The sequence below is a fragment of the Rhizobium sp. MHM7A genome, assembly GCF_005862215.1.
In the GTDB taxonomy this organism is placed as follows: Bacteria; Pseudomonadota; Alphaproteobacteria; order Rhizobiales; family Rhizobiaceae; genus Rhizobium; species Rhizobium bangladeshense.
Window position 1 is genome coordinate 445,560 of sequence record NZ_VCHT01000003.1, and the last position, 114,005, is coordinate 559,564.

General features: G+C 62.3%; 103 protein-coding genes (2 of these 103 cut by a window edge). 41 read left to right on the forward strand and 62 right to left on the reverse strand.

The genetic code is table 11. The annotated features are described in order from the left end of the window. A protein-coding gene (locus FFR93_RS15105; protein WP_138393799.1) for a phospholipase D-like domain-containing protein crosses the window boundary here: on the reverse strand, nt 1-1,462 show its 5' portion. It extends 518 nt beyond the left edge of the window; 1,462 of the gene's 1,980 nt are visible here — the first part of the coding sequence; it begins with the start codon at nt 1,460-1,462; its stop codon lies beyond the left edge, outside the window. A 263-nt stretch (nt 1,463-1,725) separates the two neighbouring features. Between FFR93_RS15105 and dxs the strand changes: the two genes are divergently transcribed. After that, nucleotides 1,726-3,642, forward strand: coding sequence for a 1-deoxy-D-xylulose-5-phosphate synthase (gene dxs, locus FFR93_RS15110; protein ID WP_064706319.1), 1,917 nt, complete (start codon nt 1,726-1,728; stop codon nt 3,640-3,642). 347 nt (nt 3,643-3,989) lie between these two features. Here the strand turns inward: dxs and FFR93_RS15115 are convergent, their stop codons facing one another. Further along, on the reverse strand, nt 3,990-5,933 hold the full coding sequence (locus FFR93_RS15115) for a methyl-accepting chemotaxis protein (RefSeq protein WP_138393800.1): 1,944 nt from the start codon (nt 5,931-5,933) through the stop codon (nt 3,990-3,992). Between the two features lie 264 nt (nt 5,934-6,197). Here FFR93_RS15115 and FFR93_RS15120 point away from each other — a divergent pair, with 264 nt between their 5' ends. Next, a complete protein-coding gene (locus FFR93_RS15120) occupies nt 6,198-6,944 on the forward strand; it encodes a TlyA family RNA methyltransferase (protein WP_138393801.1) in 747 nt (248 codons plus the stop codon). Next, complete coding sequence (locus tag FFR93_RS15125; RefSeq protein ID WP_138393802.1) at nt 6,941-8,191, forward strand: class I SAM-dependent RNA methyltransferase; 1,251 nt, start codon at nt 6,941-6,943, stop codon at nt 8,189-8,191. The genes FFR93_RS15120 and FFR93_RS15125 overlap by 4 nt, the downstream gene beginning before the upstream one ends. Nucleotides 8,192-8,195: 4 nt before the next feature. Here FFR93_RS15125 and FFR93_RS15130 read toward each other — a convergent pair whose 3' ends face one another. Then, nucleotides 8,196-8,951, reverse strand: coding sequence for a crotonase/enoyl-CoA hydratase family protein (locus tag FFR93_RS15130; RefSeq protein WP_138393803.1), 756 nt, complete (start codon nt 8,949-8,951; stop codon nt 8,196-8,198). Nucleotides 8,952-8,960: 9 nt separating this feature from the next. Beyond that, nucleotides 8,961-10,736, reverse strand: coding sequence for an acyl-CoA dehydrogenase (locus tag FFR93_RS15135; protein ID WP_138393804.1), 1,776 nt, complete (start codon nt 10,734-10,736; stop codon nt 8,961-8,963). A gap of 206 nt (nt 10,737-10,942) precedes the next feature. On the opposite strand from FFR93_RS15135, the gene FFR93_RS15140 reads away from it, so the two are divergent. After that, nucleotides 10,943-11,938: a transporter gene (locus tag FFR93_RS15140; protein WP_138393805.1), complete on the forward strand. Its 996-nt coding sequence runs from the start codon at nt 10,943-10,945 to the stop codon at nt 11,936-11,938. Between the two features lie 422 nt (nt 11,939-12,360). Next, a complete protein-coding gene (locus tag FFR93_RS15145; RefSeq protein WP_064706312.1) occupies nt 12,361-12,624 on the forward strand; it encodes a DUF982 domain-containing protein in 264 nt (87 codons plus the stop codon). A gap of 127 nt (nt 12,625-12,751) precedes the next feature. Here FFR93_RS15145 and FFR93_RS15150 read toward each other — a convergent pair whose 3' ends face one another. Next, nucleotides 12,752-13,240, reverse strand: coding sequence for a BA14K family protein (locus FFR93_RS15150; protein ID WP_064706311.1), 489 nt, complete (start codon nt 13,238-13,240; stop codon nt 12,752-12,754). A 127-nt stretch (nt 13,241-13,367) separates the two neighbouring features. Then, the gene (locus FFR93_RS15155; RefSeq protein ID WP_064707012.1) at nt 13,368-14,612 is read right to left on the reverse strand and encodes an aromatic ring-hydroxylating dioxygenase subunit alpha; all 1,245 of its coding nucleotides are present in this window, start codon (nt 14,610-14,612) and stop codon (nt 13,368-13,370) included. A 400-nt stretch (nt 14,613-15,012) separates the two neighbouring features. On the opposite strand from FFR93_RS15155, the gene FFR93_RS15160 reads away from it, so the two are divergent. The 3 genes from FFR93_RS15160 (at nt 15,013) to FFR93_RS15170 (ending at nt 18,134) form a co-directional block, all read left to right on the forward strand. Beyond that, complete coding sequence (locus FFR93_RS15160; RefSeq protein WP_064706310.1) at nt 15,013-15,621, forward strand: DUF6656 family protein; 609 nt, start codon at nt 15,013-15,015, stop codon at nt 15,619-15,621. A 68-nt stretch (nt 15,622-15,689) separates the two neighbouring features. Continuing rightward, nucleotides 15,690-16,664, forward strand: a complete 975-nt coding sequence (locus tag FFR93_RS15165; protein WP_138393934.1) for an L-threonylcarbamoyladenylate synthase — start codon at nt 15,690-15,692, stop codon at nt 16,662-16,664. A 33-nt stretch (nt 16,665-16,697) separates the two neighbouring features. Then, nucleotides 16,698-18,134, forward strand: a complete 1,437-nt coding sequence (locus FFR93_RS15170) for an FAD-binding oxidoreductase (protein ID WP_138393806.1) — start codon at nt 16,698-16,700, stop codon at nt 18,132-18,134. Nucleotides 18,135-18,506: 372 nt separating this feature from the next. On the opposite strand, the gene FFR93_RS15175 is transcribed toward FFR93_RS15170, so the two are convergent. After that, nucleotides 18,507-21,830, reverse strand: coding sequence for a DUF1217 domain-containing protein (locus tag FFR93_RS15175; RefSeq protein ID WP_138393807.1), 3,324 nt, complete (start codon nt 21,828-21,830; stop codon nt 18,507-18,509). Between the two features lie 301 nt (nt 21,831-22,131). Here FFR93_RS15175 and FFR93_RS15180 point away from each other — a divergent pair, with 301 nt between their 5' ends. Beyond that, nucleotides 22,132-22,698 (forward strand): DUF6101 family protein, encoded by a 567-nt coding sequence (locus FFR93_RS15180; RefSeq protein ID WP_138393808.1) that lies wholly within the window; start codon nt 22,132-22,134, stop codon nt 22,696-22,698. 94 nt (nt 22,699-22,792) lie between these two features. Here the strand turns inward: FFR93_RS15180 and ubiA are convergent, their stop codons facing one another. The 5 genes from ubiA to FFR93_RS15205 all read right to left on the reverse strand — a co-directional run bounded on the left by ubiA (nt 22,793) and on the right by FFR93_RS15205 (nt 29,105). Continuing rightward, nucleotides 22,793-23,752: a 4-hydroxybenzoate octaprenyltransferase gene (ubiA, locus tag FFR93_RS15185; RefSeq protein WP_138393809.1), complete on the reverse strand. Its 960-nt coding sequence runs from the start codon at nt 23,750-23,752 to the stop codon at nt 22,793-22,795. Nucleotides 23,753-23,831: 79 nt separating this feature from the next. Then, nucleotides 23,832-24,644, reverse strand: coding sequence for a MipA/OmpV family protein (locus FFR93_RS15190; protein WP_138393810.1), 813 nt, complete (start codon nt 24,642-24,644; stop codon nt 23,832-23,834). Nucleotides 24,645-24,786: 142 nt separating this feature from the next. Next, nucleotides 24,787-25,368 (reverse strand): histidine phosphatase family protein, encoded by a 582-nt coding sequence (locus FFR93_RS15195; RefSeq protein WP_138393811.1) that lies wholly within the window; start codon nt 25,366-25,368, stop codon nt 24,787-24,789. Between the two features lie 34 nt (nt 25,369-25,402). Continuing rightward, nucleotides 25,403-26,662, reverse strand: a complete 1,260-nt coding sequence (locus tag FFR93_RS15200; RefSeq protein ID WP_138393812.1) for a cyclopropane-fatty-acyl-phospholipid synthase family protein — start codon at nt 26,660-26,662, stop codon at nt 25,403-25,405. A gap of 133 nt (nt 26,663-26,795) precedes the next feature. Further along, nucleotides 26,796-29,105: a Tex family protein gene (locus tag FFR93_RS15205; protein ID WP_138393813.1), complete on the reverse strand. Its 2,310-nt coding sequence runs from the start codon at nt 29,103-29,105 to the stop codon at nt 26,796-26,798. Between the two features lie 226 nt (nt 29,106-29,331). Between FFR93_RS15205 and glyS the strand changes: the two genes are divergently transcribed. Further along, entirely contained in the window at nt 29,332-31,446 is a 2,115-nt protein-coding gene (gene glyS / locus FFR93_RS15210) for a glycine--tRNA ligase subunit beta (RefSeq protein WP_138393814.1), read from the forward strand. Between the two features lie 138 nt (nt 31,447-31,584). After that, the gene (locus tag FFR93_RS15215) at nt 31,585-32,073 is read left to right on the forward strand and encodes a DUF523 domain-containing protein (RefSeq protein WP_064706301.1); all 489 of its coding nucleotides are present in this window, start codon (nt 31,585-31,587) and stop codon (nt 32,071-32,073) included. Between the two features lie 79 nt (nt 32,074-32,152). On the opposite strand, the gene FFR93_RS15220 is transcribed toward FFR93_RS15215, so the two are convergent. The 11 genes from FFR93_RS15220 to FFR93_RS15270 form a co-directional block, all read right to left on the reverse strand. Further along, nucleotides 32,153-33,976, reverse strand: a complete 1,824-nt coding sequence (locus FFR93_RS15220; protein WP_138393815.1) for a methyl-accepting chemotaxis protein — start codon at nt 33,974-33,976, stop codon at nt 32,153-32,155. 430 nt (nt 33,977-34,406) lie between these two features. After that, entirely contained in the window at nt 34,407-34,868 is a 462-nt protein-coding gene (locus tag FFR93_RS15225; protein WP_064706299.1) for a plant virulence effector HPE1-like domain-containing protein, read from the reverse strand. A 93-nt stretch (nt 34,869-34,961) separates the two neighbouring features. Beyond that, nucleotides 34,962-36,245: a phosphoribosylamine--glycine ligase gene (gene purD, locus FFR93_RS15230; protein ID WP_138393816.1), complete on the reverse strand. Its 1,284-nt coding sequence runs from the start codon at nt 36,243-36,245 to the stop codon at nt 34,962-34,964. Between the two features lie 64 nt (nt 36,246-36,309). After that, the gene (locus FFR93_RS15235) at nt 36,310-38,244 is read right to left on the reverse strand and encodes a DUF2207 domain-containing protein (protein ID WP_138393817.1); all 1,935 of its coding nucleotides are present in this window, start codon (nt 38,242-38,244) and stop codon (nt 36,310-36,312) included. A 37-nt stretch (nt 38,245-38,281) separates the two neighbouring features. Then, nucleotides 38,282-39,544, reverse strand: coding sequence for a 3-phosphoshikimate 1-carboxyvinyltransferase (locus FFR93_RS15240; RefSeq protein ID WP_138393818.1), 1,263 nt, complete (start codon nt 39,542-39,544; stop codon nt 38,282-38,284). Between the two features lie 91 nt (nt 39,545-39,635). Beyond that, complete coding sequence (locus FFR93_RS15245; protein WP_138393819.1) at nt 39,636-40,187, reverse strand: LemA family protein; 552 nt, start codon at nt 40,185-40,187, stop codon at nt 39,636-39,638. 105 nt (nt 40,188-40,292) lie between these two features. Further along, entirely contained in the window at nt 40,293-42,041 is a 1,749-nt protein-coding gene (locus tag FFR93_RS15250) for a DUF2207 domain-containing protein (protein WP_138393935.1), read from the reverse strand. 223 nt (nt 42,042-42,264) lie between these two features. Beyond that, entirely contained in the window at nt 42,265-42,816 is a 552-nt protein-coding gene (locus FFR93_RS15255) for an AAA family ATPase (protein ID WP_138393820.1), read from the reverse strand. Further along, nucleotides 42,813-43,769 carry a glycine--tRNA ligase subunit alpha gene (locus tag FFR93_RS15260; protein ID WP_064706293.1) on the reverse strand — a complete coding sequence of 319 codons (957 nt, stop codon included), beginning with the start codon at nt 43,767-43,769 and terminating at the stop codon, nt 42,813-42,815. The genes FFR93_RS15255 and FFR93_RS15260 overlap by 4 nt, the downstream gene beginning before the upstream one ends. A gap of 270 nt (nt 43,770-44,039) precedes the next feature. Then, entirely contained in the window at nt 44,040-44,231 is a 192-nt protein-coding gene (locus FFR93_RS15265) for a hypothetical protein (RefSeq protein ID WP_064694015.1), read from the reverse strand. Between the two features lie 18 nt (nt 44,232-44,249). Further along, entirely contained in the window at nt 44,250-45,110 is an 861-nt protein-coding gene (locus tag FFR93_RS15270) for a S49 family peptidase (RefSeq protein ID WP_064706292.1), read from the reverse strand. 181 nt (nt 45,111-45,291) lie between these two features. Between FFR93_RS15270 and FFR93_RS15275 the strand changes: the two genes are divergently transcribed. Beyond that, nucleotides 45,292-46,632 carry an Nramp family divalent metal transporter gene (locus tag FFR93_RS15275; RefSeq protein WP_138393821.1) on the forward strand — a complete coding sequence of 447 codons (1,341 nt, stop codon included), beginning with the start codon at nt 45,292-45,294 and terminating at the stop codon, nt 46,630-46,632. 62 nt (nt 46,633-46,694) lie between these two features. On the opposite strand, the gene FFR93_RS15280 is transcribed toward FFR93_RS15275, so the two are convergent. Both FFR93_RS15280 and FFR93_RS15285 read right to left on the reverse strand, forming a co-directional pair. Then, a complete protein-coding gene (locus tag FFR93_RS15280; RefSeq protein WP_138393822.1) occupies nt 46,695-47,471 on the reverse strand; it encodes a methyltransferase in 777 nt (258 codons plus the stop codon). A 7-nt stretch (nt 47,472-47,478) separates the two neighbouring features. Next, complete coding sequence (locus FFR93_RS15285) at nt 47,479-47,706, reverse strand: DUF2007 domain-containing protein (RefSeq protein ID WP_003569978.1); 228 nt, start codon at nt 47,704-47,706, stop codon at nt 47,479-47,481. 108 nt (nt 47,707-47,814) lie between these two features. Here FFR93_RS15285 and FFR93_RS15290 point away from each other — a divergent pair, with 108 nt between their 5' ends. From FFR93_RS15290 to moaB, 4 genes are all read left to right on the forward strand, one after another. After that, entirely contained in the window at nt 47,815-48,831 is a 1,017-nt protein-coding gene (locus FFR93_RS15290; protein WP_138393823.1) for a polyprenyl synthetase family protein, read from the forward strand. Between the two features lie 131 nt (nt 48,832-48,962). Beyond that, nucleotides 48,963-50,792 (forward strand): tetratricopeptide repeat protein, encoded by a 1,830-nt coding sequence (locus FFR93_RS15295; RefSeq protein ID WP_064706288.1) that lies wholly within the window; start codon nt 48,963-48,965, stop codon nt 50,790-50,792. Between the two features lie 12 nt (nt 50,793-50,804). Beyond that, entirely contained in the window at nt 50,805-51,689 is an 885-nt protein-coding gene (locus tag FFR93_RS15300; RefSeq protein WP_138393824.1) for a 4-(cytidine 5'-diphospho)-2-C-methyl-D-erythritol kinase, read from the forward strand. Then, entirely contained in the window at nt 51,689-52,240 is a 552-nt protein-coding gene (gene moaB / locus FFR93_RS15305; protein WP_064706286.1) for a molybdenum cofactor biosynthesis protein B, read from the forward strand. The genes FFR93_RS15300 and moaB overlap by 1 nt, the downstream gene beginning before the upstream one ends. A 46-nt stretch (nt 52,241-52,286) precedes the next feature. Here the strand turns inward: moaB and FFR93_RS15310 are convergent, their stop codons facing one another. Together FFR93_RS15310 and FFR93_RS15315 are read right to left on the reverse strand one after the other, a co-directional pair. Continuing rightward, complete coding sequence (locus tag FFR93_RS15310) at nt 52,287-52,613, reverse strand: hypothetical protein (RefSeq protein ID WP_138393825.1); 327 nt, start codon at nt 52,611-52,613, stop codon at nt 52,287-52,289. Between the two features lie 311 nt (nt 52,614-52,924). Continuing rightward, complete coding sequence (locus FFR93_RS15315) at nt 52,925-53,443, reverse strand: glycosyl transferase (protein ID WP_138393826.1); 519 nt, start codon at nt 53,441-53,443, stop codon at nt 52,925-52,927. A gap of 139 nt (nt 53,444-53,582) precedes the next feature. Here FFR93_RS15315 and FFR93_RS15320 point away from each other — a divergent pair, with 139 nt between their 5' ends. Beyond that, a complete protein-coding gene (locus FFR93_RS15320) occupies nt 53,583-54,740 on the forward strand; it encodes a PA0069 family radical SAM protein (RefSeq protein WP_064706283.1) in 1,158 nt (385 codons plus the stop codon). Nucleotides 54,741-55,006: 266 nt separating this feature from the next. Further along, entirely contained in the window at nt 55,007-55,696 is a 690-nt protein-coding gene (locus FFR93_RS15325) for a ribonuclease HII (RefSeq protein WP_064706282.1), read from the forward strand. A 318-nt stretch (nt 55,697-56,014) separates the two neighbouring features. On the opposite strand, the gene FFR93_RS15330 is transcribed toward FFR93_RS15325, so the two are convergent. The 8 genes from FFR93_RS15330 to FFR93_RS15365 all read right to left on the reverse strand — a co-directional run bounded on the left by FFR93_RS15330 (nt 56,015) and on the right by FFR93_RS15365 (nt 63,294). Further along, nucleotides 56,015-56,506: a F0F1 ATP synthase subunit B gene (locus tag FFR93_RS15330; RefSeq protein WP_064706281.1), complete on the reverse strand. Its 492-nt coding sequence runs from the start codon at nt 56,504-56,506 to the stop codon at nt 56,015-56,017. Between the two features lie 3 nt (nt 56,507-56,509). After that, nucleotides 56,510-57,133: a F0F1 ATP synthase subunit B gene (locus tag FFR93_RS15335; RefSeq protein ID WP_064710888.1), complete on the reverse strand. Its 624-nt coding sequence runs from the start codon at nt 57,131-57,133 to the stop codon at nt 56,510-56,512. A 77-nt stretch (nt 57,134-57,210) separates the two neighbouring features. Beyond that, nucleotides 57,211-57,438, reverse strand: a complete 228-nt coding sequence (locus FFR93_RS15340) for a F0F1 ATP synthase subunit C (RefSeq protein ID WP_010026583.1) — start codon at nt 57,436-57,438, stop codon at nt 57,211-57,213. 67 nt (nt 57,439-57,505) lie between these two features. Next, complete coding sequence (locus FFR93_RS15345; protein WP_064706279.1) at nt 57,506-58,258, reverse strand: F0F1 ATP synthase subunit A; 753 nt, start codon at nt 58,256-58,258, stop codon at nt 57,506-57,508. A 63-nt stretch (nt 58,259-58,321) separates the two neighbouring features. Continuing rightward, a complete protein-coding gene (locus FFR93_RS15350) occupies nt 58,322-58,660 on the reverse strand; it encodes an AtpZ/AtpI family protein (RefSeq protein ID WP_064706278.1) in 339 nt (112 codons plus the stop codon). Between the two features lie 273 nt (nt 58,661-58,933). Beyond that, nucleotides 58,934-60,145, reverse strand: coding sequence for a cell wall hydrolase (locus tag FFR93_RS15355; protein ID WP_138393827.1), 1,212 nt, complete (start codon nt 60,143-60,145; stop codon nt 58,934-58,936). A 257-nt stretch (nt 60,146-60,402) separates the two neighbouring features. Next, nucleotides 60,403-62,301, reverse strand: a complete 1,899-nt coding sequence (locus FFR93_RS15360; protein WP_138393828.1) for a potassium transporter Kup — start codon at nt 62,299-62,301, stop codon at nt 60,403-60,405. An 18-nt stretch (nt 62,302-62,319) separates the two neighbouring features. Further along, nucleotides 62,320-63,294: a magnesium transporter CorA family protein gene (locus FFR93_RS15365; protein ID WP_138393829.1), complete on the reverse strand. Its 975-nt coding sequence runs from the start codon at nt 63,292-63,294 to the stop codon at nt 62,320-62,322. Between the two features lie 167 nt (nt 63,295-63,461). Here FFR93_RS15365 and FFR93_RS15370 point away from each other — a divergent pair, with 167 nt between their 5' ends. After that, a complete protein-coding gene (locus FFR93_RS15370) occupies nt 63,462-63,602 on the forward strand; it encodes a hypothetical protein (protein ID WP_246661315.1) in 141 nt (46 codons plus the stop codon). A gap of 142 nt (nt 63,603-63,744) precedes the next feature. Here FFR93_RS15370 and apbC read toward each other — a convergent pair whose 3' ends face one another. The 3 genes from apbC to FFR93_RS15390 all read right to left on the reverse strand — a co-directional run bounded on the left by apbC (nt 63,745) and on the right by FFR93_RS15390 (nt 67,350). Next, nucleotides 63,745-64,929: an iron-sulfur cluster carrier protein ApbC gene (gene apbC, locus FFR93_RS15375; RefSeq protein WP_138393830.1), complete on the reverse strand. Its 1,185-nt coding sequence runs from the start codon at nt 64,927-64,929 to the stop codon at nt 63,745-63,747. A gap of 633 nt (nt 64,930-65,562) precedes the next feature. Continuing rightward, on the reverse strand, nt 65,563-66,297 hold the full coding sequence (locus FFR93_RS15385; RefSeq protein WP_138393832.1) for a LuxR family transcriptional regulator: 735 nt from the start codon (nt 66,295-66,297) through the stop codon (nt 65,563-65,565). Nucleotides 66,298-66,555: 258 nt separating this feature from the next. Further along, complete coding sequence (locus FFR93_RS15390; protein WP_138393833.1) at nt 66,556-67,350, reverse strand: IclR family transcriptional regulator; 795 nt, start codon at nt 67,348-67,350, stop codon at nt 66,556-66,558. A 138-nt stretch (nt 67,351-67,488) separates the two neighbouring features. Here FFR93_RS15390 and FFR93_RS15395 point away from each other — a divergent pair, with 138 nt between their 5' ends. The 5 genes from FFR93_RS15395 (at nt 67,489) to FFR93_RS15415 (ending at nt 71,531) form a co-directional block, all read left to right on the forward strand. After that, the gene (locus FFR93_RS15395; protein WP_064706270.1) at nt 67,489-68,250 is read left to right on the forward strand and encodes an SDR family oxidoreductase; all 762 of its coding nucleotides are present in this window, start codon (nt 67,489-67,491) and stop codon (nt 68,248-68,250) included. Further along, a complete protein-coding gene (locus tag FFR93_RS15400) occupies nt 68,250-69,167 on the forward strand; it encodes a 2-dehydro-3-deoxygalactonokinase (RefSeq protein WP_138393834.1) in 918 nt (305 codons plus the stop codon). Before FFR93_RS15395 ends, FFR93_RS15400 begins: the two co-directional genes overlap by 1 nt. A gap of 13 nt (nt 69,168-69,180) precedes the next feature. Continuing rightward, a complete protein-coding gene (locus FFR93_RS15405) occupies nt 69,181-69,813 on the forward strand; it encodes a 2-dehydro-3-deoxy-6-phosphogalactonate aldolase (protein ID WP_138393835.1) in 633 nt (210 codons plus the stop codon). A gap of 4 nt (nt 69,814-69,817) precedes the next feature. Next, nucleotides 69,818-70,705 carry an SMP-30/gluconolactonase/LRE family protein gene (locus FFR93_RS15410; RefSeq protein WP_138393836.1) on the forward strand — a complete coding sequence of 296 codons (888 nt, stop codon included), beginning with the start codon at nt 69,818-69,820 and terminating at the stop codon, nt 70,703-70,705. Nucleotides 70,706-70,925: 220 nt separating this feature from the next. After that, nucleotides 70,926-71,531, forward strand: coding sequence for a PRC-barrel domain-containing protein (locus tag FFR93_RS15415; RefSeq protein ID WP_138393837.1), 606 nt, complete (start codon nt 70,926-70,928; stop codon nt 71,529-71,531). A 234-nt stretch (nt 71,532-71,765) separates the two neighbouring features. Here the strand turns inward: FFR93_RS15415 and FFR93_RS15420 are convergent, their stop codons facing one another. Together FFR93_RS15420 and FFR93_RS15425 are read right to left on the reverse strand one after the other, a co-directional pair. After that, nucleotides 71,766-73,130: an EAL domain-containing protein gene (locus FFR93_RS15420; protein ID WP_064706265.1), complete on the reverse strand. Its 1,365-nt coding sequence runs from the start codon at nt 73,128-73,130 to the stop codon at nt 71,766-71,768. 162 nt (nt 73,131-73,292) lie between these two features. After that, nucleotides 73,293-75,023, reverse strand: a complete 1,731-nt coding sequence (locus FFR93_RS15425) for a response regulator (RefSeq protein WP_138393838.1) — start codon at nt 75,021-75,023, stop codon at nt 73,293-73,295. Between the two features lie 183 nt (nt 75,024-75,206). Between FFR93_RS15425 and mutL the strand changes: the two genes are divergently transcribed. Together mutL and FFR93_RS15435 are read left to right on the forward strand one after the other, a co-directional pair. Continuing rightward, nucleotides 75,207-77,009, forward strand: a complete 1,803-nt coding sequence (gene mutL / locus FFR93_RS15430) for a DNA mismatch repair endonuclease MutL (RefSeq protein ID WP_138393839.1) — start codon at nt 75,207-75,209, stop codon at nt 77,007-77,009. A gap of 67 nt (nt 77,010-77,076) precedes the next feature. Then, complete coding sequence (locus FFR93_RS15435; RefSeq protein WP_064706262.1) at nt 77,077-77,307, forward strand: DUF2093 domain-containing protein; 231 nt, start codon at nt 77,077-77,079, stop codon at nt 77,305-77,307. Here FFR93_RS15435 and lpxK read toward each other — a convergent pair. From lpxK to FFR93_RS15465, 6 genes are all read right to left on the reverse strand, one after another. Beyond that, entirely contained in the window at nt 77,304-78,344 is a 1,041-nt protein-coding gene (lpxK, locus tag FFR93_RS15440; protein WP_064707009.1) for a tetraacyldisaccharide 4'-kinase, read from the reverse strand. The genes FFR93_RS15435 and lpxK overlap by 4 nt on opposite strands. Nucleotides 78,345-78,445: 101 nt before the next feature. Beyond that, complete coding sequence (locus tag FFR93_RS15445; RefSeq protein WP_138393840.1) at nt 78,446-79,168, reverse strand: HAD family hydrolase; 723 nt, start codon at nt 79,166-79,168, stop codon at nt 78,446-78,448. Between the two features lie 9 nt (nt 79,169-79,177). Continuing rightward, nucleotides 79,178-80,497: a lipid IV(A) 3-deoxy-D-manno-octulosonic acid transferase gene (gene waaA / locus FFR93_RS15450; protein ID WP_138393841.1), complete on the reverse strand. Its 1,320-nt coding sequence runs from the start codon at nt 80,495-80,497 to the stop codon at nt 79,178-79,180. 140 nt (nt 80,498-80,637) lie between these two features. Then, entirely contained in the window at nt 80,638-80,886 is a 249-nt protein-coding gene (locus FFR93_RS15455; protein ID WP_064706259.1) for a DUF4170 domain-containing protein, read from the reverse strand. Nucleotides 80,887-80,948: 62 nt separating this feature from the next. Continuing rightward, nucleotides 80,949-81,758: a 3'(2'),5'-bisphosphate nucleotidase CysQ gene (locus FFR93_RS15460; protein WP_064706258.1), complete on the reverse strand. Its 810-nt coding sequence runs from the start codon at nt 81,756-81,758 to the stop codon at nt 80,949-80,951. A 33-nt stretch (nt 81,759-81,791) separates the two neighbouring features. Continuing rightward, nucleotides 81,792-83,138 carry a TldD/PmbA family protein gene (locus tag FFR93_RS15465; protein WP_138393842.1) on the reverse strand — a complete coding sequence of 449 codons (1,347 nt, stop codon included), beginning with the start codon at nt 83,136-83,138 and terminating at the stop codon, nt 81,792-81,794. A gap of 118 nt (nt 83,139-83,256) precedes the next feature. On the opposite strand from FFR93_RS15465, the gene FFR93_RS15470 reads away from it, so the two are divergent. The 4 genes from FFR93_RS15470 (at nt 83,257) to FFR93_RS15485 (ending at nt 87,483) form a co-directional block, all read left to right on the forward strand. Continuing rightward, nucleotides 83,257-85,071: a monovalent cation:proton antiporter-2 (CPA2) family protein gene (locus FFR93_RS15470; RefSeq protein WP_138393843.1), complete on the forward strand. Its 1,815-nt coding sequence runs from the start codon at nt 83,257-83,259 to the stop codon at nt 85,069-85,071. An 82-nt stretch (nt 85,072-85,153) separates the two neighbouring features. Continuing rightward, on the forward strand, nt 85,154-85,558 hold the full coding sequence (locus FFR93_RS15475; RefSeq protein WP_138393936.1) for a hypothetical protein: 405 nt from the start codon (nt 85,154-85,156) through the stop codon (nt 85,556-85,558). Between the two features lie 89 nt (nt 85,559-85,647). After that, the gene (locus tag FFR93_RS15480; RefSeq protein ID WP_138393844.1) at nt 85,648-87,021 is read left to right on the forward strand and encodes a PepSY domain-containing protein; all 1,374 of its coding nucleotides are present in this window, start codon (nt 85,648-85,650) and stop codon (nt 87,019-87,021) included. A 12-nt stretch (nt 87,022-87,033) separates the two neighbouring features. Next, nucleotides 87,034-87,483, forward strand: coding sequence for a copper uptake system-associated protein (locus tag FFR93_RS15485; protein WP_138393845.1), 450 nt, complete (start codon nt 87,034-87,036; stop codon nt 87,481-87,483). A gap of 24 nt (nt 87,484-87,507) precedes the next feature. On the opposite strand, the gene FFR93_RS15490 is transcribed toward FFR93_RS15485, so the two are convergent. The 3 genes from FFR93_RS15490 to FFR93_RS15500 are packed head-to-tail and all read right to left on the reverse strand — an operon-like array spanning nt 87,508 to nt 90,848. Beyond that, the gene (locus FFR93_RS15490) at nt 87,508-88,389 is read right to left on the reverse strand and encodes a patatin-like phospholipase family protein (RefSeq protein ID WP_138393846.1); all 882 of its coding nucleotides are present in this window, start codon (nt 88,387-88,389) and stop codon (nt 87,508-87,510) included. A gap of 13 nt (nt 88,390-88,402) precedes the next feature. Continuing rightward, entirely contained in the window at nt 88,403-88,963 is a 561-nt protein-coding gene (rsmD, locus tag FFR93_RS15495; RefSeq protein WP_064706252.1) for a 16S rRNA (guanine(966)-N(2))-methyltransferase RsmD, read from the reverse strand. After that, entirely contained in the window at nt 88,944-90,848 is a 1,905-nt protein-coding gene (locus tag FFR93_RS15500; protein WP_138393847.1) for a pseudouridine synthase, read from the reverse strand. Before FFR93_RS15500 ends, rsmD begins: the two co-directional genes overlap by 20 nt. 90 nt (nt 90,849-90,938) lie before the next feature. Between FFR93_RS15500 and FFR93_RS15505 the strand changes: the two genes are divergently transcribed. Continuing rightward, nucleotides 90,939-91,376 (forward strand): nucleoside deaminase, encoded by a 438-nt coding sequence (locus FFR93_RS15505; protein WP_138393937.1) that lies wholly within the window; start codon nt 90,939-90,941, stop codon nt 91,374-91,376. A 244-nt stretch (nt 91,377-91,620) separates the two neighbouring features. Here FFR93_RS15505 and FFR93_RS15510 read toward each other — a convergent pair whose 3' ends face one another. The 4 genes from FFR93_RS15510 to FFR93_RS15530 all read right to left on the reverse strand — a co-directional run bounded on the left by FFR93_RS15510 (nt 91,621) and on the right by FFR93_RS15530 (nt 97,421). Beyond that, entirely contained in the window at nt 91,621-92,250 is a 630-nt protein-coding gene (locus FFR93_RS15510) for a hypothetical protein (RefSeq protein WP_064706250.1), read from the reverse strand. 131 nt (nt 92,251-92,381) lie between these two features. Next, nucleotides 92,382-95,288, reverse strand: coding sequence for an isoleucine--tRNA ligase (gene ileS / locus FFR93_RS15515; RefSeq protein WP_064706249.1), 2,907 nt, complete (start codon nt 95,286-95,288; stop codon nt 92,382-92,384). A gap of 286 nt (nt 95,289-95,574) precedes the next feature. Further along, complete coding sequence (locus tag FFR93_RS15525) at nt 95,575-96,558, reverse strand: bifunctional riboflavin kinase/FAD synthetase (RefSeq protein WP_138393938.1); 984 nt, start codon at nt 96,556-96,558, stop codon at nt 95,575-95,577. A gap of 14 nt (nt 96,559-96,572) precedes the next feature. Further along, nucleotides 96,573-97,421 carry a TIGR01459 family HAD-type hydrolase gene (locus FFR93_RS15530; RefSeq protein WP_138393848.1) on the reverse strand — a complete coding sequence of 283 codons (849 nt, stop codon included), beginning with the start codon at nt 97,419-97,421 and terminating at the stop codon, nt 96,573-96,575. A gap of 350 nt (nt 97,422-97,771) precedes the next feature. On the opposite strand from FFR93_RS15530, the gene groES reads away from it, so the two are divergent. From groES to FFR93_RS15545, 3 genes are all read left to right on the forward strand, one after another. Continuing rightward, the gene (gene groES, locus FFR93_RS15535) at nt 97,772-98,068 is read left to right on the forward strand and encodes a co-chaperone GroES (protein WP_007530391.1); all 297 of its coding nucleotides are present in this window, start codon (nt 97,772-97,774) and stop codon (nt 98,066-98,068) included. Nucleotides 98,069-98,139: 71 nt separating this feature from the next. After that, a complete protein-coding gene (groL, locus tag FFR93_RS15540) occupies nt 98,140-99,777 on the forward strand; it encodes a chaperonin GroEL (protein WP_064693968.1) in 1,638 nt (545 codons plus the stop codon). 713 nt (nt 99,778-100,490) lie between these two features. After that, complete coding sequence (locus tag FFR93_RS15545; RefSeq protein WP_138393849.1) at nt 100,491-100,937, forward strand: hypothetical protein; 447 nt, start codon at nt 100,491-100,493, stop codon at nt 100,935-100,937. 62 nt (nt 100,938-100,999) lie between these two features. On the opposite strand, the gene FFR93_RS15550 is transcribed toward FFR93_RS15545, so the two are convergent. Further along, on the reverse strand, nt 101,000-101,710 hold the full coding sequence (locus tag FFR93_RS15550) for a glutathione binding-like protein (RefSeq protein ID WP_138393850.1): 711 nt from the start codon (nt 101,708-101,710) through the stop codon (nt 101,000-101,002). Nucleotides 101,711-101,923: 213 nt separating this feature from the next. Here FFR93_RS15550 and FFR93_RS15555 point away from each other — a divergent pair, with 213 nt between their 5' ends. Further along, nucleotides 101,924-102,361: a DoxX family protein gene (locus FFR93_RS15555; protein WP_064710873.1), complete on the forward strand. Its 438-nt coding sequence runs from the start codon at nt 101,924-101,926 to the stop codon at nt 102,359-102,361. Between the two features lie 80 nt (nt 102,362-102,441). Here FFR93_RS15555 and hisG read toward each other — a convergent pair whose 3' ends face one another. The 3 genes from hisG to hisS all read right to left on the reverse strand — a co-directional run bounded on the left by hisG (nt 102,442) and on the right by hisS (nt 106,010). Continuing rightward, complete coding sequence (gene hisG, locus FFR93_RS15560) at nt 102,442-103,137, reverse strand: ATP phosphoribosyltransferase (protein ID WP_064706245.1); 696 nt, start codon at nt 103,135-103,137, stop codon at nt 102,442-102,444. Then, nucleotides 103,134-104,255: an ATP phosphoribosyltransferase regulatory subunit gene (locus FFR93_RS15565; RefSeq protein WP_138393851.1), complete on the reverse strand. Its 1,122-nt coding sequence runs from the start codon at nt 104,253-104,255 to the stop codon at nt 103,134-103,136. Before FFR93_RS15565 ends, hisG begins: the two co-directional genes overlap by 4 nt. Nucleotides 104,256-104,486: 231 nt before the next feature. Continuing rightward, complete coding sequence (gene hisS / locus FFR93_RS15575; protein ID WP_138393852.1) at nt 104,487-106,010, reverse strand: histidine--tRNA ligase; 1,524 nt, start codon at nt 106,008-106,010, stop codon at nt 104,487-104,489. Nucleotides 106,011-106,138: 128 nt separating this feature from the next. Here hisS and FFR93_RS15580 point away from each other — a divergent pair, with 128 nt between their 5' ends. Beyond that, nucleotides 106,139-106,903, forward strand: coding sequence for a hypothetical protein (locus FFR93_RS15580; protein WP_138393853.1), 765 nt, complete (start codon nt 106,139-106,141; stop codon nt 106,901-106,903). 493 nt (nt 106,904-107,396) lie between these two features. Here the strand turns inward: FFR93_RS15580 and FFR93_RS15590 are convergent, their stop codons facing one another. After that, the gene (locus FFR93_RS15590; protein ID WP_138393855.1) at nt 107,397-108,446 is read right to left on the reverse strand and encodes an aldo/keto reductase; all 1,050 of its coding nucleotides are present in this window, start codon (nt 108,444-108,446) and stop codon (nt 107,397-107,399) included. Between the two features lie 239 nt (nt 108,447-108,685). On the opposite strand from FFR93_RS15590, the gene FFR93_RS15595 reads away from it, so the two are divergent. Beyond that, on the forward strand, nt 108,686-109,390 hold the full coding sequence (locus tag FFR93_RS15595) for an HAD family hydrolase (protein ID WP_138393856.1): 705 nt from the start codon (nt 108,686-108,688) through the stop codon (nt 109,388-109,390). Nucleotides 109,391-109,401: 11 nt separating this feature from the next. Here the strand turns inward: FFR93_RS15595 and FFR93_RS15600 are convergent, their stop codons facing one another. Both FFR93_RS15600 and FFR93_RS15605 read right to left on the reverse strand, forming a co-directional pair. Next, nucleotides 109,402-109,914 carry a hypothetical protein gene (locus FFR93_RS15600; protein WP_138393857.1) on the reverse strand — a complete coding sequence of 171 codons (513 nt, stop codon included), beginning with the start codon at nt 109,912-109,914 and terminating at the stop codon, nt 109,402-109,404. After that, nucleotides 109,911-110,540: a DNA-3-methyladenine glycosylase I gene (locus tag FFR93_RS15605; RefSeq protein WP_138393858.1), complete on the reverse strand. Its 630-nt coding sequence runs from the start codon at nt 110,538-110,540 to the stop codon at nt 109,911-109,913. The genes FFR93_RS15600 and FFR93_RS15605 overlap by 4 nt, the downstream gene beginning before the upstream one ends. Between FFR93_RS15605 and FFR93_RS15610 the strand changes: the two genes are divergently transcribed. The 4 genes from FFR93_RS15610 (at nt 110,533) to FFR93_RS15625 (ending at nt 113,240) form a co-directional block, all read left to right on the forward strand. After that, nucleotides 110,533-110,754 carry a hypothetical protein gene (locus tag FFR93_RS15610; RefSeq protein ID WP_171049191.1) on the forward strand — a complete coding sequence of 74 codons (222 nt, stop codon included), beginning with the start codon at nt 110,533-110,535 and terminating at the stop codon, nt 110,752-110,754. The two genes, FFR93_RS15605 and FFR93_RS15610, sit on opposite strands and share 8 nt — an antisense overlap. A gap of 12 nt (nt 110,755-110,766) precedes the next feature. After that, complete coding sequence (locus tag FFR93_RS15615; RefSeq protein ID WP_064710868.1) at nt 110,767-111,513, forward strand: L,D-transpeptidase; 747 nt, start codon at nt 110,767-110,769, stop codon at nt 111,511-111,513. A gap of 237 nt (nt 111,514-111,750) precedes the next feature. Then, nucleotides 111,751-112,443, forward strand: coding sequence for a L,D-transpeptidase (locus FFR93_RS15620; protein WP_138393860.1), 693 nt, complete (start codon nt 111,751-111,753; stop codon nt 112,441-112,443). Nucleotides 112,444-112,565: 122 nt separating this feature from the next. Further along, nucleotides 112,566-113,240 (forward strand): outer membrane beta-barrel protein, encoded by a 675-nt coding sequence (locus FFR93_RS15625; RefSeq protein WP_064706236.1) that lies wholly within the window; start codon nt 112,566-112,568, stop codon nt 113,238-113,240. A gap of 23 nt (nt 113,241-113,263) precedes the next feature. Here FFR93_RS15625 and FFR93_RS15630 read toward each other — a convergent pair whose 3' ends face one another. Together FFR93_RS15630 and glcF are read right to left on the reverse strand one after the other, a co-directional pair. Then, complete coding sequence (locus FFR93_RS15630) at nt 113,264-113,701, reverse strand: hypothetical protein (protein ID WP_064706235.1); 438 nt, start codon at nt 113,699-113,701, stop codon at nt 113,264-113,266. Nucleotides 113,702-113,747: 46 nt separating this feature from the next. Further along, a protein-coding gene (glcF, locus tag FFR93_RS15635) for a glycolate oxidase subunit GlcF (RefSeq protein WP_138393861.1) crosses the window boundary here: on the reverse strand, nt 113,748-114,005 show its 3' end. The gene runs 1,053 nt beyond the window's last position; only the last 258 of its 1,311 coding nucleotides appear in the window; its start codon lies off the right edge, out of view — the gene reads right to left on this strand; the stop codon is at nt 113,748-113,750.

Genomic DNA, 114,005 nt, shown 5'->3' on the forward strand with positions numbered 1-114,005 from the left:
TGGAAACGGCGCCGGTGACGATCAGCTTCTGATCCTTCAGGCCGATATCGATCGCCTCGCCGACGATGCAATCCCTGCCGGATTGGCCGGGATAGAAGGCCAGAAACAGCACCGCGTGCTCGGCGCGTCGCATCAGCCGGTAGACCTCGCGAAGGTCGGGCGGCGTCTCCTTGCCCTTTCTTCGGCTTTGCATATTCGGCGAGAACCAGGCTTCGACCGAGGCGCCATTACCGGCAGGCACAATGAACGGCGTCTCGTTCGAGCGGCGAAACGCCTTGCTCTGCTGGTTGTCGGGCATGCCGTCGTCGAATTCGACGGGCGCTTCCAGCGTCGCATTATCTTCCAGCATTCGCTCCCAATAAGCGATGTAGGCCGCGGCAACCGCATCATTCCTGACGATCAACGCATTGTTGGACTGGCCGGCAAGGCCCGTCGCCGTCCAGTTGGTGCTGCCGGTGAACACGCTTCGTTCAGCGCCATCGGGCGGGATGTGGACGACGAACTTGTTGTGGCCGATCTGGCTGGAATTGTTGAACATGCGGTGGTGAATCTCGACGCCGGCATCGATCAGCGCCTGGCGTGCGTGCGCATTGCGCACATCCCAATCATCTCCTACCTTTCCCGTATTGGCGAGGATGATGCGCAGCTTGTCCTTGTTGGCAAGCAGCAGGTCGAGCAGTTCCTTATCCTCAAGCTCGTAGAGGGCGACAAGGAAGCGGCCGGGCGCATTCATGAAATCTCTGAGCATGGGAATGACATCGCCGGCAAGATATTTGCGGATGCCGTTCGACGGCGTGGAAATCATGTCGATCAGCTCGTTCGGCTGTTTCACACCGTCCTCCAAGAGCACATTTCTCAGCCACTGGGCGGCGAGGATGCCGTTGGTGAAGGTGGACTCAAACTGGCCGCGCTTGCGCGTCACATGGACCGGATTGGAGGCGACAGCCGGCCCGAGATAACCGAGCGGCCGCGGAGGCCCATCATAGGCCTTGACCGCGATTTTCTCGAAGGTTCCGTCAGCCTTCTCGATCGGCCGGCCATTTTCGTCCCGCTTGTTGATCTCGACGATCCGAGGCGTCGGATCCGGCGCGGCCTGCATGCCCGGCTTCAGATCACCGAGCGGACGGATCTCGTAACGCACGCGGACCTCGTCCGGTCGCCGTCTCATTTCGTTGCGCCGCTTGCGCAGCGTCAGATCGCGCCAGGAGAGCTTCTGCACGGGCCAGAGCGACGTCGTCTGCGGCAGCCAGTGCGGATTGCGCTGTCCCTTGAAGGCGACCCAGGCGGCGCAGGTCACCCGGTCCTCGCTGCCATCGGCTCTTGTCGCTACGTTTCCCTGCTCGTCGAGATAGACCCGGACGACCTCGAAGCCGAGGCACCCGTCGATCTTGTTGTCTATGTTCCAGGCCACATAGGCGACCTCGTTATTGACATAGGCATGCGCTGCAACAATCGTTCCCATGATCGGTCCCCCAGCCAGCGCGGCAACAGTGCTACCATTCCGTGTCATATTCAAGCTGCTCGCCGGCCTCTGCGCGTTCGATCGCCGAGGCAAAATCAGGCGAGTGCAACGCACAGAAATAGAAAGTGATATCTTCCGAAACCGCTCACACTTTTTTCCGCCATGCTCTAAGGTGAAAACCTTCGGTTCCTGAAATGCACTTGTTTTGCCCCGATCTAATCGAATAAAGCGAAACGAGGAAAAGCAAGAAAGAGCGCCCGCCCGTGACACAACTGCCGAAGACCCCCCTGCTCGACCAGGTCATCTACCCCGCCGACCTGCGCAAGCTCGAGGATCGCGACCTGCCGCAGCTTGCCCGCGAGGTCCGGGATGAAATGATCGATGCGGTGTCGCGCACCGGCGGCCATCTCGGCGCCGGCCTCGGCGTGGTCGAGCTGACGATCGCCATTCACAGCGTCTTCGATACGCCGAACGACCGGCTGATCTTCGATGTCGGCCACCAGTGCTATCCGCACAAGATCCTCACTGGCCGGCGCGACCGCATCCGCACGCTGCGCCAGGAAAACGGCCTTTCCGGCTTCACCCGCCGGGCCGAAAGCGAATATGATCCGTTCGGGGCGGCGCATTCCTCGACGTCGATCTCGGCCGGCCTCGGCATGGCGATCGCCGCCGATCTCGAGAAGACCGACCGCCGCGTCATCGCCGTCATCGGCGACGGGGCGATGTCGGCCGGCATGGCCTATGAGGCGCTGAACAATGCAGGTGCCCTCGATGCGCGCCTCATCGTCATTCTCAACGACAACGACATGTCGATCGCGCCGCCGACGGGGGCCATGAGCGCCTATCTCGCCCGCCTCGCCTCGGGGCGCACCTATATGGGCTTCCGCGATTTCGGCAAGAAACTGACGGCTTATCTCGGGAAGAACATCGACCGGGCGATCACCCGCGCCGTCGAGCACGCGCGCGGCTACGTCACCGGCGGCACGATGTTCGAGGAGATGGGCTTCTATCATATCGGGCCGATCGACGGGCACTCCTTCGATCACCTGCTGCCGGTGCTGCGCAATGTGCGCGACAATGCCCGCGGACCGGTGTTGATACATGTCGTCACTCAAAAGGGCAAGGGCTATCCGCCGGCGGAAGCGGCGGCCGACAAATATCACGGCGTCAATAAGTTCGACGTCATCACCGGCGCGCAGGCGCGGGTCAAGCCGAATGCGCCGAGCTATACGAGTGTCTTTGCCGAAGCGCTGGTGCAGGAAGCCGCCCTCGACGAGAAGATCGTCGGCATCACCGCCGCCATGCCTAATGGTACCGGCCTCGACAAGTTCGCCGAAGCCTTTCCGTCGCGCTGTTTCGATGTCGGCATCGCCGAACAGCATGCCGTGACCTTCGCCGCCGGCCTTGCGGCCGAAGGCTACAAGCCGTTCGCCGCGCTCTATTCCACCTTCCTGCAGCGCGCCTATGACCAGGTCGTGCACGACGTGGCGATCCAGGGCCTGCCGGTGCGTTTCCCGATCGACCGCGCCGGCTTCGTCGGCGCCGACGGGCCGACCCATGCCGGCTCCTTCGACACTGCCTTCCTCGCCACCCTGCCCGGCTTCGTGGTGATGGCGGCGGCCGACGAGGCGGAACTGAAACATATGGTGCGCACGGCCGCTGCCTATGACGCCGGGCCGATTTCCTTCCGCTATCCCCGCGGCGAAGGTGTCGGCGTCGACATGCCGGCCCGCGGCGAAATCCTGCAGATCGGCAAGGGCCGCATCGTCAAGGAAGGCACCAAGGTGGCGCTGCTCTCCTTCGGCACCCGGCTTGCCGACTGTCTGCTCGCCAGTGAGGATCTCGAAGCCGCCGGCCTTTCGACGACGGTCGCCGATGCGCGTTTCGCCAAGCCGCTCGACCACGACCTGATCCGCCAGCTTGCCCGCCACCACGAGATGGTGATCACCGTCGAGGAAGGCTCGGTCGGCGGCTTCGGCAGCCAGGTGATGCAGTATCTTTCAAGCGAAGGCCTGCTCGACAACGGGCTGAAGATCCGCTCGCTCGTCATGCCCGATATCTGGATGGAGCAGGCCAAGCCCGAAGCGATGAACGCTCATGCCGGGCTCGATCGCGCAGGCATCGTCTCGACGGTGTTCCGGGCGCTCGGGCGCGGGGTTGCCGTTGGGGTTGCGGGGTAGGTGAATTGTGAGGGTGTGCCGTGTGGCCCCCTCATCCGACGGCCGGCACAGACAGGGACGAGTGCTGAAGGTGATTGAGCCATCAATCGCCAAGGGCGCAACCCTTCTTATTTGCCGCCTATTTGCTGCCTCCCATCACTGTACTTGCTCCAGCAGCCACCCCACCCTCCGTCATGCTCGGCCTTGAGCCGAGCATGACGGAGGGTGAGGAGATGCCGCAGCCAAACACGCCGGCTAAACAGCGGATAACCTTATTTTTTTCGTGTCAATCATAGTGGTCCCAAACGAAAAGGGCGGCACCACCGCGCCGCCCTCTGTATTTCAGCTCCTTCCGAAAAGCGGCGCTCTCAGAACTCCGTCCAATCTTCCTGAACCGCAACCGCCGCACTCGCCTGTCTGCCGCCGAAGGCTTTGCTGACCTTGCTGGCGAGCGCGCGGGCCGGTGAGGCGACCGGCCGCGAAGCCGGCGTTGCGGCGGCCGTCTTCTGGGCCGGAGCGGCAAGCTGGGTTCCGAGCTTGAACTGGCGCAGCAGTTCGTCCAGGGCGCTTGCTTCCTGGGCGAGCGCATGGCTTGCGGCGGTCTGCTGCTCGACCATGGCCGCATTCTGCTGCGTGCCCTGATCCATGTTGTTGACAGCGGTGTTGATCTCCTGCAGCCCGATCGACTGCTCGCGCGTGGCGGTGACGATCGCGTTGACGTTGCGGTTGATCTCCTGCACCTCGGCAACGATGGCTTCCAGCGCCTTGCCGGTTTCGCCGACCAGCGACACACCGGTCTGGACATGCGTACCGGAATTGGTGATCAGGTCCTTGATTTCCTTTGCAGCCTTGGCGGAACGCTGCGCCAGTTCGCGCACTTCCTGAGCGACGACGGCAAAGCCTTTACCTGCCTCACCGGCACGTGCTGCCTCGACGCCCGCGTTCAACGCCAAGAGGTTGGTCTGGAAGGCGATGTCGTCGATGACGCCGATGATGTTGGAGATTTCGCCCGAGGACTTTTCGATCTGCTGCATGGCCGAGACCGCCTTGCGGACAACCTCCCCGGATTTTTCGGCCCCGAGGCGCGTGCGCTCGACGAGGTTGCCGACATCCTCGGCGCGCTTGGCACTGTCGCGCACCGTCGTCGTCACCTGCTCGAGCGCAGCGGCGGTTTCTTCGACCGCGGCGGCCTGCTGCTCGGTGCGATGGGCAAGATCGTCGGCGGCCGAGCGGATTTCACCGGCGCCGGCATTGATCGCCGAGGCGTTGCGGCCGACCGACTGGAGGGCTGCCTGCAGCTTTTCGACGGCATTGTTGAAGTCGTTGCGCAGACTGTCATATTGCGGCGCGAACGGCGTCTGTATGCGGGCGGCGACATCGCCGACGGCAAGGCCGGCAAGGCCACCAGCCAGGGCGTCGACGGCGTGGCGAAGCTCGCCTTCCTCGCGCGCCTTCTGCTCATCGCTTGCCTGGCGCTGGCGCTCGGCGTCATCACGCATACGGTCGGTCTCACCGGCAAGGCGCAGCTTCTCGATCGCCGCCTGCTTGAAGACCAGCACCGACTGGGCCATGCGGCCGATTTCGTCACCTCGCTCGACAGCCGGAACCTCGATATCGTTCTGACCGCCGGCGAGGCGATCCATGGCCGCGGTCATGCCGACGACCGGGCGGACGATGGTGCGCGACATCAGCCAGGCGAGAACGGCGGCGGCCAGCGAGGCGATGACGCCACCGGCAAGCAGCGTTACCTTCAGATCGCTGTTGGCATCGGCCCGGACCGCTGCAAGCGCATTCGACTTTTCGCGGGCGGTGGCCTTGATCTTGGCGGACGCCTGGCGGAAACCATCGAGCTGGCCCTTGGTGGCGTTGACGCCGATCTTGACGACCTCCTCGATCGGCATGTCGGTTTCCTTGCGCGCCTTGGTCTGCGGTTCGGCAAGTTCGTGGAAATAAAGGTCGGCCGCCTTCTGCATGCCGTCGATCATCTCGACCAGCTGCGGCTCGCCGGCCGCCGTCTGCTTGGCGGCGGCGATCGCCTTCAGCATGCGCTCGCGATTGGCGAAGACATCAGCATAGGTGCTGTCGCTGCGGAAGAGAATGAAGCCGCGCAGGTTGACCGCCTGCTCGAGCATTGCCTGCAGCGCATCGTCGATCTGGTTGACGAGCAGCTCCGACTTTTCCTGCTCGGCGGAAGCGGCCCCCGACGCCGTCGCCTTGGAATAGACGAAAGCCGAAACGGACATGAAGATCAGAATGAGGGCTGCGAACGTGGCCGCAAGCTTCCCGTTCAAGGATATGTTTTTAGCAGACATCGGTGAATTTCTCCTGGCGACAGTCGACGCGGCGAGAGACGGTCGCGCGCAAGACGCAACCGCAAAGACTTGGAATCGGAAACATGATCGGCGGAAGACGCCTGCGCCTTCATGGCACCAAGCAGTTCGGACGAACCGCTGCAATCGAGACGACCCTATGCGGGCAGGCTTTAAATTTGTTTAAATCGCGCGTGACAGGAATTGCCTGCAGTTGTCGGGAATAAAAGACTTGCAAGCGGCGGCTTTGCCGGTCATTCACAGCCGATGTCCGATCAGAACAGCCAACGCCTCGACCAGCTTCTCGTTTCCCGCGGCCTCTTTGCCAGCCGCTCGCGGGCCCGCGACGCCGTGCAGCGCGGCACCGTGCGCATCGCCGGACAGGTGGTGACGAAGGCGGGCGCGCTCTTCGGCGCGGACGCGGTGATCGAGATCGACGATCCGGCGCAGGATTACGTCTCGCGCGCCGCACTGAAGCTCGCTGCCGCTCTCGACCATTTCCGGCTCGACCCGGCCGGCCACCACTGTCTTGATATCGGCGCTTCCACGGGCGGCTTCACCGAAGTGCTGCTGCAGCGCGGTGCCGCGCATGTCACCGCCATTGATGTCGGCCATGCGCAGATGCATCCGCGCATTTCGGCCGATGCCCGGGTGACGAACCGGGAGGGTCTCAACGCCCGCCATCTGACCGCCAGCGATATCGGCGATCCCGCCACCTTCATCGTCTCCGACGTCTCCTTCATTTCGCTGAAGCTGGCGCTGGCGCCGGCGCTCGATCTTGCCGCGCCGGGCGCCGTCGCCGTGCTCCTGGTCAAGCCGCAATTCGAGGCCGGGCGCGAGGCGATCGGCAAGGGCGGGCTTTTGAAGGACCCTTCCTCCGCTCCCGCGGTAGCCTCCGAGCTGGAGCGCTGGTTCACCGAGGACATGTGCTGGAAAAGCCTCGGCCTCATCCCCTCGCCGATATCAGGCGGCGACGGCAATCAGGAATATCTTCTGGCAGGATTGAAACCGTGAGCACCGAAACCGTCACAATCGAGAAACTCGGCGCCCAGGGCGACGGCATCGCAAGCCATGCCGACGGGCCTGTCTACGTGCCCTTTTCTCTGCCCGGGGAAACAGTGGCGATCGCCCGCGTCAAAAGCCACGGCACGATCATGTCGATCGCAGCGCCCTCACCCGACCGGCAGGAACCGCCCTGCCGGCATTTCGGCCCCGAAGGCGTCAACGGCACCTGCGGCGGCTGTACGCTGCAGCATCTGGCAGACGCGCCCTATCGCGCCTTCAAGCGCCAGCTGGTCATCGATGCGCTGAAATCCAAGGGGTTGACGCCTGATGTCGGCGAGATCGTCCCGGCCCACCCGGGCGAGCGCCGGCGCCTGGTGTTTGCGGCGCGCAGGACCGAAAGGGATATGCTGATCGGCTTCAACCAGGCCGAAAGCCATCATATCGTCGCCATCGAGGAATGTCCGATCTCCTCGGCGGGCATCGTCGCCCGGCTGCCGGCGATCAAGGCGATCGCCGCGTCGCTTGCAACCAGTGCCGAGCCCTTCCGGGTCGCGGTGCTGGAAACGCTCTCCGGCCTCGACATTGCGGCCGACGAGATCAAGAAACTCTCCGACCCGCAGCGGCGCAAGGCGATCGAGACCGTGCTCGGCCTACGCGGCATCGCCCGCGTGACGGTAAACGGGGAAATCCTGGTCGAGCCGTCGAAGCCGCTCATCGATTTCGGCGGCGTTTCGGTTTCGCCGCCGCCAGGCGGTTTTGCCCAGGCGACCAAGCCGGCGGAAGAGGCGATGGCCGAGCTGGTGCTTGCCCATGCCGGCAAAGCGAAACGGATCGCCGATCTCTTTGCCGGCGCCGGTACGTTTTCACTCAGGCTGGCGCGGATCGGCCGCGTCCATGCCGTCGAAGCCGAGGCAAAGGCGCTTGCAGCCCTTGACCAGGCCGCCCGCAAAACCCAGGGCCTGAAACCCGTAACGATCGAAAAGCGCGATCTCTTCCGCCGTCCGCTGATGACGCAGGAATTCAAGCCCTATGACGCCGTCGTCTTCGATCCGCCGCGGGCCGGCGCGGAGTTCCAGTGCAAGGAGCTGGCCCGCTCGGCGGTTAAGAAGATCGCCGCCGTCAGCTGCAATCCGCTGACGCTGGCGCGCGATCTGGCGATCCTTGTCGAGGGCGGCTACCGCATCACCGGGGTGACGCCGATCGACCAGTTTCTCTGGGCCTCGCATGTCGAGGTCGTGGCGACACTGGAGAAGTAGAGCCTCAGCGACGCATGAAGGCTTCGAAAGCGGCCCGCGCCTCTGCACTTTTCAGCCGGGCTGAGAAATGGCGGGCCTCTTCGTCGATACGGGCGATGATCTCCTCGCGCGGGCCGCGGACGAGCTCGCGGGCGATGCGCAGCGCCTCGGGCGGCTTGGCAGCCAGCCGAGCGGCGATGTCGAGCGTCAGGGCGTCGACGTCGCCGGGATCGGCCACCTTCCAGACAAGACCGGCCTCACGAGCTTCTTCAGCGCTGAAGGCTTCTCCGGCGGCGAGCATGGCAAAAGCCCGCTGGTGGCCCATGATGCGCGGGCCGATGAGGCTGGAAGCCGCCTCCGGCACCAGCGCCAGATCGACGAAGGGTGTTCGGAATTGGCTGCGGTTCGAGGCGATGGTCAGGTCGCAATGGAGATGGATCGTTGTGCCGATGCCGATTGCCAGGCCGTCGACGCCCGAGACGACTGGTTTTTCGGCGTTAACAAGCGCATAAAGGAAGTCGAGGATCTCCTGGCCGAGGCCGCCGCCGCCAATTGCGGCAGAGAGAAAATCATTGAGGTCATTGCCGGCCGAAAAGCAGCCTTCCGTGCCGAGAAAGGCCGTCGCCCTGATATTCGCGTCTGCATTGGCGGCGTTCAGCGCATCGGCCATGGTGCGATACATCGCGCGCGTGATCGCGTTCTTCTTTTCCGGTCGGTTGAAGCGGATGAGCTGGACGCCGGGATGGGCGGAAGGCTGCTCGACGATGATGTGATCGGTCATGGAATCTCCTCAGGCAAGCAGAATACGGGCTGCGGCAAGACTTGGCGCGCCGTTGACGACGCGGTCGCGAAGGGCTGCGGTCTCGGCAAGCAGGTTTTCGGCGGCGAAGCGGCAGAGCGCGATGCGACCCTCGCCTTTGCCGTCGCCGCTCTCGGCCAGGCCACCCTTGGCGAGATAACAGCCGGTGAGCACTAGGCCGAACAGGCGCTGATAGGGTGTGGCGCCGGCGAGCGCTTCAGCGGTCCTGTCATCTGCCAGCGCCTTCAGGAGCCAGGCCGTGGCCTGCTCAAGGTCGGCGATGGCTGCATCGAGCCGCGCGGCCGTCTCGCCGAAACCGTCGAGATTCGAGCGGCGGACGCCGTCGGCGATCTCCTTCAATTCGGCGATGAAGCCCTTCACCTGATCGCCGTCGGAAAGCGGCAGCTTGCGAGTGACGAGGTCAATCGCCTGGATGCCGTTGGTGCCCTCGTAAATCGGCGCGATACGGGCGTCGCGGAGATAACGGGCCGCACCCGTCTCCTCGATGAAACCCATGCCGCCATGCACCTGGATGCCGAGCGAGGCGACCTCGACGCCGGCATCGGTTGAAAAGGACTTGGCGATCGGCGTCAAAAGCGCGGCGCGCTCCTGCCAATGGCGGCTGTCGCCTGCCCGGCGAGACATGTCGATCGCGTGGGCGCAGGCATAGGAGATGGCGCGCGAGCCCTGGGTCAGCGCCTTCATTGTCAGAAGCATGCGGGCGACGTCGGGATGCTCTGCGATCGGGCTCATGCCGATCCCCGCCCAACCCGGAGCCTTGCCTTGCGTGCGCTCGCGGGCATAGGCGAGAGCCTTCTGGGTGGCGGCCTCGGCGATCGCCACACCCTGCATGCCGACCGCCAGGCGCGCATTGTTCATCATCGTGAACATGCAGGCGAGCCCCTTGTTCTCCTCGCCGACCAGCCAGCCGATCGCCCCCTTTTCCTCGCCGAACCGGCCGTCACCATAGATCATGGTACAGGTGGGCGAACCATGGATGCCGAGCTTGTGCTCCAGCGAATGGCAGAAGAGGTCGTTGCGGGGGCCTAGCGAGCCGTCGTCGTTCACCAGGAATTTCGGCACCAGGAAGAGCGAGATGCCGCGCGTGCCGGCCGGCGCATCCGCAAGCCGCGCCAGCACCAGATGGATGATATTGTCGGCCGCGTCGTGTTCGCCCCAGGTGATGAAGATCTTCTGACCGAAAATGCGATAGCTGCCGTCGGGCATTCGCTCGGCCCGCGCCTTAAGGACCCCGAGATCGGACCCGGCATGCGGCTCGGTCAGGTTCATGGTGCCGGTCCATTCGCCCGACACCATCTTTTCCAGATATTTCTCCTTGAGCGCCGCACTGCCATGGGTGCTGACCGCCTCGATGGCGCCCATGGTCAGCGTTGGCGCCAGCGCAAAGGCCATGGAGCCGGAATTCCACATTTCGAGCGCCGCTACATTCAGCATATGAGGCAGCGCCTGGCCACCGAAAGCCTCCGGCGCCGTCAGGCCGTTCCAGCCGCCCGCGATCCAGTCGCGGTAGAGATCACGCCAGCCATCCGGCAGCCGGACCTCGCCATCAACAAGGCGGGCGCCCTGGCGGTCGCCGATTTCGGCGAGAGGCGCCACTTCCTCTGTAGCAAAACGTCCTGCCTCGGCGAGGATGGCGTCGACGAGGTCGTCGCCGAGATCTCCGAAAAGACCATTCGACATCGCCTCGCCCATGCCGGCTACATGTTTCAATGTGAACGCGATTTCCTCGACGGGCGCCTTGTACATGCTTCCTCCTCCGTGGGGTGCCTGCACCTCATGCAAAGCCCTCCTCGGCAAGGGCTAGTTGATTTTTACGTAAACGTCAATTTTGATTCACGCGCCGCCATGCGATATATCGCCGTGATGGCGCTTTGCTCTTGCACAGTTGCACACATGGACGGCATTGAGAAACTCAAGACAATTCTATCGCCCTCGCAAAGGATCGGCGACCAATGGATACTTTGCCCGTCAACATACCTGGTTTCGTCTGGGCCTATCGTTTCTCGCCGGAGGAAAAGACGGCCGTGCGGCTGACCAACAGCGCGACTGTGGCGGATCTGACCGCGGAGAACTGTTTTTACTGGCTGCACCTCAACCTCGTCGACGCCCGTGTGCCGGCCTTGCTCGAGACGCTCGACGGTCTGACCGAGGAGGCGAAATCGGCGTTGACGACGCATGACACGCATGCGGCGCTGACCGTTGACGAGCAGATGCTCTACGGCACGCTCGTCGACTGCCAGCGCGATTTCGCCCAGGACACCAATAATCTCGGCTGGCTGCATTTCGCCATGTCCGACCGCTTCATCATCACCACGAGGCTGCAGCCGCTGCGCAGCGTCGAGCGGGCGCGCACGCTGATCGAGAAGAATCCAGGCAAATTCTCGCGGCCGGTCGACCTCTTCGAACTGCTGGTGATCGAATTCCAGCGCACGCTGATCGCGATCGTCATCGAGCTCACCGAGGAGCTGAACCAGATCGAGGATATCGTCTACGACAACGCCCCGCGCGACGAGCGCCGGCGGCTGGCCCCGGTCCGGCGAACCGTTGTGCGGCTGCACCGGCATCTGCGCACCCTGCTGGCGCTGATGCGCCGTGCGGCGGCGGCCGACGAAGACGAGATGCCCTTCGGCTTCGACGATGTGGCGCGGCGGCTGACGAGCCGGCTCGAAACGGTCGACCACGATGTCTACGCTCTGCAGGATCGGGCCCGCCTGCTGCACGAAGAAATCGATTCGAAACAATCCTCCGAGACTAACCGTCACCTCTATCTTCTGTCGATCATGACCGCCTTCCTGCTGCCGCCGACGCTGGTGACCGGTTTCTTCGGCATGAACACCGCCAACCTGCCCTTCGCCGTTGGCGACTACGGCACGGAATATGCCTTCATCCTGATCATCGCCTCGATCGCCTTCGCCTGGTGGCTGCTGCGGCGGGTGAACATTCTTTGAGGGTGAGAGTTCGACGTGACTGTCGGGAGGCGCAGTCGCTTCTATACCATCAAACGTCGCGGTACTTGCCACAGAGATCACCCAACGCTCCGTCATCCTCGGGCTTGACCCGAGGACCCCACTTAGGACTCCTCTATCAGCACCGATCCTCGGCTCAAGGCCTGGGATGACGGAGGGTGGGTTAACGTTCTTGCCAAATCCGCTCCCGACGCAGCGGATGGCGCGGGGTTGCGCCTATCGCATCATGCGGGACGCGGCCACCGTCAGCATTGCGACGCTTCGGCCATCTAATCTCTGGCCTCGGTGATGGCGGGCAATCTCAGCGATCGATGCGCGGGTGATGAGCTGGTTCATGCCACCACCCCGCCCGGAACGGTTCTTGCACGGTTACTAATATGTTCACCGTGGGGAGGCCTAATGTCATGAAGTGGCACATACCTGGAGAATTCAGCCCTCTGATGCTCGTTGTGGACGGGCCGGAAAAATACAAACTTGTCGCGAGCCTTTGGGATGCGGCCCAGCTGCTGACGGCTTGCTGGCCGCTCGACGACGGGGAAGAATATCTTACAGCGGTGAAGGCATGCCGAGATGCCATCCACGGGGACCTTCCGGCTGAGGACGCGCGAGAAGCGCTGATCAGTGCGGCCAGGGAAGCAGGCATTCCGGTGATTACTGTCGTTCACTGAGTTCGCAGCCGACTTACGAAATGCGTTCACGGGCTCCTTAATGCCACCGCCCTATCGCTCCGCTGCCCATGTTTGGCCCGTCCCCTCTCCCGTTTACCGGGAGAGGGTGAGGGGCAGCATTCGGGACCTATCGATACGGCGAATAGCACTGCTGGCGTGGGCCGTTATAGGGCTGGAACGTATTGTCGTAAGCGCGATAGGAACGGTAGCGGTTCGCACACCAGGCGACGTGAGACGAGCCCATGCGCGGTGCAGGCGCAACGTAGCGCGGCTGGGCAATGGCGCCGCCGATGACCGCGCCGGCGCCGAAAGCGGCGAGCGGATACCAGTAGCCATTATAGCGGCGATAGCCGGGGCGGTAGTAGGAATAGCCGCGATAGCCGCCATACCAGCCCGGCCGGTAGTAGGCGCCGGGGCGATAGCCGGGCCGATAATAATCGCGACGGTAGGGCCGATAGTAATCGCGGCGGTAATAATATTGGACATTTTCGACAGCCGAGGATTTTTCAACCTTCGGCGCGGCCGGCATCTGTATTGCCTGTGACGGCACGAAGCTCGTCAGAACGACGGCAACGGCCAGAACCGCGGTCGCCATCTTGTTTCTCAGCCCGATCATTTCTCTCTCCCATTCAACGGCGATCACCGCCTGCCCTGCAACGCCTGCGGGCGAAAATGGTTCCAAAAGCGGCCGGGACCGGCTGCTTTTGGATGAGCGGAGCTGAACCGCGGCTAAACGGCAGCGGTCAGGCGACGGCGGAGATTTTCGCCTTGTCGCCCTGCAGGCGGTTCACCATGAAGTTCGAATACCATTCGAGGAACTGCATGACGCCACCCTCGTGCAGGCCGGAATAGGGGCCGGGCTCATAGGCGGGCGAGTGGATGCCGAAGGCATTTTCCTCGACGATACGGCGGTCCTGGTCGTTGGTCTCGGTCCAGACGTGGGTCAGTTCCTCGAGATTGTAATCCACGCCCTCGACAGCGTCCTTGTGGACGAGCCACTTGGTCGTCACCGCCGTCTCGTTGGCGCTGAGCGGCAGCACCCGGAAGGAGATGGCATGGTCGCCGAGCAGATGGTTCCATGTCGTCGGGTAGTGGAAGAGCAGCATGGTGCCGATATGGCTGATCGAGATATCGTCGGAGATCCGGCGCTGCACGGCGGGCTTGCCCGACATTGTGTAGCTTTCGGCGTCCTCGATCAGCGGCATGCGGGCGGTGCGGAACTGCCCGTCCGGCGAAATCTGGAACTTGCTCGGCAGGCCTGCGGACTCGCAGCGCGCCCAATGGCCGGCGATCTCCGGGTCGTCGGCGCCGCCGTCCGTGCCGGTGACGCTCGGGGCTTCGGGATAGGTGCGGCAGAGTTCCGGATGATTGGCGGCGCAGTGGTAGCACTCGCGGTTGTTTTCCCAGACGAGCTTCCAATTGCCCTTTTCGATGATAGTGCTTTGGAAAGCGACCTTGGTCTCGCCGATCCGATGCGGCGCCATATAGGGCTCGATCTTGTCGCGCACAGGCTTGAAATCAGGGGCGATGTCGGCGAGGCAGATGAAAATGTAGCCTGCGACGCTTTCGCAATGGACGGGCTTCAGGTTAAAGCCCGATTTGTCGAAATCGTCGCCCATATGACGGGCAAAGGCGAGTTTGCCGTCGAGATCGTAAGTCCACTGATGATAAGGGCAGACGAGGCGCACGGAAGAGCCATGCTCCTTCGTGCAGACGCGCGAGCCGCGATGACGACAGCTGTTGTGGAAGGCGCGGATGACATTGTCGCGGCCGCGGACGATGACGACCGGATAGCTGCCGATCTGGACGGTGAAATAGGCGCCAGGCTTTGGCAGTTCGCAATCATGGCCCATAAACAGCCAGTCGCGATAGTAGATCATCTCCATGTCGAGCTTGAAATAATCCTCGTCGATATAGAACGGCTGTTCGAGGCTGAAGCCCTCACGGCGGTTCTTGAGCTGACGTAAAACGTTGCTGCGAATATCCATCTTCATGTCCTCGTGCACCCGGCTGCCTTCAAGCGGAAAGCTATGGAAGCGCGCCTGCTTCCTTCTCCGGCGGGAGAATTGCTCATGGCGTCATTTAATCACCTGGCATTCCTGCCGCTTGGTTGTAATGCGACATCGGCTTCGAAATTGACGACAGGCTGCGGCGAGGCGCCAGGCGCCCCTCTCGGTCGACCCGATTATCCGACTCTGCCCGCAATTATCGTCAATTGCGACATTGCGTAAAGACCGTATCAGCAAAGAGGCCGGCTCTCCGATATCGACGATTGTCGCATTTGCGACATCACCGGCTCCCGTCCGATGCGCCAATCGCTTCTTAAGATCGCGTTAAGCATACGGTCTTATCCTGCTGCCGATCCGAGACCGACGAAGCACGTAAACCATGGCCAGACTCCGTTATTTCGACGCCAAAGAAGTAATCCGGCCGCAGGAGCGGCAACTGGTCGCCGCGCATTCCGAATTCCTGCGGACCGGCCGCATCCCGCGCGAGCGGCGGCACTGGCTGGCAGAGGAAAAACGCTATCTCACCCATGACGAGGTCGCCGCAAAGACCGGGCGCAAGCTGCAGGTGGCCGGCGAGAAGACGCATCAGCACATCAACGGCTTCCACCACTCGATCCAGTTTCCGAAAATAATCTTCCACCGGACGCTGCAGGACAGTCCGCATCTCGGTTATTGCCACGTTACCGCGGCGCGCACGAAATTCGCCCGTTACGAGGAGGTCAGCTGGGCCTTCTACATCGCCAACTTCTATTCCGACATTGGTGACAACGACAATTTCTTCGAAAGGATCGACGTCGGCTATTCCCGGATGTATTTCGCCGTCGCGATCAAGCCGGGCGAGGATTCCTCCGAGAAGATGACGATCGACAGGTCGGTGCGCGGCAATGGGCTGCTCTTTCGCACCCACGATCCGCAGGCGGCGATCCGCAACATCCTGCTGCTCGGCGCCCGCAACGAACAGCTGCGTGAAATCATCCGCCAACTGTGAGCGAACAAGGCGATTGATCGCGGGCGACGGAAAGCCTAATGACTGCCGGAAACAGAGACGGGCAGCATATGGCACGCATCATCGACATCAGGGCAGACAGGCAGGCGGCGCTCGAAGCGGCCTGTGCCGCTCTGTCAGACGGCTTTGCCATCGCCATGCCGACGGAGACCGTCTACGGACTTGCGGCCGACGCCACCAATCCGGCAGCCATCGCCCGCATCTACGAGACAAAGGGCCGGCCGCGCTTCAACCCGCTGATCTGCCACATGGCCGATCTTGAGATGGCCGAACAACATGCCGAGTTCGACCCCGTGTCGCGGGCGCTCGCCGAAGCCTTCTGGCCCGGCCCGCTGACGCTCGTGCTGCCGCTGAAGGCTGAAAGCCCGATCCACGCGCTGGCGACCGCCGGTCTCGACAGCGTCGGCGTGCGCGTGCCCAAGGGCTTCGCCGGCACCCTGATAGGCGCCTTCGGGCGGCCGCTCGCAGCTCCGAGCGCCAATACGTCAGGCGCCATCAGCGCGACGAGTGCGGCCCATGTGGAAGCCGATCTCGGGGCGAGAATCCCGTTGATACTCGACGCGGGGCCGAGCGTCGTCGGCGTCGAGTCGACCATCGTCAAGGCCGAAGACGGCCGGCTGCGACTGCTTCGGCCCGGCGGCCTGGCGGCGCGCGAGATCGAGCGCGTGGCGGGCAAGCCGCTGTTGCGCGCGAAAAAGGCCTCGGCGGCAATCGAGGCGCCAGGCATGCTCGCCTCGCATTATGCGCCGGGCGCCAGCGTGCGCCTCAATGTTACGGCGGTGGAACCCGGCGAAGCACTGATCGCCTTCGGCGGTGCCGCGATCGACGGCGCGCGCGAGGCACGCATCGTCCTCGACCTCAGCCCGCGCGGCGACCTGGCGGAAGCGGCCGCGAATCTTTTCGACTATATGAAGCGGGCCGACGCCAGCGGGGCTTCGAGCATCGCCTTTTCGCCCATTCCGGACGACGGACTTGGCGAAGCAATCAACGACCGGCTGCAAAGGGCCGCCGCCCCGCGCGACTGACAGACCCGATAAAAGCGATAGAGGATCGACCTGATGAGCAGTGCCGGCATTTCCCCCGAACTTCTCGACCGCTTCGCTGCAATTGTCGGCGAGAAATACGCACTGCGGAGCGAGGCCGACCTGGCACCGCACCTGATCGAGAACCGCGGGCTCTATCATGGCTCCTCCCCTCTCCTGCTGAAGCCCGGCTCGGTCGAGGAAGTCTCCGATATCATGAAGCTTGCGACCGAGACCGGAACGGCGATCGTGCCGCAGACCGGCAATACCGGCCTCGTCGGCGGCCAGACGCCGCGCACGGATCAGGCCGACATCATCCTGTCGCTCGAACGCATGACGAGGATCCGCGACGTCGACCCGGTGGCGAACGTGCTGGTCGCGGATGGCGGCGCGGTCCTTGCCGATGTGCAGAAGGCGGCCGAGGCGCATGGACGGCTCTTTCCGCTGTCGCTCGGCTCGGAGGGCTCCTGCCGCATCGGCGGCAATCTGTCCACCAATGCCGGCGGCACGGCCGTGCTTGCCTATGGCAATATGCGCCAGCTCTGCCTCGGCCTCGAAGTGGTGCTGCCGACCGGCGAGATCTGGGATGGCCTGCGCCGCCTGAAGAAGGACAATACCGGCTATGACCTGCGCGATCTCTTTATCGGCGCGGAAGGCACGCTCGGCATCATCACCGGCGCGGTGCTGAAGCTGTTTCCACAGCCGCTCGGCCATCAGGTGGCGTTTGCCGGACTGCATTCGGTCGAGGATGCGCTCGCCCTCTTCAACCTTGCCGCCAGCCTCTGCGGCACCTCGCTCACCGGTTTCGAGCTGATGCCGCGATTCGGCGTCGAGATCACCACACGCCATATCGAAGGCGTGCGCGATCCGCTGGAAGCAGCTTACCCCTGGTACGTGCTGATCGACATCTCGACGTCGGATTCGGCCGAAACGGCGGAGCGGATGATGAATAGCGTGCTGGAGCAGGGTTTCGAGGCCGGGCTGGTGCAGGACGCCGCCATCGCCGCCTCGGTCGCCCAGCAAAAGGCGATATGGCACATGCGCGAGAGCATGTCGGATGCGCAGAAGCCGGAAGGCGGTTCGATCAAGCACGACGTGTCCGTGCCGGTGTCGAAGATCCCGCATTTCATGGCCGAGGCGGAGAAGGCGGTGATGGCGGCCATGCCGGGCGCGCGCATCTGCGCCTTCGGTCACATGGGCGACGGCAATATTCATTATAATATCTCCCAGCCGATCGGCGCCGACAAGGCCGCCTTCATCGCCCGCTGGCGCGAAATGAACCATATCGTGCACGGGCTGGTGCTCGCGCATGGCGGCTCGATCTCGGCCGAACATGGTATTGGCCAGCTGAAGCGCGACGAACTGGCGGCTATTCGCCCGACCATCGAAATCGAGCTGATGCGCCGCATCAAGCGCGCCTTCGACCCGGCCAATATCATGAACCCGGGAAAAGTCGTCAGCTTCGACTCGTGAGGTCGGCGGTCAGGTTTCGCCCCTCATCCGGCTGCCGGCACCGACCGGGCAGATGAGGGGTTGTGGAACGCTAGCGACGGACACCTTGAGCGCAAGCGAGAGGCAGAGCGGCACCCGCCCAGCTTGTTCAACCATTGTCTAGCATTGCTTGGTTTTGCTAACGGATGGCATTGACATGAGTTTCTGCACCCCCGTTGGTTCTTCCGTCATCCCAGGCTCAAGGCCTGGGATGACGGAGTGTGGGGTTTGCCCTCGCAGCAACCTAGGCGGCCCGCCGGCGTCACCACGGGGGAGACAAGTGGCTCGACCCCCGTGAGAGACGCCATGCGTGCCAAACGCTGCGCGCTTTGCTGGAATTGCTTAAACCTGCCGTTAGCCGCCGCCGGTCAGGATCTGCAGGGCCGGCGACTGCTGCGTGCTGTTCTGGACGTCGTACATCGCAGTGAAGCGCCGCAGCAGCTTGTCGACCTTTTTCGGATCCTGGAGATCCTCGAGCTTGACGAAGCGATTGATAAGATCGGCCTGTTTGGCGACGTCCATGCCCGATATCTGTGACGGCAGGCTGTAGGCGGTAGTAATGACCTGGTACAGCGCCCTGTCGCCGAGAATCGAATAGATCGAGGTGATGCTTGAAGCCTTGCGGCTGAAATAGAGCGCCAGACGCACACCGTCGTTACTTTCGCCCTCCTGCGTTTCCAGTGTCTGCTGCAGGAAGAGCTGCTGGGTGCGATCCTCGGCCGCCTTGTTCTGGATGGCGCCGATCTTGGCGCGGGTCAGATTGCCGTCCTTGTCGAAGTTGAAGGCGGCGACAATATCCTTGAAGCGCGCATCTGCCGTGGCGTTGAGATAGCTCTTCTTGTCGTCGGGATCGGAGGTGAAGATCTTCCTCAGCGTGGCCTTGTCGTAGTCCTTCGGGTCGAGATTGTTCGCCTTCAGCACCAGATCGGTCAGGCGGCTGTCATCAAGGAAATCGTCGAGCGATTTCACCTTCGCCATGGTCTTGGCGAAGTAATCCACCTCAGCCGTCGCGTCTTTCGCAGCCTTCTCCTTCACCGGGCCGTCCTTCAGCAGCATGGTGACATGCGCCTTGTAGTCGGTGGCGTATTTGGCCATGGTCGCATCGGGAAGCGCCTGGAAGGGTGCCGCGGCCTTGCCGTCGGGACCGAAGTTGAAGGCGCGCGCAAGGTTGGTGATGCGCTCGTCCTTGAGCGAGGCGATATAACCATTCGGGTCGTAGGCATCGCTCGTCAGGATTTTGCGCATCATCGAGCGCGGCACGTCCTGCTCGGTCAAGCCGTAGGCCTGCAGCGCCACGTGATAGAGATCCGGCAGATTGTCGTTGCTCTTGGAGAAATCCGCCGTCCTGTTGGTGCGCAGGAAGTCGTTGACGCTGTCGATCTCGGAAAAATCAAGCAGGCTCGTGCTGTCGGCCATCATTCGCGTATAGTTGTCGGCAACCTCTTCGATCGCCTCCTCGCGCTCGTCGTCATAACGCGCCATGTAATTGTCATTGGTGGTCTGCGCCTGTTCGGCGGTCTGGACCGAGCTGACGACGGGAAGCGATCCATCGGCGGCGAAGTTGAAATCGGCATTGAGGTCGGCATAGCCGGCGGCCGTCGCGGCGGCCGCATCGGTCAGGATGCTCCTCAAATCGGCATTCGAGATATCGAACGGCAGATTATAGGTGCTCTTCAGGAAGTTGGTGATGGCGGGATCGGCGATGAGATCATCGACATTGGCGATCTTCGCCATGCGGGCGGAATAGTCATCGGTACGCGCCGAGGCAGTGATTTTCGTGTTGGTGATCTGGCTGCTCGTCTGGGCCGCCATGCCGTCCTCGAGCGAACCGTCCGCCTTGAAGTTGAAGGCGGCGGCGACGTCGGCATAGGTGCCGGTGCCGCTCTGATCGGTCAGGATGGCGCGGAGATCGACGTCGCTGACGGTCGGCGGGATGCCATAGGCGTTGCGTATGAAATTGTTCAGCCTGCGGTCGGCCAGCAGCTGGTCGACATTGGAGATGCCGGCGATGGTTGCCTGGTAATAGACAGCCGCATCGTCGGCCTTGCCGGCCGTGCTTGCGCTCTGCGCTGCGCTCTGCGACGCATAGAGCGTCGCGACCGAACCGTCCGTCTTGAAATTGAAGAGAGCGTTGACGTCGCTGTAGCCCTGGGCGCTGGCAGCAGCAGGGTCGACGAGGAACGTCCTCAAGGTCGCATCCGAGACGCTGTCTGCGATCTGCATGCTGGTTCTGATATAGCTGACCGCGACGGGATCGGACATGATGTCGTCGACATTGGTGACATTGCCGATCATGCTGCTGAAATGGGCTGCGTTCGCCGCCGACTTGTCGGTGGTCGACTTGCGCTGCGCGTCGGTCTGAATCACCGAACCGTTGATCGAGCCATCCGCATTGAAGTTGAAGTCGGCATTCAGGCCGGCCTTACCCTGGGCGGCGGCATAGGCCGGATCGGTCAGAATGCTCTTCAGCTCGGCATTGCTGAAATTCACCCCGAGGCCATAAGCGTCCTTGATGTAGCGCGCCAGCACGCCGTCGGCGAGCAGATCGTCGACATTGGTGATGCCGCTCGACTGCGAGGTCACGGTGTAATAGTTGCCGGTGCTCGCCGCGGCGTCCTTCAGCTTGTTCGACTGGGCGATCGTCTGGGCGCGCGCCGTGGTCGAGGTCGTGCCGTCAGCCTTGAAGTTGAAGGCATTGTAGACATTGGTAAAACCCATCAGCTGGGCATAGCCGGGGTCGGTCAGCACCATGCGCAGTGCTGGCGCGGTGAAGTCGGCGCCCATGCTGTAGGCCGTTTTGATATAGGAGGTCAGGCGGCTGTCGGCGACGAGATCGTCGACATTGGTGATCGTGCCGATCTTGGCGGTGTAATAGGCCCTGTTGTAATCGGCGGCCGTCTTGCTAACATAGTAGACGTCCGAACCGACGGAATTGTCGATGATGACCGACTGGGAATTCAGCGTATAGGTCTCGATGACCGACGCCTTCTGCGTTGCGGTCTGGGCCGTGCCGTTGACCGTGCCGTCGGCATTGAAGCTGAACTGGGCGGCAAGCGCCTTGTATTTGTCGCCACCCTGTGTGTTGACCACGCTCGTCGGATCGCTGAGATCGCTCGTCAGCACCTGGCGCAGAAAGTCTTTCGAGGCGTAGGTGGGATCGATCTTGAAGGTCTTCAGCACATAGGTGCGAAGCCTGGTGTTGTTGATCAGATCGTCGACGGTCTTCACGGCGTCGATGTTGTTGCTGTAATAGGTGCTCTCGGCGTTCGCCGCCTTGTCGGCGTCGATGAAGGACTGCTTGTAGAGGCCGATGAGCTCGTCCTCCTGCGCGTCCGTCTGCACGTCTTTCTCGGGCGCGTTGAAATTGAAGGCGGCGGCGAATTCGCGGTAGCGCGTATCGGAGAGCTTGTTGGCGTAGCTGTTCGGGTCGGTCAGATCGCTCTCGAGCACCTTCTTCATGAAGGCCTTGGCATAGGTCATATCCTCCAGACCATATGCCTTCATCGCGTAGCTGTAGAGCCGGTAGTCGCCGAGGAAGTCGTCGACGTCTTTGACCTGGTTGATATTGTCGGCGTAGTACTGGGCGTCCTTCTTGACCGTCGCCTGCGACGCAACCTTGTTAAGGCTCGACGTCATGTCCTTCGACAGGATCGTGTAAGCGAGGGAGGCCGTGATCATCAAAAAGCGCCCTTTTCAGCAAAATCTCTAAAGAACGACGAACTGCTGGTGAGCACATTTTGCCACGCAAAACTTACCCGAGACTTACCCTTGGACTGCGCCATATCAGGACAGCGCGCCATTCACCTTCCGGAAACCCTGCCGGATTCGGTTTTGATAACCATCAGGGGAGGCAAAGTTTTCTTAACCGCAATTTTTAAGCTGTACGGAAGGGCCGCCGCCTATTGTCGGACATAGAGGACGAAAAGTCCCGAGGAGAAGACCGCAAACCGGCTCTCAGGTAAGACAAGGGTAGAATGAAATGAACAATTCCGTTTTGAAGCCCGCTTGGGCTGACACGACGCTACGTCTCGATCCGTCCCGCTTCCCGCAGCAGGTCAGCTACGCCATCCATGATTGTTCGGATGACGTCAGCATCACGATAGACGAACGCGGCGCCGTTCTGCGCAAAGTCCTTCCCTCCAGCGGCCTGCCGCTCTCAATTGCCCTGCCGAAGCGTGTCTTCAAGGGTGTCGCCGCACGCGCCATAGATCATGGCGATGGCGAAGTAACCGTCACGCTCGAGCTTCACCACGCCGATCCCGAGCTCTGCATCCCCCTGCTCGTCGCCCATGATCTCTGCGACATTGCAGCCGACTGGCGCAGCTGGTCCGAGGCTTTCCGCATTCCGATGCTGATGGTCGAGGCCGACGGCGTAGCGCGGCCGCTCGAAGACCATATCGGCGCGCTGCGCACCGGCGATCTTAAGCCGCGCCGCCGCCATTCCTACTTCGCCAATCGTCGTCCCCGCTTCCTCGTGCGGCGCACCACCGGGCGGCTGGGAGTCGCCATGAAGATCGAAGGCAAGGAGATCATCGCCCGCAACTGACCGAAATCGCGACAGCGCCATTTCGGTGGGACAATCCTTCAGCTTGCAAAACCCGGCGCCTGCGCCGGGTTGATCATTTCATGCGTCGTCTCATTCAGGGAATGGCGAAGAGCAGCGAAAAGAACAGGCCGCAGAAGATGGTCAGGCCGACGCGGTTGTTCGACTTGAAGAGCGCCAGGCATTGGGAGGCATCGTTGATATCGAGCCGAACGATCTGCCAGGCGAACATGCCGGCCGCACCGAACAAGGCGATAAAGGCGATGAGATTGGCGCCGGCAAGAACGAAGGCCGCAAACATCAGCACCAGCGTCAGCCCATAAAGGCCGATCAGCCATGCCCTCGTCTTATCACCGAAGAGGCGCGCGGTGGAGCGGACACCGATCAGTTCGTCATCCTCCTTGTCCTGATGGGCGTAGATCGTGTCGTAACCGATCGTCCAGGCGACGGAGGCGGCGTAAAGCAGGATGGCAGCGAAGGAAAGGCCGCCCAAAATGCCGGCCCAGCCCATCAGCGCGCCCCAGGAGAAGGCAAGGCCGAGATAGAATTGCGGCCAGTCCGTGAAGCGTTTGGCGTAAGGGTAAAGCGCCACGATGCCGAGCGAGAGCAGGCCGAGAAAAACGGTGAACCAGTTGAACTGCAGGAGCACGAAGAGGCCGACCAGAGCCTGCAGGCCGATGAAGATCTTCGCGCGGTCGCGCGTGACGCGGCCGGAGGGGAGCGGGCGCGAGCGAGTGCGCGCCACCTGCATGTCGATCTCGTGGTCGACGAGATCATTATAGGTGCAGCCGGCGCCGCGCATTGCGACGGCGCCGATGAAATAGAGGACAAGGTGGAATACCAGAAGGCTGCCGGAATAAAGCCCCTGGTAGATCGCCGCATTGGCGGCAAGCGTGGCCGACCAGAAACATGGCCACATCAACAGCTGCCAACCGATGGGCCGATCCCAGCGCGCGAGCTGCGCATATGGCCAGACCCATGGCGGCAGGATCCGGTAGACCCAGTTGTCGGACGGCGCGTCGGAGACGCGATCGTTGAAATTGTCGGTATCTTCCATGCCGTTCATCTAGCGACGTGCTGGTGATCCGGTCAAGAAGCGTTCGCGGCGGCAGCGTGCTTTGCCTGCGGCGCCAGGCTCACTGCAGCGAAAAATTGAACTTGTAGGTGGCCGAGACACCGATCAGAAGCTGGTTCTTCGAGCCGCGCTCGCGCACCAGGCTGCTGTCGGCGGCGGGACCGGCAAGCCGCTTGTATTCGAGAAAAGAGCTGGCCGAGAGGTTTTCCGTCGCCTTCCATGTCAGGGCCGCGCCGGCGCCATAGGACTGAATGCCCGACGACGGCTTGTATTGATCAAGCCCGCTCGCCGCCGCCTGTTTGGCGTTGACGCCGTAATAAGCATCGTAATAGCCGCTGGTGGCGAATGTCGCGCGCGGACCGCCTGACAGCTGCAGGTCGGGGGCGATGTCGGTGAAGGCATCGACGGCAAGATCGGCGACGACGCCGTCATGGGAGCGGATACCCTGGCGGACTTCGGCACGGGCGCGCAGGAAATCGGTCGGATAAACCTCAACGAAGCCGCCGGCTTCCGCTCCCCATTTGACCTTCTTCATGCCTTTCAGCTCGTGACCGTCACCCTCGTCGCGCGAAGGCACGAACTTGCCGACGATGCCGGCGCGGAAAGCACCGTTATCCATGAGGGCGAAGGACGGATTGTCGTTGCGCGAGGAAAAGCGCGGAGCCGAGCCCTGCCGGCCGGCCGAAATCAGCGGGCTGAACCGAAATTCATAACGCCGTGAGCCCTCGAATTTCGGCGCGGAGAAGCCGGCGACACCGACACTCAAATACCAGTCGCCGGACCAGAAATGCTGGCCGCTTTCCTGCGCGAAGGCTGAGCCGAAGGATGAAAAGGCAATAAGCAAAGAGATCGATACAACTGATCGATGAGACACGTCCGCACTCCAGAAAACGCAAAAACAAAGCCGCGGAGAGCGGCGGCCGCTAGACTTATCCTGATGTCGTTACCCCAATGTTAACCACGGTGAACCAGGGCGCTAATGAACAGATACCGTGCGGCGCGAGATATTTGTTGCTCTATCTCTGGTTCCACCGGCGGATGACCGGTTCGGTCAGGTCGTGCTCATAGCCGAGCACGCTGATGGTGGCCGTATCAAGCACGAAATGCGCGCCACCTTGCGGCGGCAGACCGAGCCAGCGGGCGGCCAGCACGCGCAGGAAATGCGAGCTGGAAAAGATCAGAACGGTGCCCGCCGTTTCACGGAGCCCGCCGATGACGGCGTCGGCGCGGGCGCCGACATCGGCAGCCGTTTCGCCATTCGGGCAACCATCGCGAAAGAGCTGCCAGCCGGGACGTCCTGCCAGGATCTCCTTTGTCGTGACGCCTTCATAGGCGCCGTAGTCCCATTCGGCGAGATCGTCGCGGATCAGAGCTGCCGATCCGAGTCCGGCGAGCGCGCAGGTCTTGCGCGCCCGAGCCGACGGGCTCGACCAGACTGCGGAAAAGGAAGGGCCAGCCAGACGCTCGGCGAGTTTTCGAGCGGCGGCTTCGCCGTTCGCCGTCAAGGGAATATCGCTGCGTCCGGTATGGCGACCGGACAGACTCCATTCGGTTTCACCGTGGCGGACCAGGTAAATCTCGGGAAACACACTGCTCATCCGCAGCCCCTTTCGTCACACATGGCGCCGCGGATCAGAACGTCACCTTTTCCAGAGGCGCCCGCCTCGCCTCGAATTCTCTCAGCTTCGCTTCGTTCTCCGCGATATAATTGCGATTGTCGGGAACAGTGAACTGGTTCTTGGCGATCTGGATCTGCAGGATGAACAGCTCGTCCCAACGGAAGCCCATCTCGGAACCGGCCAGATAAAATTCCCACATGCGGAAGAACTGCTCGTCGTAAAGCGCTACCGCTTCAGCCTTGCGCGCCACGAAACGCTCGCGCCAATGGCGCAGCGTATAGGCATAGTGCATCGGCAGGATTTCTACATCCCTAACGAGGAGCCCCGCCTTTTCGAGCGGCGCCATGACCTCGCCGACCGAGGGGATATAGCCGCCGGGGAAGATGTATTTCTCGATGAAGGCATTGGTGCCGAAGCTCGGCTTCGGGCGGCCGATCGAATGCAGCACCATGACGCCGTTGTCGTCGAGCAGGTCCGCCACCTTGCGGAAGAAATTGCCGTAATTACCGATGCCGACATGCTCGAACATGCCCACCGAAACGATGCGGTCGAACTTCCGGCCGTTCATGCTGCGATAGTCCTGCAGCTCGAAACGCACGCGGTCGGAAAGGCCGCGTTTTTCGGCGCGGGCGCGGGAGACCTTCAGCTGCTCTTCGCTGAGGGTGATGCCGGTGAAATCGGCGCCCTCCGTCGCCTCCGTCAGATACATGCCCATGCCGCCCCAGCCGGAGCCGATCTCCAGGATGCGCTGGTTGGGCGCAAGCAGAAGCTTGGCGGCGATATGACGTTTCTTGGCAAGCTGCGCCTCGTCGAGGCTGATGCCCGGTGGTTCGAAATAGGCGCAGGAATATTGCCAGTCCTCATCCAGGAAAAGATCGAAGAGCTTGGCAGAGAGATCGTAATGGTGGGCGACATTGTGCTTGTTGCGGTTGACCGGCACACGGCTCTTCAGCTGCTGCCAGGCGATGCGGCCGACGAGCAGCGCCGCCATCTTGAAATCGAAGATTTCGTTGGTGGTGTTCTGCTTCACCAGCGACAGGAAATCGTAGATGTTGCCCTGTTCTAGGATGAACCGGCCCTGCATGTACATTTCGCCGAGCTTCAGCGTCGGGTCGCGGCGGATCGCGTCCTCGGCCTCCTGATCGGCGAGGCGGGCGGCAACCATTTCGCCGGTGCCGTCGCCGATCATGTGTGTCTCGCCATTGGCAAGGGTAAGTTTCAAAGAACCCTTGCGGATGATTTGCTTGACGATCGATAAGAAAGCCGACGCCATGGACGCCTCGCAAATGTGACAGGATGGTCACATCAACTTAATAGCTCTCTTCCGCCTTACAAGCGCCGGATTTGGCACTCAGCGCAGAACGCTGCCAAACTGTGGCATTTTTGCCAGAATACCGGCTAAGCACTTATTTTCGCTTCATGGCCTCGGCCAATGCAGCGCCGAATGCACCCTGGCTCTGGGACTTCTGAGCTGCAGGCCGACGCTCGTTCTGCGGCCGACCGGCCTGACTTCCGCGAGAATCACCGCGCGGCTGAGACGCCGATGAACCATCGTCGCGGCGCATGGAGAGACCGATGCGCTTGCGCTTGGCATCGACTTCCACGACCCGCACCTTGACGACATCGCCCGCCTTTACGACGTCATGCGGATCCTTGACGAAGCGATCGGCCAGCTGGGACACATGCACCAGGCCATCCTGGTGCACGCCGATATCGACGAAGGCACCGAAGGCGGCGACATTCGTGACTGTGCCTTCGAGCACCATGCCGGGCTTCAGATCGGAAATCTCATTGACTCCCTCGGCGAAGGTCGCGGTCTTGAAACTCGGTCGCGGGTCGCGGCCGGGTTTTTCCAGTTCGGCGATAATATCCTTCACCGTCGGCAGGCCGAATTTCTCATCGATGAACTGGCGCGGATCGATCGATTTCAAGGCGGCGCTGTCGCCCATCAGCGCGCGCAGGTCGCGGCCGCAGGCGGCGACGATTTTCTTGGCGACGCCGTAGGCCTCGGGGTGAACGGAGGAGGCGTCAAGCGGCTCCTTGCCGTTCGGGATACGCAAGAAGCCGGCGCATTGTTCGAAGGTGCGGCCGCCGAGGCGTGCAACCTTCAGAAGATCGCGGCGCGTCTCGAAACGGCCTTCGCTGTCGCGGTGGCGGACGATGGCCTCGGCGATCGACGGGCCGAGGCCGGAAACGCGGGCGAGAAGCGGCGCCGAGGCGGTGTTCAGATCGACGCCGACCGCGTTCACCGCATCTTCGACGACGGCATCGAGGGAACGCGACAGCTTCTGCTGGTCGACATCATGCTGATACTGGCCGACGCCGATCGATTTCGGTTCGATCTTGACGAGCTCGGCGAGCGGATCCTGCAGGCGCCGCGCGATGGAGACGGCGCCGCGCAGCGACACGTCGAGATCGGGGAATTCCGCCGCACCGGTCGCCGAGGCGGAATAGACCGAGGCGCCGGCTTCCGAAACGATGACCTTGGTCGGCTTCGGGGCCGGCAGCTCGGCGAGCATGTCGGCCACCAGCTTTTCCGTTTCGCGGCTGCCGGTGCCGTTGCCGATCGAGATCAGCTCGACATTGTGCTTGCGGATCAGCGACGCGAGCTCGATCTGGGCGCCGCGCACGTCGTTCCTCGGCTGGAAGGGATAGACGGTCGAGGTCGCCACCACCTTCCCGGTGCCGTCGACGACGGCAACCTTGACGCCGGTGCGGATCCCGGGATCAAGACCCATGGTCGCGCGCGAGCCGGCGGGGGCGGCGAGCAGCAGGTCTTTGAGATTGCGGGCGAAGACATGGATCGCCTCCTCTTCGGCCCTTTCGCGCAGCTCGCGCATCAGGTCGAGCGAGAGCGACATGGAAAGCTTGACGCGCCAGGTCCAGCTCGCGACCTCCATCAGCCAGCGGTCGCCCGGACGGCTCGCACCAATTTCGTAGGCCGCGGCGATCATGCGTTCGACCGGCTTGTTCGGCGAGGCGGTCTCGGCGTCGGCCTCGATCGTCAGCGTCAGCACCTCCTCGTTCCAGCCGCGCAGCATGGCGAGCGCCCGGTGCCCAGGCGCGGTCGCCCAGCGTTCGGAATGATCGAAATAGTCGGAAAACTTCTCGCCCGCCGCCTGCTTGCCGTCGACGACCTTGGCCTTCAAAAGCGCAGCCTGGCGCATATGAGCGCGCAATTTTCCGAGCAGATCGGCATTTTCGGCGATGGCTTCGGCGATGATGTCGCGCGCGCCTTCGAGCGCCGTCTTAATGTCGGTCACATCCGGCGTGATGAACCCCTCTGCGAGAACCGCCGGCTCGCGGCCGCGGTCGGCAAGGATCGCCTCGGCAAGCGGGCCGAGGCCGCGTTCACGGGCGATCTCGGCGCGGGTGCGGCGCTTCGGCTTGTAAGGCAGATAAAGATCTTCGAGCTCTGCCTTGGTTTCGGCGCCGGCGACCTTGGCCATCAGCTCGTCGGTCATCTTGCCCTGGCCGGTGATCGATTCGACGATTGCGGCGCGGCGGGCTTCGAGTTCCCGCAGATAGACCAGCCGCTCGGCGAGATTGCGCAGCTGCGTGTCATCGAGCCCGCCCGTCACTTCCTTTCGATAGCGTGCGATGAAGGGCACGGTGGCGCCTTCGTCGAGCAGCTCGATGGCGGCTTTGGCCTGTTCGGGCCGGGCATTGATTTCGGCGGAGATGCGGGCTGCGAGAAAGCGGAGGTCTGCGGCCATGGGATTTCCTATGTGGACGAAGGTTGCGGGACCATAGCGGCGAAAAGCGGCAAGGCAATGCCCGACTGTGGTTTCCACAGCGGAAGTTAATGGATCGGGGGATCATCGGACGGTCACCCCGCCATCGCTCTCACCCGTTTTTGCGGTTGTGCAGATGCGGCATTCTTTGATAGCAGAAGCAACGTTTTTGGATCGCCCTGCCCGAGGGCGCAAGGAAAAGAGTGACATGCCAAACCTTCTTCTCGAACTTCGCTCCGAAGAGATTCCGGCCCGCATGCAGCGCAAGGCTGCGGGCGACCTGAAGAAGCTCGTCACCGATGCCCTTGTCGAAGCGGGTCTGTCCTATGAGGGTGCGCGAGAATACTGGACGCCGCGGCGGCTGGCGCTCGACATCCACGGCCTGACGGCACGCTCGGCCGATGTGCGCGAGGAGCGCAAGGGGCCGCGCACCGACGCCAACGAGAAGGCGATCGAGGGCTTTCTGCGCGGCGCCGGCCTTTCTTCGGTCTCCGAAGCCCAGGTGGTGAGCGATCCGAAGAAGGGCGATTTTTACGTCGCCGTCATTTCCAAGCCGGGCCGCGCTGCCGAAGATATTGTCGCCGAGGTGATGCCCGGCATTATCCGCGATTTCCCGTGGCCGAAGTCGATGCGCTGGGGCAAGGCCTCCTCCAAACCCGGCGCCTTGCGCTGGGTGCGGCCGCTGCAGTCGATCGTCTGCACTTTCGGCCCCGAACATGAAGAGACGGTCGTCATCCCCTTCGAGATCGACGGCGTTACCGCCTCCAACGTCACCTACGGCCATCGTTTCCATGCGCCCGAGGCGATCACGGTCCGCCGCTTCGACGATTACGCGGCGAGCCTGGAAAGGGCGAAGGTCATCCTCGACGCCGAGCGGCGCAAGGACATCATCCTCCACGACGCCCGCGACATCGCTTTCGCCAACGGGCTGGAGCTGGTGGAAGACGAAGGCCTGCTGGAGGAAGTCTCCGGCCTCGTCGAATGGCCGCAGGTGCTGATGGGCTCGTTCGAGGAGGATTACCTCTCCATCCCCTCGGAGATCATCCGCCTGACGATCAAGACCAATCAGAAATGCTTCGTCACCCGCAAGCAGGGCGACGAGTCGTTGTCGAACAGGTTCATTCTCGTCTCCAATATCCAGGCGAGCGACGGCGGCAAGGAAATTACCCATGGCAACGGCAAGGTGGTGCGGGCCAGGCTTTCCGACGCGCTGCATTTCTGGAAGCGCGACCAGGGCGACATGCCCGATCTCGAAACACTGAAAGCATCTGCCGCAAAATTCAGCCTCGACCTGACGAAGCCGCTCGACCAGCGCATGGCCAAGCTCGACGCGCTCGACGTGACCTTCCATGCCAAGCTCGGCACGCAGGGCGCACGGGTCGCCCGCATTCGGTCGCTGGCGAAGGAGCTCGCCGCCATCACCGGCGCGGACGCTGCTCTCGTCGATCGTGCCGCCGTGCTCGCCAAGGCCGATCTGCGCACCGAAGCCGTCGGTGAATTTCCGGAGCTGCAGGGCCTGATGGGCCGCAAATATGCGGCGCTGCAGGGCGAGAACGCCTCCGTTGCCGCGGCGATCGAGGACCATTACAAGCCGCAGGGCCCGTCGGACCGCGTGCCGGACGACAAGGTGGCGATCACGCTGGCGCTTGCCGACAAGCTCGACACGCTGACGGGCTTCTGGGCGATCGACGAAAAGCCGACGGGTTCGAAGGATCCCTTCGCCCTGCGACGGGCAGCCCTCGGGGTCGTCCGCATCCTGCTGGAGCGACGGATCCGGCTGCCGCTGCTGGCGACGACCAAGGACGGCGATCTGCTCTCCTTCTTCCATGATCGTCTCAAGGTCTACCTGCGTGACCAGGGTGCCCGGCACGATCTGATCGACGCCGTGCTGACGCCTGAAGCCGACGACCTGTTGATGGTGGCGCGCCGCGTCGAAGCGCTGACGGCCTTCATCACCTCGGAGGACGGCAAGAACCTGCTTGCCGGCACCAAGCGCGCGACACAGCTGCTCGCCGCCGAGGAAAAGAAGGGCACCGTCATCGCCGACGGCGTTTCGCCGGCGCTCTTCAGGCTCGCTGCCGAGAAGGAGCTGTTCGCCGCCATATCGAGCGCCTCGGAGGATGCGGCGAATGCCGTTGCCGCGGAGGATTTCCGCTCGGCGATGGAAGCACTTTCCAAGCTGCGCGGCCCGGTCGACCGCTTCTTCGAAGACGTGCTCGTCAACGACGAGGACGCCGCGATCCGCGCCAACCGCCTCGCCCTGCTCAGGCTGATCCGCGAGGCGACGGGAACGGTGGCGGATTTCTCGAAGATTTCGGGGTGAGCGGTTTTTGGGCTGGGTGCTCTTCCCAGTGCTAACGCGAACGCTGTGCTTGCCGCATCTCTGATTGCGTGGTTTATTTTGGTCGGTCCACGATAATCACCCTAGCATCACCGTCCCCGTGGGATTACTCAAACAGCCATGCAGAGCAAGATCCTCGTCAGCGCCTGCCTCATGGGGCACGCCGTCCGTTATGACGGGCGGGCCAAGCCTTTGCTTCATCCGGCGATCGAGATATGGCGGGCCGAGGGGCGGCTGGTGACGATCTGTCCGGAGATGTCGGCGGGTATGGCGGTGCCGCGGCCGCCGGCGGAGATCGCGGATGGAGCGACCGGCGAACAGGTTCTGGCCGGCAAGGCGCGGGTCGTCGAGCTGACCGGCGGCGATGTAACGGCAGAGTTCCTGCAGGCAGCGGAGAACGCCGTGGCGCTCGCACGGCAAACCGGCTGCCGCCATGCGCTGCTGATCGACGGCAGTCCATCCTGCGGATCGGATTTCATCTATGACGGGACATTTTCCGGCCGCAGGCAGGCCGGCAATGGCGTGACCGCGGCGGCCCTGAAGGCGGCTGGCGTCGAGGTGTTTTCGGACAGGGAAATCGACCAATTGCTCGACCGTCTGGCACCATGAGCCTGAAACGACACGGCCGCCGGAAAACCGACGGCCGCTAAGATTTTGGTGCTGAAAATCCTGATTGTCGCCGCGCCGCTCAGGCAGCGCGACGACCTTGATGCGTGACCGGTACAGCGCTTTCGCCGCTGACCCGGAAGCCGCGGATGAGGTTGATCAGTTCGTCGGTGTCGCTGGCGAGCGTCTCGGCCGATGCCGTGGTCTCTTCGGCCATGGCGGCGTTCTGCTGGGTGGCGGCGTCGAGCTGATTCACCGACGAGGAGATCGAGCGCAGCGTGGTGTCCTGTTCGGAAGCGCTGTGGGCGATCTTGGCGACGATCTCGTTGGCGGCCTTGATCTGGTCGGAGATGCGCTTCAGCGCCTCGCCTGCCTCGCCGACCAGACGGACGCCGTGATCGACCTGGCTGGAGGAGCGGGCGATCTGGTCCTTGATCTCCTTGGCCGCGGCGGCGGAACGTTGGGCGAGTTCGCGCACTTCCTGGGCGACGACGGCAAAACCCTTGCCGGATTCGCCGGCACGGGCCGCCTCGACGCCGGCATTCAAAGCCAAGAGGTTGGTCTGGAAGGCGATCTCGTCGATAACGCCAATGATCTTGGTGATCTCCGAAGACGATTTCTCGATGCCGCTCATCGCCTCGATCGCCTGGCTGACGATCGCATCGCTATGGGTCGCCTCGGCGCTGACGGCATGCACGCGCTTGCTCGCCTCATGGGCGCCATCCGCGGTCTGGCGGACGGCGACGGTGAGCTGATCGAGGGCGGCAGATGTTTCTTCCAGACTTGCGGCCTGGCGCTCGGTGCGCTGCGACAATTCGTTGGAGGCGCGGCGAATTTCTTCCTTGCTCGTGCCGATGTCACTGCCCTTGACGCTGACCTTGGCCATGGCGGCTTCGAGATGCGACAGCGCATCGTTGAAGTTGTCGCGAAGGGCGGCGTATTTCTGGCCAAGATCGGCGCAGCGGACGGTAAGGTCGCCGCGGGCGATCAGCTCCAACGCCTGGCCGATCGTCGTCACCACGCGGGCCTGGAGCGCGGCCTCGTCCTGCTGCTGGCGCAGGTTGTTTTCGCGCTCACTTTCCAGCGCCAGCTGCTGGGCCGCCTCGCGGTCGGACATTGCATGGCGTTCGCGGATCTTTTCCTGCAGCGACAGGGTCGCTTTTGCCATCATGCCGACCTCATTGTTCATGCCGGTATGCGGGATGGCGATGGAAACGTCCTCTTCTGACACCGCCTTCAGGGCGGCGTGGACATTGTTGAGAGGTCCCGATATGCCGCGGATGACGACGTAGGCGGCAGCCATGGCAAGGAAGAAGAGAACGATGCTGCCGGAAAGGGCGGTCAGGATCGTGTTGTTGACCTGCGCATCGAGATCGTCGGTGTAGACGCCGGTGACGACGACGACCTTCCAGGGTTCGAAAGCCTGGCCATAGGCCGTCTTTCGGTAATCGCCGACCGGCTGGCCCGGCTTGCTGGTGGAATAATAATCGACAAGGCCGCCGCCCTGCTGGCCGAGCTTGACCAGCTCTTCGCGATAGAGCTTGCCCTTGCTGTCCGGTTGGCCCTTCAGGTTCTGTCCGACCTTCGAGGCATCGTAGTGGAACATCATCTGGAGATCGTAACTATATCCGAAGAAATAGCCGTCCGGATCGTATTTCATGCCATTGACGGTGGTATAGGCCTGCTTCTGGGCATCCTCCAGCGTCATTTCGCCCGCGGTGACCTTGGCCTGGTAAAGCTTGAGAACCGAGACCGCCGACTGAACCTCGGCGCGGAGCATGTCATACCGCTCCTTGTAAATCGCATCGACCGAGGAGCGGATCTGCAAGGACGTGGCGATCGCGAAGGCCATCATCAGGCCAATGACCAGCAATATGAGCTGCTTCGATATCTTCAAATTTTTCATGATTCCTCGCAAAGGGGAATGAGGGAATACATTCCGGTGCGGTCTTCTACCGCCTGTGCGAGCGCATCCAGGAGGACGCGTCTACCGCTGCTGAAACAACATGCTGCGACCGGCGAATAAGAATTGAAGCTGACTCAATAAGAAAGCTTTAATTTTATTCAAAACAACGGGAATTTCCCTAAAAATCAGGGGGTGGCGCTCCGACACAACCCGCGCATTTTCACGCGACGGTCGAACATCACACGGTTTTCGACGTCCAGACGTTTCTCGGGGCTTCAAAGCCGAATGCACCCCCGCTTCTCTTCGAGGGTGCATTCGCTCCACCGTGGTGGAACCCCAAGCGATCGACACCTTGATCGGGCAGGGGCAGGGAACGTTCGGAGCGGCTCAGCTCGCCATGGAAGCGCAAAGCAGTCTTGCGGCTTGGATTTCAGAAACGCAGCTTGAATTCGGAAACATCGAGGGCCGCCGGCTGTTCAGCCATGCCGGCGGCAACCGGCCTGGCATCGCCGCCGATGACGGCTGCGGTCGTTGCGTTCATATCTATGCCATGTTCGGGCGGGATCGAAGGCTCGGCGGCAGCCAAGGCTTCCGGCGTTGCCTTGGTGACGAAGACGACGGGCGAGCCGCCCATCCAGGCTTCGGTGCGATAGATCTTCTTTTCGCCGCCGACGCTACGGACTTCGCTTGCCTGGAGGACGCCCGGTTTCAGTTCCGGCACCGCATAGTCCTTGTGGCTCTGTTCGGCCTGCAGCGGCGGGCAAGCAGCGCAGCTTTCAGTGACGATGCTGCCCTCGGCACGCGCTGCCGTCTTGCCGATCACCTCAATCGAGGAGGCCACCGCCGAGCCTGCCATCAGCAGGATTGCCGCACCGAGGAAAATCTGACGCATCAACGCACCTCCGTCTCACTACGGGAGCGTTATAGCGAAGCTTTGTTTCCATCCCGTCAGGGGAAAGGGTAAAAATTTAAGGAACTCGGCGGTTTATACTTTGCCGGAGGCTTTTTCGCGCTCGACCGCACGCCAGCCGATGTCGCGCCGGCAGAAGCCGTTTTCCCACCGAACCCTGTCCAGCAGCGCGTAGGCGCGACCCTTCGCTTCGGCAACCGTGCGGCCTGATGCGGTAACGTTCAGCACCCGTCCACCGGTCGCGACCAGGGCGCCGTCCTTCACGCCCGTGCCGGCATGAAACACCTTCTCGCCCTCGCCTGCCTCCGGCAGGAATTCGATCGGTGTGTTCTTCTGATAGCCGCCGGGATAGCCCTTCGAAGCCATGACCACCGTGAGCGCCGGATCGTCGCTCCATTCGGCGCTCACCTGATCGAGCGTTCCATTGGCCGTGGCCAGCAGCAGCGGCAGCAGATCGCTTTTCAGTCGCATCGTCAGCACCTGGCATTCCGGATCGCCGAAACGGACATTGTATTCGATAAGCTCCGGCCCCTTCTCGGTGATCATCAGGCCGGCGAAAAAAACGCCGGAGAAGGGATGGCCGCTTTCAGCCATGCCGCGGATCGTCGGGTCGATGATCTCCTTCATCGTGCGCTCGACCATCTCGGCCGTCATGACCGGCGCCGGCGAATAGGCGCCCATGCCGCCGGTATTGACGCCGGTGTCTCCCTCGCCCACCCGCTTGTGATCCTGGGCGGTCGCCAGCGGCAGCGCATGTTTTCCGTCACAGAGACAGAAGAAGCTCGCTTCCTCGCCATCGAGATAGGCTTCAACGACGACTTCGGCGCCGGCCGCGCCGAAGGCGCCCTCGAAGCAGTCGTCAACCGCGGCAAACGCCTCGTCCAGGGTCATCGCAACGGTCACGCCCTTGCCGGCGGCCAGACCGTCAGCCTTGACGACGATCGGCGCGCCCTGAGCGCGAATATAGGCTTTGGCTTTCGGCGCATTGTTGAAGCGCTGATAGGCGCCAGTCGGAATACCATAACGGGCGCAGATATCCTTGGTGAAGCCCTTGGAGCCTTCGAGCTGGGCGGCGGCGGCAGAGGGGCCGAAGACCGCCAGGCCATCGGCGCGCAGCCGGTCCGCGAGACCGGCGACGAGCGGCGCCTCGGGGCCGACGACGACGAAATCGATCGCCTTCTCCCTGCAGAAGGCGGCCACCGCTTCATGATCCTCGATATTGACCGGCACGAGGACGGCGTGTTCGCCAATGCCGGGATTGCCGGGCGCGGCGTAGAATTCGCTCATCAACGGCGATTGCGCCAGCTTCCAGGCGAGCGCATGCTCGCGTCCGCCCGATCCGATCAACAGAACCTTCATGCGCCACCCTTTCCTGTTCCGTCAGGCGGTTAAGGGCCAAGGGGCGAAAGGTCAAGCGAGAAAGCTACCAGCCTCCACCTCCCCCGCCTCCGCCACCGCCGCCGGAGGAGCCGCCGCTGGAAAAACCGGAGGATGAACTCGACGGCGGCGGCGAGGGTATCGTGGAAGCGATGGTGGACGCCATCGACGAGGAGAACCCGCCGACGCGGTCGGAGAAGCCGCCGCTGTCGAAATCGCCGGAATACCAGGAGGGGTCGTAGGCCGCGGCCGCGCCGGCGGAAGCTGCCGCAAGCCAGGTCTCGAAGGTGCGAGACCAGGGCTTTTCGACGCCCAATGCCACGGCGTAGGGAAGCAGCGTCTCGAAATGCTGCGGCGACATTGCAGGCGCGCCCGCCATGTTCATGCGGTCCTTCTCGGCAAGCGTCAGATATTGCCGCAGGCCGTCGATGCCGTCCATCATCCTGGCGCCGAGCGGGGTCGGCGCGCCCATGATGAAGAAATAGAGGATGTTGAGCAGCACGATGCCGCCGATGGCAAAGAGCATCGGCGTCTCGTGCAGTTCGATCAGCGACGAGGCGAGCGTCAGGACAATGATGGAAAGAATGCTGATGCCGACAAAAACGCCGACCGCTGCGGCGATGACGGCCATGACCTTGGCGAACAGCGATCTGCCGTGGTGCAGCGACTTGACCAAACCGGCGATGAACACTGAAATGAAGACGGAGACGGCAATCGGGATCAGCATCAGCGCGATCGTGTCAGGCTCCAGCGAGCCGAAGACGAACAGCGCCACCAGGGCGGCGGCACTGAGCGCGACGCCGCCTATGGTATAGCCGATGTTGGAATTGTAATATTTGCCGCGATGTTCCTTCTCGATCGCCGAACGGAAGGACTGCCCAACCGATTTTACCCGCTCGCCATTGGCCTTGTCGATCGTCAGCATGCTGCCTTCGCCGCCGGCGAATTTCAGCAGCTCGGCCTCGCCAGCCTGAAACTTCTCCTTGCCGAGCGCTTTGCCGGTGCCGCGGATAACGATCGAATTCTTCAGGTCTTCGAGTTTGACGTAGCCGCGGACCGCCAGATTGAGCGCCGTGGCGGCAAGTGCGGTCCAGCCTTCCCCGGAGAAGCCCTTATTGTCGATGTAGTTGACCAGCGCTGGGGAAATGCCTTCAGGGGCATCCCATCGTGGCACGATGACGCCGCGCGCAGGATCGCGGCCGACTTTCAGCCAGGATCTCAGGTAATAGGCGAAGACCAATGCCAACCCGCCGAAGCCGATGAAATAGTTGCGGTTGTCCTTCAGCCACCAGCTGCTCTCCATGTCCGCGCTCGGCGGATCGATCGAGCCCTTCGGCATGCGGATCGCAAAGGACAAGCCTTCTTGGGGGCCAAGAGGCGCGGTGGTGGAAAAGACGAGGCCGGCGCCGGTTTCGCTGACACGGGCATCCTTCCCCTTGGCGCCCTGCGGGCCGGTAAAGAAGGTCGTCTCGGTGGCGGTAACGCCGGGCGGCAGCGTCACCGTCGCCGTCGCCGAGCGGATCGGGAAGATCCAGCCATTGCCGGTGACGTTCCAGTAGAGCTCGTTATGGTAGTCGAAATAGCGGATCTGGCGGTTGGTCCTGTAGGTGAAGACGTAACGATGACGGCCCGGCGCCACCGTCACTTCGGCGGAGCCCGCATAGATGCGGATGCCGCCCGATATCGATTCCGTGTGCCAGGGCTCGTCCCTGCCATCACGCTTCACCGACACCATGTCGAAATCGACGCTGCGGCGACGGCCGCCGGCGTCAGTGAAATAGAGCGGGAAGTCCCGGAAGATGCCGTGATTGATCTGATCGCCCTCGGCATTGACGGTGATCGTTTCCGTCACCGTCATCGCACCGCTCTTTTCGAGCGCAATGTCGGAGAGGAAACTGTCGATCAGTTCCGTAGCAAAGGCCGCCTGGGCAGCCACCAACAAGAGCAGCGCCAAGCAGAAACCGAAAAACCGACGCTCCATCCTGCCTCCCCGCCGGCTGCCCCGGCTGCGCCTTGCTTCAATCCTTGTCCCGATAGGTCACGCCAAGGGCGGCGAGCGTTCGCCAATAGGCGGGGAAGGTTTTGCCGACGCAATCAGGGTCGAGAATGGTGATGCCATCGATCTTGAGGCCGGCGAGCGCAAAGCTCATGGCAATGCGGTGATCGGCAAAGCTGTCGATCTCGGCCGGCAGTGCCTGACCGGCAAGAGCGGGATCGGAGTGCACGATCAGATCGTCACCATCCTCCACGGCCAGGCCTTCGCGGATATTGTTGAGCCCCGTCGACAGGGCGCGGATGCGGTCGCATTCCTTGACGCGCAGATTGGCGATCCCGACGAAACGGACCGGCGTCTCGTTGAAGGCGGCAAGCACGGCAATCGTCGGAATGGCATCCTGCATCTGCGAGCCATCGATTTCAGCCGGCAGATGCGGGAACTTGGCGATCGTCTCGTAAGCCTTGGCATCCGGCTGAGTGAAGGCATCGTTCGGGACGCCGAGATCGATCCTGCCATCGCTCAGCACTTCGGCTGCCCAGAGATAGGTCGCGGCGGAGGCATCCGGCTCGATGACGAAATCGGCGGCGCGGTAGCCGGTCGGCTCGACGCGCCAGGTGACGGCGCTGGTCTTCTCGACCCTGGCGCCGAAGGCCTTCATCGCCGCCGTGGTGAGATCGATATAGCCGAGCGCGCCGATATCCTCGCCGACGAGTTCGATGTCAACAGGCCGGTCGCCGCCCGCCGCCATCATCAGCAGGGCCGAGACATATTGGCTGGAGAGGCCGCCATCGATCAGGATCCGGTCGGCCTCAAAGCGGCCGGTCCCCCTGACGGTGACCGGCGGGCAGCCGGTCTCGGCGCTCACATCGATGCCGAGCGTGCGCATCGCCTCGACCAGCGGGCCGATCGGGCGCTTGCGCATGTGTTCGTCGCCATCGACGATGACGGTGCCGTCGACCAGGGCAGCCGCCGCCGTCAGGAAGCGTGTCGCCGTGCCGGCATTACCGAGGAAGAGCGGCGCTTTCGGCGGCATGAGCCTGCCGCTGCCGGTGACGACGAAGGTGGTGTCGTCGGGTTCGTCGATCGCAACTCCCATGGCGCGCAGCGCATCGGCCATATAACGCGTATCGTCGCTCTTCAGCGCGCCGGTCAGCCGGCTCGTGCCCTTGGCAAGGCCCGCCAACAAGAGCGCGCGGTTGGTGATCGACTTCGATCCCGGCGGCATGGCGCGGCCCGAAAGCGGCTTGCCCGGCGGGATGATCGTGAGTTTGGCTGTGCGTGTCATGCTATGTCTTCCGTCCCTGAGCGAGGCTAAGGCGCGTCGCCACCTGCCCTTGCTCTTAATCGCTTTTTCGCAAAGGCAAAATGCCGGATCGTCAGAATTTGACGCTGGGAACGGCGCGATCGGCCTCGTTGGTGATTTCGAAGTATTCCCGCTTGGCAAAACCAAACTGGCCGGCGACGAGATTGGAAGGGAAGCTTTCGACCTTGACGTTCAGGTCGCGGGCCGCGCCGTTGTAATAACGCCGCGCCATCTGTAATTCGCCTTCCATCGTTTCCAGGGAATCCTGCAGTTCGGCGAAATTCTCGTTGGCCTTGAGATCGGGATAGGCCTCGGCGAGCGCGATGACCCGACCGAGCGCCTGGCCGAGCAGACCCTCCACCTGCGCCCTGCCGGCGACATCGCCCGATGGCACCGCCTGTGCCTTGTTGCGGAGGGAAACCACCTCTTCGAGCGTCGATTTCTCGTGGGCGGCATAGCCCTTCACCGTCTCGATCAGGTTCGGGATCAGATCGGCACGGCGCTTCAACTGCACATCGATGCCCGACCAGGCTTCTTCCGCCATCTGCCGGGAGCGCACCAGGCCGTTGTAGATGAAGACGATGTAGAGTGCGATGACAGCGATAATAGCGAGTATCACGTACATGCAGATGGGCTCCCCGATTTGATGATTGCACGTTAGTGATTCGAAACAACAAAGTCATCGTGGCGCGGTCGTTCTTCGGCCTCAGACCTTGATATCGCCGTCCGTCTAAGAACTGCTCCGCCAATCCGGAGCATAGGTCTCCATCTTTTCGCTTTCTCGCCAGCGATCGAAGCGCTCGGTCCAGTGTTGCTCGACGTTCAGGGCAACAGCGAAAGGAAGGTGGTGCTCGTAGCATTCCACCGACATTGCCGGGCCTTCGATTTCTCCGAGGAAATAGCGATTCAAAACGAGAATGTCATTGTGGATCTGTCGCTGCTTCGGCGTGGGTATGCGCAGCGCCACAACAGTCACAATGCCGACGATATCCAATAAAATCGCCATCAGATATGGCCGCTGTTCGCTGATAACCTCAGTCGTACCGATGTAGGAAAGTGCAGCAATCACTATCGCCGGAAAACCCAGAAACAGAATGAGCGCCTGCTTGAATTGCTCGGAGGTGCTGACTGCCATGGGAAACCGCTCCGGGTGGCGGAACATCATTACAACTATGAAAAGAACCAACAATATCCCGCAGATGGAAACGGAAAAGATCAACAGGCCCGAGAAATAGGCGGCAGCAGTGCCAAGAGCCAGAATGGTGGCCGCAGCCACCAGCCGTGTTCGATCTGCGCCGCCTCTAACTTTTCGATATTCCTCAGTGACTGTCTGATGCAAGTCACGTTCGAAACCATACAGGGCATTTAGGACCGTCCGCCGGTCATTGACAGGCCGCTCTCCTTCAATTCGACCAAATACCGAACGCGTCACCGCGGGAAGGCCATACCATCTGGCGCGCGCCACCTTGCCTTTCTTGCGCACCTGTCTGGCAGACAAATCCGAAGCTTCGGCATCCTCACCAAGGCTGGAAATGCGAAGCAGTCTCTTCATTGCGAGATGGCAGGCAGACGCCATGAAGGCCGGCTTCGCGGCCTCCGGCTTCCAGTTCGAAAACAAATAGGCCGCCAACGCAGGCGATGTGCTCTCCGTCTTCTTGCTATCGAAGGCTATCAACGATGCAGGCAATCGCCAGGCCTGCCCCAACCTAGTAAGGACAAACAGACCGGCGACGATTGGTCCCAAAATCCTGATGAACGGGAGAAAGTGATCGGAGAGCCACCACTCTACCCGCGTACCGCTCGTTATGGTCACAAAGGTCCCTGCGGGATATTCGACCTCGATGTCAGGCAGGACTCGATCCCTTTTACCTGCAGGAATAGACACCTGGATCTCATTCGGCGCGCTCGGCATTATGTGATAGGTGCTCTGCCGATCCTGTTGCGAAGGGCGCAACGTTCCGCCCGGCGGCAGCTTCAAAGTAAGCGTTTTTTTCGCGCCCTGGCCATGCACGCGGCCCATATAGGCCGGCAGGAAGAGAATCTCGCGATCGCCTTCCTGGCGAACCATGCGTCCGAGCCAGTAAGCGATCTGGATCTTTGTAGGAACCTTGGGCAGATCTGCAGAGCAACTTTTGCAGTGCTCCATTCCTATATAAATCGAATAGCCCGGCACATTGTTTTCCATGGAAAAATATTCATCGAGTCCGCCGCGCCGAGCTGCGGCCAGTTGGAAATCGCGCCAGTGAACACCACCTGAGGCATCCGTGAAACGTTGAGGGATATCAACGTAAACGCCGCCGTAATTTTCCGCCCTTTTGACCTCGATGTCGAAGAACTCCGACACAAAGGCAGTGCCGTCGGTGTAGACCTCAACCGTACTGTTTGCCGATTGGACGGTGAACTCTCGGTCGAAATTGCTGCACGAGGTCAGCGCGAGCAGCATGGCGCATAAGATCGGCCATGATAAAAGGCGCAACATACTGGAAACGGAATTTTCATATGAAATTTTAAAGTAAAAAATATCGCTCTTCAAAAGAGATACCGAAGCTTACGTTGTCGCAACACCAGATGATAACGTAGCGATGGTTTGCGCAATACAAAAGAAGCCTGTCCCTGGAGCGCAGGACTTTTTTTGGATGTGCGTCAGATTGACGCCGACGGCATCACGAAGACAATATGGAGTGCAGGTTTCCCGGCTGTCGTCAAACACCGATATGCGCGAGAATCCAGGCCGCCGTCCCTTCCGGTGAAAGCTCCGTCGTATCAATTTCGACTGTGTGTTCAGCCAGCCCGCGCAACAGTTTATAGTTTGCCCGGAGCCGTTGCAGCTTCGCCGTATCCGTCAGCTTGAGCGCCTCGGACCGGCCCGGCGAGATGAGGCGCCTGGCATTCTCCTCCGGCGCGCAGTCGAGGAGAACCGCGACCAGATCCGCGCCTCTAGCAGCAGCCAGATCGACATACCAGGAGAACATCGCACTATCATGCTCGTCATCCGCAAGAGCATCGGTAAAAACAAAACTTTCAGCAGGATCGGCGCGCACGGCGTGATCGAAAACCGCTCGCCGAATCTGCTCACGCAGTGATGCATGCAGAGGGTCGCTGCGGGTGAAAAGAGCTTCGGCTGGATTAAGCAGCGTGTGATTGTCGATGAGCCGCGCGCCGAGCCTTTTCGCCAGCATGCGGCCGACAGTCAGCTTTCCCGTGCCTGGCCAGCCGTTGATATGGATGATACGGCTGGCGGGCTTTTTCGTCACGCCGCCTCGCCCGTCAGATTGACGCCGCCGGCGTCGGTCAGCAGGAAGGCTTCGCCGCAGGCCTTGGCGAGCGTGCGCACCCGCAGAATATAGCTCTGGCGCTCGGTGACCGAGATGACGCCGCGGGCATCGAGCAGGTTGAAGACATGGCTTGCCTTGATGCACTGGTCATAGGCCGGGAATACGCATTTGTGCAGACGCTGATTGGCACTGTCGCCGGGGGCGCCGGCATCGAGCAGCGCCCGGCATTCCTTCTCGGCATCGACGAAGTGGCGATGCAGCATTTCGGTATTGGCGAATTCGAAATTGTGACGCGAATATTCCTGCTCGGCCTGCAGGAAGACATCGCCATAGCTGATCTTCTCGTCGCCCTCGCGGCCGTTGAAATTGAGGTCGTAGACATTGTCGACGCCCTGGACATACATGGCGAGGCGTTCGAGACCATAGGTCAGTTCGCCTGCGACCGGCGCGCACTCAATACCGCAGACCTGCTGGAAATAGGTGAATTGCGAGACCTCCATGCCGTCGCACCAGCATTCCCAGCCGAGGCCCCAAGCGCCGAGCGTCGGGCTTTCCCAGTCGTCCTCGACGAAGCGGATATCGTGAAGCAGCGGGTCGAGGCCGATCGCCGCCAGCGAGCCGAGATAGAGCTCCTGCAGATTGGGCGGGTTCGGCTTCAGAATGACCTGATACTGGTAATAATGCTGCAGCCGGTTCGGGTTTTCGCCATAGCGGCCGTCCGACGGGCGGCGGGAGGGCTGGACATAAGCCGCTTTCCAGGGCTTGGGGCCGAGGGCGCGCAGCGTCGTTGCCGGGTGGAAGGTGCCGGCGCCGACTTCCATGTCGTAAGGCTGCAGCACCGCGCAACCCTTGTCCGCCCAGTAGCTATGCAGGGTCAGAATCAGCGCCTGGAAAGAGCGCTTCGGGTTCATATGGTCGGGGAGAGCTGACATGGGATGGCACCGCTGGCTTGGGAATTATCGGCGCGACAGGTGCCACGGGGGGCGGCGGGGGTCAAGGGTTTTGCGGCAGTCGTATGCGTCGCCGAGAGCCGCTGCCGCTGCCTCTGCCCCTCACCCTGACCCGCTCCCCGTAAACGGGGCGGGGGACATGCCCTGCGGGAGGTGGTAGGAAACGGAGAGGGCGCGGCATGTCCCTTCGCCCCGTTTACGGGGAGAAGGCGGCGGCGGCCGGATGAGGGGCCGACGCAGGTGCTACGCCTCTTATTCCTCTTCGCGCTTCAGCCGATACTCGCCGGTCACGGGGTCCTTGACCAGTGTGCCGACCGCGCCGGTCTGGCGCTCCTTTTCGGCACGGCGCGATTTTTCGGCGAGCCTGCGCGCATCGGAGACGAAGCGGCGGTAGAGCCACCAGGCTGAGAACACCAGGATTAGGATCGTAATAAGCTGTGCCATGCCCCTCTCTTGCTCCTCTCAAAGTCCGAAGCGGCTCCACAATGCTCTCTCTTCGGCCGCTTCGACAAGCCCCGTCGCGAGGCCCGATGCGACACCATCGAGTGTGACAGGCGATACGCCGGGAATCCGGCGGCCGAACAGGCCGCGGCCGGCGGTGACGAGTTCCAGCCGGGTCTTCTGGCCGTAGCGCCTCTTCAATTCCTGGCGCATGTCGCCGAGGCCGTCGATGAGGCCGAGTTCGAGGCCGCGGGTGCCGCTCCAGAACAGACCGGAAAACACCGTCGCATCGTCCTTGAGCTTGCCGGCGCGGCGCTCGCGCACCATTGCGATGAAGACCTGGTGGATTTCGAGCTGCAGGCTCTTGAGGTATTCGATGTCCTTTTCCTTTTCCGGCTGGAAAGGATCGAGGATCACTTTGTTTTCGCCGGCCGTATAGACGCGGCGCTCGACGCCTATCTTCTTCAGGAGCTCGGGAAAGCCGAAACCGCCGGAGACGACGCCGATCGAGCCGACGATCGAGGTGGCGTCTGCGATGATCTCGTCGCCGGCAAGCGCAATCATATAGCCGCCGGAAGCGGCGACATCCTCGACGAAGACCAGCACCTTCTTCTGCTTTTCGCGGGCGAGCTCACGAATTCGGGTGAAGATCAGGCGGGACTGAACGGGCGAGCCGCCCGGCGAATTGATCGAGATGGCAACCGCTGGCGCGTCCTTCATGGCGAAGGCTTTTTCCAGGACCGGGGCGACATTGGCGAGATTGAGGGTTGGCCGGAACTGGCCGCCGCCGCTTATGATCGCGCCCTGCAATCTTACAACAGGGATGGAGAGACCATCCTTGCGAAACCGTTTCGGCAGCAGCTTTCTCAAGAATCCGGCCATTTCCTATCCTTCGCTTCGGGTCGCACGATCGTTATTTCGCGATCGCATCCATGTATGCGCTGGAACGACAAACGCAATGGTCGCGTTCCTGAAAACACCGGATTGATTTTCTTGTTGCGAATGACTTGCATTATCACGCTGCTCCGTCATAGTGCGCTCACGATAAACAGGTGGAAATTGCATGGACGCCCCCAATCCCAATGCAAAAAGAGGCTGGCGGCACGAGCGCGGAGAGGCTTCGCTGTCGGATGTCTACCGCACCGTCGGAACGGGGCGGCCGAGCTCGATGTTGCGCCGGGCCGCGGCCTTCGCCGGGCCGGGCTATATGGTTGCCGTCGGCTACATGGATCCGGGCAACTGGGCGACTTCGCTCGCCGGCGGCTCGAAGTTCGGTTATGCGCTGCTCACCGTGGCACTGCTTTCCAACCTGATGGCGATCGTGCTGCAGTCGCTCTGCGCGCGGCTTGCAATCGCCTCCGGCCGCGACCTCGCACAGGCCTGCCGCGACGCCTTTCCGAAATATGTCTCGGTGCCGCTCTGGGCTTTCGCGGAAATCGCCATCATCGCGACCGACATTGCCGAGGTTATCGGCACGGCGATCGGCCTCAACCTGCTGTTCGGCATTCCGCTTGAGCTCGGCGTTCTCATCACGGCGCTCGACGTCTTCCTGATCCTTTTCCTCCAGAAGCTCGGTTTTCGCTGGGTGGAAGCCTTCATCATCGCACTGCTCGGCGTCATCGCGCTCTGCTTCGGCGTTCAGATCTTCCTCGCCGATCCGCAATGGGGCGCGGTCATCAAAGGCTTCTTCCCGACGACCGAGATCGTCAGCAATCCTGAGATGCTCTATCTGGCACTCGGCATCCTCGGCGCGACCGTCATGCCGCACAATCTCTATCTTCACTCCGGCATCGTGCAGACGCGGGCCTATGGTCATACGGTACCCGAGAAGAAGGAGGCGCTCACTTATGCGACGATCGACTCCACCGTCGCGCTCTGTTTCGCGCTGCTGATCAACGCTTCGATCCTGATCCTTGCGGCCGCCGCCTTCAATGCGCACGGCAAGACCGATGTCGTCGAACTCGGCGAGGCGCATTCGCTGCTGTCGCCGCTTCTGGGCCTGGCGATCGCGCCGACGCTGTTCGGTATTGCGCTTCTCTGCTGTGGCCTGAATTCGACGGTGACGGCAACGCTTGCCGGCCAGATCGTCATGGAAGGCTTTCTCAAGATCCGGCTGAAACCGTGGGTGCGCCGGCTGATCACCCGCGCTATCGCCATCGTGCCGGCGGCGGTCGTCACAGTCTGGTACGGCGACCAGGGCACGGCCGAGCTTTTGATCCTCACGCAGGTCGTGCTCAGCCTGCAGCTTTCCTTCGCCGTCTTCCCGCTTGTCATGTTCACCGCGAGCAAAGCCAAGATGGGCGAACTCGTGGCGCCGCGCTGGCTGAGCGGCATCTCCTACGTGATCGCGATCTTGATCGCCGGGCTGAACGTCAAGCTGCTCTTCGACTTCGTCACCGGCTGAAGCAATTCCAGGAAAGTGTAGGAGCGGTTTTCCGTCCGGAATTGCGCTGGAAACAATCGAGCCTAAAGCCTGGCATAGGCCGCCCGGCCATTGTTGAAATCATCAACGAGAGGGGAGAACTTGTGGCTCCCCTCTTCGTGCATGATGAGGGCAGAGCGCAGCGACAGCCGCGCCCGCGAGCCCTTGATGGCCGTCACCAGGATGCGGACGGCATTTTCACCGGGGCGCGGATGGATGGCGGTGATCTCGATGCCGCCGAAGCGCCGGCCGCAGGCATCGATGATCTCCGCGATCGACTGGGGTCTGGCGATCAGCGACAATTGTCCGCCGGGGATCATGATGGCGCCGGCCGTGCGGATCCAGCGTTCGAACAGGCCGTCGGTCATCGCATGAGCTTCGGCTTTGAGCGCATCGGGCGTGCGCCGGTCGCCGGCATCGTTGAAGGGCGGGTTCATGATCACGTGATGGAAGCTTTCATCGGCAAGGCCGGCATCGTTGCGTGCCTTGGCGGTCAGCGTCACATCCGCCTCGACGACGCCGACGCGGGCGGCGAGATGGGCATTTTCCGGCAACAGGATGCTGCGGCGGGCGTAATCGGCCATCTCGGGAGAGCGCTCGAAGAGCACCACTTGCGCATTGGCAAGGCGCGAGGCGACGGCAAGGCCGGCAGCACCGGCGCCGGCGCCGAGATCGGCAACCCTGATCGCGCTAGGGTCGGCGACGAGAGCAGCCAGCAGCATCGCGTCCATGCCGGCGCGATGGCCCCTGCCCTTCGGCTGCACCACATGAAAGGCGCCGCGATGGAAGGCATCGATGCTTTCAGCGGGTCTGCCGGTCATCGCCCGCTCACGTCCTGTCGCGCAGTTCACCGCCGAGGCCGGCGTCGATCAGGATGCGGCGAGCCTGATCGGCCATTTCCTCATCCACCAGCAGGCGTCGCGGCAGCATGCCGAGCGACCCTTCCAGCACGCTCATGCCCTGATCGGCGATGAAGCAGTGAATTCCCGCATCCTTCATCAGGCTCTCCGCAAAGGAGAGCAGAACGGGATCGTTGGCGCGGATAAGTTCATGCATTTGCCGTGGTTTTCCTTCCAATTTCGCCAAGCGCGACAATTCACCCCTTGCCGCGTCCATCGCCCCTTTCTATTGTCAAATGCAATGAGTGAACAGGAGTCCGGGTCGTTGGGCGTGGTCATACCGCTTGAAGAAAGCAAAAACAAACTGGCATCCATCAAGCCGCTGGTCGATCTCACCAGGACTGACATGGAGCGGGTTAACCAGCTCATTCTGTCCAAGGCCGGCTCCGACGTACAGATGATCCCCGAAGTGGCGAACCATCTGATCTCGTCCGGCGGCAAGCGGCTGCGGCCGATGCTGACGCTGGCGGCCGCATCGCTGTTCGACTACCGCGGCGAAAACCACGTCAAGCTCGCCACCTCGGTCGAATTCATGCATACTGCGACGCTGCTGCATGACGACGTCGTCGACGAAAGCGACCTGCGCCGCGGCAAATCGACGGCGCGCATGATCTGGGGAAACCAGGCAAGCGTGCTGGTCGGTGATTTCCTGCTCGGGCAGGCCTTCCGCATGATGGTCGATGTCGGCTCTCTCGACGCGCTCGACGTCTTGTCTTCCGCGGCCTGCGTGATCGCCGAAGGCGAGGTGCTGCAGCTTTCCGTCGCCAAGAACATGGAGACGACGGAGGATGATTATCTCTCCGTCATCCGCGCCAAGACGGCTGCCCTCTTTGCCGCCGCCGCCGAAGTCGGCCCGATCGTCGCCGAAGCCGGCCGGCCCGGCCGCAACGCGCTGAAATCCTACGGCATGAACCTCGGGCTCGCCTTCCAGCTCGTCGACGACGCGCTCGATTATGGTGGCAAGGCCACCGATCTCGGCAAGAATGTCGGCGACGATTTCCGCGAAGGCAAGATCACGCTGCCCGTCATCCTCGCCTATCGCCGCGGCACCACGGAGGAGCGCGCCTTCTGGCGCGATGCGATCGAGGCCGGCAACAGCAGCGACGCCAACCTGGAAAAAGCGCTGGGGCTGATCACCAAATACGGCACGCTCAGCGATACGATCGGCCGGGCGATCCATTACGGCACGATCGCGCGGGACGCGCTGGCGCCGCTTCCCGATACGGTATGGAAATCCGCCTTGATGGAAGTGATCGACTTCTGCATCGAGCGCGTCAATTAACCGAACGCCTTCGAGCGCGGGCTGATTTTCTTGCAGCGCCGCTCCAAAAAAGCCATCCTGTTATGAATCAGTGATCACAACTGATTTGCGACCGGCAGGACGGCCGGACGCTCTCGAAGAAAGGTTTTCTAATGCGGCAGAGATTTGCCATCCGTCTTCTTACGAGCGCAGCGCTGGCGGCTGTCCTTTCGCTCGGCGGTGTTGCCGGAGCGAACGCCGAGGATGCGGCCAAGGCAGGCGATGCCGGCAAGATTGAGAGTTTCGATACCGATAGTGTCACCACTTTCTCCGGCGCCTTCCTCGCCGCGCGCACGGCCGATGTCGATCACGATTACGAAACCGCAATCGCACTCTACAAGAAGGCGCTGCAGATCGAGCCCGGCAATCCCGAGATCCGCCAGCGGCTGATGATCTCGCTGCTGCTCAACGGCGACATCAAGGAAGGCGTCAAATATGCCAACGATCTGAAGAGCGATCCCACCGTCGAGCGCATCACCACGATCGTCCGCGCCATGGATGCGGTCCGCCGCGGCGACTACAAGGCCGCCGAATCGATCCTGAAATATAAGGGGCCCAACGATCTCGACCGGATGATGAACGACCTGCTGCTCGCCTGGGCCCGCGTCGGCGCCGGCCGCGGCAAGGAAGCGCTCGCCATGGTCCAGAAGATGAAGGGGCCGGACTGGTTCCGCATCTTCCAGAATTACAATGCCGGCGCGATCGCCGTCGTCACGGGCGACGTGAAGTCGGCCCGCCAGCACCTCAACGATGCCGTGCTCGATAAGGAAGGTGGCGCTACGGCGCCCGACACCTTCATGCGTGCGGTGATGGCGCTCGCCCGCCTCGAGGCGACGCAGGGCAACAAGCAGAAGGCGCTCGACGCCGTATCCGTCGGCGACAACCTGCTTCCGAACTACGCGCCGCTGAATGCGCTGCGCGACAGCATCGAAAAGGGCGAGAAGCAGGAACAGCAGGTCAAGACCGCCGAAGAAGGGGCCGCCGGCGTGCTCTTCTCCGTTGGCGGCGCGCTGAACCGCGACGGTGCCGAGGATATCGTCTCGCTCTACCTGCAGACGGCCAATGCGCTCGACCCGAACAGCGCCGATACGCTGGTCCTGCTCGGCGGCATAGCCGAAAAGCAGAACCAGATGGACCGCGCCATCTCCCTCTATAAGAAGGTGCCGGAAAATTCGCCGATGCGGCGCATTTCCGAGCTTCAGCTCGGCCTCGCCCTTGCTCAGGGCGGCAAGGTCGACGAGGCGCGCAAGCACCTGCAGGCGCTGATCGCCTCCGACCCGAAGGACATTCGCAGCTACCTCGCCTATGGCAGCGTGCTCTCCGACGCCAAGGACTACGAGGCAATGGCCGCCAATTACGACAAGGCAGTCGAAGTGATCGGCCCGATCGCCGGCCGCGCCAACTGGAGCGTCTTCTTCCAGCGCGGCATTGCCTATGAGCGGCTGAAGAAGTGGGACCAGGCCGAACCGAACTTTCGCAAGGCCCTGGAGCTCAACCCCGATCAGCCGCAGGTGCTGAACTATCTCGGTTATTCCTGGATCGATATGAACCGGAATCTCGATGAAGGTCTCGCCATGATCAAGAAGGCCGTCGAGTTGCGCCCGGACGACGGCTACATCATCGATTCGCTCGGCTGGGCCTATTTCCGGCTGAAGCGCTTCGACGATGCCGTCGACGAACTGGAACGGGCGGCACAGATCAAGGCCGGCGACGCGACGATCAACGACCATCTGGGCGATGCCTACTGGCGCGTCGGGCGCAAGCTCGAAGCCGTCTACCAGTGGAATCGGGCGCTCGCCTCCGAGCCCGAAGCGGCCGAAATTCCGAAGATCAAGGAGAAGGTCGCGAACGGCCTGCCCGCCGACGACGATGCCAAGGCGGCCGACAAGAAGCAGCCGGATCCGGTGCCCGTGACCCCGCCGCCGGCCGATAAGAAATCCTGACGGACTCGACCGATGCGTGAGCAGGGGATGGCCGACGCTTTCGGCGTCACCGAAGAGGCGCGCGCGAAGATCAACCTCGCCCTGCATGTGACGGGCCAACGGGCGGACGGCTATCATCTGCTTGATATGCTGGTGACCTTCGCCGATTGCGGCGACCGGCTGGGCTTCCTGCCCGCTCCGGCCGACGCCTTCACCCTGTCGGGCCGCTTCGGAGAGACGCTTGCCGGTGACGGCGGCACCAATCTGGTGATCAGAGCCCGCGATCTGCTGCGCGAGGTCGTGGGCGCCCTCGCCTTTCCCGTTCACATCCACCTCCAAAAGAACCTGCCTGTTGCCTCCGGCATCGGCGGCGGCTCGGCCGACGCGGCTGCGACCCTGCGGGGGCTGATGCGCCTCTGGGGCACTGGATTGCCGGTGGAGACGCTGGCGGCGCTGGCGCTGAAACTTGGCGCCGACGTGCCCATGTGTCTCGAGAGCCGGCCGCTGATTGCCCGCGGCATCGGCGAAGAGATCGAAGCCGTTCCCGATCTGCCGGCCCTTGCCATGGTGCTTGCCAACCCACTGAAAGGCGTGTCGACGCCGGAGGTTTTCCGCCGGCTCAAGGCAAAGAACAATCCTCCGCTGAACCTCGCGCAGAGCGCCGGCTGGCTCGCGGCAATCAAGGCGGCCCGCAACGACCTGGAGCCGCCGGCGCGCGAAGTCGTGCCCGAAATCGCGGTGATCTCGGCGATGCTGCAGACTGAGGGCGCGCTCCTTGCCCGTATGTCGGGCTCCGGCGCCACCTGCTTCGGGATCTTTGCCGACATGGCCACCGCACGAGATGCGGCGGCGGCTCTTCACGAGGCGCGGCCAGACTGGTATTTCCAGGCGACGCAAACAGTTTCGGGAGGCATCTGATGGCAGGTTTGGACGAAAAACGGCCCTTTATCGCCATCGGCATTGCGGTTCTCACCGTCTCCGATACGCGCACGCCCGAGACGGACAAGTCGGGCGATACGCTGGCGGCGCGGATCACCGAGGCGGGCCACAAGCTGGTCGAGCGGGCGATCGTGCCCGACGACCGGGAGAAGATCGCCGCAAGGGTCAAGGCCTGGACCGAGCGGGACGAGATCGACGTTGTCATCACCTCAGGCGGAACCGGCTTCACCGGGCGCGATGTGACGCCCGAGGCCCTGGAGCCGCTGTTCGAAAAGCGCATGGACGGCTTTTCCGCCGTCTTCCACCGCATCTCCTATGAGAAGATCGGCACGGCGACGATCCAGTCGCGCGCTACGGCAGGTGTTGCCAACTCGACCTTCATCTTTGCGCTGCCGGGCTCGCCCGGCGCCTGCCGGGATGCCTGGGACGGCATTCTGAAAGCGCAACTCGATTATCGCAGCGTGCCGTGCAATTTCGTCGAGATCATGCCGCGCCTAGACGAGCACCTGAAACGCGGCGCGAAGAAATAGACTGCTGCTGCCGCGAGAAATGCAGTCCAAATGTCGATCGGAATTTTCAGCGCCGATGCGTTGTGGCGATACCCGGCAGGGCCGGCATCGAATCCCAGCTGTCACCCGACAGCAGAATGCAACTTATGCCTTGAACATCCGTGACGACGAGCGTCCAGGTTCCGCTTTTTGCGGCATAGACCTCGAGAACGGCGTTCTGGTTGACAAGCCCGACCGCCGTCAGCTTCTCAGCGAAATTCTTGTCCAGGAATTTGACGACGTCGGATCGGCCTGCGCAACTGAGCATCGCCTGCGATGCTGCCGAATGCGGATGCGCGATCACCAGTGTCGGCAATATGACGGCCAACAGGCCACAGATCATACCCCGTCGCATGACGCACCTCCTTTTCGCCGGGAACCCGGCAGAAGAGGAGATTTTCGCCGACCTGTTCTGCCGTTCACCGGCATTCCATGGCGTCCGTTTGCGAAGCGAGGCGCTTCGACGGCGCCATAAGCGAATTATAGCGCCAAATCCGATGGGGCGCCATCTTTACGCGGCAAGGGCATATGCCGCGACCTCTCCGTCCCTCTCCGACCTTTCGCAGGGGACGTCCCTCGCCCGGTTGTACGGGGAGAGGGCTAGGGTGAGAGGCGGCCATTGGCGTAGAGGAAGCAGACGAAGACCTGGTCGCGGAAGTCGAGTTGTTACCGCGCAGCGCGCGCGACCCAGGAGGGAATGAGTTCGCTGGAGAGTTTGCGCGGCTTCTGGCCCTTGACGAAGTCGGCAAGAGGCATCCCGCTTCTGGCGGTCGCGAGCGCCTGGCTCTTCGGCATCAACAGCCCTAGTTCCAGCGGCGGCCGGGCGCGAGCGACGCGCTGGAAGAACGGGCGTCGGTAGCCGCGGGACGCGGAAAAGCGCGCCGGCGTCTTGTTCAGCGCGATATATTCGGCGATTTCATCGATCCAGCCAGCCTGCGGCCTTGCCCCCGGCTCGACGAAGAGCACCCATTCGCCACGGGCCGAGCGGACGATGTCTTTGATATCCCATTGTGAATGGAAACGGCAGCCGGCGGCGTCGGCGACCCGCGACGTGCCGTCGCGTGAGCCGTGGTCGAGCACGATCACATCGCTGACGAGCCCTTCCACCGCGCCTGCCACCAATATCGATAAAGTCTGCGCCAGTTCGGATTCCTGATCCTGGCATTCGAGAACAACCGTCAACATCGATTATTCATAAAGCGACGCACAATTTTTTGCCAGCACCCTTTTCCTCATTTTGTTCTTGCATTGTTCTCTATTTGCCGATAGGAATTTAATCATCAAAACGGGCGGAGGCAAAGGCTTTCCGCCGCGGGAGAATCCGATGAGAGAGCAGTCCCTGGCAGGGCAGGCCGCATTCGCGCCTGCCAATACAGCAGATATTGCCGATGCAATGATCGTATCCTCTGGCCTCAGGATCGAAGGCGATCGGCGACGCGGGCGTGGGGCAGGACTGAATCCGACGGGCCGTTTCGAAGCGCTGCAGCGGGAGACGTTCGACGATGGCTGGCAGACGCTGGAAGAGCTGCCGCCGTTCAAGACCGAGGTGCAGGTCGAAAAACCGCGCACGGCGATCACCCGCAACGAATCGCCGGACATTTCCTTCGACCGCTCGATCAATCCATATCGCGGCTGCGAGCACGGCTGCATCTATTGCTTCGCCCGGCCGACGCACGCCTATATGGGGCTCTCGGCAGGGCTTGATTTCGAGACGAAGCTCTTCGCCAAGCCCGACGCGGCGAAACTGCTGGAGCGGGAGCTCGCCAAGCCTGGCTATAAGGTGCGGGTGATCGCGATCGGCACGAATACCGATCCCTATCAGCCGATCGAGAAGGAGTGGCGCATCATGCGCGGCATCCTCGAGGTGCTGAACAAGGCGAACCATCCGGTTTCGATCGTCACCAAATCGGCGATGATCCTGCGCGATCTCGACATTCTGCAGGAGATGGCCAGTAAGAATCTGGTGCGCGTCGGCATCTCGGTCACAACGCTCGACCGCAAGCTTGCCCGGGCGATGGAGCCGCGCGCCGCCACGCCACCGCGAAGGCTGGAGACGATTCACGCGCTTTCGGAGGCAGGCATCCAGACTGCCGTCATGGCCGCGCCGCTGATCCCGGCGCTGAACGATCACGAGCTGGAGCGCATCCTCGAATCGGCGAAGGCTGCCGGCGCTGCCGAGGCGAGCTATGTCATTCTGCGGCTGCCGCTCGAGGTCAGCCCGCTCTTTCGCGACTGGCTGCTGCAGCATTATCCCGATCGCTACCGGCATGTGATGTCGCTGGTGCGCTCGATGCGCGGCGGCAAGGATTACGACGCCGAATTCGGCAAGCGCATGAAGGGCGCCGGCCCCTATGCCTGGCAGATCGCACGGCGTTTCGAAATGGCGGCACGACGCTTCGAGCTGACGCGACGCAGCGTGCCTCTGCGCGACGATCTGTTCGTGCCACCTGATGGCAGCGGCGTGCAGCTGTCGCTGCTCTAGCCTTCAGTTTTCAACCGAGTGCCGGGGGCCGGCAGTTCCCGGAATCATGACTGACGTTTTGTGCAATTCCGGACGGAATCCGCTCCAAGCTTTTCGGAATTGCTTTCAGCTTGCGTATCGGCTGCTCGACAAACCGCCCTGTTTTCGAGCCTCGATCGCAATTCCCGCGGATGGCACTGACCGCCACCATCCGCCGGACGGTCCCCGGCTGCCGCCCTGATCCGGGGACTTGCGGGAAATCGGGTTGGCGTGCGAGGTTCAGCCGCATGAAACGTCGCACGCCACCCGATTCTCCCCTGCTTTTCGACACGGTCCCTCTCGTGCCGGATTTCAAGCTCGAGCTCAAAGCTCGCAAGGCCGGCCACTGGCCGGTGGCCGGCGCCGACGAGGCAGGCCGCGGGCCACTGGCCGGACCCGTTGTAGCCGCCGCCGTCATTCTTGATCCGAAGCGCATTCCCGAGGGGCTTAACGATTCCAAGCAGCTCTCGGCGCAGCGGCGCGAGGAACTGTTCGCCCAGATCCTGGCAACCGCGACCGTCTCGATCGCCTCCTCCAGCTCGACCCGCATAGACGAGACGGACATTCGCAAGGCAAGCCTGGACGCGATGCGTCGCGCCATATGCAGCCTCGCCGTTCCCGCCAGTTACGTGTTGACCGATGGGCTCGATGTGCCGCCAGGCCTCGATTGCCCAGGACAGGCCGTGGTCAAGGGCGATGCCCGCTCGGTCTCGATCGCCGCCGCCTCGATCGTCGCCAAGGTCACGCGCGACCGAATGATGGCAAGAGCGCATCATGTATTTCCCGATTACGGTTTTGCCGCACATGCCGGTTACGGTACGGCGCAGCACCGCGCCGGCATAGAGAGGCACGGCCCCTGCTCGCTGCACCGGATGAGTTTCCGGCCATTGCGGAAGGATGGTGACGAGCCTGAGATGGACGAACTGCTATCGGAATAGGTGCTCAAAACGAAACGCCTAGGTCTCTGAACCGCCAAGCTGCCGCTCATCCGGCCGTCATTGCGTTCGACACCTCTCTCTATCGGATCGGAGAGCGCTCGGCTGTCAGACGAGAGCGAGCGTAAAACGGAGCGGGCGACAGGGAACGGAAAGCCCAGGGCATGTCCCTTCGCCCCCAAAGCGGGGAGAAGGTGGCGGAAGCCGGATGAGGGGCACGCGCGCCGAGCTACGCTCGCTGCACCAGACGGAGAAAATAAACAAGGTATCAACAAAAAGGCCGGGACATGCCCGGCCTTTCCGACATTCATTCGATACCGCTCAGTTGAGCCGAGTCTTAACCTGGCCGACGGCATTGCCGAAGAGCTCGGACTGGACCTTGCCGTCCGCCTTCTTGGCGAGCACCGTTTCTGCGGCCGCGATCGCCAGATCGACGGCGGCGGAACGCACCGCCTTCATCGCATCGGCCTCGGCCTGCTTGATCTTCTGCTCGGAGAGCGCCGTGCGGTTGGCGACGAATTCTTCCGTCTTCTTCTTCGCCTCGGCAGTCAGCATCTCGGCTTCGCGCTCAGCGGCGGCAACGATATGGGCCGCCTCGGCTTCCGCTTCCTTGCGCTTGCGCTGGTATTCGGCCAGCAGGTGCTGCGCTTCCTCGCGCAGGCGCTTGGCTTCGGCCAGCTCGTTGCGGATCTGGTCAGCGCGGTCATCCAAAGACCGTGCCATCATTCCCGGAACCTTCAGATAGACGACCAGCGCCAGGAACAGGATGAGGCCGACAAAGGCAAAGAAAGTCGCGTCAAGGTGAAACTCCATCGATCAAGCCTCCTTCTTGGCGGCCGCGACGGCGGCGGCGACATCTGCCTGAGCAGCGGTGCTGCCGATCAGTTGTTCGACGACGGCAGCGGCCGTTTCCTCGGCAATGGTGCCGACATCGGCAAAAGCCTTCGCCTTGATGTCGGCGATGCGGGCTTCGGCAGCCTTGATCTTTTCCGAAAGGCTCGTCTCAACAGCGCGACGATCTTCTTCGGCCTTGGCCTTGGCGGCGTCACGGGCGGCGGAGCCGATCGCGTGGGATTTGGCGCGGGCGGCGGCCAATTCGCCTTCATAGGTCTCGACGGCAGCGTCAGCTTCCGCCTTCAGGCGGCCGGCCTCTTCCAGGTCCTGGGAGATGCGCGTGTGGCGCTGATCGAGGATGGCCCCGATGCGCGGCGCGATGACCTTTTGCATAAGGAGGTAGAAGACGCCGAACGTAATAACCAGCCAGAGCAGCTGGGATGCGTAGGTCGTCGAATCGAAAGGCGGGAACGGGCCACGGGCGTGTTCGCCTTCGGCTACGCCGGTCTCGGTATGGACCTCGCCTGCGGCCGGAGCGGCATGCGCATCCGTGCCGGTCGCTGCCGCCGGTGCTTCCTCAGCGTAAGCCGGGGTCACAAAAAACATGCTCACCTCCAGGTGTACTGCAAATGCAAAGGATCACGGCTTGCGGGCGCAGGCCGTGATCCATCTATCCGCCGATATCAGACGGCGAAGAGGAGGAGGAGAGCGACGAGCAGCGAGAAGATGCCCAGAGCTTCCGTAACGGCGAAGCCGAATACCAGACGGCCGAACTGGCTGTCAGCGGCAGACGGATTGCGCAGAGCGCCGGAGAGGTAGTTGCCGAAGATATTGCCGAGGCCGAGAGCCGTACCGGCCATACCAAAGCAAGCCAGACCTGCACCGATGAACTTTGCTGCTTCCGCTTCCATGTTGAACTCCTTTGAAATGGTTGTTGCGGCGAATGACTGACGCCCTTTGACGTCGATGTCGTTATCCTTAGTGCCCGCCCGGATGGATCGCGTCATTGAGGTACATGCAAGTCAGCACCGCAAAGACGTAAGCCTGGAGGAAGGCGACGAGGAACTCGAGACCGGTCAGGGCGACGGTCATGATGAGAGGAAGAATGGCTCCGCCCACACCGACGGCACCGAGGGCTCCAAGCGAGGCGACGAAGCCTGCGAACACCTTCAGCGTGATGTGACCAGCCAGCATGTTCGCGAAAAGACGAACAGAGAGCGAAATCGGACGGGACAGGAAGGAAATGATTTCGATCGCGACGACCAGCGGCAGCAGAACGCCCGGCACGCCTGAGGGCACGAAGACATTCAGGAAGTGGAAGCCGTGCTTATAGAAGCCATAGACGAGAACCGTGCCGATGACGAGCAGGGCAAGGGCGAACGTGACGATGATCTGGCTCGTCACCGTGAAGAAATACGGGAACATGCCAAGCAGGTTCGCCGTCAGGACGAACATGAAGAGCGAGAAGACCAGCGGGAAGAACTTCATTCCCTGCTTGCCCGCGCCTTCCTTCAGCATGCCGGCGATGAATTCATATGACATTTCCGCGACCGACTGCGAACGACCCGGCACGATGGCGCGGTTCGAGGTCGAGAAATAGAGGAAGCCGGCGGCAACGGCGGCCGAAGCGGCCATGAAGAGCGAGGCATTGGTGAACGAGAAATCAATCCCGCCGATTTCGATCGGCACAATCTTCTGGATCAGGAACTGATGAGTCGGATCGTTAGACACCGCAGGTTCTCTCTCTTTAGCCCGCAGGACGCGGGGTCATTGCACTGGACCGGGAACCGGTCCTTATTTGTTGCCGTCCTTGCGGTCCAGGGGCTGAGACACCTTTCCCGCAGAACGCAGCACGTTTAGAACGCCGGCACAAAATCCGAGAAGCAGAAGAACAATCAAACCCCAAGGCGCCGTACCGACAAAACGGTCGAGGACGTAGCCAAGGACGGCACCGACGACGATTGCGGAAATGAACTCGCTCGAAAGCTTCATCGCCTGGGCATAGCCTTTGCGGCTTTCCTCGGCGCGGGCTTCGCTCGCCTCTTCCACTTTCGCCTCGACGCGCTTGGTGGCGAGTTCCGCTCCAAGCTGCGCACGGCGCTTCTCAAGACTTTCCTCGCGGTCATCCGCCATGGATCCCTCCTCGCCTGCCCGTCGCCCGCACTCCCGCTACCCCGGTTATTCGGACTCCGGACGCGAAGGTTGAGAACCCTCCGGCCCGTTCTGAAGTCGCGCGCAACATAGTTTTAGGGATTGGTATAGTCAAGGCGTAGACAGCATCTGTCCAGCCATAAAATAAGCACGCCGAATCAATGAGATAAGTTGATTTTCCGCCGAGCGCGCAAATTCGACCGAAAGAATCCGCTTTTGGGGGCGGAAAATCAGCCCGGCCCCGGCCGCCTTAGCTCAGCTCCAACCGCCGCCATAGGTGCGGTAGAAGACGTGGAGACCGATGCGCCCGACCTTTTCCATGGTCTTTGCCCATTTCGGCCGGACGTAGACGGCATGGTAGTGCGTCGCCGACCCCACCTGTGGCAGCCAGATCTTGCCTGATGTCACCGCCATGGCCACGTCGCGGGCCACCCGCCAGTGATATTCCGAATTCACCCGGTCCTTGATGCTGTCGCAGGCGAAGGAAAACTGGCAGCGGTTGCGCCAATCCTCGTTCTGGTAGACGACGCCGCAGATGCTCTTGGGATAGGCAGGGTTGCGAACACGGTTGAGGATGACCTGAGCGACGGCCGCCTGGCCTTTCACCGATTCCCCGCGCGCCTCGAAATAGATGCCGGAGGCAAGGCATTGCTGCTCGCGTGCTGAAAAGACACTCGGCGGCAGCACGCTTGCGGCCCAGGCGTGATCGCCCGGACCGATCTTGGGGACGAAGCGGCCGCTGTCCTGTTCCGTCAGGATCGAATCGAAGGGCGACTGGCGGGCATAGTCGGGTGCTGCGGGCGCATAGGCGGTGGCAAGCACGTCGGCCTTGTTGCTGGTGGCGAGGCCTGCGAGCATCGCCGGCAAACCGGCTTCCGGCGTTACCGGCTGCTTCTTATAAAAGGAGGTGGCGATCTCGATTTCCTTGCCCTGGATCTTCGGTTTGACGAAAGCCGACCTGTCCTTGAGATCGAAATTCGGAGTGAAGAGCATCCTGGTGCGCTGGAGAATGGAGCCGGCGGAAAAATCCTTCGGCGGCTGCATCTTCTCGACGGCGACGATGCGGCCTCTCTTCATGCCGCGGTTGACGCGGTCCTCGTCCGGCGTGTCCTCGTGGCCCTTGTCCTTGGCTGTGAAGGCAACCTTACGGCCATCGGGCAGCACCATGCCGGCGCCTGAAGCGATCGAGCCGGTCACCGCCGGATCGGCGAAGGCGAGTTCGGCCTGATGGACGGAGCCAGCCGGTGAATTGGTCAGCACCATGCGCCAGCTCTCCCCTTGACGGTCGAGACCGGCGAGCATGGTGGCGAGATCGGCGTGGGATGCAACGCTCGGGAAGATCAACCAGCCGGCCAGCCCGAAGATGGCGGGCGACACCCAGTTCTCGGGCAGAAGACGCAGCTTGCTACGGAAATGGCTCTTTCGACGCAACACGAACTCCGGGCATGGAACGCGGGAACATGCCATCGAAAATCTCTCATTAACCTTGACGTCCGGTTAACGAGCTGTGCCGGAATGTGGCTATGCGGATGTTCTAAAGTGACTGGTTTGACGTGGACGCAACCCCACTCTCCGTCATCCTCGGCCTTGAGCCGAGGATCCATGCCGCTGTTGTTGGTGGGTGCCGTGTGGATGCTCGGCTCAGGGCCGAGCATGACGGAGGACGAGGTGGCGGAAGGAGCCAGGGAGCGCGGACACCACGTCGGCAATGTCGCCCGCACCCGTCAAATAATAACGTGAGACCCCAACTCCACGACGCGGTTGGCCGGCAGGCGGAAATAGTCCGAGGGGTTGGTGGCAGCGTTGGCAAGCGCGATATAGAGCCGGTCCTGCCAGTAGGGCATGCCCGACTTGGCATCCGGCACCAGCTTGCGGCGGCCGAGGTAGAAGGAGGTCGACATGATGTCGAACTTCAGTCCGGTCTTGCGCAGCGTCGCGAGAGCCTGCGAGACGTTCTGCGATTCCATGAAGCCGAAGAGCAGTTCGACGCGGGAGAAGCGTTCGGAGATCTGCTCGACCTTATAGCGGTCGTGGCTGGGCACCCGCGGCTTGTTGACCGTGCGGATCGTCAGGATGACGTTGCGGTCGTGAAGCACGTGGTTGTGCTTGAGATTGTGCAGCAGGGCGGCGGGGGCCGATTCCGGATCGCTGGTCAGGAAGATCGCCGTGCCCGGAACCTGCGCGGGCGAATGCTCGCTCTTGCGCTCGATCGAACTGACGAAGGAGGCGAGCGGAATGTCGGTGTGTCGGGTCTTCTCCATCAGAATCGCGCTGCCGCGGCGCCAGGTCCACATGACCACGGTAAAGCCGGTGGCGATCAGGATCGGGATATAACCGCCATCGTGGATCTTCAGCAGGTTGGCGCCGAGAAAGATCATTTCGAGCAGGACGAGCGGCGCCAGCGCCATCACGGCGACCGGCAGCGACCAGTTCCAGCGGGCGCGGACGAATTCGAAGGCCATGATCGAGGTCACGACCATGGCGCCGGTAACCGAGATTCCGTAGGCGGTCGCCAGCGCGTCGGAGGTTTTGAAACCGAGCACCAGGAAAATGACGCCGATGAACAGCAACGCGTTCACCGAGGGAACGAAGATCTGGCCGGTATTGGTTTCCGAGGTGAAAAGGATTTCCATGCGCGGCAGGAAGCCGAGGTTGATGCCCTGGCGCACCATTGAGAAGGCGCCGGTTATGACGGCCTGGCTGGCAATGATCGTTGCGGCGGTCGCCAGGATGACGACCGGCAGCAGCGCCCATTTGGGATACATCAGATAGAAGGGGTCGGACATCGTCATCGGATTGCCGAGAACGAGCGCACCCTGCCCGAGATAATTCAGCGTCAGCGCCGGAAAGACCAGCAGGAACCAGGCCCACTGGATCGGGCGGCGGCCGAAATGGCCGAGGTCGGCATAGAGCGCCTCGGCTCCCGTCACCGTCAGGAAGACGGCGCCGAGCACGACGATGCCGTAAAAGCCCTCATGCAGCAGGAAGCTGACGGCGTAATAGGGATTGAAGGCGGCGAGGATGCCGAAATCGTCGGAAATATGGGAAATGCCGGCGACGGCCATGACGATGAACCAGAGGGCGGTGATCGGACCGAAGAACCTCGCAACGGCGCCCGTGCCGCGCGACTGCACGACGAAGAGCAGCGCCAGGATCACCACCGAGATCGGCACGATATAGTCCGCAAGCCTGGGTGTAACGAGTTTCAGGCCCTCGACGGCCGACAGCACCGAAAGCGCCGGCGTGATCATCGCATCGCCGAGGAACAGGGCAGCGCCCATCAGTCCGAGCAGCATCAGCAGTGCCGTGTGGCCGTTCGCAGTCTTCATCAGAAGGGCGAGCAGCGACAGCGTGCCGCCCTCCCCATCGTTGTCGGCGCGCAGCAGGAAGAGAACGTATTTGATGGTGACGATAATGGTCAGCGCCCAGATCATCAGCGAAATCAGACTGATGATCTCGAAACGGGTGACGCCGTCATGAGCAACGGGCTTCAGCGCCTCGCGAAAAGCGTAGAGCGGGCTCGTGCCGATATCGCCATAGACGACACCTACGGAACCGAGCGCGAGATAGAACAGCTTGCGCGGCGTCATGTGGCGCTCGTGCGGATGGCTCTCTTCGGACATGAAATTTCAACAGGCTCCTCAGAGCCAGCCTTTCCAGCGAAAAAAGAAAAAGGGGATGACGGCCGATATCACCATCAAGGCCAGCGAATAGGGGTAACCGGCGGCCCAGGCCAGTTCGGGCATGACTTGAAAATTCATGCCATAAATGGAGGCGACCAATGTCGGCGGCAGGAAAACGACCGACGCGATCGAGAAGATCTTGATGATCGAGTTCTGTTCGATGTTGATGAGGCCGAGTGAGGCGTCGAGCAGGAAGGTGATGTTGGCGGCAACAAAGGAAGCATGCTCCGACAGCGACTGAATATCGCGCGAAACGCTGCGGCAGAGCTCCCTGGCCTCGTGGTCCTGCTGGATCGCCGGGATAGTGTGAAAGAACGTTAGAAGCCGGGAAAGCGAACCGAGACTGTCACGCAGCTTGCTGATCATGCGGTGATGACCGGCTATATCGCGCAATTTTTGCTCGAGGTAATTCGAAGGCCTGCGCACCTTTTTCGCCCGGCCGAACACATGCGTCGACAAGATGTCGATTCGCGAGACTGAGGTCTCGAGGATCTCGGCCGTCCGGTCGACAATCGTCTCCAGCAGCTTGGCGAGAAGGGCCGCGCCGCTGCGCCAGTTTTCCGGAAGCCGGTGAAGGGCGGCGATGAACAGCGCAAAAGATTTGGGATGGGCGTAACGGATGGTGATCAGCCGCTTTCCGGCCAGGATGAAGGCGACATCTGTCAGCGTCGGCGCGTCGGTATCGGCTTTCCAGACGAGGGAAGCGGCCATGAAGACGGCACCGTTTTCAGTATAAAGCCGCGCCGAAGGTTCGATGTCCTTGAGATCGTCACGGGTCGGAACCTCGATGCCGAGAACCTTCTCGACATAAAGCTCCTCCTCTCGGCTCGGCTCGACCATGTCGATCCAGACGACATCCTCGGGAAAGGAGGCGGCCGGCGAGAGATCGCGGATCTCGACCGATTTGCAATTGGAACAGTACGCGGTGATCACCGGCAGCGTCTCCGATGCTCACGACACTTCGTGGTCATCATCTTCATCGCAAGCGTTTCCATGCGGCCGCCATCGCGGCAATGCGAGGGTGGCTCGCTCCAGGTCCAAACGGAAGCGGATCAAGAAAGTTCATACAACTCCAGCTGCATCCGACCTCGAAGGCCAGCATGCGCATTATGCTCCACCGCATCGCAGTTACCAATCCTTCGACCTTGCAGGCGGTCCGGGACCTTCGAAACGAAGACGGCCGTCATGAGCATCTGCAGCAACGCCATCATGGCGCCGCGGCATATGAAGCAAAGCCGTGAAATAATCAAGACATCTTCCGTGAAGTGCGCCTTTTCACCACGTTTCCCTCACAATTTGGGATGTCGCAACGGTGATTCGGCGGTTCAGCGCTCTGCTGTCATGCACGCGCTTGCCCGGAAGTCCTGCCCATAGCCAGAGGCGTCATTCGAAGACGATCGCCGGCGCCGGGCGCTGGGCCTGGCCGCCGAGTTGCTGCCATACCTTGGCGGCGATACCGCGATAGATGCCGGCGACGGTACCGTTCGGATCGGAGGCGACCAGCGGCGTGCCCGCGTCGGAAGTTTCGCGAATGTTCATCGTCAGAGGCACTTCGCCGAGGAAGGGCACGCCAATCCGCTCGGCCTCCTTGCGGGCGCCGCCATGACCGAAGATGTCGTAGCGGGTGCCGGTGTCGGGCGCTATGAAATAGCTCATGTTTTCGACAATGCCGAGAACCGGCACCTCGACCTTGCGGAACATGTTGAGGCCCTTGCGGGCATCGATCAGGGCGAGATCCTGCGGCGTGGAAACGATGACGGCGCCGGCAAGCGGCACCTGCTGCGCCATCGTCAATTGCGCATCGCCGGTGCCGGGCGGCATGTCGACGACGAGGACGTCGAGTTCGCCCCAGGCGACTTCGCGCAGCATCTGCATCAGCGCCGACTGGACCATCGGCCCGCGCCAGATCATCGCCGTCTCCTCGTCGACGAGGAAGCCCATCGACATGACCTTGAGGCCGTAATTCTCCATCGGATTGATGATGCGGCCATCGATCTGCGTCGGGCGGCCGGAGATCTTCAAGAGCCGCGGCATCGAGGGGCCATATATATCGGCATCGAGAATGCCGACTCGGAGACCATTGGCGAGCAGGCCGAGCGCCAGGTTGACGGCGGTGGTAGATTTGCCGACCCCGCCCTTGCCGGAGGCCACGGCAATGATGGCGCCGATACCGGGAACGCCGATCTTGCCCGTGCGGGGCGGTTGTTGCTGCGGTGCATGCCCGTGATGCTGATGATCGTGGCCCCCATGATCATGACCGGCGTGACCGTGGGGCGGATTGGGCGCCGGGCGGGCGGCGGGCGCGGTGGCCGCCGCCTTCTTGTCTGCCGTCAGAGTGACGAGCGCACCCTTGACGCCCGGCATCTCCTTGATGACGCGCTCGGCGGCGAGCCGCATCGGCTCCAGTTCCTTGGCGCGTTCGGCCGGAACCGTGATGGAGAAATAGACCTTGCCGTCGGAGATGAAGACATCGGAAACCATGCCGAGCGCGACGATATCGTGTTCGAGATCCGGTCCGCGCACGGTCTTAAGCGTTTCGAGAACCTGTTCCTTGGTGACGTCGGTCATTCCACCCTCACTGCTTCTTCTCGCAGACTACGGCGCCGCGCGTTCTCAAGACGCGCAACGGTGCCGTAGCACTTTAAATTGCCGCATGATTTTAGCCTTGGCCGTTTTCGGCAAAGGCTAAAATCATGCGGTAGAGATAGTGGAGACGCACGTCTTCGCCAAATAAAATCATCGGGTGAAAATGAATTGCCGACTGCGAAAAACGCGGGGGGATTTGCGATCCGCTGCGGCCATCAAGTCCGCCGGGCTTTCGCCCTGATGGCCGCAACGGTCTCTCTCCCCAGGAACCGGCGCAATGCGGGGCGAACTAGCGCAAGCCGAAAAAAAGGCCAGAAAAAAGTGCTTGGGAAGAGGAAATCGTGAACAACTGCGAAAGAAGCGGTGCCAAAAGGCAACAACCGCCACCGACGCCGACGGCCGGGAGAGAAACGGCGTCGGCGTCGGGCAGCGGTGTGTCGGCCGCGCCATTTCCTGGCGCTGGTCATCAAAGTCCCCTCTGGACCTCTGGCAAATGAGAAGCAGAAAACGTGCCAGATCGAAAAATCGGGAAAAGCCACGCGGCAGCGCCGGGCGGCACCCCGTTCTGCCTAAGCGCTGAGCGCCCGACCCACCGCGCGCCGCCAATTTTGCAACTTATTTGATCAGGCCGATCCGCAGCGCCTTGGCGACCGCCTGGGTACGGTTGACCGTATCGAGCTTTTTGGTGGCGCGGTTGAGGTAATGATTGACCGTGTGCTCGGACAGCGCAAGGATTTCGGCGATTTCCGCGCTGGTCTTGCCGGCCGCCGTCCAGTTGAGGCAATCGATCTCGCGATCCGTCAGCGTGTCCGTCATTCGGCTATCGAGATTGCGGATTTCGGCAAGCCTGTCGAAGACATGGATGGCGATATAGCAAAGCTCGCGCATTTCGGCGGCGCTGAACGGCTCTCGATCGCCAGCGAAGGAGACGGCGCCGCGCAGGCCGGAAGGCTCATGCGTCGGGAAGTAGGCGCAGCGCATCATCCTGAAACGCTCGAACAGCGAGGTCACCAGGGCGGACTTGCCGTCTTCGCGCGACCAGTTCTGTCGCGACATGTCGTAAATGAAAGGCCGCGTCGATTTTCTAAGCCGCCTCAGAACCGGGCTGTTCATCATCAGCCCTTCCTGGTCGTAGAGCGCCAGGAGCTCGGCCGGCCAACTGGTGAGGACGGTGCTGCCCTGAAGGTCGAGAGAGGTGATCGGCGGCAGATTGAGAACCATGAAAGCGCGGCTGCGATAGGCTTCCGTGACCCGTTTCAAGAAACGGAAAATATCGAACTGCGTCTTCAGGCCGGCGATTTCCGTGATGTAATCGTCTTCTTCCGTGGATGTTTGCGACAAGGGTACCATCACATTTCTTCATCTTCGGCGCAGCGGCCGGCAAACCATTTGCGAAGCTGGCCGCCGCGGCCAGTTCGATTGAATCGAGGAATGAGGATCGCGAACTGGATGACATGGAACCGGCCTCGGCGGGCAGCGTTCGGCCAATGAGAGGCTGCAGATTTCGCGGGCCATTCCACTTGTGGTGATTCGCCGCCAAATCTCAATATCGCTGTCATCATATGCATGCTCTGCTAACGCGTTCAGCAATGGCCATGACGATTACCGTCAACGCCGCGGGCCGAGGCGAACGCGCATGCCCTCCATAATCCTTGCAGCCGTCAGCTGCACCGGAACGGCCCACTGCCGCAGAAGTTCCATCGATAGCCGATAGGCCGGACCGGTGACAGAAATGCCGCCGATGAAGGTTCGATCCTCCGACCAGACCGGCGCGGCGACGCAGCGGATGCCTGCCTCGTGCTCCTCACGGTCGAAGGCATAGCCCTGTTCGGCAATTTCGCGAATTTCGGCGGCAAGCGTTTCGGCCGAGGCGTGCGTCGAGGCGGTAAAGCTGGTGAAGCTGAGACCAGCGAGGAGATCGACGAGGCTTTCGGGCGGAAGCAGCGAAAGAGCGGCCTTGCCGACGCCGGTGCAGTAGCAGGGCGAGGCGTTGCCGATCTGGGAGTACATGCGCACGGGCTGCCGGCCTTCGACTTTGTCGAGATAGATGATCGACTGTCCCCGGAGAACGCCGAGATGCACCGTCTCGCCGGTCGCCTGCTGGAGTTCGGCCAGGTGAGGTTCGGCAATCAGGCGGAATTCATTGCGCGCCCAGCTGCGCGCGGCAAAATCGAGCAGGCGCAGGCCCGGCGCGTAACGGCCGTCGCCATCGAGCTCGAGCAAGCCCTCCTCCACCAGGTGGCTGAGCTGGCGGTGGAGAGTTCCGCGCGGCTGGCTGGCCAGCGCCAGTATATCGGTGAAGCGCAACGGCGTATCCGCATGGGTGACGAGATCGAGGAGAACCATCAATTTGCCGAGGGTGCCGGTCTCGCGTGCCTGTGCCATGCCGTCGCTTGATGCCATCTCTAAGTGCCGTTGAATCGGTCCGCCTTGAAAGGCGTGCGCCCTTGACAGAAAGAGCAGCATAATCCGATAATTCCAAATAGTCAAATTAAGTTCCAAATAATGGAACACGAGGGATTGGAGGAGACGGTGAGCGCAATGGCAGCACAATTTCCCGAGTTCAAGGATCGCGCCGTGCTCGTGACCGGCGGCGGATCGGGCATCGGCGCGGCGATCGTCGAGGGTTTCGCACGTCAGGGCGCCAAGGTGTCTTTCATCGACATTGCCGAGGCGGCCGGCAGGGAACTCGCCGAAAGCCTGTCGCGGGAAACGCCGCACCCGGTCCTCTTTCACCATGCCGATCTGCGCGACATCGAGGCGATCCGGCGCACGGTCGATGCCGTCGTTGCGGCGTCAGGGCCGATCCGCGTGCTTGTCAATAATGCCGCCTGGGACGACCGTCACGAATTCGACGAGGTGACCGAGGCCTATTGGGACAACAATCAGGCGGTCAATCTCCGGCACGTGTTCTTCACCTCGCAGGCGGTGGCGCCGTCGATGCGGTCGGCCGGCGGCGGCGCAATCGTCAATATGTCGTCGATCGCCTTCAAGCTCAACATGGGCGGATTTCCCGCCTATGCGGCGGCGAAGGCGGCGGTCGTCGGACTGACGAAGAGCATGGCCGGCAGGCTCGGGCCGGAGAATATCCGGGTCAACTGCATCCTGCCCGGCATGGTTGTCACCGAGCGGCAGATGCAGCTCTGGCTCACCGAGGAGAGCATTGCGCGCTCGGTCGAGCAGCAGTGCCTGAAAAAAGCGCTCAAGGCCGATGCGATCGTCGGTCCCTGCCTGTTTCTTGCATCCGATTGTGCGGCTGCTATGACCGCTCAGTCCCTGATCGTCGATGGAGGCGTTTTGTAATGACTAATCCCGCTTATGTCGCGGTGGACTGGGGCACCAGCAGCTTCCGGCTCTGGCTGGTCGGCAAGGACGGCAGCATCCTCGCCGAACGCCGCAGCGGCGAAGGCATGACGAGCGCGGCAAAGATCGGCTTTTCCACCGTCTTGTCAGGCCATCTCGCCGCCATCGAGGCGCCGGAAGGGCTGCCTGTGATCGTCTGCGGCATGGCCGGCGCAAAACAGGGCTGGGTCGAAGCCGGTTATATCGACGTGCCCGCGCCGCTCGCCTCGATCCTCACCGCGGCGGTCCGCGTGCCAGGTGAAAGCCGGGACATCCGCATTCTGCCGGGCCTCGCCCAACGGCAGATGGCAATGCCTGACGTTATGCGCGGCGAGGAAACCCAGCTTCTCGGCGCCCTCGGCGGCGCAGGCACCGGCGCGCAGGCGGTCTGCATGCCCGGCACGCATTCGAAATGGGTGCACGTGACCAATACGGAAGTCACCGGCTTTTCCACCTTCATGACCGGCGAACTCTTCGACGCGATCAGCAAACATACGATCCTGTCGCATGCGGTCGCCGGTGCTGAGGAGCAGCCGGCGGATGCGGCGGCCTTCGAGGCGGCGGTGTTGGCCGCTTTCGCCCGGCCGGGCATTGCCACCAACCTCCTGTTTACCGCCCGCTCGGGTCAGCTGCTGCACGGAATCTCCGCCGCTGCCGCGCAAGCCCGGCTTTCCGGCACGCTGATCGGCCTCGAAATTGCCGGAGCGCTTCAGGATGCCGCCAACGGCACTGATATCACCCTCGTCGCCTCCGGACGCCTGCAGGCGCTCTACGAACAGGCCTTCAAAACCCTCTCCATTGACTTCACCGCCATCGACGCCGACGCGGCCGTGCGCCGCGGGCTATCGGCAGCCGCCGAAGCCATCTGGCCGAATTGAGAAAGCTGACACGATGAATCGTATCCCCTTCCCCGACATGAAGCGTCCGCTGATCGCCATCCTCCGCGGCATCCGGCCCGACGAGATCGAGAGCGTCGTAAGCGCCTTGATCGAAAACGGTCTGACGGCTATCGAAATTCCGCTCAACTCGCCGGAGCCGTTCAAATCCATCGAGATTGCCGCGAAGATGGCGCCGGCCGAGGTGCTGATCGGCGCCGGCACGGTGTTGACGGTCGAGGCGGTCGACAGCCTGAATGTGGCCGGCGGCAAGCTGCTGGTGACACCAAATGTCGAGCCCGAGGTGATCATCCGGGCACGCGGCCATGGTATGGTGACGATGCCCGGCGTCTTTACGCCGACCGAAGCGCTCGCTGCTGCACGCGCCGGAGCCACTGGTCTCAAATTCTTTCCGGCGAGCGTTCTTGGTCCCACCGGCATCACGGCGATCCGGGCGATTCTGCCGCCGGAGCTCACGATTGCCGCCGTCGGCGGCGTATCGGACAAGAATTTCGCCGATTACACCAAGGCCAGCATCTTCGCCTTCGGTCTCGGCACCAGCCTCTACAGGCCCGGAATGACCGCGGCAGAGGTTGCCGAGCGCGCGAAAGCAACCATTTACGCCTATGATGCAGCCATGGGAGCGTGAGCGTATGACCGACATTTATGAGTTCGAAGGCAAGACCCTTTGCAATACCAATTCCGTTCTCGGAGAAGGGCCGACCTATGATCCGGACAGCAATACGGTCTGGTGGTTCAACATCCTCGGCAAGGAGCTGCACGAGCTCAAACTGGCAACGGGGGAAAAGAAGGTCCATGCTCTGCCTGTCATGGCAAGCGTGCTCGCTCGCATCGATGCCGGACGGCAGCTGATCGCGACGGAGGAAGGGCTTTTCGTGCGCGATGTGGCGAGCGGCAACCTCACCTTCTATGCCGCGCTCGAAAACGACCGGCCGGAGAACCGCTCGAACGACGGCCGCACCCATCCCTCGGGGTCGCTCTGGATCGGCACGATGAGCAAGCGGGCGGAAAACCAGGCCGGCGCTATCTATCATGTCGCCGGCGGGAAGGTGACGAAGATCTTCAGCGGCATCAGCATTCCAAATTCGATCTGCTTTTCCCCCGATGGCACGATCGGCTACTATACGGATTCCCGCATCAACCGGCTGATGCGCGTCATGGTCGATCCGCAGACCGGTCTGCCCTCGGGCGAGCCGATCGTGCTGGTCGACAGCATGAACGAGCCCGGCGACATCGACGGCTCGGTGGTCGATGCCGATGGCTATATCTGGAATGCGCGCTGGGGTGCGGGCGTCGTCGATCGCTACAATCCCGATGGCTTGCGCATCTCGCGCTACAAGGTCCCCGCCGTCCAGCCCTCCTGCCCAGCCTTCATCGGCGCCAATGTGGATCGGCTGGCGGTGACGACCGCCTGGGAAGGGCTCGACGAGGATGCCCGTTCGGCTCAGCCGAGCGCCGGCGCGCTTCTGGAACTCGGCATCGGGGTCAAGGGCGTGTTCGATCCCGTCTATGTGATCTGAAACAGAGGGCTCCGCCCGTTGCCTCCAAGGCGCTCCCGAGCGGGGCGCCTTTTCGTATCGGCGGCCGTTCACCGATAAAAGTTCCGCGAGAATCAAGATATTTTCCGTGTTTTCAACCGGAACCAATCGGCGCACCGCTCATTTTCCCTTCGAACCGGCGCGGCAAGAATCATGCATTGCCGGGTCAGCGATCACTCTAGGAAATGAAAGTAGGTTCGAAATGACACGCAAACTTTTGACGACCGTTGCCGCTGGCGCGTTGTTTGCCACGGCTTTCGCACCGGCGGCATTCTCGCAGACGGCGCCGCAGCCTGCCGACCCCGCCGCTACCAACCAGGCAGCGCCGGCTGATCCGGCTGCGCCCAAGCCGGCCACCCCTGACGTCACTCAGCCTGCGGGGGATGCTGCGCAGGCTCCTGCCGCGGCGCCGAGCACCGACACTGCCCAGGCCACCTACCTGACGGAGCAGGCTGCGGACCAGATCAGCGCCAACACCTATATCGGCCAGTCGGTCTATAATGCCAACAATGACAGCATCGGCAGCATCAACGACCTGATCATGAAGAAGGATGGCGGCATGGTTGCTGCGATCGTCGGCGTTGGCGGCTTCCTCGGTATCGGTGAAAAGAACGTCGCCGTCCCGATGGACAAAATCACCGTCGCCCAGAATACCCAGGACGGCAGCGTCAAGCTGACGACCACCGAAACGGCTGAATCGCTGAAGGCTGCGCCCGAGTTCAAGACGCTTGCAATGCAGGCTGCAGAGAAGGCTCCGGCCGCAACCGGTACCGATACGACGGCAACCGGCTCGACCACGCCGAAGTAAACCGCGCGCGGTAGTATAGCGTAGGCGATGGCGCTCCTAGGGGCGCCATCGCTATTTGCTGAGCGCTTGTTTCACGCATCCCGAACGCAAAACCGCTGCGCACTTTTGCTGGGATTGACTTGTTTGCTTCACGCAATCCCGGGCGCAAAACCGCTGCGCACTTTTGCTGGGATTGACTTGTTTGCTTCACGCAATCTCGGGCGCAAAACCGCTGCGCACTTTTGCTGGGATTGCTTATGCGCTGACGCGCTCGGCGAGCGTCGTATCGTAATAGTTTTCGTGCAGGAAGCGTAGCGTGGCGATGCCGTCGGCCGGGCGGCCGAAATGATAGCCCTGGCCCATGCCGCAGCCGAGCGTGCGCAGTTTCACCGCCTCGGCATAATCCTCGATGCCCTCAGCCACGACTTCCAGCTCCAGACCTTCGCACATCGCAAGGATAGCCTTGATGATGTGTTCGGAGGCGCGGTCGGAATTGATGCGCGAGACGAAGGCACGGTCGATCTTGATCTTGTCGAAGATGAAGTCGCGCAGGCGCCCGAGACTGGACTGGCCCGTGCCGAAATCGTCGAGCGAGATGCGAACGCCGGCGGCGCGAAGATCGGCGATGATGCGGTGGGCGGTGTCGGCCGAGCCCATCACCGCAGTCTCGGTGATTTCCAGTTCCAGGCGATGCGGATCGAAGCCGACACGGCCGAGGATCGACAGGATGCTGCCGCTGGTGCCGGGATCCATCAGTTGAGCCGAAGAGAGATTGAACGATAAGAAGAGTTCGCGCGGCCAGGACAAGGCTGCTTCGGCGGCCTTGCGCAGCAGGGCCTCCGAAAGGGCGTCGATGAAGCCGCGCTCTTCGGCGAGCGGCACGAATACGCCGGGCGAAACGAAGCCAAGATCGGGATCGTTCCAGCGGGCGAGCGCCTCGAAGCCGAGGACTTGATTGTTGGCGAGCGAAACGATCGGCTGGAAATGAACATCGATTGCGTCGGAGATGATGGCGTTCCTGAGCGCCTGCTCCAGCTGTGTGGCGCGCTTCATCTCCTGTGCGATTTCACGCGAGTAGACGGTGATCTGACCGCGGCCGCGGCGCTTGGAACGATAGAGGGCGGTTTCGGCGCTCTTTAACAGTTCTTCGCAGTCCTCCCCCGAGAACGGATAGATGGCAAAGCCGAAGGAGGCGGAGAGACGGACATTGCGGTCGCCGAGATCATACGGCGCCGACAGCACCTCGCGGATCATCTGGCCGAATTTCTCCGCGCTCGCCCGCTCGAAAATCAACGGCAGCACGAAGGCGAATTCGTCACCATCGTGGCGGGTGACCAGCGCCCCGTCCGGAATGCAGGCCCTGAGCCGATGAGCGACCTGACAAAGGATCTCATCCCCGGCCGAAGAGCCAAAGAGATCGTTGATCGGTTTGAAGCTGTCGAGGTTGGCGATTCCGATGGTGAAGGGAGCTGGATCGCTGGCGCGCTCGGCGGAAATCTGCAGAACCCTTTCGCGCATGCGATTACGGTTTCCCAATCCGGTCAGCGGATCGGTGTAGGCCATCGCATGCAGCTCATTGTGACTCACGGTCAAGGAAGCTATGTCCGCCGATCTCATTATCCAAACCCGAGCTTCCCTCCGCAGCAGAGGAGAGAATGACCGGCATTTCTTAACAATTCGCTAGTTAATCAACCGTCTTGGCAGCCTGACCTACCCCAGTTTTGGGGAGATTGCCGCATTTGCCAGAGCAGATGTCCTCGCAGACGCGGCCAGATTCCTGTCTTATCCGCTCGCGCGAACCTGCGCAGCCTCTTCGGTCAGGTATTTCTGAAATATCGTCTCCAGCATATCGGGACTGACGGGCTTCATGATGACGTCGTCCATGCCCGCTTTGGCGCATTCGGCGCGGTCGCGCTCGAAGGCCTGGGTGAGCACGCCGACGATGGGGGTACGGGCTGCGCCGCCGGCTTCCTCCATCTGCCGGATCAGGCGGGCGGCCTCGAAACCGTTGAAGCCCGGCAGCGAAATGTCCATCAGCACCACCCCAGGCCTGTGTTCGGCCCAGAGGCGCACGACCTCGTCGCCGGTCGCCGCGATCATATGGCGATAGCCGAGGCCCTCGAGGATCTGTGAAAACACGATCTGGTTGATGTCATTGTCTTCGGCGACGAGAACCTGCAGGCCGGCAGCTTCGTCAGAAATGCTGATTTCCCAATCGGCATCCGCACCATCACCGCTGTTGCGGCTGTTGCGATTGAAATGCCGGGCGATCTGGAAGGTGAGCTCGTTGGCGATCTGAAAGCCGTCCATCACGAGCGCGGGAATGCCATATTGTTCGGAAAGCTCGAGGCAGCGCATGCCCATCTGATTGTCGATGATCAGCAGATCGAGCGAAATTCCGGAGGAGGTGGCGATTTCCAGGAACCGCTCCTCTTCGTCCTCGCCTCGCACCGAGCAGGATTCGAAGCCATATTTCGCCAGAGTCCGTAGCGCGGCGGTCTCGGCAGCAAGGTCGGCGGTGACGACGAGGATCTTGCGGCCGGAGAAATTCTCCGGAACGATCGCTTCCATCGCCGCCGGCTCGCGCCGCTCCACCGCGCTCGGCACCGGCACATAGGCGCGGCGATAGCTCTGGTTGGTGGAGGTGGTGATCGCCGAGGCGCGGTCGAACTCCTCGAGATCGGAGCCATCGCGCGGCAGGTCCTGCATTGTCGACACCAGGAAATAGCGGCCGGGCTTGCCGATGCGGTGCTTGCGGCTGACGATGTCGCGCTCGATGCCCCCGCGGGAGATCTGCCGCTGGCGGGAGATCGACATCTCGCCGGTTTCCAGCACGTGACGGTCGCTTTCTTCGAAGCGCTTCGCGATTTCGGGTGAGAAGAGATCTGCGCTCTTGCGCCCGAGCACCTCGTCGGCGCTCGTCTGGTATTTCTCACAAAAGGCGAGGTTTACCGCGACGTAGGTGAGATTGCGATCCTTGACGAAAAGCGGGAACGGCAGATTGTCGAGAATGTCCTCGGTAAGCTGCACCCGCTCCAAGTCCGAGCGCCACTGCTCCTCCCGCTTCTTGCCCTCGGAGATGTCGGAGATGATGGTGACGCCGTAACCGCCCGGCAGCCTGCGCTTGACGAAGCGGACCCAGCTGTCGGTGCCGTGGCGCTCGACGGACTCGAAGCGCTCGCGCCAATGCGAGGCGATCTTCTGCGACAGCCAGTCCTCGCGGCTGAGCGAGCCGCCCTGCCTGACATCATATTGCTGGCGAACGCCGGTATCGTAGATGGCGCCGAGGAAATCGCGCAGCCGGATACCGGGCTTCAGCATCTCGGACGGCAAGGGGAAGAAGTCGAGAATCTGGCGGCTTGCGAAGATCAGATGATCGTTCTTGTCGTAGATGATGAAAGCTGCCGAAAGGCTGTCGCACACCACATCGAAAAGCGCCGTCTGCAGATCGGCCTCGGCGGGAATCCCGTCGATCTTCGATGATGTGTCCGCCTTTTCGAAGCCGGCACTCATTCTCTTACGTCCCACATCTGTTCGATTTTCGCAGCTTTCGGAGGTATATGAATATAAATGCCATTTTTCTGTTAAAACCGGCTTAACACTACCTGTCCACGAATTTGGCGCCGCCATCCATAAGGTTAGGTGAAGCGCCTGGAAAGGCCTTCCCTCCAGCCCGCGAATCCCCGAAAATAGACCATGGCCATCAGACAGCTTTCCGAAACGCTCATCAACCAGATCGCCGCCGGCGAAGTCATCGAACGGCCGGCGAGCGCTGCCAAGGAACTGATCGAAAACGCGCTCGATGCGGGGGCGAAGCGCATCGAGATCGCCACGTCAGGCGGCGGCAAGGCGCTGCTGCGGGTCAGCGACAACGGCTCCGGCATGGACGCTGCCGATCTGGAACTGGCGATCAGGCGCCACTGCACCTCGAAGATCTCCGGGTCGCTGGAGGATATTAGAACGCTCGGCTTCCGCGGCGAGGCGCTGCCTTCGATCGGGTCCGTCGCGAGGCTCAGCATCGCAAGCCGCAAGCGCGACAGCGCCGGCGGCCACGAGATCGCCGTTGCCGGCGGCAAGATCTTGCATATCAGGCCGGCCGCCGCCAATCCCGGCACGATCGTCGAAGTGCGCGACCTGTTCTTCGCCACACCCGCCCGGCTCAAATTCCTGAAGACGGAGAAGGCCGAAGCCGGCGCCATTACCGAGATCGTCAAACGCATGGCGATCGCGTTCCCCGCCGTGCGCTTCGTACTGTCGGGCTCGGACCGCACAACGCTGGAATTTCCGGCGACCGGCGACGATCATCTGGCGCGCATGGCGCAGGTACTCGGCAAGGATTTCAGCGACAACGCCATTGCGCTAGACGCCGTGCGTGAAGAGATCTCGCTGACCGGCTTTGCCGGCGTGCCGACCTTCAACCGCGGCAATTCCGCCCATCAATACGCCTTCGTCAACGGCCGTCCGGTGCAGGACAAGCTGATCCTTTCGGCGATCCGCGGCGGCTATGCCGAGACGATCCCGTCCGGACGCTATCCGGTGGCAGTGCTGTCGATCACCCTCGATCCGGCTCTCGTCGACGTCAACGTGCATCCGGCAAAATCCGACGTACGCTTCCGCGACCCAGGCCTGGTGCGCGGCCTGATCGTCGGCGCCATCCGTGAGGCCCTGGCGCGCGACGGCAGCCGGGCGGCCACGACCGGAGCGGGCGATATGCTGCGCGCCTTCCGTCCGGGTTTTCAGCCGAAGGCTGATCGGCCGCAGGGAGGATGGTCGGCCGAAACCTCGCCCTCTCGGCCTTATCAGCCGCCAGCGAGTTTCGGCGAAAGACCCCAGGCCGCCTTCGACGGCCTTTCGATGCCGACGGCGAGGGCCGAGCCGCAGCTTTCGCCGCAGCGGGCAGCGCCTGAACCGGCCGCGCGCTATCCGCTCGGCGCGGCACGGGCGCAGATCCATGCCAACTACATCGTCGCCCAGACCGAGGACGGGCTCGTCATCGTCGATCAGCATGCGGCGCATGAGCGGCTGGTCTTCGAGGCGATGCGCAAGGCGCTGCATTCCAAGCGGCTGGCCTCGCAGGTGCTGCTTATCCCGGAAATCGTCGACATTCCGGAGGAGGATTGCGACCGGCTGATGCTGCACGCAACCGAGTTTGCCGAACTCGGTCTGGCGATCGAGCGCTTCGGTCCCGGTGCGATCGCGGTGCGCGAAACACCGGCCATGCTCGGCGAGGTCGACGCTCATGGCCTAATCCGCCAGCTTGCCGACGAGATCGCCGAATGGGATACGGCGTCTGGCCTATCGGCCAAGCTCGAATATGTGGCAGCCACCATGGCCTGCCACGGATCGGTTCGCTCCGGCCGGCGGCTGCGGCCGGAGGAAATGAACGCGCTGCTGAGGGAAATGGAAGTGACACCCGGCTCCGGCCAGTGCAATCACGGTCGGCCGACCTATATCGAGTTGAAGCTTAGCGATATCGAGCGGCTTTTCGGCAGAAGCTAAAAAAGCTGGCAAAGCCGCGTTTGCGGGAGTATGGCAAACGGATGACAGACAGTAGGGAACGGAGCGCATGAACTTGTTCGAAGGGCACGGAAACCGCGAGGCGAAGATCCGCTATCTCGACGGCGATTTCCAGATTCTCTCGCCCGGCTCCTATGTCGTCTGCGCGATGACCGGCAAAAATATCCCGCTCGACGAGCTGCGCTACTGGAGTGTTGCCCGCCAGGAGCCCTATGCCGACGTGATCGCGGCGATCGAGGCTGATAAACGCGCCGGCGTGCTGCCGAACCAGCGGCGTTAACGCGCTTTCAATTCCTTGAGGCGCCGCTCACGGCAGGCAATGATTGCCCTGTCGATGATCAGGCCTGGGGCGAGATGATCCTCAAATACCATGTCGACTTCGATCACCCGGGTCTTCTGCGCCAGCTGCTCCGCTTTGCCGTGATGGCCGGACAGGCGAACGAAATCCTTCGACGTGGTGACGATCAGGAGGTCCTGGCGCTCAGCGGTCATCAGGATATCGTCGATCTCCTCCTCGGTCAGGTGCTCGTGGTCGCCGAAGGTCTTGGCGACGGCGATCTCGGCGCCACGCGATTCGACGGTGCGGAAAAATTTGGCAGGATCGGCGATACCGGCGAAGGCGAGCACCTTGATGCCGGCCAGCCTGTCGTCGCCGCGTACCTTGAGCGAAGCGGTAAAATAGGGCTTCGCTGCGCGCGCCGCCATGCGGACGATCGCGTCTGCAGCATTGCCACCGCCGACTTTCAGCAGCGCCGTCGCCGAGCGCAGTTGCTGACGGATCGGCGCGCGGACCGGTCCGGCCGGAACGATATGGCCGTTGCCAAGGCCGCGCGTCGCGTCGATGACGAGCAGGGCATAGTCGATCGCCAGCCGGGCGCTCTGAAAACCATCATCCATGATGATGAGGTCGGCGCCTTCCGCCACCAGGCGCCGTGCGCCGTCGACCCGCCGGCGGGAAATCACGGTCAGCGCCTCTTGGGCGAGCAAGAGCGGTTCATCGCCGACGGCGACCGCTCGGTGATGATGGGGATCGACCACCGTCGTCACGTCGAGCGAGCCGCCATAACCTCTGCTGAGAAAGCCCGGTTTCAGGCCTTTCGCCTTGGCGGCGCGGGCGAGCGTCAGCGCCGTCGGCGTCTTGCCGGCGCCGCCGACGGTGAAATTGCCGACGCAGATGACGGGAACCGAAACCGAGGCGCGGCGCGCATGGGCCATGCGATGGCCGGCGACACGGCCGTAGAGAAAGGAAAGTGGCGTCAGCAGCCAGGCCCGCCAATCGGCTTTCCTCCACCAGAACGGCGGCGCTTCGGATATCATTTTGCGGTTCCGCTCCCCTGCCCGCCCTGCGACGATCAGCTCCGTGCCTCGACCGGCCGGATTGAGAAGCCAAAACCGGTGAAAATGCAAGTCCTTACATATCAGGCTGTCTGCAGATCCGGCAGCAACGTCTCAATGGCGGTGATGTCGTCGAGCACATGATCGGCGGCGGCAGCAAGCGAATCGCGTGACCCGGTTCCGGTCAACACGGCAATCCTAAGTCCCGTTCCGGCATTCAGGCCCATGTGCAGGTCGTGATTGTTGTCGCCGACGATGGCGACCTCGGACGGCAAAAGGCCTGTCGCGGCGCAGAAGCCGAGCACCATGCCCGGCTCCGGCTTGACGCCGAAGCCGCTGTCATAGCCGGCGATATAATCGACATAGCGGGCGAAACCGAAGCGCTCCGCCGTCTGGCGGATGGAGCGTTCATTGTCGCTGGATGCGACGCCGAGCTTAAAACCGCGCCGATGAAGCCTTGCGAAGAAGGCAGCAAGGTCCGTCACCGGCACTGAAAATTCAGCGGCGCCGGAGAAGAGGTCGTCGAGACGGATCGTCAACGCCCCGATATCGACCATCGAGCCGGCGGCGACGAGGCCCTCGGCGATCTGACGGGTGTTGCCAGCGGCAAGCAGGCTGTCGGGAACGATATGCCCGGTAACAGGATCCATACCGCAGGCCGACAGGAGCCGGTCCGCCAGAAGCGGATCACCCTCAGCGGCGATGCGGGCAAGCTCGCGATTGACCGGCAGCCAGCTCTCATCATAGTCGAGCAGCGTGCCATCCTTGTCGAAAAGGATGCCTTTGATATTGGCCGGGCCCGACATCGCGTCTCCTCAGACCTGGGCCGCGGCCTTGGGCAACAGACGTGCCTTGACCGTCAGCGGATTGATATAGGGTTCGAGCCCCTTCACCGTTGCCGATAGTGCACCGCGCATCTCGTGCACGGAGGCGATACCGGCCTCGATCATCTTGCGGCGGGCTTCCTCATTGGTCAGCAGGTAATGCACGCCCTTGGCCAGCATCTCGGTATCCCGCACCATGCGGGCGCTGCCACTGCGGGCGAGCTTCTGATAGGCCTCGCGAAAATTCTGCACAGCGCCGCCGGAGAGAATGGCGCAGCCAAGCATGGCCGGCTCCAGCGGGTTCTGACCGCCCTCGGCGAAGAGCGAGCGGCCGACGAAAGCGATTTCGGTCAGACGGAGATAAAGCCCCATTTCGCCGATCGTGTCGCCAAGGAAAATATCGACATCCGCGGAGAGGACGTCATCGCGGGTGCGGCGGGCGACTTTCAGCCCCTGCTTGACCAGTGCTGCCTCGATCTCGTCGCTGCGCTCGGGATGGCGCGGTACGATGATCGTCAATTGACGATCGCGCTCCTTCAGGGCGCGATGGACGATGCCTGCGGCATTCTCCTCGCCATCAAAGGTGGAGATCGCCGCCCAAGTTTTGCGATCGCCGACCTGCTTTTTGTAGCGGGCGAGGACGGCGCTGTCATAGGGCGGTGCGTCCGTATCGACCTTCAGATTGCCAGAGGTGATGACGGGGACAGCACCAAGATCGCGGAAACGTTCGGCATCGACATCGGATTGAGCGATGACGAGGGCGAGGTTCTCGAACAACGCTTCCGCAATCGACGGTCGGCGGCGCCAACGGGCAAAGGAGCGATCGGACATTCGGGCATTGACAAGGATCTGCGGGATGCGGCGATGGCCAAGCTCCAGCACCGTCGCCGGCCAGATCTCGGATTCGGCGATGATGGCGCAATCGGGCTGCCAATAATCGAGGAAGCGGCTGACGGATGGTTTCAGGTCGAGCGGCACATATTGATGGATCGCCTCCTGGCCGAGGCGCTCGGCGGCGAGCCTGGCGGAGGTGATAGTGCCGGTTGTCAGTACGACATGGATATCTCGGCGGCGGATTTCGCGGATCAGCGGGATGACGGCATTGGTTTCGCCTACACTTGCGGCATGAAACCAGACGAGCGGGCCCTGCGGCCGGTTGGCGCTCGGATAGCCGAAGCGTTCCAGGCGGCGCGCACGGTCTTCCTTACCCTTGGCGGTGCGGTAAGTGAGATAGAGACCGACGACCGGAGAGGCGATGGTTCCCGCCAGACGGTATGTGCTCAGACCGAGCCGCGCCATCCGAGAGCTCATCGCGCCAGCCTTCGACCCAAGACGATCGACATCAAACCCATTCCCTAATTATCGTTGCGGCCGGAATGGCCGATCAATTTGTTCAGAATGCGTCAAACGATCCGGATCGACGGCCCACTCGCTGGCGGCTGCTGCCGCGGTCAGTTGCCCCTGGCCTTTTCCTGCGGATCGAGCAGACGGTGCATATGGACGATGAAATAGCGCATATGCGCATTGTCGACCGTCTGCTGCGCCTTCGCCTTCCAGGCCGTGAGCGCCGTTGCATAATCGGGAAAAATGCCGACGATATCGAGGCCGTTCAGATCACGGAACTGGACGTCATCGAGGCTTTCCAGTTCGCCGCCGAAAACCAGGTGCAAAAGCTGCTTCTTGTCGCTGGAGTCAGTCATTTTCTTGTTCTCTTTCTGCCTAGTTCCCCCGTCACCTCATCTGCGGGATTTTGACGGAAACGTCAACCGTCTCGTCGCCCGCCAAAGGCCGTGAGGAACTCATCGATGCGGGGCGCCGGTGCGGCACAGAGGACCTTGTGGGTGACGTCGGCCCTGTTGTAGACGATCGGCTTGCCTTCGAGGTCGACGAGGCCGCCGCCGGCGCAGGCCAGAACGAGATCGGCGGCGGCAAGGTCCCAGTCGTGCGAATTGCCCTTGACGAAGGTGCCTTCGAGACGGCCGTCCGCCACCATGGCGATACGATAGGCAAGCGAGGGAACATATTTCTCGCGTCTGACGCGGTTACGGAACGCCGGCGGAAATGTCTTCAACAGGTCCTCACCGATGGCGAGCCGGCTCATTTCGTCCGGCCCGGCGGCGGAAACGGTGAAGGGCATGCCGTTCTTCAGCGCCACGCCGCCATCGACGGCCTCGTAGAACTCTTCGAGCGCCGGCGCATAAAGCACGCCGGCGACGGGACGGCCGCGATGCACGACCGCGACGCTGACGCACCAGACCTTCTGCCCGCCGAGGAAGGCGCGGGTGCCGTCGATCGGATCGACGATGAACAGCGTCTCGCGCGAGAGGCGGCCGGCATCGTCCTCGGTTTCCTCGGACAGCCAGCCATAATCAGGCCGCGCCTTGCGCAAGATCGTTTCAAGCGTCTTGTTGGCGGCGAAATCGGCGGCGCTGACCGGAGACCGGTCGCCGTTCTTCCACCAGACTTCGGGAGACTGGTTGAAGAAGCCGTAGGCGACCGCGCCGGCCTCCTTCGCAGCATCGGCGATCAAGGCGAGATCGCTCTGCCAGCGGAGCTTTTCCCTATCGCTCATCCCGTCAATCCATTTCCTGCTGCCCGTTTTTTTTCACTGGCCGGCGAGCGTCATGCCTTCGATCGCGAAGGTCGGAGCCGCGACGCCGAACTTGCGGTCGATGTCATTTGCCGGCGTCAGGCGCATGAACATATCCTTGAGGTTCGAGGCGATCGTCACCTCGGACACCGGGAAAGCGAGTTCGCCGTTCTCGATCCAGAAGCCGGTGGCGCCGCGGCTGTATTCGCCGGTGATCATGTTGACCCCGTGGCCGATCAGTTCGGTGACGTAAAAACCGTTGCCGACGCTGCGGACCAGTTCCTCCGGCGAGATGTCGCCTGGTTCAAGGGCAAGGTTGGTGGAAGCCGGCGTGACGGCGCTACCGCCGCGCACGCCGCGGCCATTTGTCTGGAGGCCGAGTTCGCGGGCGGTCGAAGTCGAGAGGAACCAGTGCTTCAGGACACCGTCTTCGATCATGACGAGCCGTTCGCCTGATACGCCCTCCCCGTCGAAGGGACGCGAGGAAGGCCCGCGCACGACCAGCGGGTCGTCGGTGATCGACAAGCCCGACTTCAGCACCTGCTGACCCATTCTGTCACGCAGGAAGCTGGTCTTTCGGGCGACGGCGGCACCGTTGATCGCACCGGCGATATGGCCGACGAAGCCGCGGGCGACACGCGGATCGAAGACGACGGTGACGTTCTTGCCCGTGGGCACCTGGCGCGGATTGATGCGCTTGACCACCCGTTCGCCGGCACGGCGGCCGATTTCGGAGGGGTTGTCAAGCTCGGCGTAATAGAGCCGGCTGTCGAAGTCATAGTCACGCTCCATGCCGGTGCCTTCGCCTGCGATGACGCTGACGGAGTTGCCGAAACGGGAGGCCATGTAGCTCCCTTCGAAACCATGCGAAGTGGCAAGAACGAGGCCGCCCATGCCGGCCGACGCGCCGGCGCCGGAGGAATTGGTGACGCCATTGACGGCAAGTGCAGCCGTCTCGGCGGCAAGAGCCGCCTCGCGCAGCATTTCCGACGAGACTTCCGTGGCATCGAACAGTTGCAGGTCGGGGTAGGACTTCGCAAGGCCCGCCTCGTCCGCAAGGCACGCGAAAGGGTCTTCCGGAGAAACCTTGGCCATGGCGACGGCACGTTCGGCAAGCGCCTGCAGGTCGAAGCCCGGATTGGCCGAAACGCTGGCGACGCGCTTGCCGATGAAGACGCGCAACGAAAAATCGTCGCTTTCGGAGGATTCCGTTCCCTCGACCTTGCCGAGCCGAACGCTGACCGATTGCGAGCGAGAGCGCACGACGACGGCGTCGGCGGCGTCGGCCCCTGCCTTCCTTGCCAGATCGATCAATTGAGTTGCGCGGGAAAGAAGTGTCGAGGAATCGATTTCTGAGGACATGATTTGGCCTTTCCTTCGGCTTCCATTTATTGTGCACTCTGTCAGGCATCAAGGCCGCCGCCGCCGATTCTTTGTGAGGGCAGCCGGATGTTTCCCGCCATTGAAAGAAATCGCCAGCATGTCAGCGCCCAACGACCTTTTTTCCGAAACGATCCTGCTGCTCGGCGGCGCGGTGGTCGCCGCTCCGATCTTCAAGAAGCTCGGGCTTGGCACGGTGCTCGGCTACCTCGCCGCCGGCATCGTCATCGGCCCGGTCTTCCACGGCATTACCGACGGCGAACAGATCCTTGCCGTCGCCGAGCTCGGCGTCGTCTTCCTGCTCTTCATCATCGGCCTGGAGCTGAAGCCAAGCCGCCTCTGGCAGATGCGGCGCGACATCTTCGGCCTCGGCACGGCGCAAGTGATGGCGACAGGGCTGGTGCTGACCCTGCTCGCCTGGTTTTCTGAAGTCCTCGATTGGCGCGGCAGCATCGTCGCCGGCTTCGGCCTGGCGTTGTCTTCGACGGCCTTCGCCATGCAGATCCTCGAAGGCGACGGTGACGTCAATACGAGATACGGGCAGCGTTCCTTCTCAATGCTCCTGTTCCAGGACCTGGCGATCGTGCCGCTGCTCGCGCTGATCACCGTTCTCGACGGCAGCGGCGAGGGCAGCAACGCGCCGCTTTCCGATTTCGCCATCGCCATCGGCGCGGTGGCGGCGATGATCGTCATGGGACGCTATCTGCTGACGCCGCTCTTCCAGGTCATTGCCCGTACCGGCGCGCGCGAGGCGATGATCGCGGCAGCTCTTTTCGTCGTCATGGGATCGGCAAGCCTCATGCAGCTTGCCGGGCTTTCGATGGCGATGGGCGCTTTCCTGTCCGGCGTGATGCTTGCCGAATCCTCCTACCGGCACGAACTGGAGGCCGATATCGAGCCTTTCCGCGGCGTGCTGCTCGCCATCTTCTTCATAGCCGTCGGCCTGTCGCTGGAGCTCGGCGTTCTTCTCGACAATGCGCTCTTCGTCATCGTCGCAGTGCCGATCGTCATGGCCGTCAAGGCGACCATCATCTATGGGCTCTGCCGGATATCGGGCTCTGCGCACAATGACGCGATCCGGATCGCCTTTCTGCTGCCGCAGGGCGGCGAATTCGGTTTCGTGCTGTTCACCACCGCAGGTGCGGCCGGGCTGATGTCGACGAGCACTGCATCGCTGCTGGTGGCGATCGTCACGCTGTCCATGGCGCTGACGCCGATCGGCGCGGCGCTGTCGAAGCGGCTGCTCAACGGCGATGAACAGGAGGAACTGGACGAGGATTTCGAAGGCGCCGGCGCCGACGTGCTGATGATCGGCTTCTCGCGTTTCGGCCAGATCGCCGCCCAGATCCTGCTTGCCGGCGGGCGCAGCGTCACCGTCATCGATTTCTCCGCCGACCGCATCCGCCAAGCCTCCTCCTTCGGCTTCCGCATCTATTTCGGCGACGGCACCCGAAAGGATGTGCTGCGCTCGGCGGGGATCGACCGGGCGAAGATCGTGCTCGTCTGCACCCAGAAGAAGGAGATCACCGACAAGGTGGTGGAACTGGTACAGGCGGATTATCCGCATACCCGCCTTTATGTGCGCTCCTACGACCGCCTCCATTCGATCGAACTGCGCAACAAGGGCGTTGATTATGAGCTACGCGAAACGCTGGAATCCGGGCTGCTGTTCGGACGGCGAACGCTAGAAGCGCTCGGCGTCTCCGAAATCGACGCCTTTGACATCGGCGAGGATATCCGCAAGCGCGACGAGGCGCGGCTGGCGCTGCAGGTTTCCGAAGGGCTGCAAGCCGGTCGCGATATGCTGTTTGCCCACCCTGTCCGTCCCGAACCGCTGGTCAAGCCTAAGCGGGCCGCGGATCCCTTCGGGGACGATCCGCTGGCCGGCACCGCAGAGGCGACGGCGGACGCCTGACCGCGGCTGATCGTCTTGCGAAATTGACGCATTGAACCCGGGCCTGCGAGCGTCTATCAGACAGGCGGCTGGAGAGAGCATGGTGATCAGACGGGTGAGATACATCGAAGAATGGGCGCTGCGCATCCTGTGCGCGCTCACGCTCGTTCTCGTCGGATTCGCCCATCAGCCTCCTGCCGCCGCCGGCGATCTCGGTCCGGCGGGCCTTGCCCAATATGTGCTTCCTGATGGGACGCTGCCGACGCTTTGCGTCACCGTCAACGACACGTCCGATCAGGGCCGGCAAGACAAAATTCATTCGCATGGCTGCGAGGCGTGCCGGATCAGCGCCTCGGCCCTGATGCCGGCGCCGGCTGATGCCGCCGGCGCTCCCATAGTCTTTGCGGCCGCGGTCGAATTGCCGCGTCGGGCAGAGAGCTTCCGGCGCCGGCCTTTCCCGCCCAATACCCGTCCCCGCGCGCCTCCCTCCGATCCGATCCTTGCCTGAACTTCGTGTTGCGGCGGGCGCCGTGACGCGCCTTTCAACGCCGGCCGAGCTGCATTCGTGGCATCGGCCGTGGATACGGACCCATTCTGATGTCAACTATTTCCGCTGCCGCAGCGGTAGAGGGCGCCGCAAGCGGCGTTTCGCTCTACCGCGCCATCTGGCGCTGGCATTTCTTCGCCGGGCTTCTGGTCATACCTTTCATGCTCAATCTCGCCGTTACCGGATCGCTCTATCTTTTCAAGGATGAGATCAACAGCACCTTCTTCGGCTATCGTTACACCGTCCAGCCGACCGGCAAGGCGCTGTCCGCCGAGCGGATCGCAGAAATCGCCGCATCGGCCGTGCCTGACGCAAAGGCGACATCCTATAAGGATCCGGCTCGGGCCGATCGGTCGGCCATCGTCACGCTGTCCGGCAGTGCGGGCTCGACGCTGGTTTTCGTCAATCCTTATGACGGCAAGATGCTCGATGTCATCAAATCGACCGACGAGTTCAACTATGTGGTCAAGCGCATCCACAGCCTCGCCTATTTCGGCAGCATTGCGAACCGGCTGACGGAAATTGCCGGCGGCTTTGCCATGGTGCTCGTCGTCACCGGCATTTACCTCTGGTGGCCGCGACGCCAGACTGGGGGCGTCGTAACGGTGCGGGGAACCCCCGGCCGGCGCGTTTTCTGGCGCGATCTTCATGCGGTGACCGGCGCTTTCGCAGGCATGCTGATCTTCTTCCTTGCGATCACCGGGATGCCGTGGTCGGGCTATTGGGGCGCCAACGCCAATGCCTGGCTGACCGAGCACGGCCTCGGCTACCCGGTCCAGCTCTGGGACGCGGTGCCGAAGTCGCGCAAAGTTGCCGAGGACATTCTTCCGAAGAGCGGCTGGGTCATCGAGAAGGCGCCGGTTCCGCTTTCCGATATCGCCGCGGCGCAGTCAGCAAGACCGATCGGGCTCGACAAAGCCGTCGAGATCGCCAGACGGCTCGGCATGACGCGGGGCTTCGATGTGGCGATCCCTTCGGAGGAGACCGGCGTCTATACAGCCTCTGTTTATCCGGACGATCTTGCCGGCGAACGTACCGTCCATATCGACCAGTATTCCGGCAAAGCCTTGATCGATGTTGCCTTCGATCAATATCCGTTCCTTGGCAGGGCGATCGAGTGGGGCATCAATGTCCACCAGGGACAGGAATGGGGACTTTTCAACCAACTGCTGATGCTCGCCACCTGCCTCGCCATCATTCTAAGCTCGGTGACGGCCGTCGTCATGTGGTGGAAACGGCGGCCGGCCGGCGGCCTCGGCGTGCCACCCATGCCGGCGAAGCGCTCGGTCTATTACGGTCTGTGGGTGATTGCGGGGCTTTTTGGCGTCGCTTTCCCGATGAGCGGGCTCGCCATTCTCGTCATGATCGCCTTCGACCAGATCGTCGTGCGGTTCGTGCCGCTGCTGAAACGCGCTCTTGCCTGAGGAGGACATCCGATGAAGACGATCATCGCTATTCTTGCAGGCCTGCTGCTCGCATCCGTGGCATCTGCAGACGACGATCCGCAACAGGTGATACCGGCAGGGCTGAAGATGATGTTCGAAAGACCGGACAAGCCGCTCGATATCAACCCGGTCGTCGTTCAGGCCGGTTGGGCGATCGTCGGGTGGCGACAGGACGGACGGGGCGGACGCGTCCTCATGAAGAAGACGCATCATGGCTGGAGCGCCTATCTCTGCAGCGGCGACAGTTTGAAGGATGCCGGGACGCTGGAAAAACTTGGGCTCCCGGCCGATGACGCCGCCGCCCTGGCTGGCAAGCTGGAGAATGCCGAGGCCGGCCTCGATTCGTCCGCGCTCGCGCTCTTCTCAAGCTTCGAGGGTACAGTCATGCTGAACGAGGCATCGACCGGCGCGGCCGGCGGCCATGAGGGTCACGGGCTGTGAGCTCACACCCTCAGGCATTCTGCTTTAGCGCTTCAGCCGCGCCTCGATTTCGCGGTCGAGGGCGAATTTCAGGTCGTCCTTGACGCCGACGGACATGGCCAGCACTTCGCGGGCCTTGAGGAAATCCATGACACCGGTGCGGCCGACCGTCGGGCGCAGAAAAATGTGCGGCTGGCAAAGCTTCAGCTTCAGGGAGATCGCCGTCTGCATCATCAGCTGGCCGGACCCGAAGATGCTCTCCATGCGGTTCGGGATATGAGTGCCGTCGCCTTCCGGCGCGCCGACGACATCGATGCCGATGACGATGTCAGCCAGATCCATCAGGCATTCATAGGGGACCGGGTTGCTGATGCCACCATCGATCATCACGCGGCCATGCAGGCGCACCGGCATGAAAACGGCTGGAATGGAGGAAGAAGCGGCCAGTGCAGGAAAGAGCTCGCCCGCTTCGATGATGACCTGGTTCTGCCCATAATAGTCCGTCGTGATGACCTTCATCGGCACCAGCAGATCGTCAAATCGGGCCGGCAGCTCTGACGGCAGGAAGGCTTTCAGGATTCGTTCCAGATTGAACTGGCCAATGCGGATGCCTTTGGCCACCGCATCGCGCACGGTGGTCGGCCTCAGGCCCCAGATGCGGGCGACAACGGCCGTCTTATTGCCGACGGTGGCCAGCGCATGTTCGCGGATTTCAGCGCCGGACATACCGGCGGCCATGCCGGCCCCCATGATGGCGCCGATCGACGAACCTGCAATCGCCACCGGGCGGATGCCGAGTTCGTCGAGGGTTTCGATGATATGAATATGAGAAAGGCCGCGTGCGCCGCCGCCGCCGAAGGCGACCGCGACTGTCGGCAAATTGCTGATCGCAGGCAGTTTCGGACTGATGATCTCTGCCTGCTGCACGCCCCGCCCCCGCTTATTGCGGCTGATACCGGAAGAAATGCACCCTCGTATCGCCAAAGATGCGGCTTTCGAGGAAAACATAGGAAGGGTGGACCGAAACGACAATGTCGGCGCGTTCTTCGAGCACCGCCATGGCGCCCGGCCGCAGCCAGCCGCCTTCGGCTGCCGCCGCCATCGCCTTCTCGCCGAGACCCTTGCCATAAGGGGGGTCGGCAAAGAGCACATCGAAAGGCTCAAGGTTGCCGACGCTGCCGAGATCGGTCGCATCCCGGCGCAGGATGCGGGTGCGGCCGTGCAGGCCGAGCGCATCGATATTCTCCCAGAGCAGCGCCCGGCCCTCGACGCTGTTTTCGACGAAGAGCGCGTGGCGACAGCCGCGCGAGACAGCTTCGAGGCCGACGGCGCCGGTTCCGGCGAAAAGATCGAGGATCCGGGTGCCGTCGACGCATTCCGGATAGGCATGGCTCAATATGTTGAACAGGCTCTCGCGCGTCCGGTCGGCAGTCGGCCGGATCTCGTTGGATTTTGGCACGGCGAGAGGCCGTCCGCGAAACTCACCGCCGACGATCCGCACCGCGCGTCATTCCCTTTCCTCTAGCACCACCTCGGGACGGGCCGCCCGCAGGCCTGTCGCCACCCGGCCTGTCACCGTCCGGCTTGCCACTCTTCGGCTTGCCGGAAAATTTCTTGGGCCCGCCGGGCTTGCCGGCAAAGCTCTTGCCGCGGGGCTTGTCACTCGAAGGCTTGTCTCCGAAGGACCTCTCTCCGCGCGGACGCTCGGAGCGGCCCTCGCCGGCAAAGCTTCTGGCTGCCCGCGGGCGCTCGTCACCCTCCTCGCGCGGCTTTCGATCGCCACGTGGCTTGCCGGCGAAAGTTCGATCGCCACGCGACGGACGATCGCCGAAGGGGCGGTCGCTGCGCGGACGCTCAGACCGGCCCTCGCCGGTGGAGGCTCTGGCGGCGCGAGGACGCTCATCACCATCGGCACGCGGCTTGCGATCACCACGCGGCTTGTCGCCAAAAGGCCGGTCGCCGCGCGAAGGACGATCGCCGAAACCGCGGTCTTCGCGAGCAGGACGGTCACCGAAGCCGCGCTTGCGGCCAAAGCCTTCGTCCTCATCCTTGCGGCGAGGCTGCTCGCTAGAGCGGATCCATTCGCCGTCCTCTTCGCGCACGCGGTTGATCGGCGTGCGCGGACGATCCTCGATGCGATCGAAAGCATTGTTCTTTGCCGCCGGCTGCTCGCCGCGCCGGCGCGCGGTCTGCGCATTCTTGGCGGCCTTGGCAGCCGCCTTTTCGCCGAGCGGCCGGGCGCCCGGCGCCATCCAGACATTGGCGCTGCGGCGCTGACCGAGCGGCTGCGGACGCTTCGGCTTGTCGTCGTCCCTGCGGCCGCCGTCGCGGCGATCGTCGTCTCTGCGCCCGCCGTGGCGGTCGTCACGTTTGGTGTCGAGGCGGCTTAGCGCTCGTTCGCGCTTGTCCTCCTGGCGACGCGGCCGTTCGCGCTTTTCCGGCGCCGCGACTTCTTCCTCTTCCTCGGCGGCGACAGGCGGTGCGTTGTAGATCGGCGCCTCGAAATTCGCCTTGGCTTCCTCGATCAGGCGCGGGCCGAGCTGGTCACGCAATGTGCGGCCGCGCACCTCGACGACATGGCCTTCGGGCAAGTCGCCGAGCTGGAACGGCCCATAGGAGATACGGATCAGACGGTTGACGTCGAGGCCGAGGGCGCCGAGCACGTTCTTGATTTCACGGTTCTTGCCTTCGCGAAGGCCCATGGTGATCCAGACGTTCGAGCCTTGAGTCCGGTCGAGCGTCGCCTCGATCGAGCCGTAGAGCACGCCGTCGACGGCGATGCCGTCCCTCAGCTTGTCGAGCGCCTCCTGATCGATCTCACCATGAGCGCGGACGCGATAGCGCCTCAGCCAGCCGGTCGCCGGCAGTTCGAGGGCGCGGGCGAGACCGCCGTCATTGGTGAGCAGCAGCAGACCTTCGGTGTTGATATCGAGACGGCCGATCGACATGACGCGCGGCAGTTCTTCCGGCAGGCTGTCGAAGACGGTCGGACGGCCTTCCGGATCGGCATTTGTAGTCACCAGCCCCGCCGGCTTGTGATAGAGCCAGAGCCTGGTGCGCTCGATGCCGCGGATTGGCACGCCGTCCACCTCGATGCGATCGGCCAGCGTGACGTTGACGACGGGAGTTTCGAGAACCGTGCCGTTCAGCGTCACACGGCCTTCCATGATCATGCGCTCGATGTCCCGGCGGGAGGCAACGCCTGCGCGCGCCATCACCTTTGAAATGCGTTCGGCCTTGGTCTCGCTGTCGGTTTCAGCCGCTGCCGGGCGCGCGGCTGCAGCCTTCGCCGGCTTCGCGCCGCCCGCCTTCGGACCGGCCTTCGGCCTGATATCCCGTGAAAGGGGCTTGCCGCCCGGGCGTTTTGGCTTGTCTTTGGGTGTCATTTGCTGTTTGCCTGCCTTTTGGGCCTGTCTATCAGGTCACGCATCTGCGGTTAAGTGGAAATTCTTGCGATCGTGAAGACAAATCGTTTCATGGAGATGGCGCTTGAAGAAGCGCGCGCCGCCGGAGAACGCGGCGAGGTGCCGATCGGCGCGGTGGTCGTTGTCGACAATATTGCCGTTTCACGCTCGGGAAACCGCACGCGGGAGCGCAAAGACGTCACTGCGCACGCCGAAATCGCCGCAATCCGTCTCGCCTGCGAGGCGCTTGGGCAGGAGCGCATTGTCGGCGCCGACCTCTATGTGACGCTGGAGCCTTGCACCATGTGCGCAGCAGCCATCTCGTTTGCGCGTATCCGAAGGCTCTATTACGGGGCCGAGGATCCGAAAGGCGGCGCCGTTGATCATGGCGTGCGATTCTATGCGCAACCGACCTGCCACCACGCACCGGAGGTCTATTCCGGCATCAACGAAATCCAGTCGGCCGAGATATTGCGGAGATTCTTTGCGGAACGGAGGGATCCGCCGTAACCGCACGCGCCACGGCTGTCGGGTTCGGGCCTGTAGTTCTCCCCTCACCCTAGCCCTCTCCCCGTCAACGGGGTGAGGGCATGCGCCCTGCGAAAGGTTAACGGTTAACGGAGAGGGTGCGGCATACTCCCTTCGCCCCGTCTGCGGGGAAAAGGTGCCGGCAAGCGGATGAGGGTCTGGCCAGCGATTGCGGCATGTCACACGACATTTGAAGCAACCGGACAACGCCTACATCCGAGATAAGCTACTGCAGGAAGTTCCACCACTGCTTGCCGGAATTGGCGATCGCCGCATCCTTCTTGCGCTTCTTCTGCTTCTTGAGCTCGGGCTCGCCGAGGTCCTCGAGCTTTGCCGGATCGTCGACGGTGCGGTAACCGGGCGGCGGGTCGGAAATGTAGCGGCGCTGATCGATATAGGAGCCCTTCTGCAGAGCGCGGGCCTCGCGATAGGCCTGGGTCTGGGCTTCGGTCGTACGCCGGCCGCCTTCAATGGCCGAGCTCGCCAGCGGCGAGCGATAATTCGGATTGTCCGAATTGGCGTCAGCCTCGGAAACGAGGCGAGCGCGGGTCTCCTCCGGCGATTCAAGCCATTGCGGATTGTCCTTGTTGGCCACCGTCGGCTGTGGCGCGACGAGGGTCTCGCGCTGCCCCTGGGCCGGCAGCACCAGCGTCGGACGCGGCGTATATTTGACGCCCTTGTTCTTCGGTTCCGGTCCGGTCAACGATACGGACTGGCCGAGATCGTCGGTCAACTGCTCCATGGCGGTCTTGTCGGTACCGTAGGTCGGGCTGCTGGCGCAGCCGGACATCAGGGAGCATCCCGCCATAACAACAGACAGGCAGGCGCCTACACGGAACCAATGCGTTGCGAACATGAAAACCCTTCCAGCCACCGGTGCAATCGTCGCCCTACCGGACAACCGTCCCCCTGACGCAAAAATCCGGCCATTTTCAGGCAGCTTTTACCGGATGAACGTCGCAAAGGCAATTCACCCGGCAAATATCTTCAGGCGCGGATGCCGAGTTCGCGCAAGGCGGCAGCGTCCCGCGCCGACACGTCGGGATAATCCGGATCGGAACCGACATCGGTCGTGATGCGCCAGGAACGAGCGCATTTGACGCCTTCGGCAAGCGTCGGCACGACGGCGACGTCAGGCACCTCGGCCAAGCGGAAGGCGTCGGCCGGGCCGGCATCCGCCTTGATCGTGATATCAGAGGTGATGCAGACTTCGCTGAAATCCTGACCTTCGAGCGCCTTGCGAAGCTCAGCATCGGCGACATGCACGACGGGAGCTGCCTCGAGCGAGGAACCGATGCGCTTGTCCTTGCGCTCGATTTCGAGCGCGCCGGTCACGACGCTGCGGATTGCGCGGATCTTCCTCCACTTTTCGGCCAGCGCATCGTTGCGCCATTCCTTCGCGACCGGAGCAAACTGCTCCAGATGTACCGAAACGGCCGAGGGATTGCGCGAAAGCCACGCCTCTTCCGTCGTGAAGGGCAGCATTGGCGCAAGCCAGGTCACCACGCAATCGAAGATCATGCGGATGACGTAAAGCGCCGAGCGGCGGCGAAGGCTGGAGGGCGCATCGCAATAGAGCGCATCCTTGCGCACGTCGAAGTAGAAAGCCGAGAGCTCGACATTGGCGAAGTCGATCAAGGCGCGGGCGATCTTCTTGAAGTCGAAGGCGTCATAGTTCTCGCGCACGAGCCGGTCGAGCTCGGAGAGACGGTGCAGCATCAGCTGCTCCAGCTCCGGCAGATCGGCGAGCGCGATGACCTCGCCGTTGTCGTGGGCCAGAGTTCCGAGCATCCAGCGGATGGTGTTGCGCAGCTTGCGATAGGCGTCGACATTGGTCTGGATGATCGTCTTACCGACGCGCAGATCATCGGCATAGTCAGAGGTCATGACCCAGAGACGCAGGATGTCGGCGCCAGCGTCCTTCATCACTTCCTGCGGCGAGGTGACGTTGCCCTTCGACTTCGACATCTTCTCGCCCTTCTCGTCCATGGTAAAACCATGGGTGAGAACGGCGTCGTAAGGGGCGCGGCCGCGGGTGGCAGCCGATTCCAGCAGCGAGGAATGGAACCAGCCGCGATGCTGGTCGGATCCTTCGAGATAGAGATCGGCCGGCCATTTCAGATCGGGGCGGTCTTCCAGCGTGAAGGTGTGCGTCGAGCCCGAGTCGAACCAGACGTCGAGGATATCCATGACCTGCGTCCACTTGGCCGGATCATGCTCGTTGCCCAAGAAGCGCTCCTTGGCGCCTTCGGCAAACCAGGCGTCGGCGCCCTCGACATCGAAGGCATTGAGGATGCGCTGGTTGACGGCCTCGTCCTTCAGGACTTCGCCCTGCTCATTCACGAAGACGCAGATCGGCACGCCCCACGCTCTTTGACGGGAAAGAACCCAGTCCGGGCGCTGCTCGATCATCGCACGCAGACGGTTCTGGCCGGCCGCCGGCACGAAACGGGTGTCGTCGATCGCGCCGAGGGCCCGGCTGCGCAGCGTCGTTCCATCCGGCAGCGTCTTGTCCATATAGACGAACCACTGCGGCGTGTTGCGGAAGATCACCGGCTTCTTCGAGCGCCAGGAATGCGGATACTGATGTTTAAGGCGGCCGCGGGCAAAGAGCGCATTGCGCTCGATCAGCGCCTTGATGACGCGATCATTGGCATCGCCCTTCTTGCCGTTGTCGTCGATGACCCGCGCGCCTTCCAGGCCGGGAGCATCGGATGTGTAGAAGCCGCCGTCGTCGACCGGGAACGGGATCTTGGTCTCGATGCCGCGCGCCTCGATTTCACGGGCATGCGCCATCCAGACGTCGAAGTCTTCGCGGCCGTGGCTGGGTGCCGTGTGCACGAAGCCGGTACCGGCATCGTCGGTGACATGGTCGCCGTCGAGCAGCGGCACGGCGAATTGGTAGCCGCCGTCTAGACCCTTGAGCGGATGGGCGCAGGTGATGGCGGCAAGATCGGCAGCCGTGACATCCGAAAGACGCTTGTACTGCAGCTTCGCCTTGGCAAAGGATTCCTCAGCCAGCTTGTCGGCGAAGATCAGCTTCTCACCCGGACGCGGGCCGAAATCGTTCTCGGCAGCCGTGACCTCGTAAAGGCCGTAGGCAACACGTGAGGAATAGGCGATCGCCCGGTTGCCGGGGATCGTCCAGGGCGTGGTCGTCCAGATGACGATGAAGGCATCCTTGACGCCATCGGGAGCCTTCTCGACCGGAAATTTCACCCAGATCGTGTCGCTCTCATAGTCGTGATACTCGACCTCGGCTTCGGCCAGCGCAGTGCGCTCGACGACCGACCACATGATCGGCTTTGAGCCGCGGTAGAGCTGACCGCTTGCGGCGATCTTCAAGAGTTCACCGGCAATGCGGCTTTCCGCGTGGAAGTTCATCGTCAGATACGGGTTTTCGAAGTCACCGACGATGCCGAGGCGCTGGAACTCGTCACCCTGGACCTTGATCCACTTTTCGGCATAAGCGCGGCACTCGCGGCGGAACTCGATCATCGCCGCCGGCTCGGTCAGGTCGGGCTTGGCCTTGCCCTTGGCGCGGTAGTTCTCCTCCTCGATCTTCCATTCGATCGGCAGGCCGTGGCAATCCCAGCCCGGCACGTAGTTGGCGTCATAGCCGCGCATCTGGAACGAACGGTTGATGACGTCCTTGAGGATCTTGTTCAGCGCATGGCCGATATGGATGTTGCCATTGGCATAGGGTGGGCCGTCATGCAGGACGAATTTTTCGCGGCCGGCGGCAGAGGCGCGCAGTTTCTTGTAGAGGTCCATCTCCTGCCAGCGCTTGACGAGCTCCGGCTCCTTCTGCGGCAGGCCGGCGCGCATCGGGAAATCGGTTTCGGGCAAATAGAGGGTCTTCGAGTAATCGATCTTTTCGGCTGTGTCGGTCATATCGGGACAATCGTTTCTGGCGGCCCAGGAAGGGGCGCTACGTGCGTGAAAAAGCTGGTGACGGAAGCGCTCGTGTCCAAGCGCCGAAAACCCGGACCTCCCGGCCGCTTAGCGCGCGCGGAAGGCCGGGCCGATAATTCGCATCGTGATCGCCAGCCGAAATTTCGTCATAGCGCCGGTTCATAGGCGTTTTTGCCGGGAAAAGGAAGAGAAGAATTCGTGAGCCTGTGATCACGGGTCATCACCCAAACCCGGCTCCCGGCGGGAGATTTTAGCCGCGGCAATCTCAGGAAAAACAAAGCTTCCGATCAAGTTCGCCGAGCGGCTTGACACCTGCCAGCAGCGCCCTCGCCTCCTCCTCGTCGCGCTTGATCTGGGCGACGAGCGCATCGAGGCCATCGAATTTCAGCTCGGGCCTGATATAGCCGAAGAAGGTGACGGCGCAGAGCTGGCCGTAGAGATCGCCGCTGAAATCGAACAGGTAGGTTTCGAGCAGCGGCGCGCCGTTTTCCGTCACCGTCGGCCGGCGACCGTAGCTCGCCACGGCATCGTGGAGCGTTCCGTCCTGGCGCCGGAAGCGGACGGCATAGATGCCGGCGGCGAGTTCGGCCTCCGACGGCAGGCGCATGTTGGCGGTGGGAAAACCCAGCTGCCGGCCGAGCTTTTCGCCATCGATCACCTCGGCCTCGACCGTATAGCGGTAACCCAGCATGCCGGCGACTTCGCTGACATTGCCGTCCTTCAAGAGCGCGCGGATATGGCTCGAGGAAACGACATCAGCGTTTTCGTCGCGGAAGGCATCGATGAGAGTGACGCCGAAGCCATAGGTCTGACCGGCATTCATCAGGAAAGCCGGACCGCCTTCGCGGCCGCGGCCGAAATGGAAATCGAAGCCGGTGACGACTTCGGAAGCGCCGAGCCAATCCTTCAGGATCGAATGGATGAAATCGTCGGCCGAGCGCTGCGAAAACTCGTAATCGAAGGGATATTCGATGACCGCGTTGAAACCGAGCGTTTCCAGGATGCGGGCCTTGAGCGGCGCAGGCGTCAGCCGGAAGACCGGCATCTCGGGCCGGAAGACCGTGCGCGGATGCGGCTCGAAGGTCAGCACCAGAGCAGGAATGCCGCGCGCCTTCGCGATTTCGAGCGCGCGGTTCAGCACCGACTGATGGCCGCGGTGCACGCCGTCGAAATTGCCGATGGCGATGACCCCTCCCTTCAGATGGGCAGGCAAGGGATCCCGGGTTTCATTGCGGTGGAAGACGGTCATCGGCGGGCTTCTCTTCATGCAAGGCGCGGCATCCACCATTTCGGCGCGGCTTTTTCGCGTTCGAGATAGGCGTTGAGGATCGCCTCGTCGGTCTCGCCATTCAAGGTATATTCCTTAGCGTGGATACCGCCGCTGATGTAGAGAAGGTCGAGGCCGTAATTCAAGGCGCCGCGCACGTCGGTCGGCATGCCGTCGCCGATCGCCAGCACGCGGTCGATGGAGAAATCGCCGCGAAGCTCGCGGGCGGCCGCGAGCGTCGCCTCGTAGATCGGCCGGTGTGGCTTGCCGGCAATGCGGGTCTTGCCGCCGAGCTGCTCGTAATAGGCGGCCATGGCGCCGGCGCATGGGATGATGCGATGGCCGCGCTCGACGACGAGGTCTGGATTGGCGCAGATCATCGGCACCTCGCGCGCCTGGAAATCCAGGAGCATGTCGGTGTAATCCTCGGGCTTTTCGGTCTCGTCGTTGAAAAAGCCGGTGCAGACGAGCGATTGCGCTTCGGCGGCCGGCCGGCGCTCAACGCCGATGCCTTCGAGAAGCGCCTTGTCGCGCTCGGGGCCGAGCAGAAAGACCGTCTTCGGTCCCTCGGAAATCAGCCCGCGGGTGACGTCCCCCGAGGTGACGATCCTGTCATAGGCGCGGTCGGGAACGCCGATATGGCGCAACTGCTCGACCACTTGCCAGGAAAGGCGCGGCGAATTGGTGATGAGGACGACGGCAAGACCGCTCTCGCGCGCCGCTTGGAGGGCTGCGGCGGCCTTCGGAAACGGATCGACGCCGTTGTGAACCACGCCCCAGACGTCGCAGAGCACCACGTCATAGTGAGCTGATACCTGCGAGAAGTTTTCTATCCGCCTGGCCATTCCAATTTCCCGATTTGCTTCAGTCACCGGTGACATTGCAAAGCCGCGAGGCGATGGCAAGGCATTTTCTGCACCTTGGCAGGCAAGAATGCCGTCGACGGCGGCGAGTGCGGACGGCAAGGTCCGGCGGGGGCGCGAAAGGCAACCGCGAGACAAGATTTCCGCGGCAATCTCCGATAATTCGCCGCCTCTTCACAATTCCGGCACAAAAATTCGTGATTGCTCTCATTGACTCCTCTCGGAGCCATCCCTAAATGCTCGAGCGCTAGCACTCACTATGGAGGAGTGCTAACACTTATCCATGTGGACCGCTCCGGTCCGCGAATGTCATTCGATCGAGGGATTAGACAATGGCAACCACCAATTTCCGTCCGCTTCACGACCGCGTCGTCGTTCGTCGCGTCGAGTCCGAAGAGAAGACCAAGGGCGGCATCATCATTCCCGACACCGCCAAGGAGAAGCCGCAGGAAGGCGAAATCGTCGCCGTCGGTTCCGGCGCTCGTGACGAGTCCGGCAAGGTCGTGGCGCTCGACGTCAAGGCTGGCGACCGCGTTCTGTTCGGCAAGTGGTCCGGCACTGAAGTCAAGATCAACGGCGAAGACCTTCTGATCATGAAGGAAGCCGACATCATGGGCATCATCGGCTGATCGGCCGATCCGCTTCCCGAAATGGCTGACGGGCTTTCTGCCCGAACAAATCGAATTCAGGAGACACAAACATGGCAGCTAAAGAAATCAAGTTTGGCCGCACCGCGCGCGAAAAGATGCTGCGCGGCGTCGACATTCTCGCCGATGCGGTGAAGGTCACGCTCGGCCCGAAGGGTCGTAACGTCATCATCGACAAGTCCTTCGGCGCGCCGCGCATCACCAAGGATGGTGTCTCGGTCGCCAAGGAAATCGAACTTGAAGACAAGTTCGAAAACATGGGCGCCCAGATGGTCCGCGAAGTCGCTTCGAAGACCAACGACATCGCCGGCGACGGCACCACGACTGCAACCGTTCTTGCCCAGGCGATCGTTCGCGAAGGCGCCAAGGCCGTTGCCGCCGGCATGAACCCGATGGACCTGAAGCGCGGCATCGATCTCGCCGTTGCCGAAGTCGTCAAGGATCTCCAGGCTAAGGCCAAGAAGATCAACACTTCGGAAGAAGTTGCCCAGGTCGGCACGATTTCCGCAAACGGCGAACGCCAGGTCGGCCTCGACATTGCCGAAGCCATGCAGAAGGTCGGAAACGAAGGCGTCATCACGGTTGAAGAAGCCAAGACCGCCGAAACCGAACTCGAAGTCGTCGAAGGCATGCAGTTCGACCGCGGCTACCTGAGCCCCTACTTCGTCACCAACCCGGAAAAGATGGTCGCCGACCTCGAAGACGTCTTCATTCTCCTCCACGAGAAGAAGCTCTCGAACCTGCAGTCGATGCTCCCGGTTCTCGAAGCCGTCGTCCAGACCGGCAAGCCGCTCCTCATCATCGCTGAAGACGTCGAAGGCGAAGCCCTCGCAACCCTCGTCGTCAACAAGCTGCGCGGCGGCCTGAAGATCGCTGCCGTCAAGGCGCCTGGTTTCGGCGACCGCCGCAAGGCCATGCTCGAAGACATCGCCATCCTGACCGGCGGCACCGTCATCTCCGAAGACCTCGGCATCAAGCTCGAAAGCGTCACGCTCGACATGCTCGGCCGTGCCAAGAAGGTTTCGATCTCCAAGGAAAACACCACGATCGTCGACGGTTCGGGCGCCAAGTCCGACATTGAAGGCCGTGTTGCCCAGATCAAGGCCCAGATCGAAGAAACCACCTCCGACTACGACCGCGAGAAGCTGCAGGAGCGTCTTGCCAAGCTCGCCGGCGGTGTTGCCGTCATCCGCGTCGGCGGCTCGACGGAAGTCGAAGTGAAGGAAAAGAAGGACCGCATCGACGACGCCCTCAACGCGACGCGCGCTGCCGTTCAGGAAGGCATCGTACCGGGCGGCGGCGTTGCCCTGCTCCGTTCTTCCGTCAAGATCTCGGCCAAGGGCGTCAACGACGACCAGGAAGCCGGCATCAACATCGTTCGCCGCGCTCTGCAGTCTCCGGCCCGCCAGATCGCCGAGAACGCTGGAGATGAAGCCTCGATCGTCATCGGCAAGATCCTCGACAAGGATCAGGACAACTGGGGTTACAACGCCCAGACCGGCGAATATGGCGACATGATCGGCATGGGCATCATCGACCCGGTGAAGGTCGTTCGCACCGCCCTGCAGGACGCCGCTTCCGTTGCATCGCTGCTGATCACCACCGAAGCCATGATCGCCGAGCTGCCGAAGAAGGACGCTCCGGCTATGCCGGGCGGCATGGGCGGCATGGGCGGTATGGACATGATGTGATAGGCCTCCGGCCTGTCACAGCATCGTCCATGAAACCGCCCATCAACCAAGATAGTTCAGCGCGTCACGCGCGCTGAACTGGCGGTATGGACATGATGTGATAGGCCAAAGCCATCACTGACATCCATTCCGGCACATTCGGAACAGCAAGGGCGACCCTCGGGTCGCCCTTTTCTTTTGCCCGCAGCGATTCGATTCATTGCGCACTATTTTATCCCGTGCAGCGCGCCAGCCGACCTCCAAGCTTTCGTCAGGCTTGTGTCGCTGCTCATTTTCCGATCCCGCGAAATAGGCAGAGGCGGACCGTTCCGCGGCAGAATTTGTCCAGCGTCCTGGAGTAAAGGCGCTATAAACGCGTCAAAAAGGGCAATTTTCGTTGCTTTTCCGACGAGCGGTCAGATACATGACGGAGCCTCCGGAGAAAGCGGCCGCACCACCGCCCCCCGAAAAAGCCGTTGCCGTTTGTTTAAAAGCTCCTATAAATCCGCGCAGCAATTGACGTGCGCCCCGGCGATAATCTTCGCCTGCAAGCGAGCCCGGAGCGCGAAATGCGACGCCATAATGTTCGGCCTGACGGTTCCGGTTTCGGAGGCCGATGGCTGTGGCAACGGCCGGCGGCCGCCAGCGCGGGCATAATGCCCGCTGCTACATGATCCTGTTTCTTGTGTTGACGCGCGTGCGGCGGAGGAGCCGCATCCGAACTGGGGAACGCCTTGTTTAAGATCGCCAAAGCCAATGCAGCCGTCCCGTTGATGCCCGGCTCGCTGAACGACAACAAGCGAAATCACGAGATGTTGTCGCAGCTTTCCGTTTCCGAGGCGTGGAGCGGAGATTTCTCGAGCGGCGTGATCCATCTCGGCGAATGGAGCTCGATGCTGCACGGGCTTTCCTCACGGGAATGTGGGCTTTTGAACCTGATCCGCTGCTACGACGCCAAGGATCGCGCCCATGTGCTGGAATTGTTCGAGCAGGCGGCGACGCTCTGCTCCTCGTTCTGCTTTTCGACGACGATCATCATGCCGAGCGGCTTGCGCCAGCCGCTCTTCTGCATGGGCGAGTCGAACGGGCTCGAGGTAAAATACAGCGGCAGCATGGCCGGCATCTTCATCTTTCCACGCTTCAAGCTCGAAGGCGCAAGGCAGATCACAAGCCGGCAATAAGAATGACGATTAACGAATAAGGCCGCCTACCGGGCGGCCCTCGTGATTTCCGGGAACCGTCGCTACTCCGGCTTGACCGGGATATTCAGGCCCCTTTCGCTTGCCGGACGGGCGATGCAGCGCGCCAGCCAATCGGAAACCGCCGGGAATTTCGCATATTCGAGAACTTCGCGGCCGCCATAAAAGATATCGGCGCCGCGAACCCAGGTGAAGGTGGTGATGTCGGCGATCGTATATTGATCGCCCATGATCCACTGGCGACCCTGCAGCCGGCCCTCGAGTACGCCGAGCAGGCGCTTGGATTCATCGCGATAACGCTCCATCGGATAGGAGTTGTTGGCAACCTTGTCGGCGGCGAATTTGTAGAAATGACCAAACTGGCCGAACATCGGCCCGATGCCAGCCATCTGGAAAAATACCCACTGGATGCATTCGTAGCGGCCGGCAGCATCGGCGGGGATGAGCTTGCCGGTCTTTTCGGCGAGATAAAGCAGGATCGCGCCGGATTCAAAAAGGCCCATCGGTTTCCCTCCGGGCCCGTTTGGATCGATGATCGCGGGAATGCGGCCGTTCGGGTTCAGAAATTCAAATTCGGGTGACTTCTGCTCGTTGCCAGCAAAGGAAACATAATGCGGCTCATAGGCGAGGCCGAGTTCCTCGAGGGCGACGGATACCTTCACGCCGTTCGGCGTCTGCAGCGAATAGAGCTGGATGATGTCGGGATTTTTTGCCGGCCAACGCGCGGTGATCTGAAATTCGGATAGATCTGCCATCGGGTTCTCCTTGCTGGGCGCCGACCATAAGAGACCTGGCTCAACAAAGGCAAGCGGTGCCTCGCAAGCACATCGTTTCATATTATTGAACGAAGTGTCCGCTTCCGTTTATCTTTCCACAACCGAAGAAAAAAGCGACATAGGAGCCATCCGAGGTCGATACGGTGCCGGGGCACCAAGATCTCCAGAGTCATTCAAACGGAGACAACGTCCATGTCGAACAACGTCATCATCCTGATTGCCCGTGTCCTGCTTTCCTTCATGTTCATCTTCGCCGGCTTCGGCAAGATCACCGATCCGGCTTCGACTGCCGGCATGATCGCCGGTGCAGGCCTGCCGGCTGCCACGGCGCTCACCTATCTCGCCGGCCTCTTCGAACTCGCTGCCGGCCTTGCCGTTCTCGTCGGTTTCCAGGTTCGCATCGTCGGCTGGCTGCTCGCCGTCTTCTGCGTCTTCACCGGCTTTGTCTTCCACTTCTCGCCGATCAACGTTCCGGATTTCCCGGCGGCCGCCAATGCCTGGCTGAACGGCCTGAACTTCGTCAACTTCATGAAGAACATCACGCTCGCCGGCGCCTATATCATGCTCGCCACCAACGGCGCAGGCGCATATTCGCTCGATGCCCGCCGCGGCGCCTACGCGGTCGCCTGATACAGCAGGTCCTCCTCCCAGACATGCAGAACCCGCCGTCACATCCGACGGCGGGTTTTCTTGTGCCTTGATCGCGGAGTTCAGAGGGCGGTGCGCACGGCCTCGATGATCGCCTGCACGGCCGGCTCATCCGCGTGGCTACCCTTGCAGGCCCGCACGAGGCAAGCCTCTGAATGCAGGATGATCCCGTCCTTGAGAACCTTGAGATGATTGGCGCGCAGCGTCGAGCCGGTGGAGGTGATATCCACGATGATATCGGCCGAACCGGACGCCGGAGCCCCCTCGGTCGCGCCAAGGCTTTCGACGATGCGATAAAGCTGGATGCCGTGCTGGCTCGAAAAGAACTGCTGGGTCAGGCGCCAGTACTTGGTAGCGATGGCAAGGCGCCGGCCGTGGCGGGCGCGAAAATCGGCGGCGACATCGCCGAGATCGGCCATGGTCTCGACATCAAGCCAGATTTCAGGCACCGCGACGACGACATCGGCGTGACCGAAGCCGAGCCGGGCGCAGAATTCGACACGCTTGTCGACCTCGGCAAAACCCTCCCGCATCAGGTCTTCGCCGGTGACGCCGAAATCGACGGTGCCGTTGCCGAGCTCCCGGGAGATTTCAGACGCCGAAAGAAAGGCGATCTCCACGTTGTCCCAGCCTTCGACGCGGCCGCGATAGGAGCGGTCGTTGCCGACTGCCGATATCGGCATGCCGGCCCGCTCGAAGATCGCCGAAGCGTCGTCCTTCATCCGGCCCTTGGAGGGAAGCGCAATGGTGATGGTCATGCGGCTGCCCTTTCGGTTTCGATGCGGTCGAGCCAGAAGGAGAAGCCGACGGCCGGAATGCGATCCGTCGCGCCGAGGAAGGTTAAGAGCCGGTCGAAGCGGCCGCCGCCGGCCAGAACCGCGCTCGAGCCTTCCGCGGTGACCTCGAAGACGAGGCCGGTGTAATAATCGAGCGGACGCCCGAAAGCGGCGCGGTAATCAAGGCAGGACAGGTCGACACCGGCATCGGCAAGGGCGCCGACGCGGCCGTTGAAGCGCGACAGCGCATTGCCGAGCTTCAGGCCGGCAGCGTCGGCAAAGCCGGCAAGCGCTGCGGACGCATTGACGAGCGGCACGTGCAGCGACAGGAACTCTTCCAGCACATGGAAGGCGGCGTCGTCGAGGCGTGTTTCCGACAGAATCAGCTTTTCCTTGAGCCGCCGCGCGATCTCCAGCGGCGAACGGCTGGCATTCGTCGAGTAACCCGTCGCCTGCATTTCCTGCTCGATGTGGGCGACCAGCGCCGGCTCGTCGTCTGATGCGACAAGCCGGGCAATATCGTCGTCGAGGCCGGTGACGAATTGCGAACTGACGAGGCTGGCCAGCAGCGCCTCCAGCTGCGTCATATTGCCGAAAGCATGGATCAGCCGCTTCTGCCAGCCGAGCGGCAGGCCGAGTGCCTGAACGACCGCCTCGAACACTGCCTGATCGCCAAGCGTCACCGACAGGCGCCGGCCCGGCAGCAGGCGGGCGAGAATGCCGGTGGCGTCACCGATGGCACGGGCGTCGGCGCCCGGTATGTTGATGTCGCCGAGATCCTCGATGCCGGCCTGATAGAACTCGTTGGCGCCGTCGCGGCGCTGGCGGAAGACCTCGCCGAGATAAGCGTAACGCTTGGGCGTGCCGGTCGCCGTCTCGATGTGGCGCAGACAGACGGGGATGGTGAATTCGGGACGCAGGCAGAGGCTGGCGCCGGTTTCGCTCTCGGTCATGAAGATGCGCCGGCGCAGATCCTCGCCGGCAATATCGAGGAACGGCTCGGCCGGCTGAATGACAGGCGTGTCGATGCGCTCGGCCTTGCGCGCGTCGAACTCCGCCAGCAGGTCAGCGGCGAATTCGGGGAGGTTGATCAGGGGCATGCCGCACTCCAAGTAACAGGCGAGGAGCGTGCCGGAAGGCACCCCCCTCTGCCCTGCCGGGCATCTCCCCCACAAGGAGGGAGATCGGCAAGACGCACCGGTCTCCCGCTATATTGAGGGTGCGCCAAGTGGCGCTGGCGAACTATGGCGTTTGACGGGGGCAAGAGGCCGCCCCCATTCAATCTCCCCCCTTGTGGGGGAGATGCCCGGCAGGGCAGAGGGGGGTATAGCTCAGACATCGCCGCCCGCTCTCTTCCGATCCTCCGCCTGCGCGGCAAGGATTTGCTGCACCTTGGCGACGAGATCGGCTTCCGCAACCGTCTCCTGCGCCACGCGGGCTTCGCGCCAGCTGGCATTGTCCTCGATCTCGCCGGAAAGCCGCTTGCCCTCGATCAGATCCTTGATCTGCACGACGCCCTGAGAGCGCTCGTCACCACCCTGGATGATGGCGACGGGGCAGCCGCGGCGGTCGGCATATTTCAGCTGGTTCCCGAATTTCTTCCAGTTGCCCTGGAACATCTCGGCGCGGATGCCGGCGGCCCGAAGCTGCTGGGTAAAGCGCTGATAGCGCCCCATCGCCTCGACGTCGCCATCCATCACCGTCACCAGCACCGGCTCTATCACCTCGCTCGCCCCAAGCTTGCCGAGGTTCTTCAGCGCCGTCATCAGTCTGGAGACGCCGATCGAAAAGCCGGTCGCCGGGACCGGCTGGCCCATGAAGCGGGAGACCAGTCCGTCGTAACGGCCGCCGCCGCCGACCGAGCCGAAGACGACCTTTTCGCCCTTCTCGTTGGTGACGTCGAAGAGGAGCTCGGCCTCGTAGACGGGGCCGGTATAATATTCGAGGCCGCGCACGACGGAGGGATCAATCTTGATGCGGTCGGAGCCGTAGCCGGCGATCGTGACGAGCGCACCGATGAAATTCAGCTCCTCGACGCCTTCGGCGCCCTTCGACGTTCCCGCAACGAGTTCGGCGAGGCGTCCGGCGCTTTCGGCGTAATCTCTGATGCCGACGAAGAACAGAACCTTGACGATCTGGTCCTGGTTGAGACCAGCGCCCTTGGTGAAGTCGCCGGATTCATCCTTGCGGCCGGGACCGAGCAGCAGCGCCACACCTTCCGGGCCGAACTTGTCGAGCTTGTCGATGGCGCGCAGCACATTGAGCCGCTGGCCGGCCTTGTCGTCGCCGCCGAGGCCGATCGCCTCCAGCACGCCGTCCAGGACCTTGCGGTTGTTGACGCGGATGACATAGTCGCCGCGCTTGATTCCGAGGGCTTCAAGCGTATCGGCCATCATCATGCACATTTCGGCATCGGCCTGGACGCCGGGCGCCCCGACCGTATCGGCATCGAACTGCATGAACTGGCGGAAACGGCCGGGACCCGGCTTCTCGTTGCGGAAGACGTAACCGGCGCGATAGGTGCGGTAGGGAAGCTGGATCTCGTTGAAATTCTCGGCGACATGGCGGGCGAGCGGCGCCGTCAGGTCGTAGCGCAGCGACATCCATTGCTCATCATCGTCCTGCAGCGAGAAGACGCCTTCGTTCGGCCGGTCGCTGTCGGGCAGAAACTTGCCGAGCGCGTCGGTATACTCGAACAGCGGCGTTTCCACGGGGTCGAAACCATAATGCTCATAGACTTCCCGGATCTTTGCCGTCATCTCGTTGACGGCGCGGATATCGACGGCCGCACGGTCGACGAAGCCGCGCGGCAGGCGGGCCTTGAGCTTTTGCGGTTTCTTCTGCTTGTCGTTCATTTCCGGGAGTTCCGCTGACTATGACAGTGGCGGTGTCCTAGCGGATTGGGCGGGGAGCGGCAAGGGCGAAGGGACTTGATGGCGCTGCCAGAATCGATTGAACAATCAGGCATCTTCAGAATGCGGATATGCTCATGATCACCGAGGCGCTCCTCTATGCCACGACATTGCCGCTGACCGGCAAGCCCCACCGGAAGTTCATCCGCTATTCCGTCAACCTCTGGTCACGGGCCGGGCGCTGCGCCGGCGATTGGGCCGACCACGAGGAGAAGAGCCGCAACGCAATCCGCGCGGCGGCGGCCGGACTGAGGCAGAAGCGGACCGCAGTCGTGCTGGGGTCCGGCCTGTTGCGGGACGTGCCGATCGAAGAGCTGGCGCGCGATTTCGACACAGTGGTGCTCATTGATCTCGTTCATCTCGCTTCGGTGCGGCTGTGGCTTGCGGCGAAGGGCTATCGCAACATTCGGCTGATAGAGCGCGACCTCTCCGGCTATGACGATCTCGCCGCCGGCAGAGAGGTGGAGCCACTCGGCCTCCTGCGCGGCGTGCCCTATCTCGATCTCGTGATTTCCGCCAATCTCCTGTCCCAGATCGGCCGCGGCGTGAAGCGGCGCCATGCAGCCGAGGCGGCCGGTCGAATGCCTGAAGATACGGTGGAGAGACTGATCGCGGCGCATCTCACCGGGCTTTCGGGACTTTCCTGCCAGCACTGCCTTGTGACCGATATCGCCTATGCCGTCATAGACCGCAACGGCAAGACACATGAGGAGGCCGACCTGCTGCACGGCGTCGCCCCGCCGCCGGGAAAAGCTGCCTGGAAATGGCCTGTCGCTCCGCTCGGCGAAGAGAGCCGGGACTACCGGATCGAACACAAGGTCATTGCAAGCTGGTGATCAGGATGGGACCGACGGCAATATTGACGTGCAGCCGGCATCCGCCTACGCAAACCGCCTGCGCATGCTCGCCCTCGTTGAGATATTCCTCGGCTGTCTGGACTACAGCGCCATGGCCGCGTGGGCGGGCCGTCAGACATGCGCGTCGGTGAATGCGCCGGCCGGCGTCGAGCGGAAGCATGCTGCCGGCGGCAGTTCAATACCGGCGGGAAATCCATTCCGGCTATCCCGCGGCCGCTTGCCGGGAGCCGCAGATGACAACAGGCCTGGTGCACCAGCACCCCAGCCCGGCCGGCCTGGCACCGCATTTTCGATGCTGAACGGAAGCTTGGCCGGGCCTCATCCGGCCGCCGCCACCGGCATATGCCGCACCGGACTGCTTCGCCAGGGGGTTGGGTTTGGCACGTCCCTCTCCCCGTCATAACGAGGAGAGGGCCAGGTGAGAGGCAGGCATCCGCAAGAAGCTGCCGGCCGTGGCACGATGCCGATGACCTCAGTCCTTCGGCTCGAAATCGGCCGGGCGGCGTCCGGCGGCCTGGCGGGCGAGCATCCAGCCCGGATATTCAGGCGCCAGCGCGCTCACCTCGTCGAGCCTCTGCATATCGCCTTCGTCGAGCTTCAGCCCAACGGCGGCAAGGTTCTGGTCGAGTTGATCGACGCGTTTGGCGCCGATGATGACCGAGGTGACGAAAGGCTTGGCGAGGATATAGGCGAGCGCGACCGTCGCGACGCTGGCGCCATGCTTTTCCGCGATCTCACGCATGACGGCGACGCAGGCCCAGGCCCTGTCCCTGTCGACGGGCGGAAAATCGAAATTGGCGCGGCGGCCTTCGCCGTTGCCGGGTGCGCCGGGGCCATATTTCCCTGAGAGCAGACCGCCGGCGAGCGGCGACCAGACCATCAGCCCGAGCTTCTCCTCCTGCATCATCGGCACGATGTCTCGTTCGAGATCGCGGCCGGCGATGGAATAATAGGCCTGCACGGTTTCGAAGCGGGCAAAGCCGCGGCGTTCGGAGAGACCGAGCGCCTTGGAAATACGCCAGGCCTGCCAGTTGGAAACGCCGATATAGCGCACGAGGCCGCGCGAAACGAGGTCGTCGAAAGCGCGCAGTGTCTCCTCGATCGGCGTCACCGTGTCGGTCGCGTGGATCTGATAGAGGTCGATATGATCGGTCTGCAGGCGCTTCAGGCTCGCCTCCACCGAATCCATGATATGGCCGCGCGAGGCGCCGCGGTCGTTCGGCTTGTCGCCCATGACGCCATAGACCTTGGTGGCGATGACGACGTCCTTGCGCGGCACATCGAGGTTCTTTAGCGCCTGGCCGAGCAGCCTTTCGGACTCGCCGGATGAATAGACGTCGGCCGTGTCGATGAAATTGACGCCTGCTGCAAGCGAGCGCTCGACGATCCGGTCGGCGGCATTCTGGTCGACATCGGCGATGGCGCCCCACATGCTGCCTTCTTTGGCTTCGCCGAAGGTCATCGTGCCCAGGCAGATTTCCGAGACGAAAAGCCCCGTATTTCCGAGTTGGTTGTAACGCATGGTCGAGAAAAATCCTTTGTTTCTGCCGCAAGAGGGACTTGCGGACTCAAGAACTTCATTTTTTGATTATTGGCCTGCGCGCGACAGGCACAGCCATGGCTGGCTGCTGGGTGAGGCCAATTCGATGTAGTGCGACGGCGGCGTTTTTCAACGCCGGGCCTCGTCGCATCGGAAGCGAACGCCCTTGTCTCGACACAGGCGGCCGATAGATTGCCGGCCATAGTTCAAGAGGTGCACATGTGACGACGCGAGCCCTGACGACGATCGGCTTCGATGCCGACGACACGCTCTGGCAGAACGAACAATATTACCGACTGACGGAAGCTCATTTTACAGAGCTGCTTGCCGATTTCGCCGAAGGTCCGAAGATTTCCGAGCGGCTGCTGGAGGCCGAGAAACGCAACCTTCGCCATTACGGCTTCGGCATCAAGGGCTTCACGCTGTCGATGATCGAGACCGCAATCGAGATCACTGAGGGCAAGGTGCCGGCGAGCGTCATCGCCAAGATCCTCGATACCGGCCGCGACCTCCTCAGCCACCCGGTCGAGACCATGCCGCATGCACGCGACACGCTGGAAGCGCTCGCCGGCAAATATCTGCTTGTCATGATCACCAAGGGCGATCTCTTCGACCAGGAGCGCAAGCTCGCCCAATCCGGGCTCGGCGACTTCTTCGATGCGGTCGAGATCGTTTCCGACAAGACGGCCGTCACCTATCGCCGCATCTTTGCCAAGGTGGGCGACGGGCCCGAGCGGGCGATGATGGTCGGCAATTCGCTGAAATCGGATATCGTTCCGGCGATCGCGGCCGGCAGCTACGGCGTCTTCGTGCCGCACGAACTCACCTGGGTGCTGGAACATGTGGACGAGCCGAGCGAGGCGCCGCGTTTCCGCAAGATCGGTCATCTCGGCGAATTGCGCGAACTGGTCGAACGGCTCGCATAGTCGGCCGTGCTTCATTTCGCCTTGGGCGGCGCCTTCGGAAACAGCGACGGAGATTCCGGCTCGGAGGGCGGCTGCGGCTGCGGCTGCTGCGGGGCAACCGCCAGGGGCTCGATCAGGATGCTGAAGGGCGCCCCGAGGCCGCGGCGCGGCGAAACCTTGGAGTAATAGGGACGCAGCAGCCAGGTGGTATTTTCCTTCACCGTCGTCTGGAAACTCATGCCGTCCTCGTCGGTGCCGAAGAAAGCCTCGTCATCCGGTTTCGACAGGTCGAAAATCGCCAGGAAGGCAAACTTGCTCTTGGTCGAAAAATCGATCTTCACGTGCTGACCTGCGCGCACCGGCAACGTGTAGACGCGGCCCTTGCCGAATTTCGTCCATCCCTTGAGCTGCATGGTGACGGCCGGGAACTGCAGCTTCTCCAGCTTCTCGCCGGGATCGAGCTGCGGCGCCTGCGCCATGGCAAAGGCCGGCAAGAAGAACAGGGCAAGGGCAGCGATCGAGATTTTCACGGACAGATCTTTCATGGTCGAATCAGGACGGCGCGCATCGCTTCCACATCGGGCCGGCAGAAGCAGCCCTCCAGATGATCGTTGACGAGGCCCATCGCCTGCATGAAGGCATAAACTGTGGTCGGGCCGACAAAGGTCCAGCCGCGTTTCTTCAGATCCTTAGAAATGACCACCGATGTCGCCGTCGTCGGATTGGCGAGGATGTGTCCACGGTCGACCACCGCCGGCCGCTCGTTGTGACCGGGCTCGTAGCGCCAGAAATAATGGGCGAGCGAGCCGAATTCGTCCCGGAGATCGATTGCGCGCTTGGCGTTGTTGATCGTGGAAACGATCTTACCGCGATGACGGATGATTCCGGCATCGGCCAGACAGCGGGCGACATCCTTATCGCCGAAGAGGGCAACTTTCTCGAAGTCGAAGCCGGCGAAGGCGGCGCGGAAATTCTCCCGCTTGCGCAGGATGGTCAGCCAGGAAAGGCCGGATTGGAATCCTTCGAGACAGATCTTCTCGAAAAGGCGGATATCATCGGTAACAGGGCGGCCCCATTCCTCGTCATGATATCTGAGATAGTCCGGCAGATTGGCGTGCCAGTGACAGCGGCTCCTGCCGTCCTCGCCGATGATGATGCCAGTCGTGCTCATGTCCTTCATTCTCCGGGATCCGCTTCGTTCTCCGGTCATGATTCCGGCTTTACCATTTGCAAACCGTCTTTCCAAACCGATCGGTAACCCTGACGAAAAGTTTATCCGGCCGGCCGATCTTTCCTCAATCGATCTTTACCAATCGCTGGCGGATAAGGTGGCAGCGTCTCGGCGGGCGGACATGTTCCGCCAGCGCATTTTCGGTCATTTGTAGAGAGTTCGTCCGATGATGAAACACATTGTTCTTGCCGCAGCCTTCTGCGGCATCTTCTCCACGGCCGCCATTGCAGACGACCGCTACGCCACCCGCCCGCCCGTCATCCTCAGTCCCGATCTGACCGCGCCATGGATCAATCAGCTCGGCGGCAAGGTTCGTCCCGTCGTCTACCAGCGGCCGGTCGTCCAGCGGCAGCAGCGCGGCCTTTTCCAGCGCCGCGTCCTGCGCCAGGCGCCGCAGGCAGCGCCACAGACCGTTTCGGCAATCAATCCCGGCATACCGGCGATCCGCCGTCCGATCGAGCCGCAATACCTGCCGCAGATGGTCGACTACACCACCACGGAAAAGCCAGGCACAATCGTCATCGATACCAACAACCGCTTTCTCTATCTCGTCATGGAAGGCGGCAGGGCGCGGCGCTATGGTGTGGGCGTCGGCAAGCCGGGTTTCGAATGGGCGGGCGTCCACAAGATCACTCGCAAGACGGAATGGCCGGACTGGACGCCGCCTTCCGAGATGATCAGCCGCGAAGCCGCCAAGGGCCACTATCTGCCGGCGCGCATGGACGGCGGCCCGGAAAACCCGCTCGGCGCGCGCGCCATGTATCTCGGCTCGACGCTCTACCGAATCCATGGCACCAATGCGCCCTGGTCGATCGGCAGCGCCGTTTCTTCCGGCTGCATCCGCCTGCGCAACGAGGACGTCGTCGATCTCTACGACCGCGTCAACGTCGGCACCCGCGTAATCGTCATGTAACGGCGCATGCAATAGCCGGAGCAATTTCAGCAAAAGTGTGTAGCGGTTTGGCGTTCAAGATTGCGAAAAAACAAAGAGATAGAGCATTTTTGTGTTTCTCAGAAATACGGAAATGCTCTATGAAGCCGCAAGAACAAGCGGGTCCACTCTCTAAAATTGCTTTATAAGGCCATCACGATCTTGAATCGGGCAAAAGATCATGTAGCTTCGGGCGGATTTGCTTGAGGGGAACCGATCATGATCAAATTGATGCAAGGACTGGCCGCGGCCGGACTTGTCCTGTCCTTGATGTCCACGCCAGCCTTCTCCGAGCCTGCCGGCTCAGCCTCCGACAATACACGGCGGCCGGCCCAGATCGTGCGCGTGGCGCAGATGCCGAAATATGTGAAGCCACAGTTCAAGCGCAAGAAAGTGCGCCTGGTGACGACGGAAGCGGCCGGCACCATCATCATCGATACCAACAACAAGTATCTCTACCTCGTCGAAGGCAACAACCGCGCCACCCGGTACGGCATCGGCGTCGGCCGCGACGGCTTCGGCTGGTCCGGCATCGTCAAGATCGGCCGCAAGGCCGAATGGCCAAGCTGGACCCCGCCGGCCGAAATGCGCCGCCGCGAAGCCGCCAAGGGCCACATCATTCCCGCTTTCCAGGAAGGCGGCGAGGACAATCCGCTCGGCGCCCGCGCCATGTATCTCTATCAGGGCGGCCGCGACACCATCTTCCGCATCCACGGCACCAATCAGCCCTGGACGATCGGCCTCAACATGTCTTCCGGCTGCATCCGCATGATGAACGCAGACGTGATGCATCTTTATGATCGCGCCACCGTCGGCGCCAAGGTAATCGTCATCGGTCCCGGCAACAAACAGGGCAAGGTCGCGTTCGAGGACAAGGGCATCGACGTGCTGCGCACGATGTTCGGCGGCTGAGCAACACTCACGAAAAAACGAAAGGCGCATTTCGACGCGCCTTTTCTTTTCCTTAGACTTTACGGCGGAAAGCTGGCACAGGTGCCTAAGAGTCGACATATTTGCAATATCGGGGATATTCAATGACATATGCGCTGCGTTCCTCCGCCTCCCTGCTTGCGGGCATCGCGCTTTTCACAATCTGTTCAGCAGCCTCTGCCTCGGCGGAAGATCTGGAATTCTCCATCTACGGCGGCTATCAGACCGCGCCGCACAGTGGCGTCGACGTCTCGGACGGGACAAGTTTCACCGCCGGCTGGGAAGGCAAGTCCTTCGGCAGCCCGCCCTATTACGGCGCTCGCGTCACCTGGTGGCTCGAGGACTTCAACAAGCCGAACTGGGGTATCTCGCTCGATTTTACCCATGACAAGGTCTATGCGGACGACGACACGCTCGCCAAGGCCGGCTGGTCTCATTTCGAATTCACCGATGGCCTGAACCTGCTCACCGTGAACGGTCTCTATCGTTTCAAGGATCCGGCCCGCCGCTGGACGCCGTATGTCGGCGCCGGTATCGGCGTGAACATTCCGCATGTCGAAGTGATTCGCCCGCAGGGCAAGACCTGGGCTTATGAATTCGGCGGCGTGACGCTGCAGGCGCAGGCCGGCGTCGACTTCAAGGTGACCGAGCGCTGGTCGACCTTCGTCGAATACAAGGGCACCTATTCGCGCGTCGACGTTCCGATCGACAGCGGTGACCGGCTGAAGACCAACATCTTCACCAACGCCGTCAACGTCGGCGTGTCCTTCCACTGGTAATGAATTGAATTTCAGCTGCGGGGCTATTTCGTGCCGCAGCTGACCTTGCCCTCGGCGACGTAGGGTTTCTCACCACCTTCGATCGTCAGGGAATAGGTACCGCTGAAATTCGCGGTCGGCTTACCGCGCTTGCCGGCGACCACCACCAGATCCAGCGTTGCGCCGCCGGTATCGTCACCACCGCCGTCGAAGACTTCCAGGAGCAGCTCGCCATCGCGCGACCAGTGGTTGCTCAGATGATGCGATTCGAACAGACGTTTTGCGAAGGCCGCTTGTGCGGGATCCTTAACGATCAGCGCACCGCGGAAATGGTTGAGCCTGTGCCCGGCATCGCTGGCAAAACCGCTTTCGAGGGTGAAGCGCGCTTGCGCGTCATCGGCGGAACAGAATAGGCGGCTGTCGGCCTGGGCCGCACCTGCCGCACCGAGCAGTCCCGCAAGTACAATCATTCCCCGCCACATCGCCCAACCTCCCGGGAGCGGCCCGAACGGGCCTGCTGCATTCTCTTCAGCCTAACGGCAAACCAGTTAATTTTTCCGGCACAGTGCCGCCATAGGCCCAATCGAGAAGCTCGACGGTATGCAGGATCGGGATATCGGTGCCGGTGGCGATCTGGGTGATACAGCCGATATTGCCGGTGGCGATGATATCGGCCTTGGTGGCTTCGATGTTCTTAACCTTGCGTGCTTTCAGCGCCGCCGAGATCTCCGGCTGCATGATGTTGTAGGTGCCGGCCGAACCGCAACAGAGATGGCCTTCGGCCGG

What these genes read in the sequence shown, in the direction of transcription:
- FFR93_RS15115 (WP_138393800.1), bottom strand. Translation starts at nt 5,933, where the DNA reads ATGTCTGCTAAAAACATATCCTTGAACGGGAAGCTTGCGGCCACGTTC.
- FFR93_RS15120 (WP_138393801.1), top strand. Translation starts at nt 6,198, where the DNA reads ATGTCCGATCAGAACAGCCAACGCCTCGACCAGCTTCTCGTTTCCCGC.
- FFR93_RS15130 (WP_138393803.1), bottom strand. Translation starts at nt 8,951, where the DNA reads ATGACCGATCACATCATCGTCGAGCAGCCTTCCGCCCATCCCGGCGTC.
- FFR93_RS15135 (WP_138393804.1), bottom strand. Translation starts at nt 10,736, where the DNA reads ATGTACAAGGCGCCCGTCGAGGAAATCGCGTTCACATTGAAACATGTA.
- FFR93_RS15140 (WP_138393805.1), top strand. Translation starts at nt 10,943, where the DNA reads ATGGATACTTTGCCCGTCAACATACCTGGTTTCGTCTGGGCCTATCGT.
- FFR93_RS15145 (WP_064706312.1), top strand. Translation starts at nt 12,361, where the DNA reads ATGAAGTGGCACATACCTGGAGAATTCAGCCCTCTGATGCTCGTTGTG.
- FFR93_RS15150 (WP_064706311.1), bottom strand. Translation starts at nt 13,240, where the DNA reads ATGATCGGGCTGAGAAACAAGATGGCGACCGCGGTTCTGGCCGTTGCC.
- FFR93_RS15155 (WP_064707012.1), bottom strand. Translation starts at nt 14,612, where the DNA reads ATGGATATTCGCAGCAACGTTTTACGTCAGCTCAAGAACCGCCGTGAG.
- FFR93_RS15160 (WP_064706310.1), top strand. Translation starts at nt 15,013, where the DNA reads ATGGCCAGACTCCGTTATTTCGACGCCAAAGAAGTAATCCGGCCGCAG.
- FFR93_RS15165 (WP_138393934.1), top strand. Translation starts at nt 15,690, where the DNA reads ATGGCACGCATCATCGACATCAGGGCAGACAGGCAGGCGGCGCTCGAA.
- FFR93_RS15170 (WP_138393806.1), top strand. Translation starts at nt 16,698, where the DNA reads ATGAGCAGTGCCGGCATTTCCCCCGAACTTCTCGACCGCTTCGCTGCA.
- FFR93_RS15175 (WP_138393807.1), bottom strand. Translation starts at nt 21,830, where the DNA reads ATGATCACGGCCTCCCTCGCTTACACGATCCTGTCGAAGGACATGACG.
- FFR93_RS15180 (WP_138393808.1), top strand. Translation starts at nt 22,132, where the DNA reads ATGAACAATTCCGTTTTGAAGCCCGCTTGGGCTGACACGACGCTACGT.
- ubiA (WP_138393809.1), bottom strand. Translation starts at nt 23,752, where the DNA reads ATGGAAGATACCGACAATTTCAACGATCGCGTCTCCGACGCGCCGTCC.
- FFR93_RS15195 (WP_138393811.1), bottom strand. Translation starts at nt 25,368, where the DNA reads ATGAGCAGTGTGTTTCCCGAGATTTACCTGGTCCGCCACGGTGAAACC.
- FFR93_RS15200 (WP_138393812.1), bottom strand. Translation starts at nt 26,662, where the DNA reads ATGGCGTCGGCTTTCTTATCGATCGTCAAGCAAATCATCCGCAAGGGT.
- FFR93_RS15205 (WP_138393813.1), bottom strand. Translation starts at nt 29,105, where the DNA reads ATGGCCGCAGACCTCCGCTTTCTCGCAGCCCGCATCTCCGCCGAAATC.
- glyS (WP_138393814.1), top strand. Translation starts at nt 29,332, where the DNA reads ATGCCAAACCTTCTTCTCGAACTTCGCTCCGAAGAGATTCCGGCCCGC.
- FFR93_RS15215 (WP_064706301.1), top strand. Translation starts at nt 31,585, where the DNA reads ATGCAGAGCAAGATCCTCGTCAGCGCCTGCCTCATGGGGCACGCCGTC.
- FFR93_RS15220 (WP_138393815.1), bottom strand. Translation starts at nt 33,976, where the DNA reads ATGAAAAATTTGAAGATATCGAAGCAGCTCATATTGCTGGTCATTGGC.
- FFR93_RS15225 (WP_064706299.1), bottom strand. Translation starts at nt 34,868, where the DNA reads ATGCGTCAGATTTTCCTCGGTGCGGCAATCCTGCTGATGGCAGGCTCG.
- purD (WP_138393816.1), bottom strand. Translation starts at nt 36,245, where the DNA reads ATGAAGGTTCTGTTGATCGGATCGGGCGGACGCGAGCATGCGCTCGCC.
- FFR93_RS15235 (WP_138393817.1), bottom strand. Translation starts at nt 38,244, where the DNA reads ATGGAGCGTCGGTTTTTCGGTTTCTGCTTGGCGCTGCTCTTGTTGGTG.
- FFR93_RS15240 (WP_138393818.1), bottom strand. Translation starts at nt 39,544, where the DNA reads ATGACACGCACAGCCAAACTCACGATCATCCCGCCGGGCAAGCCGCTT.
- FFR93_RS15245 (WP_138393819.1), bottom strand. Translation starts at nt 40,187, where the DNA reads ATGTACGTGATACTCGCTATTATCGCTGTCATCGCACTCTACATCGTC.
- FFR93_RS15250 (WP_138393935.1), bottom strand. Translation starts at nt 42,041, where the DNA reads ATGTTGCGCCTTTTATCATGGCCGATCTTATGCGCCATGCTGCTCGCG.
- FFR93_RS15260 (WP_064706293.1), bottom strand. Translation starts at nt 43,769, where the DNA reads ATGTCAGCTCTCCCCGACCATATGAACCCGAAGCGCTCTTTCCAGGCG.
- FFR93_RS15265 (WP_064694015.1), bottom strand. Translation starts at nt 44,231, where the DNA reads ATGGCACAGCTTATTACGATCCTAATCCTGGTGTTCTCAGCCTGGTGG.
- FFR93_RS15270 (WP_064706292.1), bottom strand. Translation starts at nt 45,110, where the DNA reads ATGGCCGGATTCTTGAGAAAGCTGCTGCCGAAACGGTTTCGCAAGGAT.
- FFR93_RS15275 (WP_138393821.1), top strand. Translation starts at nt 45,292, where the DNA reads ATGGACGCCCCCAATCCCAATGCAAAAAGAGGCTGGCGGCACGAGCGC.
- FFR93_RS15280 (WP_138393822.1), bottom strand. Translation starts at nt 47,471, where the DNA reads ATGACCGGCAGACCCGCTGAAAGCATCGATGCCTTCCATCGCGGCGCC.
- FFR93_RS15285 (WP_003569978.1), bottom strand. Translation starts at nt 47,706, where the DNA reads ATGCATGAACTTATCCGCGCCAACGATCCCGTTCTGCTCTCCTTTGCG.
- FFR93_RS15295 (WP_064706288.1), top strand. Translation starts at nt 48,963, where the DNA reads ATGCGGCAGAGATTTGCCATCCGTCTTCTTACGAGCGCAGCGCTGGCG.
- FFR93_RS15300 (WP_138393824.1), top strand. Translation starts at nt 50,805, where the DNA reads ATGCGTGAGCAGGGGATGGCCGACGCTTTCGGCGTCACCGAAGAGGCG.
- moaB (WP_064706286.1), top strand. Translation starts at nt 51,689, where the DNA reads ATGGCAGGTTTGGACGAAAAACGGCCCTTTATCGCCATCGGCATTGCG.
- FFR93_RS15310 (WP_138393825.1), bottom strand. Translation starts at nt 52,613, where the DNA reads ATGCGACGGGGTATGATCTGTGGCCTGTTGGCCGTCATATTGCCGACA.
- FFR93_RS15315 (WP_138393826.1), bottom strand. Translation starts at nt 53,443, where the DNA reads ATGTTGACGGTTGTTCTCGAATGCCAGGATCAGGAATCCGAACTGGCG.
- FFR93_RS15320 (WP_064706283.1), top strand. Translation starts at nt 53,583, where the DNA reads ATGAGAGAGCAGTCCCTGGCAGGGCAGGCCGCATTCGCGCCTGCCAAT.
- FFR93_RS15325 (WP_064706282.1), top strand. Translation starts at nt 55,007, where the DNA reads ATGAAACGTCGCACGCCACCCGATTCTCCCCTGCTTTTCGACACGGTC.
- FFR93_RS15330 (WP_064706281.1), bottom strand. Translation starts at nt 56,506, where the DNA reads ATGGAGTTTCACCTTGACGCGACTTTCTTTGCCTTTGTCGGCCTCATC.
- FFR93_RS15335 (WP_064710888.1), bottom strand. Translation starts at nt 57,133, where the DNA reads ATGTTTTTTGTGACCCCGGCTTACGCTGAGGAAGCACCGGCGGCAGCG.
- FFR93_RS15340 (WP_010026583.1), bottom strand. Translation starts at nt 57,438, where the DNA reads ATGGAAGCGGAAGCAGCAAAGTTCATCGGTGCAGGTCTGGCTTGCTTT.
- FFR93_RS15350 (WP_064706278.1), bottom strand. Translation starts at nt 58,660, where the DNA reads ATGGCGGATGACCGCGAGGAAAGTCTTGAGAAGCGCCGTGCGCAGCTT.
- FFR93_RS15355 (WP_138393827.1), bottom strand. Translation starts at nt 60,145, where the DNA reads ATGGCATGTTCCCGCGTTCCATGCCCGGAGTTCGTGTTGCGTCGAAAG.
- FFR93_RS15360 (WP_138393828.1), bottom strand. Translation starts at nt 62,301, where the DNA reads ATGTCCGAAGAGAGCCATCCGCACGAGCGCCACATGACGCCGCGCAAG.
- FFR93_RS15370 (WP_246661315.1), top strand. Translation starts at nt 63,462, where the DNA reads ATGCGCATTATGCTCCACCGCATCGCAGTTACCAATCCTTCGACCTTG.
- apbC (WP_138393830.1), bottom strand. Translation starts at nt 64,929, where the DNA reads ATGACCGACGTCACCAAGGAACAGGTTCTCGAAACGCTTAAGACCGTG.
- FFR93_RS15385 (WP_138393832.1), bottom strand. Translation starts at nt 66,297, where the DNA reads ATGGTACCCTTGTCGCAAACATCCACGGAAGAAGACGATTACATCACG.
- FFR93_RS15390 (WP_138393833.1), bottom strand. Translation starts at nt 67,350, where the DNA reads ATGGCATCAAGCGACGGCATGGCACAGGCACGCGAGACCGGCACCCTC.
- FFR93_RS15395 (WP_064706270.1), top strand. Translation starts at nt 67,489, where the DNA reads ATGGCAGCACAATTTCCCGAGTTCAAGGATCGCGCCGTGCTCGTGACC.
- FFR93_RS15400 (WP_138393834.1), top strand. Translation starts at nt 68,250, where the DNA reads ATGACTAATCCCGCTTATGTCGCGGTGGACTGGGGCACCAGCAGCTTC.
- FFR93_RS15405 (WP_138393835.1), top strand. Translation starts at nt 69,181, where the DNA reads ATGAATCGTATCCCCTTCCCCGACATGAAGCGTCCGCTGATCGCCATC.
- FFR93_RS15410 (WP_138393836.1), top strand. Translation starts at nt 69,818, where the DNA reads ATGACCGACATTTATGAGTTCGAAGGCAAGACCCTTTGCAATACCAAT.
- FFR93_RS15415 (WP_138393837.1), top strand. Translation starts at nt 70,926, where the DNA reads ATGACACGCAAACTTTTGACGACCGTTGCCGCTGGCGCGTTGTTTGCC.
- FFR93_RS15425 (WP_138393838.1), bottom strand. Translation starts at nt 75,023, where the DNA reads ATGAGTGCCGGCTTCGAAAAGGCGGACACATCATCGAAGATCGACGGG.
- mutL (WP_138393839.1), top strand. Translation starts at nt 75,207, where the DNA reads ATGGCCATCAGACAGCTTTCCGAAACGCTCATCAACCAGATCGCCGCC.
- FFR93_RS15435 (WP_064706262.1), top strand. Translation starts at nt 77,077, where the DNA reads ATGAACTTGTTCGAAGGGCACGGAAACCGCGAGGCGAAGATCCGCTAT.
- lpxK (WP_064707009.1), bottom strand. Translation starts at nt 78,344, where the DNA reads ATGATATCCGAAGCGCCGCCGTTCTGGTGGAGGAAAGCCGATTGGCGG.
- FFR93_RS15445 (WP_138393840.1), bottom strand. Translation starts at nt 79,168, where the DNA reads ATGTCGGGCCCGGCCAATATCAAAGGCATCCTTTTCGACAAGGATGGC.
- waaA (WP_138393841.1), bottom strand. Translation starts at nt 80,497, where the DNA reads ATGAGCTCTCGGATGGCGCGGCTCGGTCTGAGCACATACCGTCTGGCG.
- FFR93_RS15455 (WP_064706259.1), bottom strand. Translation starts at nt 80,886, where the DNA reads ATGACTGACTCCAGCGACAAGAAGCAGCTTTTGCACCTGGTTTTCGGC.
- FFR93_RS15460 (WP_064706258.1), bottom strand. Translation starts at nt 81,758, where the DNA reads ATGAGCGATAGGGAAAAGCTCCGCTGGCAGAGCGATCTCGCCTTGATC.
- FFR93_RS15465 (WP_138393842.1), bottom strand. Translation starts at nt 83,138, where the DNA reads ATGTCCTCAGAAATCGATTCCTCGACACTTCTTTCCCGCGCAACTCAA.
- FFR93_RS15470 (WP_138393843.1), top strand. Translation starts at nt 83,257, where the DNA reads ATGTCAGCGCCCAACGACCTTTTTTCCGAAACGATCCTGCTGCTCGGC.
- FFR93_RS15480 (WP_138393844.1), top strand. Translation starts at nt 85,648, where the DNA reads ATGTCAACTATTTCCGCTGCCGCAGCGGTAGAGGGCGCCGCAAGCGGC.
- FFR93_RS15485 (WP_138393845.1), top strand. Translation starts at nt 87,034, where the DNA reads ATGAAGACGATCATCGCTATTCTTGCAGGCCTGCTGCTCGCATCCGTG.
- FFR93_RS15500 (WP_138393847.1), bottom strand. Translation starts at nt 90,848, where the DNA reads ATGACACCCAAAGACAAGCCAAAACGCCCGGGCGGCAAGCCCCTTTCA.
- FFR93_RS15505 (WP_138393937.1), top strand. Translation starts at nt 90,939, where the DNA reads ATGGAGATGGCGCTTGAAGAAGCGCGCGCCGCCGGAGAACGCGGCGAG.
- FFR93_RS15510 (WP_064706250.1), bottom strand. Translation starts at nt 92,250, where the DNA reads ATGTTCGCAACGCATTGGTTCCGTGTAGGCGCCTGCCTGTCTGTTGTT.
- ileS (WP_064706249.1), bottom strand. Translation starts at nt 95,288, where the DNA reads ATGACCGACACAGCCGAAAAGATCGATTACTCGAAGACCCTCTATTTG.
- FFR93_RS15525 (WP_138393938.1), bottom strand. Translation starts at nt 96,558, where the DNA reads ATGACCGTCTTCCACCGCAATGAAACCCGGGATCCCTTGCCTGCCCAT.
- FFR93_RS15530 (WP_138393848.1), bottom strand. Translation starts at nt 97,421, where the DNA reads ATGGCCAGGCGGATAGAAAACTTCTCGCAGGTATCAGCTCACTATGAC.
- groES (WP_007530391.1), top strand. Translation starts at nt 97,772, where the DNA reads ATGGCAACCACCAATTTCCGTCCGCTTCACGACCGCGTCGTCGTTCGT.
- groL (WP_064693968.1), top strand. Translation starts at nt 98,140, where the DNA reads ATGGCAGCTAAAGAAATCAAGTTTGGCCGCACCGCGCGCGAAAAGATG.
- FFR93_RS15550 (WP_138393850.1), bottom strand. Translation starts at nt 101,710, where the DNA reads ATGGCAGATCTATCCGAATTTCAGATCACCGCGCGTTGGCCGGCAAAA.
- FFR93_RS15555 (WP_064710873.1), top strand. Translation starts at nt 101,924, where the DNA reads ATGTCGAACAACGTCATCATCCTGATTGCCCGTGTCCTGCTTTCCTTC.
- hisG (WP_064706245.1), bottom strand. Translation starts at nt 103,137, where the DNA reads ATGACCATCACCATTGCGCTTCCCTCCAAGGGCCGGATGAAGGACGAC.
- FFR93_RS15565 (WP_138393851.1), bottom strand. Translation starts at nt 104,255, where the DNA reads ATGCCCCTGATCAACCTCCCCGAATTCGCCGCTGACCTGCTGGCGGAG.
- hisS (WP_138393852.1), bottom strand. Translation starts at nt 106,010, where the DNA reads ATGAACGACAAGCAGAAGAAACCGCAAAAGCTCAAGGCCCGCCTGCCG.
- FFR93_RS15580 (WP_138393853.1), top strand. Translation starts at nt 106,139, where the DNA reads ATGCTCATGATCACCGAGGCGCTCCTCTATGCCACGACATTGCCGCTG.
- FFR93_RS15590 (WP_138393855.1), bottom strand. Translation starts at nt 108,446, where the DNA reads ATGCGTTACAACCAACTCGGAAATACGGGGCTTTTCGTCTCGGAAATC.
- FFR93_RS15600 (WP_138393857.1), bottom strand. Translation starts at nt 109,914, where the DNA reads ATGAAAGATCTGTCCGTGAAAATCTCGATCGCTGCCCTTGCCCTGTTC.
- FFR93_RS15605 (WP_138393858.1), bottom strand. Translation starts at nt 110,540, where the DNA reads ATGAGCACGACTGGCATCATCATCGGCGAGGACGGCAGGAGCCGCTGT.
- FFR93_RS15615 (WP_064710868.1), top strand. Translation starts at nt 110,767, where the DNA reads ATGATGAAACACATTGTTCTTGCCGCAGCCTTCTGCGGCATCTTCTCC.
- FFR93_RS15620 (WP_138393860.1), top strand. Translation starts at nt 111,751, where the DNA reads ATGATCAAATTGATGCAAGGACTGGCCGCGGCCGGACTTGTCCTGTCC.
- FFR93_RS15625 (WP_064706236.1), top strand. Translation starts at nt 112,566, where the DNA reads ATGACATATGCGCTGCGTTCCTCCGCCTCCCTGCTTGCGGGCATCGCG.
- FFR93_RS15630 (WP_064706235.1), bottom strand. Translation starts at nt 113,701, where the DNA reads ATGTGGCGGGGAATGATTGTACTTGCGGGACTGCTCGGTGCGGCAGGT.